104 protein-coding genes and 3 tRNA genes are annotated in these 115,343 nt (G+C 50.7%); 56 read left to right on the top strand and 51 right to left on the bottom strand.

What is annotated here, in order from left to right; all coding sequences use genetic code 11:
• Positions 1-161 precede the first annotated feature (161 nt).
• The 4 genes from EXY25_RS17280 to EXY25_RS18975 all read right to left on the bottom strand — a co-directional run bounded on the left by EXY25_RS17280 (position 162) and on the right by EXY25_RS18975 (position 5,668).
• Positions 162-1,409 carry a glutamate-5-semialdehyde dehydrogenase gene (locus EXY25_RS17280; protein WP_114339291.1) on the bottom strand — a complete coding sequence of 416 codons (1,248 nt, stop codon included), beginning with the start codon at positions 1,407-1,409 and terminating at the stop codon, positions 162-164.
• Complete coding sequence (gene proB, locus EXY25_RS17275; RefSeq protein WP_130567839.1) at positions 1,406-2,512, bottom strand: glutamate 5-kinase; 1,107 nt, start codon at positions 2,510-2,512, stop codon at positions 1,406-1,408. The genes EXY25_RS17280 and proB overlap by 4 nt, the downstream gene beginning before the upstream one ends.
• A 30-nt stretch (positions 2,513-2,542) precedes the next feature.
• Positions 2,543-4,039 (bottom strand): sodium/proline symporter PutP, encoded by a 1,497-nt coding sequence (gene putP, locus EXY25_RS17270; protein WP_130567838.1) that lies wholly within the window; start codon positions 4,037-4,039, stop codon positions 2,543-2,545.
• 543 nt (positions 4,040-4,582) lie between these two features.
• Complete coding sequence (locus EXY25_RS18975; RefSeq protein ID WP_130567837.1) at positions 4,583-5,668, bottom strand: bifunctional transcriptional activator/DNA repair enzyme AdaA; 1,086 nt, start codon at positions 5,666-5,668, stop codon at positions 4,583-4,585.
• A gap of 138 nt (positions 5,669-5,806) precedes the next feature.
• On the opposite strand from EXY25_RS18975, the gene EXY25_RS17260 reads away from it, so the two are divergent.
• From EXY25_RS17260 to EXY25_RS17250, 3 genes are all read left to right on the top strand, one after another.
• The gene (locus EXY25_RS17260; protein ID WP_130567836.1) at positions 5,807-6,574 is read left to right on the top strand and encodes a PepSY domain-containing protein; all 768 of its coding nucleotides are present in this window, start codon (positions 5,807-5,809) and stop codon (positions 6,572-6,574) included.
• Between the two features lie 128 nt (positions 6,575-6,702).
• Positions 6,703-7,857 carry a GGDEF domain-containing protein gene (locus EXY25_RS17255; RefSeq protein ID WP_165419406.1) on the top strand — a complete coding sequence of 385 codons (1,155 nt, stop codon included), beginning with the start codon at positions 6,703-6,705 and terminating at the stop codon, positions 7,855-7,857.
• A gap of 1 nt (position 7,858) precedes the next feature.
• Complete coding sequence (locus tag EXY25_RS17250; protein ID WP_114339296.1) at positions 7,859-8,128, top strand: YihD family protein; 270 nt, start codon at positions 7,859-7,861, stop codon at positions 8,126-8,128.
• On the opposite strand, the gene EXY25_RS17245 is transcribed toward EXY25_RS17250, so the two are convergent.
• The 3 genes from EXY25_RS17245 to ilvC all read right to left on the bottom strand — a co-directional run bounded on the left by EXY25_RS17245 (position 8,118) and on the right by ilvC (position 12,754).
• The gene (locus EXY25_RS17245) at positions 8,118-10,121 is read right to left on the bottom strand and encodes a sensor domain-containing diguanylate cyclase (RefSeq protein ID WP_130567834.1); all 2,004 of its coding nucleotides are present in this window, start codon (positions 10,119-10,121) and stop codon (positions 8,118-8,120) included. The genes EXY25_RS17250 and EXY25_RS17245 overlap by 11 nt on opposite strands.
• 110 nt (positions 10,122-10,231) lie before the next feature.
• Complete coding sequence (locus EXY25_RS17240; protein ID WP_130567833.1) at positions 10,232-11,128, bottom strand: LysR family transcriptional regulator; 897 nt, start codon at positions 11,126-11,128, stop codon at positions 10,232-10,234.
• 135 nt (positions 11,129-11,263) lie between these two features.
• On the bottom strand, positions 11,264-12,754 hold the full coding sequence (ilvC, locus tag EXY25_RS17235; protein WP_114339299.1) for a ketol-acid reductoisomerase: 1,491 nt from the start codon (positions 12,752-12,754) through the stop codon (positions 11,264-11,266).
• A gap of 127 nt (positions 12,755-12,881) precedes the next feature.
• Between ilvC and ilvY the strand changes: the two genes are divergently transcribed.
• From ilvY to EXY25_RS17210, 5 genes are all read left to right on the top strand, one after another.
• On the top strand, positions 12,882-13,760 hold the full coding sequence (ilvY, locus tag EXY25_RS17230) for an HTH-type transcriptional activator IlvY (protein WP_114339300.1): 879 nt from the start codon (positions 12,882-12,884) through the stop codon (positions 13,758-13,760).
• Between the two features lie 272 nt (positions 13,761-14,032).
• A complete protein-coding gene (locus EXY25_RS17225) occupies positions 14,033-15,235 on the top strand; it encodes a porin (RefSeq protein WP_130567832.1) in 1,203 nt (400 codons plus the stop codon).
• Positions 15,236-15,311: 76 nt separating this feature from the next.
• Positions 15,312-15,878 (top strand): FMN-binding protein, encoded by a 567-nt coding sequence (locus EXY25_RS17220; RefSeq protein WP_130567831.1) that lies wholly within the window; start codon positions 15,312-15,314, stop codon positions 15,876-15,878.
• A complete protein-coding gene (locus tag EXY25_RS17215; protein ID WP_130567830.1) occupies positions 15,871-16,605 on the top strand; it encodes a PepSY-associated TM helix domain-containing protein in 735 nt (244 codons plus the stop codon). The genes EXY25_RS17220 and EXY25_RS17215 overlap by 8 nt, the downstream gene beginning before the upstream one ends.
• A 161-nt stretch (positions 16,606-16,766) precedes the next feature.
• Positions 16,767-18,044 carry an NTP/NDP exchange transporter gene (locus EXY25_RS17210; RefSeq protein ID WP_130567829.1) on the top strand — a complete coding sequence of 426 codons (1,278 nt, stop codon included), beginning with the start codon at positions 16,767-16,769 and terminating at the stop codon, positions 18,042-18,044.
• Here EXY25_RS17210 and EXY25_RS17205 read toward each other — a convergent pair.
• Together EXY25_RS17205 and EXY25_RS17200 are read right to left on the bottom strand one after the other, a co-directional pair.
• A complete protein-coding gene (locus tag EXY25_RS17205; protein ID WP_130567828.1) occupies positions 17,998-19,848 on the bottom strand; it encodes a metallophosphoesterase in 1,851 nt (616 codons plus the stop codon). The genes EXY25_RS17210 and EXY25_RS17205 overlap by 47 nt on opposite strands.
• A 44-nt stretch (positions 19,849-19,892) precedes the next feature.
• Positions 19,893-20,243, bottom strand: a complete 351-nt coding sequence (locus EXY25_RS17200; protein WP_130567827.1) for a hypothetical protein — start codon at positions 20,241-20,243, stop codon at positions 19,893-19,895.
• A 135-nt stretch (positions 20,244-20,378) separates the two neighbouring features.
• Here EXY25_RS17200 and ccoG point away from each other — a divergent pair, with 135 nt between their 5' ends.
• The 4 genes from ccoG to EXY25_RS17180 all read left to right on the top strand — a co-directional run bounded on the left by ccoG (position 20,379) and on the right by EXY25_RS17180 (position 24,118).
• Positions 20,379-21,800 (top strand): cytochrome c oxidase accessory protein CcoG, encoded by a 1,422-nt coding sequence (gene ccoG / locus EXY25_RS17195; RefSeq protein WP_130567826.1) that lies wholly within the window; start codon positions 20,379-20,381, stop codon positions 21,798-21,800.
• Between the two features lie 39 nt (positions 21,801-21,839).
• Positions 21,840-22,832, top strand: a complete 993-nt coding sequence (locus EXY25_RS17190) for a serine/threonine protein kinase (protein WP_130567825.1) — start codon at positions 21,840-21,842, stop codon at positions 22,830-22,832.
• Positions 22,833-22,894: 62 nt separating this feature from the next.
• Positions 22,895-23,497, top strand: a complete 603-nt coding sequence (locus tag EXY25_RS17185) for a thiol:disulfide interchange protein DsbA/DsbL (protein WP_130567824.1) — start codon at positions 22,895-22,897, stop codon at positions 23,495-23,497.
• A gap of 138 nt (positions 23,498-23,635) precedes the next feature.
• Positions 23,636-24,118, top strand: coding sequence for a 2-thiouracil desulfurase family protein (locus tag EXY25_RS17180; protein ID WP_130567823.1), 483 nt, complete (start codon positions 23,636-23,638; stop codon positions 24,116-24,118).
• Positions 24,119-24,533: 415 nt separating this feature from the next.
• Here the strand turns inward: EXY25_RS17180 and EXY25_RS17170 are convergent, their stop codons facing one another.
• From EXY25_RS17170 to speA, 3 genes are all read right to left on the bottom strand, one after another.
• Entirely contained in the window at positions 24,534-25,463 is a 930-nt protein-coding gene (locus EXY25_RS17170) for an acyltransferase (RefSeq protein WP_130567821.1), read from the bottom strand.
• Positions 25,464-25,526: 63 nt separating this feature from the next.
• Positions 25,527-26,420 carry an acyltransferase gene (locus EXY25_RS17165; protein WP_130567820.1) on the bottom strand — a complete coding sequence of 298 codons (894 nt, stop codon included), beginning with the start codon at positions 26,418-26,420 and terminating at the stop codon, positions 25,527-25,529.
• A 2-nt stretch (positions 26,421-26,422) separates the two neighbouring features.
• Positions 26,423-28,303, bottom strand: a complete 1,881-nt coding sequence (speA, locus tag EXY25_RS17160; protein WP_114339315.1) for a biosynthetic arginine decarboxylase — start codon at positions 28,301-28,303, stop codon at positions 26,423-26,425.
• A 544-nt stretch (positions 28,304-28,847) separates the two neighbouring features.
• Here speA and EXY25_RS17155 point away from each other — a divergent pair.
• Entirely contained in the window at positions 28,848-29,168 is a 321-nt protein-coding gene (locus tag EXY25_RS17155) for a CBU_0592 family membrane protein (RefSeq protein ID WP_114339316.1), read from the top strand.
• Positions 29,169-29,661: 493 nt separating this feature from the next.
• On the opposite strand, the gene EXY25_RS17150 is transcribed toward EXY25_RS17155, so the two are convergent.
• The 3 genes from EXY25_RS17150 to EXY25_RS17140 form a co-directional block, all read right to left on the bottom strand.
• Positions 29,662-30,213, bottom strand: a complete 552-nt coding sequence (locus EXY25_RS17150) for a hypothetical protein (RefSeq protein ID WP_130567819.1) — start codon at positions 30,211-30,213, stop codon at positions 29,662-29,664.
• A gap of 128 nt (positions 30,214-30,341) precedes the next feature.
• Positions 30,342-31,865, bottom strand: coding sequence for a YifB family Mg chelatase-like AAA ATPase (locus EXY25_RS17145; RefSeq protein WP_130567818.1), 1,524 nt, complete (start codon positions 31,863-31,865; stop codon positions 30,342-30,344).
• 41 nt (positions 31,866-31,906) lie between these two features.
• Positions 31,907-32,827 (bottom strand): phosphate/phosphite/phosphonate ABC transporter substrate-binding protein, encoded by a 921-nt coding sequence (locus EXY25_RS17140; protein WP_130567817.1) that lies wholly within the window; start codon positions 32,825-32,827, stop codon positions 31,907-31,909.
• 285 nt (positions 32,828-33,112) lie between these two features.
• Between EXY25_RS17140 and ilvG the strand changes: the two genes are divergently transcribed.
• From ilvG to EXY25_RS17105, 7 genes are all read left to right on the top strand, one after another.
• The gene (gene ilvG / locus EXY25_RS17135) at positions 33,113-34,759 is read left to right on the top strand and encodes an acetolactate synthase 2 catalytic subunit (RefSeq protein WP_130567816.1); all 1,647 of its coding nucleotides are present in this window, start codon (positions 33,113-33,115) and stop codon (positions 34,757-34,759) included.
• The gene (gene ilvM, locus EXY25_RS17130) at positions 34,756-35,013 is read left to right on the top strand and encodes an acetolactate synthase 2 small subunit (RefSeq protein WP_233496514.1); all 258 of its coding nucleotides are present in this window, start codon (positions 34,756-34,758) and stop codon (positions 35,011-35,013) included. Before ilvG ends, ilvM begins: the two co-directional genes overlap by 4 nt.
• An 11-nt stretch (positions 35,014-35,024) precedes the next feature.
• A complete protein-coding gene (locus tag EXY25_RS17125) occupies positions 35,025-35,948 on the top strand; it encodes a branched-chain amino acid transaminase (protein WP_114339320.1) in 924 nt (307 codons plus the stop codon).
• Positions 35,949-36,034: 86 nt separating this feature from the next.
• On the top strand, positions 36,035-37,882 hold the full coding sequence (ilvD, locus tag EXY25_RS17120) for a dihydroxy-acid dehydratase (protein WP_130567815.1): 1,848 nt from the start codon (positions 36,035-36,037) through the stop codon (positions 37,880-37,882).
• A gap of 13 nt (positions 37,883-37,895) precedes the next feature.
• Positions 37,896-39,452 (top strand): threonine ammonia-lyase, biosynthetic, encoded by a 1,557-nt coding sequence (gene ilvA / locus EXY25_RS17115; protein WP_130567814.1) that lies wholly within the window; start codon positions 37,896-37,898, stop codon positions 39,450-39,452.
• Positions 39,453-39,517: 65 nt separating this feature from the next.
• Positions 39,518-40,297, top strand: coding sequence for a hypothetical protein (locus EXY25_RS17110; RefSeq protein WP_130567813.1), 780 nt, complete (start codon positions 39,518-39,520; stop codon positions 40,295-40,297).
• Between the two features lie 94 nt (positions 40,298-40,391).
• On the top strand, positions 40,392-40,967 hold the full coding sequence (locus EXY25_RS17105) for a TMEM165/GDT1 family protein (protein ID WP_130567812.1): 576 nt from the start codon (positions 40,392-40,394) through the stop codon (positions 40,965-40,967).
• Between the two features lie 60 nt (positions 40,968-41,027).
• Here the strand turns inward: EXY25_RS17105 and EXY25_RS17100 are convergent, their stop codons facing one another.
• From EXY25_RS17100 to EXY25_RS17075, 6 genes are all read right to left on the bottom strand, one after another.
• Positions 41,028-41,771 carry a MipA/OmpV family protein gene (locus EXY25_RS17100; RefSeq protein ID WP_165419404.1) on the bottom strand — a complete coding sequence of 248 codons (744 nt, stop codon included), beginning with the start codon at positions 41,769-41,771 and terminating at the stop codon, positions 41,028-41,030.
• Between the two features lie 231 nt (positions 41,772-42,002).
• On the bottom strand, positions 42,003-42,752 hold the full coding sequence (locus EXY25_RS17095; RefSeq protein ID WP_130567810.1) for a MipA/OmpV family protein: 750 nt from the start codon (positions 42,750-42,752) through the stop codon (positions 42,003-42,005).
• A 125-nt stretch (positions 42,753-42,877) separates the two neighbouring features.
• Positions 42,878-43,144 carry a ubiquinone biosynthesis accessory factor UbiK gene (gene ubiK / locus EXY25_RS17090; protein ID WP_114339327.1) on the bottom strand — a complete coding sequence of 89 codons (267 nt, stop codon included), beginning with the start codon at positions 43,142-43,144 and terminating at the stop codon, positions 42,878-42,880.
• A gap of 119 nt (positions 43,145-43,263) precedes the next feature.
• Positions 43,264-46,341 (bottom strand): multidrug efflux RND transporter permease subunit, encoded by a 3,078-nt coding sequence (locus EXY25_RS17085; RefSeq protein WP_130567809.1) that lies wholly within the window; start codon positions 46,339-46,341, stop codon positions 43,264-43,266.
• A 20-nt stretch (positions 46,342-46,361) separates the two neighbouring features.
• Positions 46,362-47,450, bottom strand: coding sequence for an efflux RND transporter periplasmic adaptor subunit (locus tag EXY25_RS17080; protein WP_114339398.1), 1,089 nt, complete (start codon positions 47,448-47,450; stop codon positions 46,362-46,364).
• 49 nt (positions 47,451-47,499) lie between these two features.
• Positions 47,500-48,069 (bottom strand): TetR/AcrR family transcriptional regulator, encoded by a 570-nt coding sequence (locus EXY25_RS17075; protein ID WP_130567808.1) that lies wholly within the window; start codon positions 48,067-48,069, stop codon positions 47,500-47,502.
• Between the two features lie 141 nt (positions 48,070-48,210).
• On the opposite strand from EXY25_RS17075, the gene rep reads away from it, so the two are divergent.
• On the top strand, positions 48,211-50,226 hold the full coding sequence (gene rep / locus EXY25_RS17070) for a DNA helicase Rep (protein WP_130567807.1): 2,016 nt from the start codon (positions 48,211-48,213) through the stop codon (positions 50,224-50,226).
• A 59-nt stretch (positions 50,227-50,285) separates the two neighbouring features.
• Here the strand turns inward: rep and EXY25_RS17065 are convergent, their stop codons facing one another.
• Positions 50,286-50,699, bottom strand: coding sequence for a c-type cytochrome (locus EXY25_RS17065; protein ID WP_114339331.1), 414 nt, complete (start codon positions 50,697-50,699; stop codon positions 50,286-50,288).
• A gap of 226 nt (positions 50,700-50,925) precedes the next feature.
• Here EXY25_RS17065 and EXY25_RS17060 point away from each other — a divergent pair.
• From EXY25_RS17060 to EXY25_RS17040, 5 genes are all read left to right on the top strand, one after another.
• A tRNA-Arg gene (locus EXY25_RS17060) sits at positions 50,926-51,002 on the top strand.
• A 40-nt stretch (positions 51,003-51,042) separates the two neighbouring features.
• Positions 51,043-51,118: transfer RNA gene (locus EXY25_RS17055), tRNA-His, on the top strand.
• A gap of 10 nt (positions 51,119-51,128) precedes the next feature.
• Positions 51,129-51,205, top strand: a tRNA-Pro gene (locus tag EXY25_RS17050).
• A 139-nt stretch (positions 51,206-51,344) separates the two neighbouring features.
• Positions 51,345-52,739: a DNA recombination protein RmuC gene (rmuC, locus tag EXY25_RS17045; RefSeq protein WP_165419403.1), complete on the top strand. Its 1,395-nt coding sequence runs from the start codon at positions 51,345-51,347 to the stop codon at positions 52,737-52,739.
• On the top strand, positions 52,732-53,433 hold the full coding sequence (locus tag EXY25_RS17040) for a TIGR01621 family pseudouridine synthase (RefSeq protein WP_130567806.1): 702 nt from the start codon (positions 52,732-52,734) through the stop codon (positions 53,431-53,433). The genes rmuC and EXY25_RS17040 overlap by 8 nt, the downstream gene beginning before the upstream one ends.
• Before the next feature lie 70 nt (positions 53,434-53,503).
• On the opposite strand, the gene EXY25_RS17035 is transcribed toward EXY25_RS17040, so the two are convergent.
• Entirely contained in the window at positions 53,504-53,812 is a 309-nt protein-coding gene (locus tag EXY25_RS17035; protein WP_130567805.1) for a hypothetical protein, read from the bottom strand.
• Between the two features lie 244 nt (positions 53,813-54,056).
• On the opposite strand from EXY25_RS17035, the gene EXY25_RS17030 reads away from it, so the two are divergent.
• On the top strand, positions 54,057-54,926 hold the full coding sequence (locus EXY25_RS17030) for a tetratricopeptide repeat protein (RefSeq protein ID WP_165419402.1): 870 nt from the start codon (positions 54,057-54,059) through the stop codon (positions 54,924-54,926).
• On the opposite strand, the gene EXY25_RS17025 is transcribed toward EXY25_RS17030, so the two are convergent.
• Positions 54,923-56,875: a bifunctional diguanylate cyclase/phosphodiesterase gene (locus EXY25_RS17025; protein ID WP_130567803.1), complete on the bottom strand. Its 1,953-nt coding sequence runs from the start codon at positions 56,873-56,875 to the stop codon at positions 54,923-54,925. The genes EXY25_RS17030 and EXY25_RS17025 overlap by 4 nt on opposite strands.
• A 10-nt stretch (positions 56,876-56,885) precedes the next feature.
• Positions 56,886-57,539 carry a transglutaminase-like cysteine peptidase gene (locus EXY25_RS17020; protein ID WP_130567802.1) on the bottom strand — a complete coding sequence of 218 codons (654 nt, stop codon included), beginning with the start codon at positions 57,537-57,539 and terminating at the stop codon, positions 56,886-56,888.
• 153 nt (positions 57,540-57,692) lie between these two features.
• Between EXY25_RS17020 and ubiE the strand changes: the two genes are divergently transcribed.
• The 11 genes from ubiE to hemB all read left to right on the top strand — a co-directional run bounded on the left by ubiE (position 57,693) and on the right by hemB (position 67,086).
• A complete protein-coding gene (ubiE, locus tag EXY25_RS17015; RefSeq protein WP_114339338.1) occupies positions 57,693-58,451 on the top strand; it encodes a bifunctional demethylmenaquinone methyltransferase/2-methoxy-6-polyprenyl-1,4-benzoquinol methylase UbiE in 759 nt (252 codons plus the stop codon).
• Between the two features lie 11 nt (positions 58,452-58,462).
• Entirely contained in the window at positions 58,463-59,083 is a 621-nt protein-coding gene (locus EXY25_RS17010) for a ubiquinone biosynthesis accessory factor UbiJ (protein WP_130567801.1), read from the top strand.
• Positions 59,080-60,726: a ubiquinone biosynthesis regulatory protein kinase UbiB gene (ubiB, locus tag EXY25_RS17005; RefSeq protein WP_130567800.1), complete on the top strand. Its 1,647-nt coding sequence runs from the start codon at positions 59,080-59,082 to the stop codon at positions 60,724-60,726. The genes EXY25_RS17010 and ubiB overlap by 4 nt, the downstream gene beginning before the upstream one ends.
• A gap of 70 nt (positions 60,727-60,796) precedes the next feature.
• Positions 60,797-61,045 carry a twin-arginine translocase TatA/TatE family subunit gene (gene tatA / locus EXY25_RS17000; protein ID WP_114339341.1) on the top strand — a complete coding sequence of 83 codons (249 nt, stop codon included), beginning with the start codon at positions 60,797-60,799 and terminating at the stop codon, positions 61,043-61,045.
• Between the two features lie 3 nt (positions 61,046-61,048).
• A complete protein-coding gene (gene tatB / locus EXY25_RS16995) occupies positions 61,049-61,498 on the top strand; it encodes a Sec-independent protein translocase protein TatB (protein WP_114339342.1) in 450 nt (149 codons plus the stop codon).
• A complete protein-coding gene (tatC, locus tag EXY25_RS16990) occupies positions 61,495-62,235 on the top strand; it encodes a twin-arginine translocase subunit TatC (protein ID WP_130567799.1) in 741 nt (246 codons plus the stop codon). The genes tatB and tatC overlap by 4 nt, the downstream gene beginning before the upstream one ends.
• Positions 62,235-62,789 carry a hypothetical protein gene (locus tag EXY25_RS16985; RefSeq protein ID WP_130567798.1) on the top strand — a complete coding sequence of 185 codons (555 nt, stop codon included), beginning with the start codon at positions 62,235-62,237 and terminating at the stop codon, positions 62,787-62,789. The genes tatC and EXY25_RS16985 overlap by 1 nt, the downstream gene beginning before the upstream one ends.
• A 1-nt stretch (position 62,790) precedes the next feature.
• Entirely contained in the window at positions 62,791-63,579 is a 789-nt protein-coding gene (locus tag EXY25_RS16980; RefSeq protein WP_130567797.1) for a TatD family hydrolase, read from the top strand.
• 106 nt (positions 63,580-63,685) lie between these two features.
• Positions 63,686-65,530 (top strand): sensor domain-containing diguanylate cyclase, encoded by a 1,845-nt coding sequence (locus EXY25_RS16975; protein ID WP_165419401.1) that lies wholly within the window; start codon positions 63,686-63,688, stop codon positions 65,528-65,530.
• Positions 65,523-66,056 (top strand): DUF3859 domain-containing protein, encoded by a 534-nt coding sequence (locus EXY25_RS16970; RefSeq protein ID WP_130567795.1) that lies wholly within the window; start codon positions 65,523-65,525, stop codon positions 66,054-66,056. The genes EXY25_RS16975 and EXY25_RS16970 overlap by 8 nt, the downstream gene beginning before the upstream one ends.
• 13 nt (positions 66,057-66,069) lie before the next feature.
• Positions 66,070-67,086 carry a porphobilinogen synthase gene (gene hemB, locus EXY25_RS16965; RefSeq protein ID WP_130567794.1) on the top strand — a complete coding sequence of 339 codons (1,017 nt, stop codon included), beginning with the start codon at positions 66,070-66,072 and terminating at the stop codon, positions 67,084-67,086.
• An 83-nt stretch (positions 67,087-67,169) separates the two neighbouring features.
• Here hemB and EXY25_RS16960 read toward each other — a convergent pair whose 3' ends face one another.
• From EXY25_RS16960 to rhlB, 3 genes are all read right to left on the bottom strand, one after another.
• The gene (locus tag EXY25_RS16960) at positions 67,170-68,438 is read right to left on the bottom strand and encodes a DEAD/DEAH box helicase (protein WP_130567793.1); all 1,269 of its coding nucleotides are present in this window, start codon (positions 68,436-68,438) and stop codon (positions 67,170-67,172) included.
• Positions 68,439-68,600: 162 nt separating this feature from the next.
• Positions 68,601-70,106 carry a guanosine-5'-triphosphate,3'-diphosphate diphosphatase gene (gene gppA / locus EXY25_RS16955; RefSeq protein WP_130567792.1) on the bottom strand — a complete coding sequence of 502 codons (1,506 nt, stop codon included), beginning with the start codon at positions 70,104-70,106 and terminating at the stop codon, positions 68,601-68,603.
• Positions 70,107-70,109: 3 nt separating this feature from the next.
• The gene (gene rhlB / locus EXY25_RS16950; protein WP_114339400.1) at positions 70,110-71,381 is read right to left on the bottom strand and encodes an ATP-dependent RNA helicase RhlB; all 1,272 of its coding nucleotides are present in this window, start codon (positions 71,379-71,381) and stop codon (positions 70,110-70,112) included.
• 109 nt (positions 71,382-71,490) lie between these two features.
• Between rhlB and trxA the strand changes: the two genes are divergently transcribed.
• The 3 genes from trxA (at position 71,491) to EXY25_RS16935 (ending at position 74,066) form a co-directional block, all read left to right on the top strand.
• Positions 71,491-71,817: a thioredoxin TrxA gene (gene trxA / locus EXY25_RS16945; RefSeq protein ID WP_114339351.1), complete on the top strand. Its 327-nt coding sequence runs from the start codon at positions 71,491-71,493 to the stop codon at positions 71,815-71,817.
• A gap of 200 nt (positions 71,818-72,017) precedes the next feature.
• The gene (rho, locus tag EXY25_RS16940; RefSeq protein WP_114339352.1) at positions 72,018-73,283 is read left to right on the top strand and encodes a transcription termination factor Rho; all 1,266 of its coding nucleotides are present in this window, start codon (positions 72,018-72,020) and stop codon (positions 73,281-73,283) included.
• A 159-nt stretch (positions 73,284-73,442) separates the two neighbouring features.
• Positions 73,443-74,066 (top strand): DUF642 domain-containing protein, encoded by a 624-nt coding sequence (locus tag EXY25_RS16935; protein ID WP_114339353.1) that lies wholly within the window; start codon positions 73,443-73,445, stop codon positions 74,064-74,066.
• 23 nt (positions 74,067-74,089) lie between these two features.
• Here the strand turns inward: EXY25_RS16935 and EXY25_RS16930 are convergent, their stop codons facing one another.
• Complete coding sequence (locus EXY25_RS16930) at positions 74,090-75,631, bottom strand: DUF3369 domain-containing protein (RefSeq protein ID WP_130567791.1); 1,542 nt, start codon at positions 75,629-75,631, stop codon at positions 74,090-74,092.
• 77 nt (positions 75,632-75,708) lie between these two features.
• Positions 75,709-78,135, bottom strand: a complete 2,427-nt coding sequence (locus EXY25_RS16925; protein ID WP_130567790.1) for a cation:proton antiporter domain-containing protein — start codon at positions 78,133-78,135, stop codon at positions 75,709-75,711.
• Positions 78,136-78,251: 116 nt separating this feature from the next.
• Between EXY25_RS16925 and ubiD the strand changes: the two genes are divergently transcribed.
• The 3 genes from ubiD to fre are packed head-to-tail and all read left to right on the top strand — an operon-like array spanning position 78,252 to position 80,752.
• A complete protein-coding gene (gene ubiD, locus EXY25_RS16920; protein WP_130567789.1) occupies positions 78,252-79,721 on the top strand; it encodes a 4-hydroxy-3-polyprenylbenzoate decarboxylase in 1,470 nt (489 codons plus the stop codon).
• Positions 79,718-79,993 (top strand): 2Fe-2S iron-sulfur cluster-binding protein, encoded by a 276-nt coding sequence (locus EXY25_RS16915; RefSeq protein WP_207232190.1) that lies wholly within the window; start codon positions 79,718-79,720, stop codon positions 79,991-79,993. Before ubiD ends, EXY25_RS16915 begins: the two co-directional genes overlap by 4 nt.
• Positions 79,994-80,053: 60 nt before the next feature.
• Entirely contained in the window at positions 80,054-80,752 is a 699-nt protein-coding gene (gene fre, locus EXY25_RS16910; protein ID WP_199405260.1) for an NAD(P)H-flavin reductase, read from the top strand.
• 58 nt (positions 80,753-80,810) lie between these two features.
• Here fre and EXY25_RS16905 read toward each other — a convergent pair whose 3' ends face one another.
• From EXY25_RS16905 to EXY25_RS16885, 5 genes are all read right to left on the bottom strand, one after another.
• A complete protein-coding gene (locus EXY25_RS16905) occupies positions 80,811-81,986 on the bottom strand; it encodes a heme biosynthesis HemY N-terminal domain-containing protein (protein ID WP_130567788.1) in 1,176 nt (391 codons plus the stop codon).
• A complete protein-coding gene (locus EXY25_RS16900; protein WP_130567787.1) occupies positions 81,983-83,308 on the bottom strand; it encodes a uroporphyrinogen-III C-methyltransferase in 1,326 nt (441 codons plus the stop codon). Before EXY25_RS16900 ends, EXY25_RS16905 begins: the two co-directional genes overlap by 4 nt.
• Positions 83,301-84,065, bottom strand: a complete 765-nt coding sequence (locus tag EXY25_RS16895; RefSeq protein ID WP_130567786.1) for a uroporphyrinogen-III synthase — start codon at positions 84,063-84,065, stop codon at positions 83,301-83,303. Before EXY25_RS16895 ends, EXY25_RS16900 begins: the two co-directional genes overlap by 8 nt.
• Positions 84,062-84,991, bottom strand: coding sequence for a hydroxymethylbilane synthase (gene hemC / locus EXY25_RS16890; protein ID WP_114339359.1), 930 nt, complete (start codon positions 84,989-84,991; stop codon positions 84,062-84,064). Before hemC ends, EXY25_RS16895 begins: the two co-directional genes overlap by 4 nt.
• Positions 84,992-85,115: 124 nt before the next feature.
• The gene (locus EXY25_RS16885) at positions 85,116-85,970 is read right to left on the bottom strand and encodes a DUF2914 domain-containing protein (protein ID WP_130567785.1); all 855 of its coding nucleotides are present in this window, start codon (positions 85,968-85,970) and stop codon (positions 85,116-85,118) included.
• A gap of 205 nt (positions 85,971-86,175) precedes the next feature.
• Here EXY25_RS16885 and EXY25_RS16880 point away from each other — a divergent pair, with 205 nt between their 5' ends.
• Positions 86,176-88,701: a class I adenylate cyclase gene (locus EXY25_RS16880; RefSeq protein WP_165419400.1), complete on the top strand. Its 2,526-nt coding sequence runs from the start codon at positions 86,176-86,178 to the stop codon at positions 88,699-88,701.
• A gap of 38 nt (positions 88,702-88,739) precedes the next feature.
• On the opposite strand, the gene EXY25_RS16875 is transcribed toward EXY25_RS16880, so the two are convergent.
• Together EXY25_RS16875 and cyaY are read right to left on the bottom strand one after the other, a co-directional pair.
• Complete coding sequence (locus tag EXY25_RS16875) at positions 88,740-89,432, bottom strand: alpha/beta hydrolase (RefSeq protein WP_130567783.1); 693 nt, start codon at positions 89,430-89,432, stop codon at positions 88,740-88,742.
• Positions 89,432-89,743: an iron donor protein CyaY gene (cyaY, locus tag EXY25_RS16870; protein ID WP_114339363.1), complete on the bottom strand. Its 312-nt coding sequence runs from the start codon at positions 89,741-89,743 to the stop codon at positions 89,432-89,434. Before cyaY ends, EXY25_RS16875 begins: the two co-directional genes overlap by 1 nt.
• A gap of 75 nt (positions 89,744-89,818) precedes the next feature.
• On the opposite strand from cyaY, the gene lptM reads away from it, so the two are divergent.
• From lptM to uvrD, 7 genes are all read left to right on the top strand, one after another.
• Positions 89,819-89,986, top strand: a complete 168-nt coding sequence (gene lptM, locus EXY25_RS18830; RefSeq protein WP_205695382.1) for an LPS translocon maturation chaperone LptM — start codon at positions 89,819-89,821, stop codon at positions 89,984-89,986.
• A 14-nt stretch (positions 89,987-90,000) separates the two neighbouring features.
• Positions 90,001-91,251, top strand: coding sequence for a diaminopimelate decarboxylase (gene lysA / locus EXY25_RS16860; protein ID WP_114339365.1), 1,251 nt, complete (start codon positions 90,001-90,003; stop codon positions 91,249-91,251).
• Between the two features lie 99 nt (positions 91,252-91,350).
• Positions 91,351-92,181, top strand: a complete 831-nt coding sequence (gene dapF / locus EXY25_RS16855; RefSeq protein ID WP_130567782.1) for a diaminopimelate epimerase — start codon at positions 91,351-91,353, stop codon at positions 92,179-92,181.
• Positions 92,178-92,867: a DUF484 family protein gene (locus EXY25_RS16850; protein WP_130567781.1), complete on the top strand. Its 690-nt coding sequence runs from the start codon at positions 92,178-92,180 to the stop codon at positions 92,865-92,867. Before dapF ends, EXY25_RS16850 begins: the two co-directional genes overlap by 4 nt.
• Positions 92,860-93,771 (top strand): tyrosine recombinase XerC, encoded by a 912-nt coding sequence (gene xerC, locus EXY25_RS16845; RefSeq protein ID WP_114339368.1) that lies wholly within the window; start codon positions 92,860-92,862, stop codon positions 93,769-93,771. The genes EXY25_RS16850 and xerC overlap by 8 nt, the downstream gene beginning before the upstream one ends.
• Positions 93,772-93,777: 6 nt before the next feature.
• Positions 93,778-94,506, top strand: a complete 729-nt coding sequence (locus EXY25_RS16840) for an HAD-IA family hydrolase (RefSeq protein ID WP_114339369.1) — start codon at positions 93,778-93,780, stop codon at positions 94,504-94,506.
• Between the two features lie 33 nt (positions 94,507-94,539).
• A complete protein-coding gene (uvrD, locus tag EXY25_RS16835) occupies positions 94,540-96,711 on the top strand; it encodes a DNA helicase II (RefSeq protein ID WP_114339371.1) in 2,172 nt (723 codons plus the stop codon).
• Positions 96,712-96,864: 153 nt separating this feature from the next.
• Here the strand turns inward: uvrD and EXY25_RS16830 are convergent, their stop codons facing one another.
• The 9 genes from EXY25_RS16830 to EXY25_RS16795 form a co-directional block, all read right to left on the bottom strand.
• Positions 96,865-97,146, bottom strand: coding sequence for a hypothetical protein (locus tag EXY25_RS16830; RefSeq protein WP_130567780.1), 282 nt, complete (start codon positions 97,144-97,146; stop codon positions 96,865-96,867).
• A 302-nt stretch (positions 97,147-97,448) separates the two neighbouring features.
• Positions 97,449-97,595 (bottom strand): hypothetical protein, encoded by a 147-nt coding sequence (locus EXY25_RS18795; RefSeq protein ID WP_158538086.1) that lies wholly within the window; start codon positions 97,593-97,595, stop codon positions 97,449-97,451.
• A 40-nt stretch (positions 97,596-97,635) separates the two neighbouring features.
• The gene (locus tag EXY25_RS16825) at positions 97,636-97,935 is read right to left on the bottom strand and encodes a hypothetical protein (RefSeq protein ID WP_114339374.1); all 300 of its coding nucleotides are present in this window, start codon (positions 97,933-97,935) and stop codon (positions 97,636-97,638) included.
• Positions 97,936-98,168: 233 nt separating this feature from the next.
• Positions 98,169-98,366: a DUF1289 domain-containing protein gene (locus EXY25_RS16820; protein WP_114339375.1), complete on the bottom strand. Its 198-nt coding sequence runs from the start codon at positions 98,364-98,366 to the stop codon at positions 98,169-98,171.
• Positions 98,367-98,580: 214 nt separating this feature from the next.
• Positions 98,581-99,468, bottom strand: coding sequence for an EamA family transporter RarD (gene rarD, locus EXY25_RS16815; RefSeq protein WP_114339376.1), 888 nt, complete (start codon positions 99,466-99,468; stop codon positions 98,581-98,583).
• A gap of 89 nt (positions 99,469-99,557) precedes the next feature.
• Positions 99,558-101,051 carry a methyl-accepting chemotaxis protein gene (locus tag EXY25_RS16810; protein ID WP_114339377.1) on the bottom strand — a complete coding sequence of 498 codons (1,494 nt, stop codon included), beginning with the start codon at positions 101,049-101,051 and terminating at the stop codon, positions 99,558-99,560.
• A 23-nt stretch (positions 101,052-101,074) separates the two neighbouring features.
• Entirely contained in the window at positions 101,075-101,920 is an 846-nt protein-coding gene (locus EXY25_RS16805) for a substrate-binding periplasmic protein (RefSeq protein ID WP_130567779.1), read from the bottom strand.
• A 139-nt stretch (positions 101,921-102,059) separates the two neighbouring features.
• A complete protein-coding gene (locus tag EXY25_RS16800; protein WP_165419399.1) occupies positions 102,060-104,765 on the bottom strand; it encodes a family 14 glycosylhydrolase in 2,706 nt (901 codons plus the stop codon).
• A 277-nt stretch (positions 104,766-105,042) separates the two neighbouring features.
• Positions 105,043-105,537, bottom strand: coding sequence for a thioesterase family protein (locus EXY25_RS16795; RefSeq protein ID WP_114339405.1), 495 nt, complete (start codon positions 105,535-105,537; stop codon positions 105,043-105,045).
• Between the two features lie 234 nt (positions 105,538-105,771).
• Here EXY25_RS16795 and recQ point away from each other — a divergent pair, with 234 nt between their 5' ends.
• Together recQ and EXY25_RS16785 are read left to right on the top strand one after the other, a co-directional pair.
• On the top strand, positions 105,772-107,634 hold the full coding sequence (gene recQ, locus EXY25_RS16790; RefSeq protein ID WP_130567777.1) for a DNA helicase RecQ: 1,863 nt from the start codon (positions 105,772-105,774) through the stop codon (positions 107,632-107,634).
• A gap of 194 nt (positions 107,635-107,828) precedes the next feature.
• Positions 107,829-108,758, top strand: a complete 930-nt coding sequence (locus EXY25_RS16785; protein ID WP_207232189.1) for a transporter — start codon at positions 107,829-107,831, stop codon at positions 108,756-108,758.
• Positions 108,759-108,792: 34 nt separating this feature from the next.
• Here EXY25_RS16785 and EXY25_RS16780 read toward each other — a convergent pair whose 3' ends face one another.
• Complete coding sequence (locus EXY25_RS16780) at positions 108,793-109,671, bottom strand: LysR family transcriptional regulator (RefSeq protein WP_114339384.1); 879 nt, start codon at positions 109,669-109,671, stop codon at positions 108,793-108,795.
• 96 nt (positions 109,672-109,767) lie between these two features.
• On the opposite strand from EXY25_RS16780, the gene EXY25_RS16775 reads away from it, so the two are divergent.
• Positions 109,768-110,286, top strand: coding sequence for a lactoylglutathione lyase family protein (locus EXY25_RS16775; RefSeq protein ID WP_130567775.1), 519 nt, complete (start codon positions 109,768-109,770; stop codon positions 110,284-110,286).
• Between the two features lie 62 nt (positions 110,287-110,348).
• Here the strand turns inward: EXY25_RS16775 and prfH are convergent, their stop codons facing one another.
• A complete protein-coding gene (gene prfH / locus EXY25_RS16770; RefSeq protein WP_114339386.1) occupies positions 110,349-110,966 on the bottom strand; it encodes a peptide chain release factor H in 618 nt (205 codons plus the stop codon).
• A gap of 568 nt (positions 110,967-111,534) precedes the next feature.
• Here prfH and EXY25_RS16765 point away from each other — a divergent pair.
• Positions 111,535-112,131, top strand: coding sequence for a PEP-CTERM sorting domain-containing protein (locus EXY25_RS16765; RefSeq protein WP_130567774.1), 597 nt, complete (start codon positions 111,535-111,537; stop codon positions 112,129-112,131).
• 118 nt (positions 112,132-112,249) lie between these two features.
• Here the strand turns inward: EXY25_RS16765 and EXY25_RS16760 are convergent, their stop codons facing one another.
• The 3 genes from EXY25_RS16760 to nhaD all read right to left on the bottom strand — a co-directional run bounded on the left by EXY25_RS16760 (position 112,250) and on the right by nhaD (position 114,876).
• On the bottom strand, positions 112,250-112,951 hold the full coding sequence (locus EXY25_RS16760; RefSeq protein ID WP_130567773.1) for a pirin family protein: 702 nt from the start codon (positions 112,949-112,951) through the stop codon (positions 112,250-112,252).
• Between the two features lie 122 nt (positions 112,952-113,073).
• Entirely contained in the window at positions 113,074-113,388 is a 315-nt protein-coding gene (locus EXY25_RS16755) for a c-type cytochrome (RefSeq protein ID WP_114339389.1), read from the bottom strand.
• Positions 113,389-113,493: 105 nt separating this feature from the next.
• On the bottom strand, positions 113,494-114,876 hold the full coding sequence (gene nhaD / locus EXY25_RS16750) for a sodium:proton antiporter NhaD (protein ID WP_114339390.1): 1,383 nt from the start codon (positions 114,874-114,876) through the stop codon (positions 113,494-113,496).
• Positions 114,877-115,343: the final 467 nt, after the last annotated feature.

The following is a 115,343-nucleotide window of genomic DNA, read 5'->3' as shown; positions in this document are numbered from 1 at the left end:
AATTGGCCGATTATATGCGCTGATCTTTTACTGCGATAGCTGCGATTAAGTGACATGACTAATTAAATCGATCTAATGCGTTTTCGTATGTATGAATGGCGCCAGCTATGTTGCTAACGCCATCTAACACAGGCTTCAAATAGAGTGAGCAGAGCGCCGACTTAGGTGCGGATCTGTCCGCTACCGTTGACCAGAAACTTCTCGGTGGTCAATGAATCAAGTCCCATCGGCCCATATGCATGAAGTTTGGTCGTGGCGATACCAATCTCTGCGCCTAATCCCAGTTCGCCGCCATCAGAGAATCGTGAACTGGCATTGACCATCACCACCGAAGCGTCAACTTGTTGTTGGAACGCTTTCGCAGCTTCTGGTGACTGGGTGCATATCACTTCAGTATGTTTACTGCCGAAACGGTCAATATGTTCGATAGCTTGATTAAGGTTATCGACGATCTTTATCGCGATTTCGAGACGGAGGTACTCTTCACCGAACTCATCATCTGCTAACACATTTGCTTGCTCGAAGTAGGCGGCGGCGCGCGCGCAGCTATTCACTGTGACACCCAATTCTTTCAGTGTGTTGGCAACCAAAGGGAGAAACTTCTCGGCAATAGACTCATCTACCAGCAAGCATTCCAGGGCGTTACAGACACCTGGACGTTGCACTTTACCGTTGAGGAGAAGTTCCAGTGCTTGTGCCGGCTCCGCTGATTCGTCAACGTAGAGGTGGCACACCCCTTTAAAGTGCTGGATCACGGGGACTTTACTGTGCTCTGTAACGAAATTAATTAGGCCTTCGCCGCCGCGCGGGATCACTACGTCGATAGTGTCACGCTGTTGGAGCAGTTCCAGCATGATCTGGCGATCGGTATCAGGAACCACAATAACTGCTTCTTTCGGCAAACCAAACTCCACAAGCACATCTCTCATGATGTTAGCGATGGCCAGGCTGGTTTGCAGTGCTTCTTTACCGCCACGCAGAATAATGGCGTTACCAGATTTCAAGCACAGCGCTGCCGCGTCAGCCGTGACGTTGGGTCGCGCTTCAAAAATCATACAGATCACGCCGAGTGGCACGCGTACTTTGTCGACACTGATGCCACTAGGTTGCTTGCCCAGATGGCGCTTTTGGCCAACGGGGTCGGGTAAGGCGGCTACTTGACGTAGTCCATCGACCATTGCGTCGACACGTTCTGCTGACAGTGTCAGGCGGTCGATAAAGGCATCATCGTAGTCACCGTTTTGGGCATTGCCGACTTCGATGCCATTGGTAGTAATGATGGCATTTTGATGCTGGTGGATCGCGTCAGCCATCGCCAGAAGAATGCTGTTTTTCTGTTCTGTTGTTAGTAGTGCAATAGCTTTGGCGGCTTTGGCAGCTTGGGCTGCGAGAAGAGTAGCGATGCTCATTGGGTCTCCAGAATGGCAAAGTGATGATTGGAAATAATGGGAGTCTTATCGACCGTTAGCGCAAGCAGCGCGTCTCCAGATGATTCACGGGTGATTAAACTAAGAACACAGCTACTGTGCTGGGTGGTGGCTTTGGCGAGCTTTGTGCCATTCTTCGCCCGGATCAGAATGGTATCACCACTGGAGAAGTCGCCTATCACATCCAATATATCGGTGTGCTTTAACTCTTTTCCGCCCGCTAGCAAACGTGACTCAGTACTATCACAGACAATGATTTCACCCTGCGCCTGTGACGTGTGGGTCATCCAGTGACGTCCATCCTGCAGTGGCGTCTCATGGGGCAAAAAGACGGTGCCAGGATTGCGCCCGTTCTGCAGATCATACATCGCTTGCTCAGAGGAGCCATTGACGATGTAAGTACGAACACCACTGGCGGTGGCTTTCTCTGCCGCTTCCAGCTTGGTGCGCATACCACCGGTGCCGACATCAGTATTTGAATCTCCCGCCATCGCCAGCACGGTATCATCGATTTTTTCGACCTGCTCTATCTTCTCTGCATCAGCATGCAACTGCGGGTTTTTGTTGTACAGACCGTCAATATCAGAGCAAATAATCAGTGCATCAGCAGACACGGCGGAAGCGATCATGGCCGCGAGATTATCATTGTCACCCACCTTGAAGGCGTCTGTGGTAACCGCGTCATTTTCGTTTACGACCGGCAAGATATCATTGTCCAGTAGCTCAAACGCTGTCTCTTTGATGCTGCGATAACGCTCTCTGTCTTGCAGATCGTTTTGGGTTAATAGCAGTTGGGCTGTTGGAAAATCAAACAGTCGTTGCCACGCAGCCATCATCGCCATCTGACCGGTCGCGGCCATGGCTTTTTTCAGTGCTGGAGCGGCATTTGCTGTGCTCTTGAATGATTCTGCACCCGCCGCGACAGAGCCGGAGGAGACCAGTACCACCTGACAGCCATTTAGCCGGCAATGGACGATAAACTTGGCAATCGATAGCAGATAACGTGAGCTGCAACCCTTGCGCGTTGGCGCGATAAGGGCACTTCCCACTTTAATGACGACTCGTTGCCATGGTAACTCTGACAAAATAGATCCTTATTCGTTTAAACGATATGGTTATCGAGCGAGAGCAAGTTCTTGTTGAACTTGATCGAAAGTTTTAAGTACTTGCTCATTCGGTTGCGCGCTCAGTCGGCTGACGATGATGATAGAGAGTGTGGCAACAATGAACCCAGGCACGATTTCGTAAACCAGGCTGCTTAATGTGGCACCGTCAGCAAGGAGCGGCACATGGCTCCATAACAGTACAGTGACGGCGCCGGAAATAATGCCGGCAATAGCACCGTGGTAGGTCATCTTTGGCCAAAACAGGCTTAACAGCACTAAGGGGCCAAAGGCTGCGCCAAATCCTGCCCAGGCATTACTGACCAGATTAAGGATGGAGTTTGTGCTGTCCATAGCAAGCAGTGTTGCCACTATTGCAACGATAGCGACACAAGCGCGCCCCATCAGTACAGCTTGCTTTTGGCTCATCTCCTTTTTTGTCAGCGCGACAAAAATATCTTCGGTCAATGAGCTTGACGAAACCAACAGCTGCGATGAGATCGTACTCATGATCGCGGCAAGAATGGCCGCCATCAAAAATCCACTGATGTAGGGGTGGAACAGGATCTCGGAGAAAACAATGAATATGGTTTCGGGATCATCTAGCTGCAAGTTGAACTTACTGACATAGGCGACACCGATAAGCCCTGTGGCCACGGCGCCCACGATGGTCACCAGCATCCAGCTCATCCCTATATTCCGCGCCGTTGATATCTCAGACACAGAGCGGATCGCCATAAAGCGGACGATAATGTGGGGTTGTCCAAAGTAGCCAAGGCCCCAAGCAAGACTTGATATCACACCCAATACGGTGACTTGCGTCAGCATGCTGCTGAAATCAGGGATGGTATTTGCTGTCTCGCTTAATACCTCTGCGCCGCTATTGAAATACTGGTAAGCAACGACAGGCACCAGCACCAGAGCGATAAACATGATACAGCCCTGAACAAAGTCAGTCAGGCTGACAGCAAGAAAGCCACCCAGCAGTGTGTAGGCCACAACAACGCCCACGGTGATGATAATGCCTAGAGAGTAATCCAAGCCTAAAGTCGCTTGAAACAGTTTGCCTCCTGCGACCAAGCCCGACGAAGTGTAGAGAGTAAAAAACAGAATAATGACGATACCGCTGGTGATCTGCAGGGCGCTGTGTTTGCGGCCAAAACGCTCACCAAAAAATTGCGGCAGCGTCAGCGCATCGTTAGCAGCTTGGGTGTATACCCGTAATCGTGGTGCTACTAGTTGGTAGTTAGCCCAAGCGCCGAGTACCAGGCCGAACGCGATCCATAGGGTTTCATAACCCATGACAAACATGGCTCCGGGTAAGCCCATTAACATCCAACCGCTCATATCGGAAGCGCCGGCAGAGAGCGCTGTGACCTGTGGGCTGACCTTACGTCCACCCAACATGTATTCAGACAGATCGCTGGTGGACTTACGATAGGCAAACAAACCTATCAACAGCATGGCGATGAAATACACGGCCAAAGCGATGGCTTTCTCGAAAGACATTAAGAAACCTTATTTATTAGAGTTCGAACCAATTTCTGTGTGGCGAGAGAGGGCGGCGGGAATAATGCAGACACCAATAATTAGCCAAAAACAAACATTTTCAAGCGTTTGTTGGCCTATCTTGTTTATGTAAGCCTTGATTGATAAGACTTTGCGACTGCTCATTTAATACCTTTTAGTGATTAGTTTAGTAAATGTATGTGTACTAATCATTGTCAAGGTTAAACAATGAGCGAAGTAGTTTCAACAGTTTAATTTCTTATGAAAAACAGGGGTTTTTGGTAAACTGTTGAAACGTAAGGCTTAAGTGGGTTTGTGTGGTTGCTTTTTAAAACGGGCTTTATTAAATGCTAGCTGCATTGTGGCCGTTTGACAGTTCAAAACAGCGTCATAATGAATAAGTTCAGTGCACTTTTCCCTCTTGATTAAGGAAAAAGTGCTTTGTATTCGATTGAATATCTGTGATCTGTTCGGCGCTATTTATATATCCTCGCTAAAATTACGCTGTGGTGCTTTTGTTGCGTAGCAACGAGGGGCAATGGCTTAGGCCATTTCCGCCAGTAACACACCTTCTAAATTCAATAAAAAACGCTTGCGTGGTAATCCGCCGCCATACCCTGTTAGTGCGCCATTGGCACCGATCACTCGGTGACAAGGTACCAAAATAGCCAGCATGTTATCGCCGTTGGCCTTCGCTACTGCGCGGGTGGCTGTCGGTTGACCTATTGCCTGTGCCTGTTCGCTGTAGCTTCGTGTCGTACCACTGGGAATGGTCATCAATTGCTGCCACACGCGTTGTTGAAAAGGTGTCCCGTTCATCACCAATGGCAGATCAAACTGTTTGCGCTGGCCACTGAAATACTCATCCAGTTGCTGCTTTAACGGGCCAAATAGTGGGTGGTCACCGGGGGCAAATACGCCGTTCATTCGTTTGGTTAAGCGTTTTAGTTGGGTGGCCAGCATCCAGCGGTCTACGAACTCCAACAGACAGATCCCCTGCTCTGTTGCGCCAGCTAGTAACGGCCCTATGACCGTAGGGATCCTAGTTAGCGTGATCAGGGTTTTGTCACCGGTTTTTGTCGGTGGTAGGTCAAACTGCTTTTTAAACGCCTGCTGAAACCCGCTGAGCGACTCATAACCCAAAGAGAATGCTGTATCGATTACTGATTGGGTATCAGTGTTATCGTAGCTGAGCTGGCCCAAGGCTTGCCCCATTTTTGTGGCACGTTGGTAGGCCTGAAAGCTCATCTTGTGGTGTTTTTGAAACCAGCGCCGCACTCGCTCTGGCGATATCCCCATCTGCTTTAGATCGAAATCTTTGAAGCGGATGTCGGGCTGTTGGTGAAGTCGTTCCAACAGTGGTTTTAACCATTCCGGTGGACTGTCTGCAGGGGCTAATGGTCGGCAAATTTTGCACGGGCGAAAACCACTGTTGGCAGCCAGAGCTGCATCGGCAAAGAAAGCGATATTCTCCCGCTTGGGTGTTTTGGCTCGACAACCAGGGCGACAAAATATCCCTGTGGTTTTAACACCAATAAGAAACTGACCCTCATAGCGTGTATCACGATCACAGATCGCCTGATACATCTCATCTTCAGACAGTGTGAGTTCATTTAACGGCTGGTTCATGGTGAGATGCTCGTTCGGGCTGCGGTTTGATACAGGCACTGTAGCCGATCCTATGTTTAGCCAACACCGAAAAATCGACAACTAATTTGGCACGTCACTTATCTGTAAAAATAGGCTTGGATTTAGCGGCTGGTTGGGATGCGTATTCGATCGATGGTGATGCTAAAAACGGAGGCACATAAGGTGCGGGCGAAAACCAAATCTTTGATTCGGAAAATCCATAAATGGCTTGGTTTAGTATTGGGTTTGCAGTTATTGCTGTGGATTTTAGGTGGCTTGTATATGAGCGCCATGCCTATCGATACTGTACGGGGACGAGATCTTGCCAGTTCACCGGCAGCAATCGCGGTGCCTGACACACTGTTCCATGTGGAACAATTGCTAGAAAATCATTCACTTCTATTAGGTGATCTTAAATTGCTGCAACTGCGCCCCTGGCTTGACCGGTGGGTATATGAGTGGGTAGATCAGAACGGCGTTAAACTATTTGATGCATCTACTGGTGGGCTATTGTCGCCGCTTAGTGATGGGTTGGTTCGAGATGTCGCTAATCAAGACTATACGGGCGCAGGCCGGATTGTCAGCGCCAACCTTCTTACTGCACTGCCTTGGGAGGTGGCAAGTAGAGGTCAGCCACTATGGCAGGTTAAGTTTGATGATAGTCGTGGGACGCACCTTTATGTCGATCCGGACAGTGGCAAGGTGGTTGCCCGTCGTAATACCCAGTGGCGCATTTTTGATATTTTGTGGCGGGCACACATCATGGACTATACGGAGGGAGAAGATTTTAATAATCCGCTGCTCATCGTGTTTGCTGCTACGGCATTGATTTTTACCTCCTCGGGTCTCTGTCTACTGTACCTCTCTATCAAGTGGCGCCGTCGTCGAATGCACTCCGCACTGTAATGCGAATTAATATCTAACTCGCTTCACGAATGTTCACCTAATAACAAAAACCCGTAGGTCGAGCAGCTACACTATGTTGGATATGAACATTTTGACTAAGCGCTAAGCTTGTCTCCACGGAGTTGATGATGGCAGACAACCAGCAGCGTGTTGCACTAGAAAAAGTGCGTCAGCTGTATCTGTACTATCGCTATTCTATGCCTGTGAACGTGGCTATCGCCCTGACTTGGGGAGCTGTACTGTATGGCTACGTGCCGGATCAGCAATTACTGGCTTGGAACTCATTGGTTATAGGTGTGGTTGCCGCGCGCATGCTGCATAGCCGGCGCCGTACCTTACAGGGGTTCACCTTGCCTGCTCGCCGACTCGAATGGGAGTTTTCAATCGGCTCAGCTTTGATGGGTTCTCTTTGGGGGGCTGCATCGTGGCAGTTTCTGCCTGCGTTACCCGGTTTTTACCAAGCCTTTTTAGTGATCACCGCTTATGGCTTGGTTAGTGGTGGCTTCGTTTCTATGATCACCTCGCGCCTCTCTTTCAACCTGTTTGCTTGGCCGACGATTCTGCCACCCTTAGCTGTGCTGGCTGGTGGCAATTTGGAGATGCAGCTACCCGCTTTTGGGCTAGTGTTGTTTGCTGGCTTCTTTATCTTTTCTACCTACCCGCGGATGGCGCGCCATGTTGAGATGGGCATTCGTAGCAATATCAAAAATGAATTGTTGGTGGAGGACCTCCGTTGTGCCAATGAGAAGATCACAGCGATGTCGTTACAGGATGCATTAACCGGCATCAGTAACCGCAGAGCCTTAGATCAGCATTTGGATGAGCACTGGCGTCTTGCGGCACGGCATAAAGATCATATTGGTTTGATCATGATAGATGTCGACAAATTCAAAGACTATAACGATGAGTTAGGACATCTTGCCGGAGATAAATGTTTGCAAATAGTGGCGCAAGCCATTGCTAGCTTTAGTCGTCGTCCGGCTGATATGGCTGCACGTTATGGTGGCGAGGAGTTTGTTTTGTTACTGCCCGACACTGAGCAAAGTGGTGCTGAGTTGTTGGCTGAAGAGGTTCGCGCGCATATCGAACAACTTGCCTTGTCTCACCCCACGGTCGCTGGTGGCGTAGTGACGGTCAGCTGTGGTGTTGCCGTGACCGAGGTGTCATCAGATCTTTCTTACGATGTTTTAATTAAAGCCGCTGATAATGCACTGTACAGCGCAAAGAATAAGGGCAGAAATAGGGTAGAATTAGCACCAGAATTGATAAAATCTGGAGAGTGAGATGAACGATCACCGCATTTCTGAGCTGCTAGAGTTGCTAGAACCTTATTGGAAAAAACAGGGGCAACTGAATCTGACCGAACTACTGGCGCAGATTGCCGCTGCCGCCGGGCACACATCGGGTCTGGAAACCCTGACTGATGACGTTGTCTTCTATCATCTGAAGATGGCTCTGTCTGATAAAGACGCGATGATCCCTGGCATTGCCAAGGACTGTGAAGATGACTTTAAAACCGCCATCCTCAAAGCCCGTGGTGTGATTAAAGAGTGACAGTACTAACCCCGCCAATGAGGTTAGTTGTGTTATCAACCCGCTGACAGTCATCAGACATCACCCTGTTTCGACCTAGTGCTTTAGCCTGATACAGGGCGATATCTGCCCGTCGATAAAGCTCTGTCTCTGGCATGTTGGCTTGATAAGCCACAACGCCGATACTCATGGTCACTTTCGGGACTATGTTGGCGTGCTCAATCTCGTTGCGTAACCGTTCGGCGACAGAAATTGCCGCCGAGATCTCGGTGTGTGGCATCAGCACGGCAAACTCCTCACCCCCCAGGCGGGCAAAGAAATCTGTTTCACGTAGCAATGGATGGATATGGGAAACAACTGTCTTGAGTACTTCATCGCCCACATCATGGCCGTGGGTATCGTTAACGGCTTTGAAATGGTCGAGATCGAGGATGGCCAAGCAAAACTGGTTGTTGGCGTAGCGATCCGCTATTCGACTTAATCGGTTTAACTCTTCATCAAATCGGCGACGGTTATAAGCACCTGTTAACGCATCGGTGTTAGATAGTTTGACCAGTTGGCTTTCTAATCTTTTTTGTTTGGTGATGTCGATAAAATTAGCCACATAGTAGTCGACGTTTTGTTGACCCTTTCCGCTATGGATCGCGCTGGCTTCAAGCCAGATATTCAGTGTTCTGCCATCTGCGCAGATACAACGCATCTCCCCTTGCCAGCGCCCATGGTTGGCAATAATGCTCTTTACGGACCCTTGGAATTCTTCAAATGATTGGTTTATAGCTTCAAACATCTCCGGCACCTTCTTAACGATGTCACCGCTTTGATAGCCGGTGAGTTGTTCAAATGCTCGGTTAACGCCTACCAAACGGTTATTCTGATCGGTGATGATGACGGAAGACATGCTACTGATGGCCGATAACATCAGCTTTTGGGTTTTGAATCGGGTCAGCCAGCGCTGTAACCACAGTGAAGCCACAATACTGATGGACAAGATCAGCGCGAGGCGAAGTAGCCATGAGCTATTGGCTGTGCTGATTGCTTCATGGGTAGCCAATTGAATGTCGTTGTCTCGGATATGCGTCAGAATAAGCAGGCGTTGGGTGGAGTGAGGCATTAAGCGTTGGCGCAAGTTGAAGTTCACCCAGCGATAGGTCAGGTAACCCTTGTCTAGGCGAAGCACACCTTCACTATCTGCTTGCATCTTCTGCCATGTGTTGTTGTCGCTCAGCGCTAAGCTAAATTTTTGTCGTGAAGGGAGGACGTGACCGTAAGCATGTGCCGGATCTTCACTGCGGATATAGTGGCCATCATTGGTCATAACTTCGATGGATAACTGATTAACCCTCTCCTGTTCATCAATTAAACTCATTACCTCTGACATATCCAGATTGAACAGCACATAGCCTAAACGTTGACCATCAATGGTTAATGGGGTGATCACCCTGCCCGCCTGTTTCAGGGGACGTACAATCTGACCAAATTCTGATTCTACATCGAAGGCGATCACCGCCACTTCACTAGGTTTGAGGTTTTTTGCTTCCAGCATATAAGGGCGGTTGCCTTTATATTGAAGCTTGTTGGCAACGGTGGCCTCGCCAGATTCTGCGTTGTAGTTGATCCGGATCTTTTCCATTCCCTGGGGGTCGACGAAACGTATCTGTGTATACAGGCCAGAGTTTTGTGACAACAAAATCCATTGCTGTTCTACGATTTGGCGCATCTCCGCTGAGTGAGTTTGGGCATAGTGCTTTAGTGGTGAATTCTCAGCGAGTAAGCGGATGCTGTCTTCAATATGTTGGAACTTCTGCTGCAGGATCTTTTCCAGCAACAATTGTCCTTTGAGCGCTGCTTGTTTGGCGACGGTTGTGCGTTCAGATATCAGGCTCTGCTTATGCCAGTGGTAATTATAGTAAGACGCCACCGACAGAATGGTTAGAAAGCCCAGCAGCAGAGGCCAAAGGTAGGGCGTGAGCTTTTTACACTGTGTGGTTAACAGCAGTTCGTGGTTATTTTTCATGGTAGCTCAAGTGCTTCATTGGCTTAGCAAGGAGCGGCGATCTTACGCGCAACCAGTTGCTTGAAAAATAGCCGTTTAGGTATGCTGCTATTCAGTAATTGAATACCTTGCTATCGGTATGAAGAAAAGAAGTTCATCAGGGCATCAATAAACACCCGCTCTTTTGGTGGTTGATACTGCCTGCCACGATAGATGACATAAATGGTTTGCACGGTGCTGAAGTCGTGCTGGAATACTTTCACCAATTTGCCCGAAGTGACTTCGGCTTTGACTTGGGGCTCAGCTAACCAAATCACACCACGGCCATTGAGCGCAGCAAGTACGGCCAGGTTGCCTGTATCAACGGTAATGGCGCCTGTGACGTCTAGTGGGAAGCTCTTATCATCTTCGATGTAAAACCATGACTCGGGCTTACCGGGGGCAAATAGAATGCGTATACAAGGGACACCAATAAGTTCTCTTGGATGGTTAAACGGCCCATATTTCTCGATAAACGCGGGTGTTGCATAATAGTCTCTGGCAACGTTACAAAACGGGCGCGCCACCAGTTGTTCGTCTTTGGGAAGTGAGAGGTGTAATCGCAGATCCACGTTAAGGGGGGCATCCCCCTCTCTTAGCGTAATGGTGTTTATACCCAATGATATGTCTGGATAGTCAGCGGCGAACTGATGCTCAAACTCGCCTAAAAACATCATTGCTATACCAGGGAGTGTTTCTATCTCAAGGTGACCACTGGGGCGACTGCGGCTGCCTTCTGCAAACTGTGCGGCATCTTTGTGTGCGGATTGGATCCGTTTTGCATGATCGAGAAAAGCGCGGCCAAACTCGGTGAGCTGAATATGACGCGCCTTACGGTCGAACAAACGTAGCCCTAACTCATCCTCTAGTTGTTTTATTTGCCGACTGACGGTGGGTTGTGGCACATGATGTTTATCTGATACTGCAGTGAAGCTGCCAAGTTCGGCAACGGCGAGAAAAAATTGGATCTGTTCAATTCTAAATGACATGACTAAGGGGGCAACGGGTTGTTATCCACAGCTTAGTCTAGGGGATATGATTATTCACTAATTGAATTTTAGATAAAAGAAAGCTCGGGGATCACCCGAGCTTTTAAAAAGGCTTTTGGCCCATCTCCAGGGTGGTTACTTAGATGAAGCATCCACAATTTGTTGCATGTCGGTCATATAACCGCGTAGCTCCTGACCGATCCACTCCACTGGGTGGTTTTGGATAGCGTCATTCACTTCATTTAAGCGAACGTTATCAACGCTGGTGGAGGTCAGAGAAAGTCCTTTACCGATCACGTCAGTGCCGATGTTAGGCATGAACTTCTCGCGCAGCAGTGGTACCGCCACATGAGAGAACAGGTAACAACCGTATTCAGCCGTGTCTGAGATCACTACATTCATTTCGTAAAGACGCTTACGAGCAATGGTATTAGCGATCAGTGGTGTTTCGTGCAGTGACTCGTAGTAAGCCGACTCTTCGATGATGCCAGCAGCGGTCATTGCTTCAAAGGCCAGTTCAACACCGGCTTTCACCATGGCAACCAACATGATGCCGTGGTCGAAGTACTCTTGTTCGTCGATAGCTACATCGCTAACCGGTGCGTTTTCAAAACCAGTTTCACCGGTTTCTGCACGCCATTTCAGCAAGTTGGCATCGTCGTTAGCCCAATCTTCCATCATGGTGCGAGAGAATTCGCCAGTGATGATGTCATCCATGTGCTTTTCAAACAGTGGGCGCATCAACTCTTTCAACTCTTCAGCCATGTCGAAAGCTTTCAGTTTGGCTGGGTTGCTCAGGCGATCCATCATCAGGGTGATGCCACCGATCTTCAGTGCTTCAGTCACGGTTTCCCAACCGTACTGGATCAACTTGGCGGCGTAGCCAGCGTCGATACCGTCAGCCAGCATCTTCTCATAACCGAGGATGGCACCGGTTTGCAGCATGCCGCAAAGAATAGTCTGTTCACCCATCAGGTCAGATTTAACTTCAGCGACGAAAGAAGACTCAAGTACACCTGCGCGGTCACCGCCAGTCGCTGATGCCCATGCCTTGGCAATGGCTTCGCCTTCACCGTTAGGGTCATTCTCTGGGTGAACGGCCATCAGGGTCGGTACACCGAAGCCACGCTTATACTCTTCACGTACTTCTGAACCCGGGCACTTAGGTGCAACCATCACAACTGTGAGGTCTTTACGTACTTCCATGCCCTCTTCAACGATGTTGAAGCCGTGGCTGTAACCCAGTGTCGCACCCGCTTTCATCAACGGCATCACAGTATTAACAACGTTGCTGTGCTGCTTGTCAGGAGTCAGGTTACATACCAGATCCGCTGTTGGGATAAGCTCTTCGTAGGTACCGACGGTGAAACCATTTTCTGACGCGTTTTTCCATGATTGACGTTTTTCTGCAATCGCAGCGCCACGCAGTGCGTAGCTAACGTCCAAACCGGAATCGCGCATGTTCAAACCCTGGTTTAGGCCCTGTGCACCACAGCCGACGATGACGATTTTTTTGCCTTTCAGGTATTCGCAACCATCGGCGAATTCTGAGCGGTCCATAAAGCGACATTTGCCCAATTGAGCAAGCTGCTGACGCAGGTTAAGGGTATTGAAGTAGTTAGCCATTGCTTGGATCCTGTTCTTTCTTTGGGTCACGGATACGTGACCAATTTTGACGCAGTCATAGTAGGCCAAGCTTTCTATTTCTTAAACTGATATATTTGCAATAGTGTATTTCACAAAGTGAAACGTTATGGATATTCGCTCGCTGCGCTTGTTTAGCCATTTGGCGCGGTCACTGCATTTTGGCCGCACCAGTGAAAGTTTGCATGTCAGTGCCCCTACCCTAAGCCGTGTCATACAAAGGTTGGAAGAGGAGGTGGGTGAGCCACTGTTGATGCGAGATAACCGCACAGTGGCGCTGACACCGGCCGGAGAAAGTTACCTGCGTTTTGCTGAACGCGTGTTGGATGATTGGCAGCAGTTGTCACAAGAGTTGAGTGTCGATAGCTCCGCGTTGACCGGACGTATCAGTTTGTATTGTACCGTCACGGCGGCATACAGCTATCTGCGGCAGTTATTGGTGCCGTTTCGTCAGCGTTATCCGCAGATTGATATCGATCTGCAGACGGGGGATGCTGCCTTCGCGGTGGAAAAGGTGCGCGAGGGGGAAGCGGATCTGGCGATCACCGGTATTCCCGATAAACTGCCCACCCACGTGATTGTGCATATGCTGGCCGATGCGCCACTGGTACTGATAGCGCCCACCCTGAGTTGTCCGGTGCGTACCGCCGTTCTGCAGGATCCAATTGACTGGGCGCAGTTGCCAATTATTTTGGCTGAGCGCGGCTTAAGCCGAGAGCGGCTATTAGGCTGGCTGAAGCGCAAACAGGTAAAACCCAATATTCATTCAGAAGTGTCTGGCCATGAAGCGATTGTGTCTATGGTGGCGCTGGGCTTTGGCGTGGGTGTGGTGCCAGCCCCTGTGTTAGCCCATAGCCCGTTGCGGGAAGAGGTGGTGGAGTTGCCTGTTACCCCAACTTTTGAACCATTCCGGGTCGGCCTTTGTGCTGATGACCGACGCCTGAAAGATCCTCGTTTAGCTGCTTTCTGGCGGCTAGCGGTGGGGTAACAGGGCCATGTAGAAGCTCTCTGCATGGCTCTGTTATATGACGCATACCCTTTAAAGTACTTTTTCAGTACGTTGCCTAATCAGCGAAACCTCTTTCATCTACCTGAATAAAAGCCACTTTTTTAACCCGTTTGCAGTCGCTATAACCCAAGTTGGTTTTGTAGATCTTGATCTGAATCATATTGCGAGTGATAACAATTCCTATTTACATTTGTTTCTAGATGGTGATAATGCCCCTATAAATATTGCAAATTTGTTATAGGGATCTTGTTATGAAGTTACGCGCACTCTCTTTAGCTGTCGCGCTGGCGGCTTCTGGCCAAACGTTTGCTACTGAAACTGACACCAAAGCGCAGTTAGATACGCTTAGTAAACAGCTGGAAGCACTGCAGGCTAAAATTAAACAGCTGGAAACTGCCAACGAAGAGCAGGAAGAAGCGATTGAAGCGACTGCCGAAGCGGTTGAAAAGACCAGCGGCCTGGCTGAGGTTGTGAATAAGGTTCATATCGGCGGCTATGGTGAGCTGCACTATAACAACTTGGACGGCAGTGGCGGCGCATCAGACAAAGATGAAATTGATTTCCATCGCTTTGTACTGATGTTTGGTTATGACTTTACTGACGACATCCGTTTCTTCTCTGAATTGGAGCTGGAACACGCGCTGTCTGGTGACGACAAGCCTGGGGAAGTGGAGCTGGAGCAGGCCTACATTGATTTTGATATCAACGACTCCGTAACCGCCCGTGGTGGTTTGTTCCTGCTGCCTATCGGTATTCTCAATGAAACTCACGAGCCAGCGACTTTCTATGGGGTTGAGCGTAACCCGGTAGAGAAAAACATTATTCCTACCACGTGGTGGGAATCAGGCGGTGGTATCTATGGTGAAGTCGCTGAGGGTGTTCGCTATGATCTGTATATGCACTCGGGTCTGAAAACATCTGCGGATAAGAGCTACAACATCCGTAGCGGCCGCCAAAAAAGCGCCAATGCAGATGCCGATGATTTCGCGTATACCGCAGCGATACGTTACACCGCTATTCCTGGTCTGGAGTTAGGTGGATCATTCCAATATCAGGGCGATATGACCCAGAGTGAAGACCCTGAAGCAGGCAGTGCCTTTATGTTACAAGGCCATGCGGCTTATCAGAAAGGTCAATTTGGCTTGCGTGCATTAGCTGCTTATTGGGATTTGGATGGTGATGGCCCGGCAGATATGGGTGCTGATGAACAGTTTGGTTTCTTTGTTGAGCCAAGCTGGCGTTTCAACGAAGAGTTCGGAATCTTCGCTCGCTACAACTTCTGGGATAACCAGGCTGGTGAGAGCAGCATTGAAAGTGAGAAGAAGCAGTACGATCTGGGTGTGAACTACTGGCCTCACGCACAAGTAGTGCTGAAAGCCGACTACCAGATCCAAGACAATGAAAATGGTAAAGAACAGGATGGTTTCAACCTGGGTATTGGCTACCATTTCTAATTTAACGCGATAAGCGTTTATAGTTAGGCGACCCGTTCATTGAACGTGTCGCCTTTTTTCGTTTTATCAGGTGGTTATGAGAAGACTTAAATTACTTATCATTGCTCTGTTTTTTTCGGCGATCGCCCTTCCTGCTCAGGCAAAGGAGGAGATCTATAAAACGGCAGATCAGTTTCTGGCGGAAGCCTTTGATGGTGACGTACCTAAGACCAAAGTACTTTGGTTAAAGCGCGATGTTAAAGCGCTAAGTAAAGAGATATTGGACCATGCCTATCCTGCTTTGAGGATCCGCTACTGGATGCGTGATGACCAGTCAGTATGGATATTGGAAGAGATAGGTAAAGAACGCCCTATCACTATGGGTATGGTGGTGAAAGGCGATGAGATCAGATACAGCGAAATTCTGGCTTATCGAGAAAGCCGAGGTTGGGAAGTTCGTTATCCGCAGTTTATGGCGCAATACGCTGGAGCGACGTTAACTGAAGAGAAAAAGCTCGACCGCCACATTGATGGCATTACCGGAGCGACACTCTCGGTCCAAGCGGTTACTCGTATTGCTCGGTTGGCCTTAGTTTTCCACCGTCATGTTATGCCGAATACAACATTAGCTGAATCCAAAGTCAGCGGGGATAGTAATGGCTAGGGTGTTAAGGGCGCTGCACTGGTGGCACCGCAAGCTTGGGTTGGCTGCGGCATTGTTTATCTTTTTGCTTAGTTTGACCGGTATCGCACTGAATCATACTGATGGCCTTAAACTGAGCCAGCAACACCTGGATTGGCCATGGCTACTTCGCTGGTATGGTATTGAGTCACCGCAGCCGCAAGCTTATCCCGTGGCGGGCGACTGGCTTATTGTCCAAGGGCAGCAGCTTTACCTTAATGATCAACCATTGATGGCCGTGGATGGTGACGTGGTTGGTGCGCTTGTCTGGCAGACGATGCTGCTAGTAGCTACCGACAAGCAGTTGTTGCTGCTTACCGAAGAGGGCGAGTTGGCGGAAAAGGTTAGCGCCGAGTTAGGTTGGCCTCAAGGTGTGACGGCAATGGGGCTGGATGAACAGCTGGTGCCGACTATTCGAATAGAACAGCAGCTTGCGCAAGCGGATGAAGCTTTGCTTGCGTGGCACCCGGTGACGCAGGCTGAGGTGAGCTGGAGCTCGCCTGCAGCGATCCCCGCGGATTTAGCGCAGGCGTTACCCGCGCACGGGGCCGTTGATTTAGAGCGTGTATTGCTAGATCTGCACAGCGGACGCATCGTCGGCGTCTCAGGTCCCTGGTTGATGGATATGGCAGCGGTAGCGATGATGTTGTTAGCTGCATCAGGTATTTGGATGTGGGCAAAGCGCAGGCGGGGTAATCGGCGGCGCTGAGTCGTTGCGATGCTGACGGCAAATAGAAGATATTGCTTAGCTTGATTATTTGCCGGTCTGTTTAATTACGCTTTGCTTAGTTAAAAGCGGACTACACTTGCTGATAGTACCTCGCCAATCGACTTAATCTATTGATGTTTAAAGCGACTTTAGCAATTTGGTTGACCCGTAGCGTTAATCTGATCACCCAGGTTGCTCCAGGTGAGTTGCGCCCAGCCCTGTGGTTGACACTGAAAGCTTTCCTTCTGCTGTTTGCTTACTATCAATTAAAACCGCTGCGCGAGGCGTTGATCCTGAGTGAGCATGACGCCACCATTCGTAGCTACGCAACGGCGATCCAAGCGTTAGTGCTGTTTCTATTGATGCCGCTTTATGCCTATCTGGTGCGCCACTTGGGGACCCAGCGAATGTTCTCCGGCGTGCTAGTTGTCGCGGTGATCTCTCTTGCTCTGTTTTGGTTAGGCCATGGACTGCAACTGCCTGTAGCAGCACCTTTCTATATCTGGTTGGGGATATTTAATGTATTCATCATTGCCCAATTCTGGGCTGAATGTGCGGCTTATTACCAACCAGAGGCAGGTAAACGGCTGTTTCCGCTGATTGCAGCGGGGGCCACTGTCGGTGGACTGCTTGGTGCTGTCTCTGCCCACTGGGTGTTTATTGTTAGTGGTGTTGGCGGCGCGTTTGCTGTTGCTATTTCGGGGTATGTTGCCGTTTGGCAAACGCCGCGCCCCATCTCTTCCAAAGTGGCGCAAGCAAGCGCTGACAGATCTGTTGATGCTAAACAGCATTGGTTTCGAGGCTTAAATCACCTGCTGCTAAATCCCTATCTCATGCTGATCGCGCTGTTTGTGTTGCTGCTAAATACCGGCAATAGCTTGGGAGAATATATTTTGGCGCGTTGGGTTGAGCTGCAATATAGCGGTGCGGATCAGATAGGCGCTTTTTATGGCGGGTTCTACAGTTGGGTGAATTTCGCTACCGTGCTCTGCCAGCTGTTTTTGGTGTCAAGAATGATTCGTTGGTTGGGCATTCCTTCCGCACTCTTGCTGGTGCCTTGCTTGATGCTTGGCGGCTATTTAACACTATTTTTCTTGCCGCTATTCTGGCTTACTTGTCTCTATAAAGTGGCTGAAAACAGCCTGGATTACTCGTTGCAAAATACCCTACGTCACACGCTTTTTCTGCCTCTTTCAGGGGTGCAGCTGTATGAGGGCAAGGCGGTGATAGATACGATTTTTTGGCGTTTGGGAGATCTCATCCAATTAGTCATCGTGTTGCTCGGTAGCCACTGGCTGCTGTTGGATCTATCAGGTTACCTGCTGATCAATGTTGGCCTGGCGTTAGTTTGGATCTGGATCTGTCTGCGGTTGCAGCGGCATATCGCTCTGCTTAGCGCTGATCTTTCCAGGCGCGGAGCAGCAGATCCCGGCGCTTAGCGATGGCTCTTAGCTGATCACTGTCCAACCATCGGCCCAACACTTGTTGTAGTTTTTGCCGTGACAACAGCTGCAGTTGCTGCCTAACCAGTGGCGAATAGATTAACTTAGCCTGCGCAAGATATTCTGGTGCGCGAGGTAACGTCCTGAATGCCCGCGAATGGTCTATCCACCATAGCTTCCAGTTGGATCTTTGATACAGCATGTTGGCTCGGGTACGGTCATCATTGTGGATTAGTATATCGAATAGGTTCATCAAGCTGTGTTGATAACTCAGTACGCAAGTTTCCGCAGGATAAAGGCCCTCTTTTAGCCGTTTGCTCTCATTAAATGTGTTATTGACCCAAAGTTGCAGCGCGCCACTTTTGCCTTTAATTGTGCGCGCCACCGTGGGAGGGATCTCGGTCAGTGCCATTGCGCGGGCAAGCTGATAGGCGGCGATATCAAAACGGAAGCTGTCACTGAGTTGATGATGTTGATTGCGCCGCCGTGGTCGCACATCTTCGGTTTTGAAAATGGCGTGAAAGCTTTCACCGTTGGCGCTCAGCGTCACTTTTTGGGGTTGGGTGACGCCTTCGCCAACGGCTTCAATCTCAGTGATCTCTGCGTTCGTCAGTAGCAGTTCCCAATCTTCATAACGGCGGCCTTTGTATCCGTCAGCGGCGCTCTCCGCTTGCCATGATTGCCATCTGCCATCAGTGAATACCTGCATCTGTGCGTCATCAGTGATTTTTAGCAGCGCTGGTTTGCCATGGTAGTAAGCGGTGTTCATGCCGGTATCGACATCGATCACTAAGCCGTCTAAATACGCGGTGATCTCTCGACTGGGGGTCGGGGTATGTCCGACAATCAGTTGCTCAATATTCAGGTTGGCCAAGCGTTCTTTAAGCATAGGTTGCTCAAACAGCGGGTGGCATATCACATTACCTCGATACCAGAGCGGACCTTCGTTATTCAGCAGGGGGTTGTTGCCAGCCTTGTATACCAGCTGGGCTTGTTTTTGGATCTGCGCATCGCTGCTTTCGGTGGCTAGTAATTTGGCCTGCTCCAGCCGTTCAAACCAACTATAGCCGGTCAGGTCGTGCCCCTGTTCGAGTAGGTTCTGTTGAGCGGTGACAAATTGGCGAATGTTTGTCTGGGTCATTTCGTTAATGGCGCCGCTGGAGAGCCCCGCGATGACACTGGATAATCCACCGTGAACAAAACCGAAGCGACCAATGACCAACAGTGTGGGGCGTCTGATCAACCATTTGCCGTAGTCGCCATCCAGTGCCATGGCTGCACGGTGCCCCAAGTAGCCAGGTTGATAGTGTTGTTCAAATTTTTCCATCAAGGTGGCGGTAGATTCGATGTCTGGATGCAGTTGCGTGAACTGTTCGAATCGTTGGTTGCGCAACTGACTGGTTTCCAGCTCGATATAGCTGGCAAATTCCCCTGGCGTGACATAGTTGAGCTCACCCATCAGGTTCATCTGCTCATGGTTGCCCATCAACACATAGACGCGGCCGCCAGCATCTCGGGCTTCCTTTTCTAGCCGTCGCAGCAGATCCATTACCCAGCGGGAATCGTCACCGCGATCAAGCAGATCGCCAACACTGACCAGATAGCTGGTACCACCGATCCAACGTTCATCTTCATCAATGAGTTTGGCGCCCTGGAGCAAGGTGGAGAGCTCTTGGTAGGCGCCATGGACATCACCCAGCACATAAAGCGTGCCGGGCATGGGGTAACGGTGTTTTTCGCTAAAAGCCCCCTGTGAAAAAAGCAGCAGGGCTAAGCAGAAAAGGTGTTGCCAGCGTTGCATAGGCGGTCATTTTTGTCGGCTATTACAACTCATTGTAGTCAAAACTAATTTATACCAAGTTTGTCGCGCGCATAGTCACACATTTTTGCTTGGCGATTTCCATCCAGTGTGGGATGTTCCTGAGGATTTTCGGGGTTACAGAACTGGTAGAGGTACTCCTCTTTGGCTTTGACTGAGGCGTCTAATTTGCGACGAAAGTTTGCCAACGTGGTATCCACTTTCATCCCATCCGCCATCTGCTGTTTGAGTTTATCGGGGTGGTAGTCGCCAAGTAATTCGTTGAGTTTTTCCAGCAGCGGTTGTGGTCCTTCGGTAATCGCTTCTCTGACATACTCTGAACGCGAGGCAACCATGGCGATCACCACCAGTAACATGGTCAGTAAAATTTTTTTCACGGTTTATCAGCTCCTTGTGATGCTGCTTCTGTTAGCTAACTGTTTCGGGTTGTAAACTGTTTACTGCTACAATGCAACGCCGCCTAATCAACGACGGCTGTCGAGAGCGCCTTTTTTAAAGCAGTGAGGACAGTGATGAGCGATAAAATCGAGGTGCGTGAAATCAAGCCTTCCCGGCCCCGCCCTGCCGCTAAAACCAAGATGGGTGACCAACCCGTTCATCCCAACAACACCATTTACGTACGGGCGATGAAAGGCGTTTTTCAACGCTTGCGTCGCTACGGTGGCTGGTTCTTGATGGCGCTGTTTATGCTCACCCCCTGGATCCCTTACCAAGGACGTCAGGCGATCTTGCTCGATATAGAAGCGCAGCAGTTCAATTTTTTCTCGGTCACTCTGTTTCCACAGGACCTCATTCTATTGGCGTTCGTGTTTATGATCGCCGCTTTTGCCCTGTTCTTCTTTACCACCTTCTTAGGTCGTGTTTGGTGCGGCTATACCTGCCCACAAACGGTCTGGACCTTTATATACATTTGGTTCGAAGAAAAAATTGAAGGCGCCCGCAATAAACGGGTAAAACTTGACCGAACAGCTTGGAACTTTGAAAAACTCTGGCGTAAAACCTTCAAGCATTTCTGTTGGTTAGCCGTGGCCTTGGTGACCGGTATCACCATGGTGGCTTATTTTGTGCCAGCCTCCGATGTGGTGTTTGGTTTGGTTACCGGTGAGTTGAGCTTTGCCGCCACTTTCTCAGTGATCTTCTTTATGTTGGCCACCTATGCCAACGCTGGCTGGATGCGAACTATTGTTTGTACCCACATGTGCCCCTATGCCCGCTTTCAGTCCGCCATGTTTGATAAAGATACCTTTATCGTTGGTTATGATGTCGATCGTGGTGAAGCCCGTGGCCCCCGTAAACGTAAAGAAGATTACAAAGCGGTTGGGCTGGGCGATTGTGTTGATTGTAACCTCTGTGTCGAGGTCTGCCCCTCCGGCATCGATATCCGGAATGGCCTGCAGTATGAGTGCATCAACTGTGGTGCTTGTATCGATGCTTGCGACCAGACCATGGACAAAATGGGTTATGAAAAAGGCCTGATCAGCTACACCACTGAGCACCGGTTAGCAGGAGGTACCACAGAGTTCGTGCGGCCCAAGCTGATCGGTTACGGTTTAGCGTTGGTGGTGATGATGATTGCGTTTGTCGTGACCGCCAACCTGCGGGTTAATTTCGAAGTGGATGTGTTGCGCGATCGCAACCAGATGTTCCGCGAAACCAACGAGGGCTGGATCGAAAACACCTATACCTTGGTACTGGTGAATAAAACTCAGCAAGCCACGCAGTTCCACCTGAGTGTTGAAGGGCTGCCGCCCTATGAGTGGAGCGGCCCACAGCAGATAGAGGTGGCCGCTGGAGATGTCGCCGATGTGCCGATCAGTCTGGCGGTTGACCCCTATGAATTAACGAGCCCCATGACGCGGATAGAGTTTGTTGTGACTACCGATAGCAGTGACGATGCCCGGCGCATCGACAGCCGCTTCTTTAGCCGACGATAGTCATGGCGATACCCCTTTAAATAAGGAAATGACCTCCCTGTGAGTCAATTTCACTTTGCTAAGCTCACGCCTGAGCTGATCCTTGATGCGCTGGAAAGTCAGGGCATTCGGGTCGACTCAGGTTTGCTGCCCTTGAACAGCTACGAAAATCGCGTTTATCAATTTCTTGATGAGGAGCGCCAGCGTTACGTTGTTAAGTTCTACCGCCCTGAACGCTGGAGCGATGATGCGATCCAGGAGGAGCATGCCTTTACCCAGCAGTTGCTTGATGCGGAAGTCCCCGTTGTTGCGCCGCTGACCTTTGCTGGCAAAACACTCCTCAAAGCGGAAGGCTATCGCTTCGTGGTGTTTCCCAGTGTCGGTGGTCGTCACCTGGAAGTGGATAACTTGGATCAGCTGGAGTGGGTGGGGCGTTTTGTTGGCCGCTTGCATATGGTGTCCAGTAAACAGGATTTTGTGCATCGCCCTACGTTGGATTTTGACAGTTTTGGTGCCCAGTCGGCTGAGTATCTGCAACAAGCTAATATGTTGCCCGATTCGCTGAAAACGCCGTTCTTTACCGTGCTTGAGCACCTGCTCACAGCCTTGCAGCGGCATCTGGCTGAAGCGGCAGCCTATACGCCGATCCGCCTGCATGGTGACTGCCATCCTGGCAACATATTGTGGCGTGATGAGATTGGCCCGCAGTTTGTCGATCTGGATGATGCCCGTATGGGGCCAGCGGTGCAGGATATATGGATGCTGCTGTCAGGCGAACGCGCCGAACGTATTTTGCAGTTAGAGTTGATTCTGGAAGGTTATGAGCAGTTCTGTGAGTTTGATAACAAGCAGTTGGCATTGATTGAGCCGCTACGGGCATTGCGTCAGATCCACTACATGGCATGGCTGGCGCGTCGCTGGCAAGATCCTGCTTTTCCTCAGGCATTCCCCTGGTTTAACAGCGATAAATATTGGGAAGGACAGATCCTGGCGTGTAAAGAACAGTTATCTAGCCTGCAAGAACCACCTTTAAGCTTGCAGCCTTGGCTGTAAATCCCTAGCATCGGATATTCTGAACTGAATTAGCTGAGCTTACTTTCTAGGAACCTATACGAATGAAAAAGATCCTCTTATCTCTGTTGGTATTGCTGCTGCCGATCACGGCGTGTGCAGAGCGTTTTCAAGAGGGCAAGCACTACACTGTTGTTCGCAGTGTTGCCAGTGCCGAGCCAGAGATCACCGAATTTTTCTCCGTGCTTTGCGGTCATTGTTATAGCTTTGAGCCTATCGTGCATGAGCTGAGCAAGCAGCTTCCGCCAGGGGTGAAATTTAAGCGTAATCACGTGGATTTTGTTGGTCGCGATATCGGCCCTTTGTACACCCGTGCTTATGCCACCATGTTGGTACTAAAAGTTGAAGACACCGTGTTACCCGCGATCTTCAATGAAGTGCATGGCAAGAAAAACTTCCTGCAGACCCCAGCGGCATTGCGTGATTTCTTTATTAAGAACGGCGTTGATGCCGGTCAGTATGATGGTGCGGTTAGCAGCTTTGCGGTTAACGGTCTGGTGAGCCAGATGCAGAAAGCCACCAAAGATTACAAGATCACCGGTGTGCCAAGCTTCTTCGTCAACGGTAAATACAAGATTAACACCAGCTCTATCAAGTCAGCGGATGAGTTCGTACAGTTAGTGCTGTTTTTGTTAGAGAAAAAGTAAACCTGATAGCGTTTAGATGACGATTTATCCGGTTTAAGCAAAAAGGCGCCTGTAGGCGCCTTTTTTGTTGTGTGTTACTCCTTGAGAGACTGATGTGCTCAGACAATAATGAACTCAGTTAAATCCATTAGGTTGAACATGGAAAAGATCCTCATCAGCGCCTGTTTACTAGGCGATCGTGTGCGTTATAACGGCGAGATCCAGCTATGCGAACATCCGTTACTTAAACGTTGGCAGGCAGAAGGGCGATTAGTCAAAGTGTGCCCGGAAGTGGTGGGTGGTTTACCTGTGCCCCGCCCGGCGGCTGAGCAACAGCCGGGTGGCCGGGTGATCACGCAACAGGGGGTGGACGTGACGGCTGAGTTTGAAGCTGGCGCCACGCTGGCGGTTAAGTTGGCACAGCAGCAAGGGATCCGTTTGGCTTTGATGAAGGCGCGCAGCCCCAGTTGTGGTAGCGGCCATGTGTATGATGGCGCGTTTCAAGGGCGTCTAATCGCGGGGGATGGTGTGACGGTGAGCCATTTGCGCCGTATCGGTGTACAACTGTTTGATGAAACCCAGTTAGACGCACTCGCGGCGGAGCTCCTGCTGTGTGAAAGTGGCAAAGATCCCTCACCCTAGCCCTCTCCCCTTGGAGAGGGGATCACAAGCGAAGCGGTTGCTCTTTGTTCTTTGTTGTTTTGCTCCTTCTCCCCTGGTGGGAGAAGGCTGGGATGAGGGGGCGCTTTAAACTGGCTACCCCAGTGGTACAGAATGTTAGGTAATCCAATATGACTCATTGTGGTTTTGCAGGCGGTGTGTTGTTGCTTAGCGCTGCGCTGATCTCTGGCTGTGCTCAGCCTTTGCCAGACAATCTGACACTTAAGCCTGATACCCAAGGCGAATGGGTATTTGAGCGGCCCTATAAAGCGCGTAATACGGGGCGGCGTTTGCAGTACAGTAAGCATATTATCTGCGTCACGCCCATTGGTTCATGCCCTATGCCGGGTAGCAGTCCAATAGATATTTTTTGTCAGTGTGCAGTGGAGCCCGAGGGTTACTTACAAGGCGTGACAGAATCTGTGATTGTCGCACCGGTGTTTCCGCCCGCCAGCAGTTCAGATAACTGATCATCCTTTGCCTGCCACCAGCCATTGAGTTGTTGCTGAAACTGATGACGAAATGCGGCGTCATCAAAGTAGTCGCCAATCAGCTCATCGGTCACCGCAATTGCTTCAATCTTTAATACCACCCGCTTTAGCTCTCCTTTTAGTGCCGCTGGCATGGCGGGCTCTCTGTTGTCGGGATAACAGAGTGTGGTATTGAGGATGGCATCAAACTTCATCGCGTTTAGGGCAAAGGCGATCCCACCCGCTTTAGGCGCCAATAGATGTTGATAAGGTGCTTGCTGATGTTGCTGCTTCTCAGGGGTAAAACGTGTGCCCTCAACAAAATTGATCACTGTGGTGGGGCTATGACGAAAGTGGGCACAGGCAGCGCGTGTGGCGTCAATATCTTTGCCTTTGAGGTGCGGATATTTGGCTAAAAACGCTTTGGAATAACGTTTCATAAAGGGCATATCTAATCCCCATGCCCCGATGCCGAGGAAAGGCACCCAGATCAGCTCCTGTTTTAAGAAAAATTTGCCGATTGGGATACGGCGATGGAGCTGGGAGGTGAGCACTACGATATCCAGCCAACTCAGGTGGTTACTGATCAGCAGGTACCAGTGCTTGGTATCAAGCTCGGCTGGCAGCTCGATCTGCCATTCAATGCGGTTGGTTAATGCCAGCGTACCGCGCATACACAGGGTCCAGGCTTGATAAAAGCGATGTAAGAATAGATTGATTAGCTTGCGCCAAGGGGAGATGGGTAACAGTTTCAGTAGGCCACCGAGAAAGATCAATCCGCCCCACAGCCCCAGCCATAGGCTGATAAAAAACAGATTGATAACGGCTAACAAAGGGCCCGGAAGAAAACTCAACATCGCGGATCAGCTACCTTGTGGTGTCGACGGAATGAACATCGAGGGAGGGGGTTGCTAAAAGCCTCATTGCGAGGCTTTCATCTCTGCCAGTTTGAGATCCTTCTCTTGCCACAGTTGGTTTACCCAGCCCTGAAAGCGTTGCTGGAACTGCTTGTCGTTCTGGTAGTCGCCGATCAGGTGCTCATCAATCGGTAATACGCGCACATCGACTTTGATCTCTGCTACTTTGCCACAGACAAAATCCCAGAAGCTGGGGCGCTGTTGCGGATAAAGAATGGTCACATCCACCAGCTTGTGCAGTTGATTACCCATGGCATTTAACACAAAGGCGATACCGCCTGCTCTGGGCAGCAGCAGATGCTGATAGGGGGATGCCTGTTTTTCATGTTTTTGCTCTGTGTAACGGGTGCCTTCAACAAAATTCATGATGCTGGTGGGTTTAAAGCGAAACTTGCGGCAAGCGTTGCGCGTTGCTTCGATATCTTTGCCTTTCAAGTGCGGGTGTTTCTTTAGGAAAGCGCTGCTGTAGCGGCGCATAAACGGGAACTCTAACGCCCACCAGGCGACGCCTAGAAATGGCACCCAAATGAGCTCTTTTTTGAGGAAGAATTTCAGAAACGGGATGCGATGATTGAAGATCCGTTGCAGTACCAGAATATCGACCCAGCTTTGGTGATTGGCCAGTACCAGATACCACTCTTTACGCACGACTCCCTCTAACCCCTGCACCGCAATGCGGGTGCCCGTGAGTAGCCGCTGGTTGACGTTGTTGATGCTGATCCAGGCAACGGCACAAGCATCTAACAGGTAGGTACAGAGTTTGCGCCACAGGGTGATTGGTACCAGCAGCTTGCAGAATGAAAGCAGCAAGATCGGCAACACCCAAAAAATGGTATTCACGATATATAACAACAGGCCTAGGGGCCCTTTAATAAAACTAGGCAGAAAACTCAGCATGCTTAGTCCTCGAAATAGGTGTATCCGCTGACCCCTGCTTCCAGCTCGATCAGTAGCTTATTTACTTCTTTCCGGTTGCCTACTTTCGCCAGTTGGCGACGGTAGCTTTCAACCAGGCGACGTGGCTCAAAGTGAACATAATCTAACACTTGTGCAGCGGTATCGCCTTTCATTAACCTGCTGAGACTGTAGCCGTCGTCAGTAAGTTCAACGTGCACAGAATCGGTATCGCCAAACAGGTTGTGTAGATCACCGAGGATCTCCTGATAGGCACCGACCATAAAGAAGCCCAGTAGCTGCTCTTCATCCTGTTTCGCCTTTGGCATTGGCAAGCTGGCTTCGATCCCTGCGCCATCGACATATTGCCGGATCTGACCATCGGAATCACAGGTAATGTCCTGAATAATGGCGCGATCTGTGAGCGGACGATCCATTCCTTGCAGTGGCATCACTGGAAACAGTTGCTGAATGCCCCAGATATCCGGTAGTGATTGAAACAGGGAAAAGTTACAGAACAGTTTGTCGGCCAGCTTTTCGTTGAGCTCGTCTAATACTTCACGGTGGGCACGGCTACTGTGTTTCAAGTGCTTGCGTACTTCGTGACAGATAGCGAAGTAGATCTGTTCTGCCTGTGCCCACTGGCTGATGTTGAGCATGCCGTGGGAGAATTGGCTTGCCGCTTCGCCGATGCAGTACATCGCCTCGTGGTAGGCTTCCAGAGCACTGTGGGCGTCGACACGCTGATGACACTGCCATAATTCATAGATCATTGACGGCGCTTCGTCACCGACCTCCGGCAGGTTTTCACCCTTAGGTTGGCGTTCGTTGTCGATCACATTGGCTACCAGGACGGCGTGGTGGGCGGTCATTGAACGGCCCGACTCGCTGATGATATTGGGATGTGGCAGGCCGTGTTCGTAGCAGATCTCATCCAGCTCGTGGACAACACGGTTGGCATAATCAAATGGCGTGTAGTTGACGCTGCAACCGTGACGGCTGCGGCTACCTTCATAATCCACCCCAAGACCACCACCAACATCAACCGTATCAATGGGTACGCCAAGGTGGCGAAGCTCGGCATAGTAGCGGGCGCATTCATGGATCGCCTTCTGAATATCGCGAATATTCGCTACCTGGCTACCAATATGGAAATGCACCAAGCAGAGATATTGCTCTTTACCCATCGCTTTCAGGCGCTCAACAGCTTCTAGTACCTGATGGGCGGCCAAGCCGAACTTGCCCTTTTCACCACCGGTGTTCTGCCATTTGCCTTTACCAGTAGAGTTTAAGCGGATGCGGATGCCGATACGCGGTTCCACTTCAAGATCCGCGGCTTCTTCCAGCACCTTATTCAGCTCACTGAGTTTTTCTACCACGATATTAACCGTGTGCCCCATCTTCTGGCCGATCAGCGCTAGGCGGATAAACTCGCGATCTTTGTAGCCGTTACAAACGATAGTGATCGGGGTATCTGAAACCCCTAAAATCGCCAGTAGCTCAGGTTTAGAGCCGGCTTCTAAGCCGACTTTGCCGCTGGTATGACTGAGTAGCTTTTCCACCACGCTGCGCTGTTGATTCACTTTGATTGGGTATACCGCGGTGTAGCCGCCAGGGTACTCACAATCTTGCTTGGCCTTTTCAAAGGCGCGGATCAGGGTATCAACACGGTGATAAAGAATATCGGTAAACCGGATCAGGATCGGTAGTGATAAACCATGGGCGCGGATATCTTCCACCAGATCTGGTAGCGGGATAGAGTGCCCCGCGCTATTGGCGGTCGGATTGGCAGTCAGGTTCCCTTGTTCATCGACATCAAAATAACCTTCGCTCCAATGAGCGACATTGTAGGTGCGACGTGCGCGTTCGGTGGCCGAATTACTCAATGGCGTGATCTCTGAATAGGTTAAATAAACAACAATTTTAAGGGCGCCATTCTAATGCTAGATCCGCCACTCGCCTAGTTTTTTAGGCTGTGCTCAACGGGGCTTTGCTTGCCACAGGCTACCAGTGGATGAAGTTTAGCTGAATTTGGGCTGCTCCAGCCGATAGGGAGAGGCCTGAAGAGGGGCAAAACGGCAGCTTTGGTGCGCTGAATGACGGGCGCAAACAGAAAATAGGCGTGGCATTGGTAGCGGGAAGGGCGGTAGAAGTAAAATAGTTTGCCCTAATAATTCTGACGCTGCTTATGTCTATTTTGCTTGCCCCGTTTTGGGGCGTCACTCAAGATGCTGTTTTTAGTGTTTATCTTTCTTTTTTTAGGTACTTAAAAGCTGATAACTCCCTGGTTTTTACCTTGCATTACTTTTACTAATCGTAACAACAAAAAAGAATCATTTTTCTTGCCTGAAAGCTTGCTTTATAAAGCGCTCCTAAACCGGCTAACGCCAATTTTTTCTACATTTAGTCAGCGAGTTAAAAGAAGTAGTCATGGATCTGTTCAACTTTATTGGCGCACTTGGTGGAGTGCTCTATCTTGCCTCATATCTACTGCTTAATGCCGGTAAGGTAAGCGGTAATAGTTATGAATATATCGGTTTGAACCTGGCCGCCTCTACTTGCATGGCTATTTCGTTGTTTGTACATTGGAATGGACCCTCTTTTACCGCACAACTTTGTTGGATTGTGATCTCTGGTGTTGGGCTAGTGAACTGTTATCTTGAATCTAAGCACAAGGCAAAAGAAAGTGTTGAGCAGCTCGCTGCAGCGCCGCAGATACAACAAGAGATGCCAACGCAGTTGAATGCTTAAAGTTGTTATTGCCGAGTTGGCTTAAGGGCTTAGCGCTAAACCTGTTCGGGTGAATGTGTGTTATTAGGGGGGATAATGAACCCTATATCTCTTTGCTTTTAGTGCTTTCTACAACGTTACCTAGAGGGTCGGTGGTTTTTAACTAGTTGCCCGCGAGTGAGGAATAGTGTTAACCCAACAGCTATGGCGTTTACTACCATTGATGTCGCGATTTCTGTTGGCGTAATATGCGAAATTCCTTTTGGTATCTGACTTAACACCAATAGATGAGTTCCTGCAGCCAAGCCGCCAGTTAAACAGACTGATAGGCACCTTGGGTTGGATCCGAACTGCACTCCCAATAATCTTGATATTATTAATGTTGTGATTACTGTTACAGCAATATTAAGGGCAAATGGATTCGATGCGTCTAACATTGTTGCCGTCAATATGCCTACAGAAGATAGCAGCGCATAGACGAAAAAATATCCCGCTGCAACGTTGAATATTTTCACTACTGACCTCCCGATAAATGTTTACGTCGCTCAAGCTCGGCAGAGTAACGTTGAGTTTCTTGATATGAAAACTCATGAATACCTATAAGCGCTAAGGAGGCGACGAGTACGATTATATTACCTTTACCTGCCCCCTGTTTTACTATGCTCCAAACCGAACCACCTACACCATATGCTCCCGGATTTGCTCCAAGAATGCTTGACCAACGGTTGAATGAATTATGAAGAAGCAGAACTTCTTCAAGTTCCTGATTAGTCATTGACCACTCACCCCACTGAGGTTGAAGCATGGGGTCCGTGCACTTAGCGACGAGTTGACCGACTAAAGGACGGTAACTCAGCGCTGCAATACTTTGCATTACTGTAATTTTTTCTAAACGAGGTAGCTGTCGGTACATAATTGCGCCAGCCAAGGCGATAGCAATTTTATTGTTATCCCCATGAATGTAGTGAGATGGAAGATCGAGAACTTTTGCAAGTTTGTTGATAGCTTCTGTGTCGTTTTGGGGGAGGTTATAACGATGAGATATGGTGTTTACAATGTTACTCATGTGACTTCCTTATCTAATTGTGAAGAGTTTTTCCTAAACTCAAATTTAAGGGACAAACACTAGGTTAGTATTTATACAAAAGCAACGGGATGTAATCCTTTCTTTGATTCTGATTACTACAAACCAACCTAAGCCGCCGCTAACCTCGCCAACAATCGATCAAATGCTCGAAAGCCTAATGCTTCGCTGAGATGGCCGCTGTGTATGCTCGGTGCCTGTTCCAGATCCGCAATGGTACGTGCCACGCGCAACACGCGATGGTAAGCGCGGGCGGAGAGCCCAAGTTTGTCGATAGCCATGCCCAAAAACCGGTTATCTTCACTGGTTAGGCGGCAGTGCTGATCCAGTTGTTTACCACCGAGTTGTGCATTGGCGCAGCCTTGGCGCGCTAATGCCTGCTGATGGGCGGTAGCCACTTTAGCGGCAATGGTGGCAGTGTCTATTTGTGGGGTGTCGATATCCGCCAGTTCTGCGGGTGATACCCGCGGTACGTCTACGGTGAGATCGAAACGGTCGATAAATGGGCCGGACAGCTTGCTCAGATAGCGCCTGACCTGATCGGGTGTCGAGCGACTTTGTACACCAGGTACACCCCAAGTGCCACATGGGCTGGGGTTCATGGCGCCGATCAATTGGAAACGTGCGGGAAATTCCGCTTGGCGAGCGGCTCGGGAGATAGTGATATGACCTGTTTCCAGAGGCTCCCGCAGCATCTCTAGTACTTTGCGGTCATATTCTGTCAGTTCATCAAGGAATAACACGCCGCGGTGTGCCAGTGAGATCTCCCCTGGCTTCGGTTGGCTACCGCCACCCACCAGGGCGATGGCTGAACAGGAGTGATGCGGTGCGCGGAATGGGCGTTGCCGCCACTGTGCTGGCTTAAAGCCCTGACTACTGACCGAGTAGACGGCACTGGATTCGAGCGCTTGCTGTTGATCCATGGGGGGTAAAATTCCGGGCAAGCGGCTGGCGAGCATACTTTTACCTGTACCAGGAGGACCAAATAGCAGCAGGTGGTGGTTCCCTGCGGCGGCGATCTCCAGTGCTCGCTTCGCCTGATGCTGACCTTTTACATCTGCCATGTCAGGATAGTTTGGTGTGGCTGTCTCTGCGGGAGCACTATCCATCAGCTGCAAGCTTTGTTGTCCATTTAGTCCGGCACAGACCTGCAGCAGATGATCGGCAGCCAGCACCCGACAGTTGTCTACCTTGGCCGCCTCTGCGGCATTGTGTATGGGTAAAATCAGTGCGCGCCCGGCTTGTTCGCTAGCAATAGCGAGCGGGATTGCGCCAGTGATTTTCCGCAGAGAACCATCGAGCGCCAGTTCACCGGCAAACTCATAGCGACTCAGCGCGTCGAGGGGGATCTGCCCTGACGCCGCAAGAATGCCGATGGCGATAGGAAGATCGAAGCGACCGCCCTCTTTTGGCAGATCGGCCGGTGCCAGATTGACGGTGATCCGTTTGGCGGGAAACTCAAATCGTGCATTGAGCAGGGCGCTGCGAACCCGTTCACGGGCTTCGCGTACTGATGCTTCCGGTAATCCAACAATGCTGAAAGCAGGCAAGCCTGCGGCTAAATGGACTTCGATATCTACTTGTGGGGCGATCACGCCAACAGAGGCGCGACTATGAACAATCGCTAAAGACATGGTGCGCAATTCCTTTTGCTGCAGTAAAACCTATATCAAATCTATTTCTCTAGTGCTGGTTGTATCTGGTTGAGTAACTCGGTTATCGCTTGATAATCCGCCGCAGCGACAAACCCTTTTATCCCTGCCGCAGTGGCAACCGGACTACTCGCCGATAAGCTTAGCAGAGCCATTTTAACTTGAGAGATCTGTTGTGCAGTTAAGCTATCGCTCACTACGACACCCCAGTGTGGATATTTAGGGGTGGTATGGGGGCTATCGGCAGGATTGGCTGGCGGTAAGACACGAAACAGAGTGGGATCATACTCCTTCGCATCGGCAATCAGTCCACTGCGGACAAACCCGGCATCGACCTGCTTATTGGCAACGCGTTGCAAAATGGCGTATTGATTATTCAGGGTGGCAAACTGCACATAATTGGATAGTGGCTGCCAACCTAGTTTTACCAGTTCATAGGCCTGGAACAGGAACCCTCCTGCAGATGTCGATTGATTAACCACGCCGATCACCCGGCCTTGCAGTTGCGCCACGCTGTGCAGCGGACTATCGCGATGAACGATAATATCCCCGGCGAATGCATTGCCATACGCTTGGCTGTTTAACGTGGCGACCACCTGATAGTTGGGTTGGTACTTTAAGAGTTGGCTGGTGACGACCGGGTTACTCAGCAGTAGGTCGGTTTGCCCCGCCAATGCTAATAGTTCGGTGTGCTGCAACGGTACTAACGTCACTTCTGTTTGTAATGTGGTGGCGATAAAGTCAGCCAAGGGTTGCCAGCGTGCGCGCGCGACATCTGCACCACGGAAGTCCAATACCGCAAGGGTAAGTGCTGTTTTCGCTGGCTTGGCGTCGGCGTTTGCTGCAAGTAGTGTAAATAACAGCAGCAACAGGGATAACACACCGAAAAAATTGATGTTTTGCTGGGGCTTTCGGTGAATAACAGGAACTGCTGCGCGATTCATTTGCTAAATCTAGCCCAAAAAAATTGTGATCTGTCAAAAGCTATGGTATTTATTTCGGTAATGTATCTGTAATCACAAATTTACGCAGAGCCAAGAATAATGAACATGTTGTCTGTAAGCCTACTTATTATCGTACGAGTCGTGGTGGTGATTAGCCAACCGCGCGGGGCGTTATTTGGGTAGACAACACTGAATATCGAAACCCCCGCGCCGTAAGGCTCGGGGGTTTTTTTTTACCGCATTGACGTTGATGCGGGTGACCGAGATAAAAGACAGGAATTCGAGATGAATGGAGCGCAGTTAGTCATTAAGGCGCTGGTACAGCAAGGGGTATCTACCTGTTTTGGTTATCCTGGTGGCGCAATCATGCCGATCTATGACGCTTTTTATCAGAGCGAAATTAAGCACATCTTGGTGCGCAACGAACAGGGCGCAGCTCTGGCCGCGCTGGGTTATGCCCGTGCCAGTGGTGAAGTTGGTGTTTGTTTAGCCACCTCAGGCCCTGGCGCGACTAATTTGATCACTGGTTTGGCTGACGCTTATCTTGACTCTATTCCTGTGGTTGCCATCACTGGCCAAGTTGCCAGCCCGCTGATTGGCACGGATGCGTTTCAGGAAGTGGATGTTTTAGGTCTGTCTTTACCTATCACCAAACACAGTTTCTTGGTTGAAGATATCGCCGAATTGGGTGATGTTCTGCAGCAAGCTTTTGCATTGGCTAAAAGTGGCCGCCCTGGCCCTGTGCTGGTCGATATACCGAAAGATATTCAATTGGCTGCTGCTGAGTTGCCTCCCCTGTTAGTCTCTGATGATGCTTTGCCTGCTGCGACCGCGGATCAACTGGCATTGGCGCGGCAGCTACTGAGTCAGGCAGAGCGACCGGTGCTATATGTTGGCGGCGGTGTGGGTATGGCGAAAGCCGTCCCTGAACTGCGTGCTTTCCTTGAACAGACGCAAATCCCCGCAGTGACCACGTTAAAAGGGATCGGTACCTTGCCGAAAGATCACCCTCGCTTTCTTGGCATGTTGGGCATGCACGGTAATCAGGCAGCGAATCTGGCGGTACAATCTAGTGATCTATTGATCGCCATTGGTGCACGTTTTGATGATCGGGTGACAGGCAAGCTGGATACCTTCGCTCCAGATGCCAAGGTGATCCACTTTGATATTGATGAAGTGGAGTTCGGCAAGCTGCGTCGCCCTCACGCACTATTACATGGCGATATGAAACCGGCATTGGCGGCTTTGGCAATGACATTATCTATTGATGAATGGCGTCGTCAGTGTGACCAACTGAAAACACAGTATGCATGGCGTTATGACGCGCCGGGCGAAGGGATCTACGCCCCGGCCTTATTGCGTCAGCTGTCCGACCAATTGCCTGATGATGCCGTGGTGAGCTGTGATGTTGGACAGCACCAGATGTGGGTCGCACAGCATATGCAGTTCGATTCGCCTCATGACCATCTGTCCAGTGGTGGTTTAGGCACCATGGGGTTTGGTATGCCGGCCGCGGTTGGTGCGCAGTTAGCTCGCCCTGATGCCACCGTGGTGAATGTGACCGGTGATGGCTCCATCATGATGAATATTCAGGAGTTAGGCACAATTAAGCGCTTTAACTTGCCAGTTAAAATTGTCCTCATCGACAACGAGCGGTTGGGCATGGTGCGTCAGTGGCAGGAGTTGTTTTTTGATAAGCGTTACAGCGAAACCAACCTGTCAGACAACCCTGACTTCTTAACGCTGGCCAGTGCTTTTGATATCCCTGGTCAGTTAATTACCCAGCGGGAGCAAATCCCCGCGGCGTTAGATGCCATGTTGTCTGCAACGGGTCCGTACCTGTTACATGTGGCTATTGATGCCGAAGAAAATGTATGGCCCCTGGTGCCACCAGGCGCGGCAAATCAACAGATGATGGAGAAACAGTCATGATGCATACCATGCATATCGAGGCTAAGGATCGCCCAGCGACATTAGAGCGGTTACTGAGGGTGACACGCCACCGCGGTTTTGCGGTGCGGGAAATGCAGATGAATGCCTCAGCTGAACGGGATAGTGTTACTATTAGCGTCACTGTGGCTAGCGACCGTCCCATCAGTCTGTTGCAAGGCCAACTTAGTAAATTAGTGGATGTTGCGTCGGTGAACATAGAAGCCCAGTCGCAACCCCTTTCGATCACCGCATAAGGAAGTTTTTGATGGCTGCTCAAGCTGAATTTATTTGGTTTAACGGCGAACTCATGCCCTGGGCTGACGCTAAAGTACACGTATTGAGTCACGCAATTCACTACGGCTCCTCTGTGTTTGAAGGTGTGCGCGCCTATAACACGCCGAAGGGCCCTGCAATTTTCCGTCATCAAGAGCACACCCAGCGCTTGTTTGACTCGGCCAAGATCTATCGCATGAAAGTCGACGTGACTGCACAACAGATCATGGATGCGACCAAAGAAGTGATCCGTGCCAATAAGCTGAATAATGCGTATATCCGTCCGGTGATCTTCTATGGTGATATCGGCTTGGGTTTACGGGTTAAAGATGATGCCAAAACTGATGTGTCGATTGCCGCGTTTGAGTGGGGCACTTATCTGGGCGACGATGCGCTGGAACAGGGCGTTGATGTCGGCATCTCCAGCTGGAACCGTTTAGCAGCTAATACCATGCCAACCGGCGCGAAAGCTGGCGGTAACTATCTTTCCAGCCAGTTAATTGGCCAGGAAGCTAAGCGTCACGGTTATCAGGAAGGTATCGCACTGGATATCAATGGTTATATCAGTGAAGGCGCTGGTGAAAACCTGTTTATCGTTAAAGATGGCAAGTTGCTGACCCCACCGACTACGGCCGCGATCTTGCCGGGTATCACCCGTGCGACAATCATGCATCTGGCACAGCAGCGCGGTATCGAAGTGGTTGAGCAATCACTGCCCCGTGAAGCGCTTTACCTTGCTGACGAGATCTTCCTCACGGGTACTGCGGCAGAAGTGACGCCAGTGCGCAGTGTCGATGGTATCCAGGTCGGTTGTGGCAGTCGTGGCGCAGTGACCACCACCTTGCAGAAAGATTACTTTGACCTGGTGAAAGGGGTCAGTGAAGACAAAAATGGTTGGTTGGATTACGTCGAGTAATCTACCGAATGAACTAGCTCTGAGCCGCATTTACTGCGGCTCAGTTGTCTAGTAGACAGACAATTTTCAGCACAGAGAGTTTAGTTATGCCACGTAAATTGCGTTCAGCGACCACGACTCAGGGTCGTAATATGGCCGGTGCCCGCGCCCTTTGGCGTGCCACGGGTATGAAAGATGGTGATTTCGATAAGCCGATTATCGCCGTTGTTAACTCCTTTACCCAGTTTGTTCCCGGTCATGTGCACCTGAAAGATATGGGGCAGTTGGTCGCAGGCGCAATTGAAGAAGCCGGTGGTGTGGCAAAAGAGTTTAATACCATCGCCGTCGATGACGGTATCGCCATGGGCCATGGTGGCATGTTGTATAGCCTACCTTCCCGTGAGCTGATTGCTGACTCGGTGGAGTATATGGTGAATGCACACTGCGCTGATGCCATGGTTTGTATCTCTAACTGCGACAAGATCACCCCTGGTATGTTGATGGCGTCACTGCGCCTGAATATCCCAGTGATCTTTGTTTCCGGCGGGCCGATGGAAGCGGGTAAAACCAAGCTATCTGACCAGATCATCAAACTAGATCTGGTTGATGCCATGGTGCAAGCGGCAGATCCGACTATCTCTGATGAACAAACCGAACAGGTTGAGCGCAGTGCCTGTCCAACGTGTGGCTCTTGCTCTGGTATGTTTACTGCCAACTCTATGAACTGTTTGACGGAAGCCTTGGGTCTATCTCAGCCCGGCAACGGTTCTTTGCTGGCGACTCACGCTGATCGCGAGCAGTTGTTCCTCAATGCGGGTAAGCGCATTGTTGACCTGTGTGAGCGCTATTATCAGCAGGATGATGATAGTGCCCTGCCACGTAATATTGCGACCTATGAAGCGTTTGAAAACGCCATGGCGCTAGATATCGCCATGGGCGGTTCGACCAATACTGTGTTGCACTTATTGGCTGCGGCACAGGAAGCGGAAGTTGATTTTACCATGGCGGATATGGATCGATTATCTCGTCGGGTGCCTAATTTATGTAAGGTTGCACCTGCGACCAGTAAATACCACATGGAAGATGTGCATCGTGCAGGCGGTGTGATCAGTATTTTGGGCGAACTGGCGCGTGCTGGCTTGCTGAATACCGATATCCCTACGGTATTGGGCCAAACCATGGGTGAAAATCTGGCCGAGTACGACATCACTGTGACCGACAGCGAAGCCGTGAAAACCATGTATCGCGCAGGTCCTGCAGGCATTCGTACCACCAAAGCGTTCAGTCAGGATTGTCGCTGGCCAACGCTGGATGATGACCGTGAAAACGGCTGTATCCGGAGTAAGGAACATGCTTACAGTCAAGACGGTGGTTTGGCCGTATTGTTCGGTAACTTGGCAGAAAAGGGCTGTATCGTAAAAACGGCTGGGGTTGAGGAAGAGAATCTCACTCACCGTGGCCCTGCCCGTATCTATGAAAGCCAGGACGACGCGGTGGCCGGTATTTTGGCCGGTGATGTTAAGGCTGGCGAAGTTGTGTTAATTCGCTACGAAGGTCCGAAAGGCGGCCCGGGTATGCAGGAGATGCTTTATCCCACCAGTTACCTGAAATCGATGGGCTTAGGCAAACAGTGCGCTTTGATCACCGATGGTCGTTTCTCCGGTGGTACGTCCGGCTTGTCGATCGGTCATGCTTCGCCAGAAGCCGCCGCTGGGGGCAACATTGCACTGGTAGCGCAAGGGGACATCATCGATATCGATATTCCTAATCGTAAGGTACACCTGGAAGTGTCTGATGAAGAGCTGGCCAAGCGCCGTGCCGCGATGGAAGCGAAAGGTGAGGCAGCTTGGCGTCCAGAAAATCGTGAGCGTGCAGTGAGCTTTGCGCTGAAAGCTTATGCGGCCTTGGCAACGAGTGCCGACATGGGTGCTGTTCGTGATAAAAGCAAACTGTAAACTGGGATAGTCGATGAATAACCTGTTACCTCACCTGAGTGCTCGTCAGCCGAGTGCTGCCGAGTATCTGCGCCGGATATTGCTTGCCCCTGTTTATGATGTGGCGGTGAAGTCAGATCTGACACCAATGCGTAAATTGTCGGAACGTTTGGGCTGTGAAGTGCTGCTGAAACGTGAAGATCAGCAACCGGTGCACTCATTCAAGATCCGCGGTGCTTACAACAAGATCGCCGGTTTGAACGCGGATCAGCAGGCAAAAGGTGTGGTGGCAGCATCGGCAGGAAACCATGCGCAAGGGGTGGCTTTATCTGGGCAAAAGCTCGGTATTAAAGCCACCATTGTGATGCCCAACAACACACCGGACATCAAAATTGATTCGGTGCGGCGCTTGGGTGGCAACGTGGTGATCCACGGCAATAGCTTTGACGAAGCCTCTGCAGAGTCCCGTCGTTTAGCCGAAACCGAAGGTTATACCTTGGCGGCACCCTTTGATGATCCTGATGTGATTGCGGGTCAGGGCACTATTGGTGTTGAGCTGTTGCAACAGGCGCGGGATATGGACTATGTGTTCCTCCCTGTTGGTGGTGGTGGCTTGGCGGCTGGCGTGGCTCTGTATCTGAAGAGCTTGAAGCCGTCTATTAAGGTGATCGGCGTTGAGGCCGAAGATTCCGCCTGCTTGCTGGCGGCGCTGGAAGCCGGAGAGCGAGTGAACTTGGATCAGGTTGGCTTGTTCGCCGATGGCGTTGCGGTGAAGCTTATCGGTGAAGAGACCTTCCGCGTATGTGCGGCGTTTATCGACGAAGTGATCACGGTTTCTACCGATGAGATCTGTGCGGCGATCAAAGATATTTTTGATGATACCCGTGCTGTTTCAGAGCCCGCGGGGGCGCTGGCGCTGGCGGGCTTGAAGAAGTTCCAGGCACGCTACAAGCTTCAGGGTAAAAAACTGACCACGGTGTTGTCAGGGGCCAATGTTAACTTTCATAGCTTGCGCTATGTGTCTGAGCGGACTGAGCTGGGTGAAGGACGGGAAGGCGTATTGGCTGTTACCATCCCTGAACAGAAAGGCAGCTTCCGCCGCTTCTGTGAACTGTTGGGTGGTCATGGTATTACTGAGTTTAACTACCGCTTTGCTGATCCTGCGAAAGCCCATATCTATGTTGGTGTGCGGTTGGCGGAAAAAGCTGACATGGCTAACCTGTTAGCCACTTTGGGTGACAGCGGTTATGAGGTGCATGACTTAACTGACAATGAACTGGCGAAGTTGCATGTGCGCTATATGGTTGGCGGCCGCCCATCGCAGCCATTGGTTGAGCGTTTATATGGCTTTGAATTCCCTGAGTCCCAAGGCGCGCTGATGCGTTTCTTGAATCGCCTTGGTGAACGCTGGAATATCACGCTTTTCCATTATCGTAATCACGGCGCCGCTTATGGTCGAGTGCTAGCTGGTTTTAATGTTAGCGATCAAGAAAAAGCTGAATTTGAAGCCTCTTTGAATGACGTTGGCTACGAATGGCGTGACGAAACGTCCAATCCTGTCTATGATTACTTCTTAGCACATCGCGATTAATACTGATTTAAATAGATACATGGCTCGCCGGATCGCGAGCCACAAAAATAACATGGAGGTACACTATGCGCCCTATTACATCTGTCGCCTTATCCCTTTCTCTTGTGGCATCCAATGCCGCTGCTGATAACGTCCCAAAATCCTTCGTTGAAAAAGTGTTCGCTAAAAGCATGCAGGAGCAGTGTGCTAGCTCGGCCTATCTGGCGTGTCTGGACATCTCTGCTGCTGAATGCCAAAACCTTGCGGACCTCTATATAAAAACCTGTATTGCCCCGCTGCCCGACCAGGTCTCACTGGGAAGTGCGGCGTTTGGGAGTGAGATGGAAGCCTGCGGTATGAAATTCTTTGAGAAGCAGGACATTGAGTTAGGTAAAGTTGAAGCCTGTGATGATGCGATGGAGATGGCTGAGCAAGAGTCTGTTTACCATGACGAGTTGACGCCGGAACAGCTTGAAGAGTTGATGCGTGCAGAGCAACTAAAGCAGCAGCAAGAGATGCAAGCGTTTGTTGATATGATGCGCGAGGCAACCGGCAGCGGCAATCGCCTTGAAGAGATCACTTTGCCGCTCTATGAACCCTATGAGTTGGGGATCCATATGGCAGATGGAGCCGCTTGGGAGGAGCTGAGGGGGTTACCCGCTGTAACATTCCGCGTGAACGCCAGCAAAGATGAAGTGTTGGCTTTCTATAAGCAGAAATTGCCAACTTTTAAAGTGGATCCTAATGATCCCTATCGTTTAGTGGAAAAGGTGCTACCTGGCGAAGAGACAATCGCTAAGTACATTAATGTTCCTCACGTGGCAATCTATGGCGATACTTTCGTTCAGCTCACCTACCGCCGCTAATATAGATGCGCCAGTCCCTTGTACTGGCGCAATCCCCTTCCCTGATGTTTTCCGTTAGAATGCTGCGCCTAAATATCTAGCCGGTAGCGTTTTGATGATCTCTATTCAAGCATTTAGCCTGAGCCTGACCTTGGTCTTTTTGGCGGAAATAGGCGATAAAAGCCAGCTAGTGTGTATGGCTCTGGCTGCACGCCATCGTGCCTGGCCTGTGCTGCTTGGCTCTGTGGCGGCGTTCTCCGTTTTGAACTTACTTGCGGTGCTCTTTGGTGCGGCGCTCGCTGAGTGGATCCCAGCATCATGGCTGGCGGTTGGTGTGGCGCTGCTGTTTCTTTGGTTCGGGATCCAGTCGCTACGTAATGGTAGCGAAGAGGATGAGGAGTGTATTCAGCGTCCTACGCACCACTTGATCCTGTCGACTTTTATGATGATTTTTGCCGCAGAGTTTGGCGATAAAACTCAACTGGCAGTGGCGGGATTGGCTGCGCAACAACCGCTGCTATCGGTCTGGCTAGGGGGCACCATGGCTTTGGTTTTTACCTCTGCCTTGGGAGTGTTCGCGGGACGTCGTTGGCTGTCGAAGTTGCCCGTAAACTATTTGCATAAGGGGAGTGGGGTGCTGTTTTTGCTGATGGCAGCGCTCAGCGCCAGTAGTTTAGTTTGGTCTTTTTAACGAGCTGATCTGGCTGTAATAAATAGCCCCGAGAGTCCGGGGCTTGGCTGTTTTCAGGGCTTACCAGAACTTATAGCTGACGCCCATGAATACGCTGCTTTCTGCATCGTCGTCAACCAGCGGGCTATCTTCAAGCTCGCTATCTAACCATGAGTAGTTAGCGCCAGCAGACACGCTCCACTCTTCGGTAATACGGTAGGCCGCCGCCAGACCAACGCCATACTTCAGTGCCGAGCCTGTGTCATAAGCAGAGACTCCGCTACGGGCAGATTCTTCTTCTGAAACGCCATAGTAGTAGTTGGCATAGTCTGAATCCATGTAGCTCAGGTGAATGTTAGGGATCAGCATTAATTCGGGTGTCACAGGATAAGGGTAGCCGTAGCCCAAGTCGGCTCGGATACCGTTGTGGTCATCACTGATATCTGTGCTGAGTTTGGCGCTGAATTGGCCATACATACGATCTTGAAAGCGGTAAGAGACGCCAGCATCAATACTGCGATGGCGGGTATCTAACGTACGGAAACGATTGGTGTTCTTTGGATCCCACTCCTCTTTGCCTACCCCGATGGCGATACCGACGCGGTGTTGGTGATTTTCAAACAGTTTGTAACCGGCCCCATCTTTATCGACAAAGAAGTGCTCGTTTTCAAATTTCACCAGAGGAATAACGCGATTATCATCATCATAGTCAGCGTAAGCGCTGTTTTGCAGTACGAATCCGGCACCAATACTTAGGCTTTCTTTTGTGTCTGCGCAAGTCATAAAAGGCAGTAGAGAGGCTGCGAAAAGAGCTGTGTACTTCATAGGGTTCTCATTCATGTGACGTTTGGGGGGATTTACGCGGCACTATACGATAAAGATCAAAAAGTTAAATCTGATTAGACGTAAGCAAATGTTATTTATCTGAAAAACGGCATTTAGAAAAGTTTGAGAAGTATATTTTGTATGCAAATGGGGTGGCGGAATGTCGTTGCTGTGGGCAAAAAATAGGGATGAGTGGACACTCATCCCTATTATTCATATCACTTGAATGCTTTAGAATTTATAAGCGACACCCAGCATACCACTGGTTTCGTTATCGTCGTCTAGCAGAGGGCTCTCTTCCAGATCATCATCTAACGAGGTATAGGTAACGCCAGCGTATAGGTTCCAATGTTCGGCAAGATGATAGCCAGCCATCAAACCAACAGAGATGTTGGTAGCGCTGCCAGTATCGTAGGCCGAAACAGCGGCGCTGGTGGCGGCATCTCTATTGCTGATACCGTAGTAGTAGTTGGCGTAATCTTCGTCCATATACTTGATCCGAACGGATGGAATAAGGACGATTTTGTCACTGACTTTCCAAGGGTAGGCGTAGCTAAGCGCTGCACCATTGCCGTCGTGTTCATCGCTGATATCGGTGAAGTACTGTGCTCTTACCACACCCCACTTGGCCTTAAAACGATAGCTGGCACCTAGGTGGAATGCTCTGTCTTTGTCTTCAAAGCCATCGAATTCCGCTTGATCATTATCGCTGCCATCCCACTCCTCTTCACCCATGGTGAGGTAGATACCAATGCGATGTGGGCCTTTATCTAACGCTTTAAAGCCGACTTCTCCGCCATCAGCATAAAACCATTCAGTATCGAATTTGATGATAGGAATTGCGCGTGCGCTGTCGTCATAATTACGGTAGGCCGAGCTGGGCACCTGTACGCCGACACCAATTTCTGTGTCACCAGCGGCCATCGCTGTTGCTGGTAGAGAGCTAGCTAATGCCAAGACTAACAGATGTTTCATGTTCATAAGTGCGTCCTTGTTATCTGCATTGGATAAACATTTTTCTACTAATAGCCTAGTTTAGTTGAAATTTTATCAACAAGAATGAATTATTTTGCTTTCTTGTTGTCACGTTGAACGTGGCGTCCGTGTCACTCGTTGTTGTTTTCTTCACTGGCTTGATTGCTTTCAAGCTGAGACAGACGCTGCTCGAGAGCGGTCAGTTTTTCCCGTGTGCGCAACAGCACCTGCGTTTGTACATCGAACTCTTCCCGCGTTACCAGATCCAGCTTAGCGAGTTGTGCCTGCAACACCTGTTTGGTTTTGGCTTCAAACTCATCAGCAATATTTTTGACGCCGGGCGGTAATGCATTGCTGATCTGTTTGGCTATCTCTTCGAGTTTGCTGGGGTTTATCATCTTGATACCTTTACTCTATTTTGCATTGCGGATTATCAATGCTGCTATTTTTCCATTGTAGCTAGCTGCTGAGCATGAAACTAGTCAGGGAGTAAAAAGTGCTCTCCCTGACATGCTGTTTATGTGTGTGCTCTTTGATCTTTTAACAGGGTCGCGACATCCGGTAGAGGTTTATGGCGTTCCGCCAGATAGCTATAGATCACCGGCAGCACAAAAAGCGTGAAAATAGTGCCGATCCCCAAACCTGCGCAGATCACCAGACCGATACTGAAGCGGCTGACGGCACCTGCACCTTCTGCCATCAATAGTGGGATTAAGCCGGCGATCATCGATACTGTGGTCATCAGGATAGCCCGCAGGCGGACATGGGCTGCTTCAATGACTGCTTCCACACGATCCAGTCCTTTTTCCAGTTGCACCTCTTTCGCCACTTCACAGATGAGAATACCGTGCTTACTGATTAAGCCGATGAGGGTGACTAGCCCTACCTGAGCGTAGATGTTCATGGTGGAGAGCCCCCATGCCATGCTGATCAATGCACCACTTATTGCGAGTGGTACCGAGACCAGGATCACCAGCGGATCTCGTACACTCTCAAATTGGCTAGCTAACACCAGAAAAATGACCGCCAGAGCCAATAGGAAGGTGGCGAACAGCGCTGACCCTTCGGTGACGTACTGACGAGCCTCTCCAAGGTAATCATATTGATAGCCTTGCGGTAATAGCCGAGTGGCAAGCTCTTCAAATACGGCGATAGCATTGCCCATACTTACCCCCGGTGCGGCAACAGCGCCAATCGTCGCCGAATTTAGTTGGTTGAAGTGAGGCAGTGCTCTGGGCTGTCCCTCAATGGATATACTCACTAGATTCGACAGCGGAACGGGATCACCGTTGACCGAGCGGACATAAAAATTATTTAGGGATTCAGGATTTAACCGCCATTTACGCTCAACTTGGGGGATCACTTCATAGCTGCGGCCATCGAGATCGATGCGATTGACGTAACCATCGCTGAACATAGCGCTGAGGGTGGTGCCGATATCTTGCATCGTGATGCCGTATGCCCCTGCTTTATCACGATCAATCTGCACTTTCATGGTGGCTGAGTCATAGTTCAGATCAAGATCCAGATAGACGAAGTTAGGGTTGCTACGCAGTTCTTCGAGAAAGCTGCTGGCCACGGCAAACAAGCTTTCAAAGTTGTTAGGCGTGGTGATCACAAATTGAATTGGTAAGCCGCTGGACGCACCAGGCAGCTCTGGGAATGGGAAAGCGGTCATCGCCACTGCAGGAACGTCGGCGATCAATGGATTGGTTGCCTGGATCACTTCGGCTTGTTTTCTCTCTCGTTCGCTCCAGGTTTTGAGGTTAACGATGCCGAGTCCTTGGTTGGCGCTAGGTATACCTGCAAAGACCAGCGTGGAACGGACTTCTGGTAGGGTGTCTACCTTTTGTAACCCTTCGACCATCGCGTTTTCTATGAAGTCCAGGTTGGCGTTCGCAGGTGCTTTGCCAAACAGCATATAGCCGCCCTTATCTTCACTGGGTGCTAATTCACTGGGAATAAAACTGGCAAGAATAGGCAAGCTTGCAAAGGCGAACAGTGCAAATACAACCACCACAGGACGATGGTTCATCACACTACGCAGGGCTTTGTCGTAGCCACGGGTTAGCGCGCCTAAATAGCCTTCGACAAAGCGCTCGAAGCGCCCGGGCTTATCGTGGGGTTTGAGCATTTTTGAGCACATCATTGGCGACAGGGTCAGTGCTACAATCCCCGATACAAAGACTGCGCCAGCTAGCGTCAGGGCGAACTCCTTGAACAGTGAGCCGGTGATCCCTCCCATTAATGCGATGGGGGCATACACGGCAGCCAGCGTCAGGGTCATTGATATCACAGGGCCGGCGATCTCTCGCGTACCAATAATCGCTGCCTGAAACGGTGTTTTCCCTAACTTGACGTGACGATCTACGTTCTCCACCACGACGATGGCGTCATCCACTACTAATCCGATGGCGAGTACCATGGCAAGCAGCGTCATCAAATTCAGTGAAAAGCCAAATAACGACATCATCATCGCAACGCCGATGAGCGACAGCGGAATAGTAACAACGGGGATCAAGACTGCGCGAAATGAGCCCATAAACAGGGTGATAGCGATTAGTACAATCACACCTGCTTCGATAATGGTGGCGACCACCTCGTTAATTGACTCCTCAATAGCGATGGTGGAGTCATACAGCACATTCATTTTGATGGTGCTGGGGATGTTATTGGCAAACTCCGGCAGCATATCGCGGATCGCGGCAGTGACCTCTAACGGGTTGGCCGTCGGAGTGGGATCGACTGCGACCACAACGGCGCTCTTGCCATCCGCTACAGCGCGATACGTATCATGGCTCTTCTCCAGTGTGACATTGGCAATATCATCAACGCGAATAAGTGAGCCGTCGCGGCTCGCTACTACCATGCGTTTTAGCTCATCAACGGTGCGGACCTGGGTATTGGCTTCGGAGTTATATAACACATAAACGCCGGTAGCTTGCCCGGGGGCGGACTGAATATTATTGGCCTGCAGTACCTGCATCACTTCAGTGGCTGTGAGATCGAAAGCCGCCATTCTTTGGGGATCCAACCAAACCCGCATGGCGTATTTCACGCCACCATAGAGATTCACTTTTGCGACACCATTGACGGTGAATAGCTGGGGTTGGATAACCCGCTCCAGATAATCGTTGATTTGACTGGAGTTGAGAGAATCACTGGTGAACGAGATATAGATCAGTGATGTGGTGGAGCCGGTGGACGAGGTGACCGTGGGATCTTCTGCTTCGCTGGGCAGCTGTGAACGCACCGAGTTCACCTTGGCAAGAATATCCGCCAAGGCTCCGTTGGGATCCGTGTTCAGTTTCATCTGCACGCTGATACTACTGGACCCCATAAAGCTTTGGGAGGTCATAAAATCAACGTTGTCGGCCTGGGCGATCGCTTGCTCTAATGGTTGGGTAATAAAGCCTTGGATCAGATCGGCATTGGCACCGTAGTAACTGGTATTGACCGAAATAACTGTATTGGTCATCTCCGGATATTCGCGGATCTGCATCCCTTTTAGTGCTTGCAGTCCCAGTAACACAATCAGCAGGCTAATAGAGATCGCCAATACCGGCCGACGGATAAATGTATCAGTGAATCGCATCTGATTATCCTCTTCCGGGCTTAAAGCGCCGGGATCTCCGCTGGGGTATTTAGGGCATCACTCTCAACGACTTTGATCTGGCTGCCGTTAGACAGGCGTACCTGGCCTGAAGTGACAATGGTTTCGCCGGGATTCAAGCCGCTCACTCGTGCCACATCGCCACGGCGTTCCTCTACCTTGATGGTGCGCTGTGTTGCTATCAGTTGGCTATCGCCTTCGCGGGTTTCAGCAATAAAAATGGTTTCACCATACAGGGTGAAGTTTACTGCGGTTTGCGGGATGACGAGCTGCTGTGGCAGCGTGGGTAGGATCACATTAACACGCGCAAACATGCCGGAACGCAGTACGCCATTTTCATTGGGAACGTCAGCCTGCACCTGTACCACACCACTTTGGAAATTCACCGCCGGTTCAATGGTGGTGATCTTGCCGTGGAAACTGGTTTCCGGATACGCATCCACTTGTACTTCAATGGTTTGGTCGACAAAAATCTTGCTTAGCTGATTTTGTGGAATAGTGAAGCGAATACGCATGGTTGAGGTGTCTTCGAGCCTGACAATCTCGGTACCTGCCTCCAGATACTGTCCAAGAAACACCTGGCGGATACCTATTTGCCCTGCAAAGGGCGCGCGAATTTCACGGCGAGCGATGGTGGCTTTTTGTGCTGCGACGTCCGCCACTTGCGCTTCATAGTTGGCAACCGCTTCATCTCTTTGTCCTTCCGAGGCGCTGTTTTGTCTCAATAGCACTTCCATACGATGGGCTTGCGCTTTTAGTGCGGGCAAACTGGCTTGTGAGCGTTTCAGATTAGCGCGCTCAACATCGGTGTCTAAAGACAGCAGTAAGGTATCAGCGGAGACCTTCTCGCCAGATTCGAAGTCGATCGTCTCAATCAAACCGGCGGCTTCACTTTTCAGGGTGACCCCCCGGTAGGGCTCAATAAAACCAATGGAGTCAATGCTTGGGATCCAATCGACCGGAGAGACGGTGGCAGTGGTCACCGGAAAGGTAGGGGCGGGCTGATTGGCCATATATTCGCCGATCATCTTTTGTTTAAACAGGTTAAATCCGATCACACTACCGAATACCAGTACAACCAAAACCAGCATAAGCAGGCTCCAGATAATACGTTTTCCGTTGACCATCACACATTCTCTCTCATTGGTTGGCGATGGCTTGCCAGCTCGCATTCGCGGCGGTGGCGATCATCGCATCATTCAAAATAAAACTGCCTTCAATATGCCGCCGCGCTAGGGCGGCACAGCTTTCAATACCTATCGCTCCGAGCACTTCAACAGGTAAAGGTTTCAGTTGTTGTGCCGCGAGCCCCGCCTCTAACATCGCGGCAAGTGGCAAAAATAGCTGTTGTCGTCGTTTGATTAAGTGCGCGAGCTGCGATTTATCGGTGACATGACGGGATAACTCCCAGCCATGTAATGTGTCTGGGTGGGCGATTAGATATTGGAACAGTGCTTGCCAGATCTGGGTAAATTGTTGCTCCAGGCTGACACCCAGCCGATGTTGTTTGAAGCAGGCATCAGCGATTAGCTCCAAATTGTTTTCCAGAGTCTCCAGCAGCAGGGTCTGTTTATCTTTAAAGTAGAGATACAGAGTGCCTGCTGCCATATCGGCTTGCTGCGCTATTTCGCCCATGGTGGTGCCGTGAAACCCTTTATTGGCAAGGGTGACACTGGCTGCTTGGAGAATTCGTCGTCGTTTGTCCGTCATCGCTATCGCATTATAATGAATGAGCGTTCATTCATTTTGTAAGATTTGTAACAGCTGATGAAAAATCAGCAGTTGATTTCGCTCACGTTCGTGGCTGGCTTGCAGTAAAATCGCCACCTCAAGTTTAGTCTGTGAGTCAGAATGAAGTTAAACCCTGGGCAAGCTAACGCCGTCAAACATATCTCTGGACCTTGTCTGGTGCTTGCTGGAGCCGGTTCCGGTAAGACGCGAGTGATCACTTTGAAGATTGCTCATCTGGTGCGTCAATGTGGCTATCAAGCTCGGCATATCGCGGCGGTGACCTTTACTAATAAGGCGGCGCGGGAGATGAAGGAGCGCGTGGGACAGACCTTAGGCCGCAAAGAGGCTCGGGGCTTGATTGTTTCCACCTTTCATACCTTAGGGCTAACTATTCTCAAGCGTGAAGTGACTACCTTGGGGATGAAAGCCGGTTTTACTCTGTTTGATGATCAGGACAGTCGTGCGCTCATTAGCGAGCTAACCGAGAAAGAGTACGACGGCGATAAAGATCAGATTAACTTGTTGTTGAATCAGATCTCCCGCTGGAAGAACGACCTGATCTTACCGCCACAGGCCATTAAGATGGCTGAAAGTGGTGGTGAACAGATCCTTGCTATGTTGTATGAGCGCTACCAGCGCCACCTGACGGCATACAATGCTCTCGACTTCGATGATCTTATCCTGCTGCCAACGCTGCTATTGAAGCAAAATGAACAGGTGCGCCAGCGTTGGCGTGATCGTATTCGCTATCTGCTGGTGGATGAGTATCAAGATACCAATACCAGCCAATATGAGCTGGTGAAGCTACTTGTGGGTGAGCGTGCGCGCTTTACCGTGGTGGGTGATGATGATCAGTCAATCTACTCATGGCGCGGCGCGCAGCCGAAAAACCTGGCCTTGCTGCAACAAGATTTTCCGTCATTAGAGGTGGTTAAGTTGGAGCAGAACTATCGCTCCACGGGCTGCATCTTGAACGCGGCTAATATCTTGATCGCCAACAATGACCATATTTTCGATAAACGCCTGTTCAGCGAGTTGGGCTACGGTGAGCGTTTGCGGGTGCTTTATGCCAAGGATGAGGAGCATGAAGCTGAGCGCACGGTGGCAGAGCTGCTGAGCCATAAGTTTATGAAACGCACCAGCTATAAAGATTACGCCATTCTCTATCGCGGCAATCATCAGTCACGACTGATTGAAAAATCGCTGATGACCAACCGTATTCCATACAAGATCTCCGGTGGTACCAGCTTTTTCTCCCGCGCCGAGATCAAAGACATGATGAGTTATTTGCGTCTGTTGGTGAATCATGATGATGACAATGCGTTTCTGCGTATCGTCAATGTGCCAAAGCGGGAGATCGGCCCGGCAACATTAGAGAAGCTAGGTAATTATGCCAACATGCGTGGCATTAGTTTATTTGCTGCCAGTTTTGAGCTGGGGCTAGAGCAGCACCTGACCGGACGCGGTTTGGCTTCGCTGCAGCGCTTTACCCGTTGGATGGTGGAACTCGCTGATTTTGCCGAGAAAGGTGAAACAATTGAGGCGGTGCGCCAGTTGGTACGGGATATCAATTACGAAGAGTATCTTTACGACAGCTCCCCTAGCCCGAAAGCCGCAGAGATGCGGATGAAAAATGTCTCCGAGCTGTATCGTTGGATCACCGGCATGTTGGAGGGGGACGATCTCGATGAAGCGATGACTTTGCCAGAGGTCGTGACCCGTTTGACCCTGCGCGACATGATGGAACGAAATGAAGGGGATGATGAGAGTGATCAGGTGCAGTTGATGACATTGCACTCATCGAAAGGTTTGGAGTTTCCGTACGTCTTTATGATCGGCATGGAAGAGGGGTTGTTACCGCACCAAAGCAGCATTGATGAAGAGAATGTAGATGAAGAGCGGCGTTTGGCCTATGTCGGGATCACCCGGGCACAAAAAGAGCTGAGCTTTATCGTCTGTCGTGAACGACGTCAATTTGGCGAAAGTTTTCGTCCAGAGCCCAGCCGTTTTCTCTACGAGTTACCGCAGGATGATCTTATCTGGGAAGGTAAAACTCAGAAATCGAAAGAGGAAAAGAAAAAAACCGGCATGGCGCATTTAGCCGCGATGAAGGCGATGTTGAATAAAGATAAGTAGTGGTGGACTAAAAACAAAAAAGCCGCGAAAGCGGCTTTTTTGTTTTACTCGACGGGCGATTAGATCCCTTCAATCATAAAATCGATAGCTGCCTGGATCTCTTCGTCAGAACAGTTACCACAGGTGCCACGCGGTGGCATGGCGTTGAAGCCGTTGATTGCGTGGTCCATCAGTTTATCCATGCCTTTTGCCAAGCGCGGCGACCAAGCTGCGGCATCGTCTTTCTTCGGCGCGTTCATTGCGCCAGTGCCGTGACAAGCAAAACAAGATGCTTGGTAGACATCGCCGCCAGAGCGAGGGCCTGCCGGTTCGGCTGCCAGAGCTTCGCCAGCAGGAGCATCGCCTTCAATATAATGGTCACCGACAGGTTTAATGCGTGATTCAACAGGGTCTACTTCTGCTGCAAAAGCAGTGGAGGCCATAACCAAGCTGGTGATTCCTGCGACGAGGAATTGTTGAAGACGAGTTGCCATTGGGATCTTCTCTCTCTATTTGTTGTTATGCAGATCAATCATGATCTATATCGGCTGCATCCTGATTTTTCGATTATAACGTTAAAACCCGGTAGCTAAAATGCTAACTGCGCTGATTTTTCAGTCAATAATGATTCGGATCGCAAGAGTTTTTCAGATTATTTAAAATAATCGTAGACAAGCGATTAGTGCTTTTGTAATATGCGCATCCGCTGAAGGCAGGTGAGCGCCCGTAGCTCAGCTGGATAGAGCGTTGGCCTCCGGAGCCAAAGGTCACAGGTTCGAATCCTGTCGGGCGCGCCAGAGCTACAACGTACTTCATCTTCAGCAAAGTAAGACACTGGTGGCTGTAGCTCAGTTGGTAGAGCCCTGGATTGTGATTCCGGTGGTCGTGGGTTCGAGCCCCATCAGCCACCCCAGTTTTAGTGTCGGCGATTAGCGCAGCTTGGTAGCGCACTTGGTTTGGGTCCAAGGGGTCGCAGGTTCAAATCCTGCATCGCCGACCATTTCTTCAGAGCCCTCGGCAATTATGCCGGGGGCTTTGTCGTTCTAACCCCCTATTCTCTCTATAGTTCCCTTGTTTGTTGCAGCAACGCGCACGGCAGAGTTATCCTGCCCTATTCTTGTTTGTCTGGAGCGACCCCTTTGGATCTTCAGTTAGCCGCTATCGCTGCTGGTAGCCTAAGCCTGCTTTTTCTCATCACTACCCTGATATACCGCCAGCGGGCGTCGCGTTTAGCGCAGCATTATCAAAGCTCAGAACAACTTCTGCAGAGTGAGTTGGCGTTTAAGTCGGCAGCGCTTGAAGCGCTACAGGTCGATGTTCAGCAGCTAACAGAAAAAGAGCGGGAGCAATCCCTCAGTGCGACCGCACTCCGAACCCAGTTGGCGGTTGAGCAGAGTGCCAATCAGGAAAAAATAGCGTTGCTGGCGCAGTCAGAAACACGCCTGAAAGAGCAGTTTGAGAATCTGGCTAACCGTATCTTTGATAGCAAAGCACAGCAATTTGATCAGCAAAGCCAGCAGCGTCTGGCAGCCACGTTTGCTCCTTTGAAAGATCAGTTAGGTGCATTTCGTCAGCAGGTGCAGTCAGTTTATGAAACTGAAGCGAAAGAGCGTCATACCCTAAAAGCCGAAATTTTGTCTCTCAAACAACTCAATGAGCGGATGAGTGAAGATGCATTGAATCTCACCAAGGCACTAAAAGGCGACAGTAAGCAGCAAGGAAACTGGGGCGAAGTGGTATTGGCGCGGGTATTGGAACAATCTGGGCTGCGTCAAGGCCATGAATACAGCACTGAGGTCAGTCAATCCACCGATGACGGCAAGCGTTATCGCCCCGATGTGATTGTGCATCTGCCGGAAGGCAAGCAGATCATCATTGATTCGAAAGTTTCGTTAACCGCTTACGAGCAGTATTTTAATAGTGATGATGACGTCGAGCGTCAGGCGGCGTTAACAGCCCATGTGCAGTCGCTACGTAATCATATTAAAGGGTTAGGAGCAAAAGATTACCAAGCATTACCAGGGATCCACAGCCTAGATTACGTATTGATGTTTATTCCCATCGAAGCTGCTTTTTTAACTGCGCTGGATCAGCAGCCGGACCTAGTGAAGTTGGCTTTAGATAACAACATTATGTTGGTTAGCCCAACCAATTTGTTAGTGGCCCTGCGTACGGTGAATAATATCTGGCGCTATGAGTATCAGAACCAGAACGCCAAGCTGATCGCTGACAAAGCCGCGGCGATGTATGACAAGCTGCGCTTGTTTGTTGATGAGCTGCAAAAGCTGGGTAAAGGGCTTGAGCAAGCACAGCTAAGTTATGAAACGAGCTTGAAACGTCTGGCCAGTGGCCGGGGGAACTTGCTGTCGCAAGCGGAGGGGTTGCGTGACCTTGGAGTGACAGCGAAGAAAGCGATTGATCCTGAGTGGCTCCAGCAAAAAGGTGTTGTCGTTGAGAAAAGCAGCGACAACGGCGCTGCCAATGGTGAAATGACCTCACCAGTAGCCTCAGAGCGGAGCGCCAACGATGAATAAGGCGCTAGCTGCCAATGCCGTTTCGCCGATTTTTGTTCATGACGACTTCTGGATCTTTAATAAGCCGGCGGGGATCAGCTGTCATGATGAGCCTACCACCGGTGAGCATGGCTATTTTCGCCTGCTGCGGCAGGCTCTATTGGAAGATGTTTATCCTGTTCACCGCTTAGATAAAGTCACCTCCGGGCTGCTGATTGTGGCTCGCAGTAGCGAGGCCGCCGCCCAATTTGGCTCGCTGTTCGCCAATCGAGAGATGCAGAAATTTTATCTTGCGATCAGTGATCGCAAGCCGAAAAAGAAGCAGGGCTGGGTGATCGGTGATATGCAGCGCTCACGTCGGAGTAGTTGGCGTTTAACGAGTGGCAAAAGTGACCCGGCTGTCAGTCAGTTTTTCAGCTATTCGATGAGACCGGGATTGAGGCTCTTTGTTGTTAAACCTTTATCGGGTAAGACCCATCAGATCCGTGTGGCATTGAAAAGCCTTAGTGCACCTATTGTTGGCGATCATTTGTATGCTGGGACGCCCGCAGACAGAACCTATCTGCATGCTTATGCGGTAGAGTTTAATTGGTTAGGAGAGTGTTTGCGCTACCACTGTTTACCCACTGACGGCGTTGAGTTCTCCCTCGTTGAGTCGCTGCTTATGGCAAAAGAGCTGTCTTGCCCTTGGTTGCTCCCTTGGCCACAACGTTAATGACAGTGTTGCGTACCAAGCTAATAAGCCACCCGACTGCGGTGGCTTATTGTTTTGTTTTTAAGCTAGTTTAATTACTGTAATTCAGATAGATAGGCTCGACATAGCCAGCCACGCTTTGGGCTTTTTTCACTGTCCCTGCCGCTGGCGGAGCTGTTCTGAGAAGTGTGTCTAGATCTGTTACTGTTGGATCAAATTGGTAGTTAAGGTAGCCGGGCGTAAATACCCCATTTTCTGAGGTTTTTCCCATCGGCAGCGCTGTCCCCTCGTGACTGATCTTAACACCATAATTCAAATAGATAGGCTCTTGGTAACCGTTGTTGGCATAGGCGGATGTGGCTAGCAAGGTGGCGCCGAGAAACATTATTAGGTTTTTCATCTCTGTATCCTCCGGGCGAGCCGTGCCAGTGTTCATTGGGTTATGCCAGCTCGCGTAGTGTCTTCCTGATAGTTGACCTACTCCCAGGCCATCTGCTTTTAGACGCTGCGGTTATGAGGTGGCAGTTTAGGGTCTGAAAGATATTTAGCTGTCTGGTTAACTTTGTCTGCATATTGACTGTGCTATGGTGTCGGGGTTAAACCAATATCACGCTTTGGTTGGTTATAAATGTATGGAGAGGCCTGTGGAACAAGTGATGTCTGCCCCAAATACCATTGAGATCTCAGTGGCTAATTTTCAACAAACTATTCAGCAGTTGACGCCTGATCAGCTATTGCTTGTGGAGTTCTGGGCGCCGGAGATGGAAGCTTGCCAAGCGATGAGCCCGATACTTGCGAAGGTGGCGGCAGAGCATAGCCATGCGTTGGTTTTAGGGCGGGTAAATTGCGCAGCAGACCAACAGTTGGCCATGCAGTGCGGAGTGAGAAGCTTACCCACGGTGATGCTGATTAAAGAGGGCAAAATGCTTGATGGCTTTGATGGTGGTGCGGATGAGATGCAGATCCGTGCTTTGCTGGATAAGCATTTACCCAAAGAGCAGGACCAACTGTTAGCTCAAGCGCGAGAGCACCTGCAACAGCAGCAAGCTGGCGACGCATATCCGCTGTTAAAGCGTGCCATCGAGCTGGATAGCTCTCGGGTCGATATTAAACTGGCGCTATCGGATGCACTGTTGGCGTTAGGCAAACTCGCTGATGCAGAGAGCTTATTGCGCAGTATCGGGATGGCTGATCAGGATGGCTACTATCAGTCGTTGATGGCGCAATTGGAGCTGAAGCAGCAGGCGGCGCAATCGCCCGAATTAAAACAGCTTGAGGAGCAGCATGCTGCCTCCCCTGACGACTCGCAAGTCAGTTTTCGGTTAGCTGTGCAGTATCAAGCGGCAAATCGAAGTGAAGAGGCACTGGCACTGCTGTTGTCTCTGCTGAAGAAAGATCTAAACGCCGCTGATGGTGATGCGAAAGCGGCGCTGTTGGATATTTTGGCTACCCTGCCCCAAGGCGACCCCCTGGCTGGTATCTACCGCCGCCAGTTCTATAGCCTGCTTTATTAAGAGAGCATCGTTGCCGACGCGAGTGGGGCAGGTTTACCCAACAAGTAACCCTGCCCATGCTCAACACCCAACTGCCGCAGCAGTGCCAGATCTTCTTTTTCTTCAATCTCTAATGCGACCAAGGTGCATTGCAAACCGCGGCATAGCTGTAACAGTGTCTGAATAAAAAATTGATTGTCTATATGTAGCGCCAGTTGGTGGCTATAGCGGCCATCAAGTTTCAGATAGTTGGGCTTCATTGATGTTAACAGGGCGAAACTGGCTGTCGCAGCGCCAAAATGGTCGATGGCGAAGCGGACGCCCAGTAATGCCAACTGTGAAATGATGTTGCTGATACTGTTATAGCTCGGCGTTAGCCGCCTTTCATCGAGCTCCAAGATTAACCGCTTGGCTAAAGTGGGATCTTTGCGGCAGCGATCAATTAACCAGAGGGAAAAATCCCGATCCTGCAGCGTCAACGGATCCAAATTGACGGAAAAATCACCACCGGGCTGCTGTTTTGCGAAGGCTAACGCTTCTGTGACTATGCCTCGCTCTAATGCCGGTAGCTGATCCGTTTGCCGGGCTAATGCCAGGATTGTCGCTGTCGGTAGTGCTTGTCCTTTAAGATCTGCAAAAGTTGGTAGCCACTCTTTGTACAGGTGATTGTCGCGGATCAGCTGCTTCACCCCCTGCCAGCGAAACTCAAAGCGTTGTTCCTTAATGATGGCGTCGATCAGCTGCTGTCGGCGCTGGGTATTGAGCAAAATGGTAGGTAGCTCTCGGTTACCTTGATTGAAGAAAAGATTATGTGCGCCTTGCTGCCGCGCCTGCTGTTGTGCCAGATCCAATTCACTTAACAGCTGATCTTGGCTATCTCCAGGACGGAAGTAGCATAGCCCGGCGTGGCCTAAGCCTTCATCGGCCAGTTCGTTCTCTTGTTCTGACAAAAATTCGAGCAGGCCTTGCATGGATCGTTCGGCACGTTGCCGGTCGCATTGTGGAAAGAGGATGGCAACTTCGTCATCGTGTAACCTAAATGACTGGTTTGCCGCTAATTTTTCTTGTTCGATGCGCTGAACTAATCCGCGCCACAGTTGGGTGACCGCACTGTAACCCTGTTTTTGATGCAAGGCTTCGATATTCAGTTTGAGTAGGCCGATACAGCCGATCGACGCTTGTTCACTTTGGGTTAAGTGCTGTAGTTCGGCGATAAATCCACGACGATTGCCAAGCCCTGTTTCATCATCCTGAAAAGCTTGAAGTTGTAAGTGTTCAGCTTTCTCTTCTAGGCCAGAAAATAGCTCCTTGAGTGCGTCAGACATCTGGTTGAAACTGTCAACCAAGCTGTCAATCTCCTGCGTACCAGACATGGCTTGCATCGGTTTAAAGCTGCGTTGACTGATCTGAGCGGCTTGCTTTTGTAGCTGTTGCAGTGGCTTGAGTATTCTTTTCACCAGCAGTCTGGCTGCAATGACGGCGACGAGCAGTATGATTAAAGTGGCGATCATAAACTGCCAACCGGCAAGCCATAACCGATTGTAGGCTTGGGTGACATCGGCAGTCACCTCCACTCTGCCCATGACGCGCCAGCCGTCACTTAGCTCCATCTTTTGGGTCGGTGCTTGTAATGGATACAGTTGTTTAAACCACTGCGGAGCACCGTTCTGTTGCTCTAGTGGGGTCTGTTTTCCCGCGATCAGGCGATTATCGTTATCAAACAGTGCTATCTGACTAAAGTAGCCCCGGTCATGCAGTGCAGTGATTGTCGCGGTGATCGCGGCGACGTCCAGGGGTGAGGTGTATGGGGTAAGCGTTAGACTTAGAGCGGTGGCAGTGTCTTGGGCGTGATTGCCTAACTGCTGTTGCATCTCGCTACGACTGTTTTGCAAGTAAATTAGCCAACAGGCGACCAGCATTAAGCCTAATAACAGTCCGATCATTCGCAACAACTGCCGCGATAGTGTCATAGAGTCCCTCCTAGATCTGTTTTTCAATGCGTTCCATCAACTCCTGCCAGAATGCGCCGCCCTCCTCTTTCACTTTTCCACCGCGCCCTTGCACCCGTGCCAGCCATTGGCCGTCATCATTGAAGCTGATGATGGGGAGTAGATCGGTGCGCTCACTGGCAGGGCGGATCTCCTGGTCGAGGTTGTCTAGAACCAATGGTATGTCACCGTGGCGAGGGTGGTAGGTTAATACCATGTGGGGCTGATTATCGGCGATATTCTTCACATACATCAGGCGTAGCTTTTCTGGCGATACGCCCATCATCTTTAGCGTCGCCAATTTCGCCACCGAGTAGTCTTCACAATCCCCGCCGCTGGTAGCGATAAATTCCAGTGGTGTTGCCCAATAGTCCTCTTGCTGCCAATGCTCCATGTCACTGATGAAAGCCATTTGGTTGAGAAACTGATTGGTGAGCAGCAGTTTTTCGTCATCGCTGCTGAGCTGGCGACCATCATCAATCAGTGTTTGCCAAGCGAGCACGTTGGCCCGCGCATCGACACCATAGGTCTGCTCTATGTTGGCTAGCGCTTGATCTGAAAAATAATTTGATGGGTGGCTATCCATTGCCCACAAGGGAAAAGTTGTCATCCAAAGCAGCGCAGCAAAGAAAGTTTTTTTTATCATCGGCGTAATAGGATTCTCTAATTTATAAACCAAGTGTAGTCGGCAAATTCAACAAATAAACCTTATTGCCGTAGTTTGGCATGTAATTAGCGTTTGGGGAGTCGTGCTATTTTTCAGTACACTGGGCAGCAATAAGTTATTGAGGGGAAAGCAGTGAGCGGATCATCAACGGGCGATACCACCCATTTTGGTTTCAAAACGGTCGCCAAGGCCGAGAAGGAATCATTAGTAGCCGATGTGTTTCACTCTGTTGCGGCCAAATACGATTTGATGAACGATTTGATGTCTGGCGGCATCCATCGGGTATGGAAGCGTTTTACTATCGATTGTAGTGGTATCCGTCGTGGTCAACGGGTGCTGGATCTCGCTGGTGGTACGGGTGATCTTACCGCGCGCTTCTCTCGCTGTGTCGGTGATACCGGTCAAGTGGTGTTGGCAGACATCAACAGTTCGATGTTAAAAGTCGGACGAGACAAACTGCGTAATATGGGGATCTTGGGCAATGTCAGTTATGTGCAGGCAAATGCCGAGGCGTTACCCTTTCCCGATAACCACTTTGATTTAATTACCATCGCTTTTGGCTTGCGCAATGTTACCGAAAAAGAGCGTGCACTCGCTTCCATGCTGCGTGTGCTAAAACCTGGCGGTCGCTTGTTGGTGCTTGAGTTCTCTAAGCCGCAAATAGAGTTATTAAGTAAGGCCTACGATGCCTACAGTTTCCATCTGCTACCAAAGATGGGAGAGGCGGTGTTGAAAGATGGCGCTAGCTATCAGTATTTGGCGGAATCGATCCGTATGCATCCGGATCAGGAAACCCTGAAACAGATGATGGAACAGCAAGGCTTCGAACAGGTGAGTTACTACAACCTGACCGGTGGCATTGTTGCCTTGCACCGGGGTTATAAGTTCTAGGAGTTTTGGTGATGCCGATCTCGCCGCTGTTAGTAGGCGCATTGGAAACAGTGCTCAATCAATACCTTAAGTTAGATCCTGACTATGCGAATGGCTTGCTCCCTATGGCTGGTAAGCGTTTGCGTATGGATCTGTCGGAATTGCCTTTTCCTCTGTTATTTGTTTTCAGCGCCAAGCAGATAGACCTGCTCTCCGGTGAGCAGGATGATTGGGATTGCCGTATGCAATTAGCTATCCGCGATCTGCCGAGACTACAGGATGGTGAAACGCTGGCGCAGCTGATCAAACAAGACCGGCTGCAGATGGAGGGGCAAGCGGAACTGGCACAACAGTTTGCTGCCATGCTCAAAGGGTTGGACATCGATTGGCAAGAGCCGTTGTCCCGCTGGCTTGGTGATCCTGCCACGCACATGGTGGCGCAAGCCCTGACTCGTGCCAAAGCGTTTGTCGTTAACCAAACGCAGGAAGGAAAACAGCAGTTCGGGCGTTTCATTACTGATGAAGTCGCACTGCTCGCTCATCCCTTGGCTCTCGCTGCATTTGCCGACGATGTGCAGCTACTTGCCGCAGATGTGGATGATGTCGAAGCCAGAGTAAGACGTTTGGAGCGTTCGCAGGCGGCTCTGTCATGAAGCCCTTTAGGCAGCTGTTTCGATTGTATCTGATTGGCGCAACCTTGTTGCGTCACGGCGTTGATCAGATCATTCCTCGTCAACGCTGGCCGTTGTCGCTGAAGTGCTTACGTATTGGGTTGTTTTGGCTACGCAATCAACATCCCGACGCCTCGGAAGCGAAGCGCTTACGCCTCGCCATGGAGGCGCTTGGTCCGGTGTTTATCAAGCTCGGGCAGATGCTTTCTACCCGTCGCGACCTACTGAATGATGACTATGCCGAAGAGCTGGCATTGTTGCAGGATCAGGTTGCCCCTTTTCCTGGCGAGCAAGCCTTAGCTTTAATAGAGGCGTCGCTTGGTTACCCCTTAACTGAGCGCTTCAGTGATTTTGATGAGACGCCGTTGGCTACGGCGTCGATTGCCCAGGTGCATACCGCCACATTGTTGGCTGACGAGCAGGGACAGTCGCAACAGATTGTCTTGAAGGTGATCCGGCCGGGGATCGACAAACAGATTTTAGCGGATCTGCATTGGATGGAAAGCTTGGCAGAGCTGGTGGCGCGCTTGCTGCCGGATGGCAAGCGGTTGCGGCCGAAGGAGGTGATCCGGGAGTATCGCAAAACTATCCTGGACGAGCTGGATATGGCGCGAGAAGCAGCCAACGCAATCCAGCTAAGGCGCAATTTTGAAGGCTCAGACGCCCTCTATGTGCCGCGTATTTACAGTGATTATTGCCGCCCTCGCCTGTTGGTTATGGAGCGTGTTTATGGCATTCCAGTGGGCAATATCGCTGAGCTGGAAGCTAATGGCACCAACATGAAGCGCTTGGCTGAGCGGGGTGTCGAGGTGTTCTTTACTCAGGTATTTCGTGACAGTTTCTTTCATGCCGATATGCATCCCGGGAATATCTTTGTTGCCAAAGAGCATCCGGAAGATCCACTGTGGATAGGTATTGATTGCGGCATTGTTGGTACCTTGAATCGCGAAGATAAGCGCTATCTGGCGGAGAACTTCCTAGCGTTCTTTAATCGAGATTATCGCAAGGTGGCTGAGTTACATGTGGATTCAGGTTGGGTGCCTGCTGATACCAGTATCGATGAATTTGAAGTGGCGATCCGTACTGTCTGTGAGCCTATTTTCAATAAGCCTTTATCTGAGATCTCGTTTGGCCATGTGCTGATCAATCTGTTTAATACTGCCCGCCGCTTCAATATGGAGGTGCAGCCGCAGCTGGTGCTGTTGCAGAAGACCCTGCTCTATATCGAAGGCCTGGGGCGTCAGCTATACCCGCAGCTGGATCTGTGGCAAACCGCCAAACCTTTTCTCGAAGATTGGATGCAGGATCAATTGGGGGCGAAAGCGCTGAAGCGTAACTTATTGGAAAATTTACCTTACTGGGGAGAGAAGCTGCCGCAACTGCCAGATCTGATTTTCAATAATCTGCAGCAAGCACAGCAACTACTTCCTCGGTTAGAAACGCTATCTGAGCAGTACCATCAGCAAGCTGACCGCCGTTCTCGTAGCCTGTTTTGGCTTGGTACTTCTGCCATCATCGCCTTGATTACGCTGTTTTTTGATTGGCCATCTGTGACTTGGTCGGTGCTGGGGTGGAGTGGCGTAATTGGGTGCTGGATCTCGGCTTGGCGGTTTAGCAGCCGTTAGAGGTTTTCATGAACAACCATCTGCCTATAATGGGGCAGCATAGCCACTTCTGGCGTTTGGGAGAGTAAAAATGGGTTTTAGTTGGCCTCAGCTATTAATCGTTGCCGTTATTGTCATCCTGCTGTTTGGTACGAAAAAGCTCCGGAGTCTAGGCGGAGATTTGGGCTCAGCGGTTAAGGGCTTTAAAAAAGCGATGAGTGACGAAGATGCTAAAGGCGAAAAAGCCGATGCAGATTTCGACAAGCAGCCTATAGAACACAAACAAGACGCCAGCGCAGATGTGAAAGAGCCGGTAGTCAAGGATAAGGACAAGGCCTAAGCCGTGTTTGATATCGGCTTTTGGGAGCTTGTTATTATCGCTGTGGTTGGGCTGCTGGTACTTGGGCCTGAGCGACTGCCGGGTGCGGTGCGCAGTGTTACGCGTACCATCAGCAGTGTGAAGCGTTATGGCAGTGCGATCCGTAGTCAGGTAGAGCAGGAGCTGGAGATCGAGCAACTGCATAATGACCTGAAGAAAGCAGAAGCCCTAGGCACCAAGGTAACGCCCGAGCTGCAAGCATCGTTGAACAAGCTACGTGCGCAAGCGGATGCTGTGAATCGACCTTATGCTGCAGAAGAGCCTGAGGCTCAGGTTGATGGTGATAGTGCTGAGAATAAACTCGACGTTGAAGAGGATCTGCTTTCTGCCAATGATTCCGGTCACCGAGAGTATCCAGGTCCTGATGATGAAGTGGAGCCACTCCCCACCCCCTCGGATAGTAAACGGCAATGAATAACCCCACCCAGCAGCCATTTTTAAGTCATCTGTATGAGTTGCGAGACCGCTTACTGAAAGCGTTAGGCTCTGTGCTGGTGATATTCCTCGGGCTGGTTTATTTTTCCCAGGAGATCTATCACTTTATTGCGGCACCGTTGATTGCAGAGATGCCAGACGGGGCCTCGATGATTGCAACTGATGTGGCCTCGCCGTTCTTTGTACCAATTAAGCTCACCATTGTGCTTTCCGCAGCGCTGGCAGTGCCATTTATTTTGCATCAGGTGTGGGCTTTTATCGCGCCAGGGCTTTATAAACATGAGCGCAAGTTAGCGCTGCCTTTGGTGGTGATGAGTTCACTGTTGTTTTATGCCGGTGCTGCGTTTGCTTTTTTTGTGGTGTTTCCATTGGCGTTTGGCTTTCTCACTGCGATTGCCCCAGAGGGCGTGACCATCGCCACTGATATCGGCAGCTACCTCGACTTTGTGCTGAAACTGTTTTTCGCTTTTGGGCTGGCTTTCGAAGTGCCTATTCTGATTATTGTGCTCTGTTGGGTTGGCATTACGACCCCGGAGAGTCTGAGTAAGAAACGGCCCTATATCATTGTGGCCGCATTTATTTTTGGAATGCTGCTGACGCCGCCTGATATTTTTTCGCAGACGTTATTAGCTATACCTATGTTGCTTCTGTTTGAAGTTGGCTTGTTGATTGCGCGATTGTATCGGCGTAAAGATGATGAGCAGGAGGAGGAATAATGATCCGAACCACGGTCCTTTTATCTGTGGCGTTAAGTTGTTTAAGCGTTCATGCTGCTCCCGCTTCATTGCAGCAATGCGCCGCGATCAGCGATGATGCCCAGCGCCTGAACTGCTACGACCAACTTGCTGCTCGCACGCAGCCTGACTCTCCTGCCGCCATTGCGCCAGCGCCAGATGCGCAGCCATTGCCAGCGGTGAAACCTGCTGAAGCGGTTCCTGCTGTGGGCGGTTTAGCTGGTGCACCTGACGTCCCTCCCGTGATGGTAGAAGAACCCACCGCGGAAGAGAAATTTGGTCTCGAGCATAAGCAAGTAATCGCTGAAGATGCGCCTGAGGCGTTAACGTTACGGATCAGTAAGAAGAAAAAAAATGCTTATGGAAAATGGGTATTAACCCTAGAGAACGGGCAAGTTTGGAAACAGACCGATAGCACACGCTTCAGCTTTAAAAATAAAGATGGCCTGGTGGTGATCACGCGCGGCGCTGTTGGTAGCTTCTTTATCGGTGAGCCTGATCGTAATAAGCGGGTCCGGGCGAAGCGAGTGAAGTAAGGTGAATTGGGTCGATATCGGGGTCAATCTCACCAATAAGCAGTTCAAAGATGATGCTGCTGATGTCGTGGAGCGTGCCCTATCGGTCGATGTTAATCAGCTGATTTTAACGGGCACCTCGTTGCTTGAAAGCCAGCAAGCGCTCTCTCTGGCAAAGAGGTGGCCTGGTACTTGTTTCAGTACCGCGGGCATTCACCCCCACGATGCGAAAGAGTTCCAGCCTGAACAGCTGACAGCGCTTGCACAGTTATTGACACAGCCGCAAGTAGTGGCTGTCGGCGAGTGTGGTTTGGATTTCAATCGTGATTTTTCACCGCGACCAGTGCAATGCGAGGTGCTAGAACAGCAACTCTCGTTGGCGGCTGAGCTAAATATGCCGGTATTTCTCCATGAACGCGATGCCAGTGACACACTATTGGCGATACTCAAACCTTGGCGAGATAAGTTGCCAGCGGCAGTGGTGCACTGTTTCACTGGTAGCGAAATAGCATTGCGTCAGTATTTGGAGCTAGATTTGCATATCGGTGTGACTGGGTGGGTGTGCGATGAGCGTCGAGGTACTGAGCTTTTAGCTATGATGCCGCTGATCCCCGCTGGGCGCTTGATGTTGGAAACTGATGCGCCGTTTCTTATTCCAAGAGATCTCCAGCCCAAACCGAAGCGCCGCCGCAATGAACCTTGTTATCTGCCCCATATTGCAGCGACTATTGCTGCCAAAAGAGGGGAAACGCTAGCGCAGTTAAGTGAGCATACATTGGCTGCGAGTCAGCGCTTTTTTGGCCTGATGTAATTGATTTGTTTTTCGTGCTTGAAAGTGCGGTTTAAAAGCTAAAAGAAGGCTTTCACTACTAATGCGGATTGAGCGGCTCATATTAGCGTGGCTATGGTTAATACTGATGACTTTCAGTGTTAATGCCTCTGCCGCGTGGGTGTTGAGCGATGATACACAACAAACAGATGTGACGGTTCCCTGTTGTGAACTGTATGTGGCAGATGATAGTTCACTGTCTGCGAGCCAAGTGATGACCTTGCCGCCAGCGGCCTGGCAATCGCTGCCAACTTCCCGAGTCAATTTTGGTTTCTCTGCGAAGACGTTTTGGGTGCGGTTGACAGTAGACAACCGTGCCGCGACCACTAAACAGTGGATATTGGCGTTGGATAATCCGCTGTTAGATGTCGTTAATGTCTACCTGCAATCCCCCTCTGTGCCGTTGCGTCAAGTGGCAGCGCTCGCTGAAGGCGATACCGGACGTTTGGTTTCTCACCCTGAATACCTTGTGCCGCTGAATATTTCTAATGATCCTGGCGTGTCTATTTTGCTAGTAAGCTTTCAGACCCAGGGGGCGGCAGAGTTATCTTTTTCTGTGTGGGATCGCGACAGCTTTATCGCCGCGGATCATCGCCGTAGCTTAGGTTGGGGACTGTTATTTGGCGCGTTATTGTTGATGGCGTTATATAACGTGTTATTGGCTGTATCGACCCGTGTTATGAGTTACTTGACCTATGCTGCTTATGTGAGCTGTGCGACCTTGTTGATGGCCGGTTTAATTGGCTTCAATAGCTATTACATGTGGCCAAACAGCCCTTGGCTACAGCACTTAACTACCCCCTTTCTAGGTGGGGCGACCTTACTATTTGCTAGTTTGTTCTTACAGCAATTGACGCAAGTCGATAGTAAACGAATCGTAATTAGTCGCTGGCTACGCGTGATCCAACTAGGCACAGTGAGTTATTTGTTACTGGTGTTTGTCCTTGACTACCGTACTGCAGTGCTTGTATTCGCGGGATTGGTCGTGGTGGTTGTGCTTAGCCTGCTCAGTATTAGTTGCTGGCTTTCCTTGCAACGTGTGGCGTTGGCAAAGTACTACGCTGTTGGCTGGTTTGCGTTATTAGTGGGGGCATTCATAAGCAGTTTGGCCTACCTAGGTTGGCTGGAATTACCTGTGTCGAATTTTACTCCTTTTCTATTGGGGGCTGTGACCGAGGTGGTCGTCGTGACACTGACCTTGGCGATGCGGGTGGGGCAATCTTATCGTGGCCGCCAGTTGGCCGAAAAATCGGCGATGGAACAGGCTCGTCGGGTGCGGCAGGTACAAGACAAATCGATGCAGATGCAGGCGAAGGCCAATGCTGATCTTGAACAGAAGGTACAGGAACGCACCTTTGAACTGGAGGTGGCACTTCGTGAACTGGCTGATACTAATCGAGAGTTGGAAGAGCAGAATACCCGTGATGCGCTAACTGGCGTACGCAACCGAAAATACTTTGATAAACGCTATATGGCGGAGCAGCGACGTAGCCGTCGTGAACAGACACCGCTTGCTCTGATCATGGCGGACATTGACCACTTTAAGCAGATCAATGACACCTATGGTCACCCCGTTGGTGATATCTGTATTCGGGAGGTCGCGTCGCGAGCTGCAGAAGTGGTTAAACGTCCAGGGGATGTGGTGGCTCGCTATGGTGGTGAAGAGTTTGCGCTAATTTTACCCAATACCTCGCCGGAAGGGGCGAGACAATTGGCCGAGCGGTTATGTAGTGCTATTCGTGACCAAGGTGTAGTGACGGGGGTGGGAGAATTACCTTTGACCATTAGTTGTGGTGTCGCTTGTTTGTTTATTGATCCCCAACTGCCCCCTGAAACCTTACTCGCGCAGGCAGATAAAGCACTCTATCAGGCCAAACAGCAAGGTCGTGATCGGGTATGCGTTTTTATTACTGAGGAGCAGCAGGTTGAATAGTTATTGGCAAATCGCCGTTGAGCGAAGCGGATTAAGATTAACGGTGATGATAGCCGTCGGCTTGTGCTGCTTTATGCTATTAACTGGGTGTCAGGATCAAGCTGTAGAGCAGGAATTAGATCCCATCCATTTCCGTTTGCAGGTGAGCGATTACGGCTTATATCAACGCCCGGACAACGTCAGTGAAGAGTGGTCAAATGAGGCCGAACTGTTGCGGCAGCGACGTAAATTAGAGCTGGGAGCGCAAATCAGTTTTGGCTTTCGTTTTATGCTGCATGCTGATCCTGCCGAACGCCCAGTGACCCTGACGTACACCGTCAAGCCGCCGGTAAGTGAAAACGGATTGAAGTCGTTACAAAAGAAAGTCGTGGTAATGCCAGAGCAGTTCCCTTACCAAGGTAGCTTTATTCACACCCTAGAAGATGCTGATAGCCTGGTACCTGGTACGTGGCTTATTTATCTCAAAGCTGACGGTGAGTTGTTAAGCCGTCAGCCGTTCCAACTATTACCTTCAGTGCAACCTTAACGGAAAATTATTCATGTCTGATGTGATTAACAGTTTTGGTCAGTTTCCTGCGCGCCGCCCCCGCCGTATGCGTGCTGATGATTTTTCCCGCCGTTTGATGGCAGAGTCGCAACTCTCCGTAGCTGATCTTATCTTTCCGATGTTTGTGCTTGAAGGTGAGGGCCAACGGGAATCGGTGACCTCGATGCCGGGTGTTGAGCGGGTATCTATAGACCTGTTGCTGCAGGAAGCTGAAGAGTTGGTTGCCCTTGGGGTTCCTGCCATTGCGCTTTTTCCGGTTACGCCTGATGGGGTGAAATCTTTGGATGCTGCTGAGGCCTATAACCCTGAAGGTTTGGCACAACGGGCAGTGCGTGCGGTAAAAGCTGCGTTTCCTGAGTTGGGGGTGATCACTGATGTGGCTTTGGATCCGTTCACTACCCATGGCCAGGACGGTATTATTGATGAGCAAGGTTACGTGGTAAATGATGTCACTACCGCTGTATTGGTGAAACAGGCGTTATCCCATGCGGATGCGGGTGCTGATGTGGTGGCGCCGTCTGACATGATGGATGGCCGCATCGGTGCTATCCGCGCCGCGTTGGAAGCCGCTGGTCATGTTAATACGCGCATTCTTGCCTACTCAGCTAAATATGCTTCTAGCTACTATGGTCCGTTCCGTGATGCTGTCGGTTCAGCCGGTAATCTTAAGGGCGGCAATAAGTACAGTTACCAGATGGATCCGGCCAATAGTGATGAAGCGCTGCAGGAGGTGGCTCTGGATCTCCAGGAGGGAGCCGATATGGTGATGGTGAAGCCAGGTATGCCGTATCTGGATGTGGTGCGCCGGGTAAAAGACAACTTTAAAGTGCCTACCTATGCTTACCAGGTTAGCGGCGAGTATGCGATGCATATGGCGGCGATTGAGAATGGCTGGCTAGCGGAAAAACCGGTAATAATGGAAAGCTTGTTGGCTTTTAAGCGTGCCGGGGCTGATGGCATTTTGACCTATTTTGCCAAGCGAGTGGCGCAGTGGCTTAATGAGAAATAGCCCCTGTGTTGGATGCTGAAAATGGCGAATAAAAAAGCGAGCTCAGCTCGCTTTTTTATTGTCTGCTACTTTGCTAGCTAAAGTTAGCTATTTGCTGGGCGATGGCCTTTTGCCAGTTCGCCGGAGCGTTGTCCATCCGCGTGTTCGATTTTAGGTTTCTTCGGCTTTTTAGGTCGCGGAGCACGCCTTGCTTGTGGCGTGCGTGAAGGCGGTAGCGGATGAGTCGGTTCAAAACCAGATAACTCTTTACGCGGAATAATATCGCCAATAAGTCGCTCAATAGCAGCAAGCAGTTTGAAATCATCGGCACAGACTAGTGATACCGCTTCGCCACTGGCACCAGCTCGGCCGGTACGACCGATGCGATGGACATAATCTTCAGCCACATGGGGCAGATCGTAATTGACCACATGGGGTAACTGATCGATATCCAAGCCGCGGGCAGCAATATCGGTGGCCACGAGAACGCGGATAGCACCACTCTTAAAATCGGCTAATGCTTTGGTTCGCGCCCCCTGACTCTTATTGCCGTGGATCGCTGCGGCGTTGATCTCTTTGGCGTTGAGTTGCTTGGTGATACGGTTGGCACCGTGTTTGGTTTTACTGAATACCAACACCTGTTGCCACTGATTATCTTGGATTAAGCGGGTCAATAGCCCGGATTTCCGCCCCTTATCCACTGGATAAACTAACTGCTCGATACGCTCGGCGGTAGTATTAGGGGGAGCAACGGAGACCTCAACAGGGTTGTTAACCATCCCTTTTGCCAGCGCCCGGATCTCGTTTGAAAAGGTTGCCGAAAACATCAGGTTTTGGCGTTGTTTAGGCAGCAGGGCGAGGATCTTCTTGATGTCGTGAATAAAGCCCATATCCAACATACGATCGGCTTCATCAAGTACCAGTATTTCCAGTTGCTTAAAACGCACCGCATTTTGATTGTATAGATCAAGCAGTCGACCCGGTGTAGCGACCAATACATCCACGCCCCGTCGTAGTGCCATCATCTGTGGATTGATCTTAACGCCACCAAACACCACCGCAGATCTTAAGGGTAGATGTTTTGAGTAAGTTTCAACACTTGCACCTACCTGCGCCGCCAGTTCGCGGGTTGGTGTCAGCACCAGAGTGCGCACCTGGTTGGCTTGTGCTTGCGGCCCTTTCGACAATATTTCCAAGATAGGTAAGGTAAAGCCAGCCGTTTTACCGGTACCTGTTTGTGCCGCTGCCATCACGTCCCGCCCTTCGAGTACCGCAGGAATGGCCTGCGCTTGAATAGGAGAGGGGGTTTCGTAGCCCTGCTCTTTGATCGCTGCAAGAATGGAATCAGAGAGGCCGAGTGAGGCAAATGACATATAAAGGTCTCGTTTTGTTACGGGGGTAAGTGCCTAATGGCGGGCGCGCAGCTTACCCTATAAAGAGCGCCAGCGCGAATAGGCCTATAAAATCGTTATGTGGCCTTGTTAAACAGTGTAGCGGGTTTTAGGGGGCTAAGGAGCTGAGATAAGAGTGCTCAATCAGGATCCTGTCGCCGCAGTGAGCTTTAATTCACCGCCAATCTTCAATGTGTAGCACGCTTCTTGCTGCAACTCACTGCTGACCAGCGGGTGGCTATTTAGCCATGGCTGGGAAAGTTGCAAGCTCAGGGTCTCGCCCTCTGCTGTCAAAATCAGCTCAGGTACCGAGCTGTCTTGGCGGCGGCCACAGAATATAATGGCCAAGCGCAGTAGCCGAGTCAGGCGCATGGCTGTTGTTGGCTCAATGCCGGTCAGCTGCTCATAGCAAGCACTGTCGAGAGGCCCTTGATACTGACCGAGCAGACTTGCCAACAATAATTTCTGACTGTTGCTAAAACCGGGGAGCGTGGCATTTTCGATGATATATTTGGCGTGTTGCTGGGCATTTTGATAGCCAATCAACAGGCCGATTTCGTTGAGTTGTGCCGCACTGGCAAGTAGCTCATTGAGTTCGATATCTTCTAGCTGCCATGGAGCCGCTACTTGCTGACATAAGGCCAATGCAAGTTCACTGACCCGAGTGGCGTGGGGCTGATCGATTCGAAACTGTTGTTTGAGGCCGGCGAGGGTGCGTTGGCGGACATTTTCTTGGCGCTGCTCGCCTAACATCTCGTAGACGATCCCTTCTCGCAGGGCGCCGCCAGAAGTGGTCATCTGCTCAATGCCAAACTTACGAAACAGGGCAATTAAGATCGCCAAACCACTGACAAACACCGGTTTGCGTTCTTCTGATAAGCCGACGATATTCAATGCCTGAAGTTGGCCACAAGCCACTGCTTGCGCCATCATTTGCTGCAACTTAGGCAGCGTGATCCGCTCGTCATATCCTTGCGCCAGCAACACTTCCTGTAATGCCTGTACCGTGCCGGATGCGCCAACACAACGCTGCCAGCCATAGGCGCAATAATCGACGACCAAGGGCGCGACCAAAGCTTCTGCCGCGCTAATGGCTGCATCAAAATTGCTTTGTTGCAGTTGACCGCCGGCGAAATAACGTTCACGGAACAGTACACAGCCCATATTCAAACTATGCAGAATGTGGGGTTCATACTGTTGCCCAACAATCAGCTCGGTGCTGGCACCGCCAATATCAATCACCAACTGATTACCACTGCCACTGGAGGTGTGCGCGACACCTTGGTAGATGGTTTCTGCTTCTTGCTCGCCGGTAATGATTTGGATTGGGTGGTCAAGGATCTGTTCTGCCGTCGCAATAAACTGCTCGACATTCGCGGCGACTCTGAGGGTAGCGGTGCCGACAATGCGAATATTTTTGGCGGGAATATCCTGCAGGCGTTCAGCAAACAAACGCAAACAATCCCAACCGCGGATCATCGCTTCTTCGCTAAGTTGGTTTTGCGTGTCTAGCCCTGAGGCCAGCCGCACTTTGCGTTTGATCTTCGCCAGTACCTGCACACTACCCGCGACAACCCTGACAACCAACATATGAAAACTGTTGGAGCCAAGGTCGATGGCGGCATAAAGCTGGTTAGGCGAACTATTCAAACATTAGCCTCGGCGATGGCCACCGCTGCGGCGTTGTGAAGAGCGGTTCTGTCCGCCGCCACTGCGTCTTGGGCGGTGCTGACGGATCGGCGCAGGCAGATCATCCAGCAGAGCCGTAGGATCATATTGGCTGACGGGAATGTCATGACCAACATAGCTTTCAATTGCTGGCAGATTCAGTGCGTAACGTTCACAAGCAAAACTGATGGCGTGGCCACTTTCGCCAGCACGGCCTGTCCGGCCTATACGGTGAACGTAATCTTCACAGTCATCTGGCAGATCGTAGTTAAAGACGTGAGTCACTTTTGGAATATGTAAACCACGGGCGGCAACATCTGTCGCTACCAGAATATCTAAACTACCATCGGTAAATTGCTCGAGAATTTTTACGCGCTTGCGCTGAGGTACGTCACCCGTGAGCAGTCCAACTCGGTGGCCGTCAGCGGCTAGATGGCCCCAAACTGCTTCCGATTGGTGCTTGGTATTAGCAAAGACAATTGCTTTATCCGGCCACTCTTCTTCCATCAAGGTCAGCAGTAGCGGCATTTTATGCTCGTTAGAGGGATAAAACAGTTCTGCTTTAACGCGATCTGCCGTCATCTTTTCCGGCTCGACGTGAACGTGAGTCGGATCATTCATATGCTCGTAGGCTAACTCACGAACGCGCATCGATAATGTGGCAGAAAACAAAAGGTTGAGTCGGTTATCAGGCTCAGGCATGCGGCGGAAAAGATAGCGAATATCTTTAATGAAACCGAGGTCAAACATACGGTCAGCTTCATCCAATACTACGGCTTGGATATGGTTGAGGCTGAAAATGCCCTGCTTGAAATAGTCAATCAGGCGGCCGCAAGTGCCAATAAGGATATCAACACCTTCATTGAGCGTTTGCCGTTGAGATTCGTATCCCTCGCCCCCATATACCAGACCTAGGCGCAAGTTTGAGCTTTTCGCCAGCGCTTCAGCATCATGGTAGATCTGAATGGCCAATTCTCGGGTCGGTGCAATAATAATTGCACGCGGATCCTGTGGCTTGCGCTCTTCAGCAGCAGGGTTGTTTAACAGGTAGTTGACGGTTGCAACAAGAAAGGCAATGGTTTTACCTGTGCCTGTTTGGGCTTGCCCTGCAACGTCTCCACCGGCTAATGCCACTGGCAGGCTCATCTTTTGGATGGGCGTACAATATTCAAAACCCTTGCTATGCAGGGCGGCGAGGACCTCCGGACGGAGATCAAACGCGTCAAAGCGCGTATCTGATAGGTGTGTTTTACTCATGGCGCCAAGCATATCAGGTTGCGCTTGCTTTACAACTTGAGATGATTTGAAATACTAACGCTAGTGCACATGCGCTTCGCGCTAGTCGATTAATAAAGCGGAGAAGAAAATGAACGAAAAGATTGTTCAGCTAAGCGATGATAGCTTTGAAGCTGACGTACTGGCTGCAGACCAAGCGGTATTGGTAGATTTTTGGGCCGAGTGGTGTGGTCCTTGTAAAATGATCGCCCCTATCTTGGATGAAGTGGCTGATGAGTACGATGGAAAGCTGACCATTGGCAAGCTGAATATCGACCAGAATGCTCAAACTCCCCCTAAATACGGCATTCGTGGTATCCCTACTCTGCTGTTATTCAAGGGCGGTAATGTGATTGCGACTAAAGTGGGTGCGCTGTCTAAAACTCAATTAAAAGAGTTTCTCGACGCCAACATTTGATCGTGCTCGACAATGCGGCGGGAATTCCGCCGCATTTAGTGGACGCCCCTAATTTAAGCTGCTAATCTGATCCTGCTTTGAGCATTTCCTGACCAATTTTCAATATAAATCCTTTTTAACATTAAATATTCTCGGGAATATCCAGGGTTCAGCCACGCATTCTGCGTGCTTAATACCCACCATTCAAGAAACCCACCGATATGAATCTAACTGAATTAAAGAACAAACCCATCTCAGAACTCGTTGCCATCGCAGAGTCGATGAAGCTAGATAATCTGGCTCGTGCTCGCAAACAGGACATCATCTTCGCAATTCTTAAAGCCCATGCGAAAAGTGGCGAGGATATCTTTGGTGGAGGGGCTCTTGAGATTTTGCAGGATGGTTTTGGCTTCCTTCGCAGCGCTGATAGCTCATACTTGGCCGGACCGGACGATATCTATGTATCGCCGAGTCAGATCCGCCGCTTTAATCTGCGTACTGGTGACACCATTGCCGGAAAAATTCGCCCGCCCAAAGATGGCGAACGCTATTTTGCACTGTTGAAAGTCAATGAAGTGAACTTCGACAGACCGGAAAACGCCCGCAGTAAAATCCTTTTTGAAAACCTCACGCCACTGCACGCTAACGAACGCCTGCGTTTGGAGCGAGGAAACGGTTCGACCGAAGATATCACCGCACGAGTGCTGGATCTGGCTTGCCCCATCGGTAAAGGCCAACGCGGTTTGGTGGTTGCACCACCTAAAGCCGGTAAAACTATGCTGTTGCAGAACTTGGCGCAGTCAATTGCCTACAATCACCCTGAGTGTGTATTGATGGTGTTGTTGATTGATGAACGCCCAGAAGAAGTCACAGAGATGCAGCGTTTGGTACAAGGAGAAGTGGTTGCTTCTACCTTCGATGAACCAGCAAGCCGTCACGTTCAAGTGGCCGAAATGGTGATCGAGAAAGCCAAACGTCTGGTTGAGCATAAGAAAGATGTGGTGATCTTACTTGATTCCATTACCCGTCTGGCACGGGCTTACAACACTGTGATCCCTAGCTCCGGTAAAGTACTTACCGGTGGTGTTGATGCCAACGCCTTGCATCGTCCGAAGCGTTTCTTTGGTGCGGCGCGTAATGTTGAAGAGGGTGGTAGCTTGACGATCATCGCTACTGCGCTAATCGATACCGGCTCGAAGATGGATGAAGTGATCTACGAAGAGTTCAAGGGAACTGGTAACTCTGAAGTTCACCTGGATCGTAAGATTGCTGAAAAACGTGTTTATCCAGCTATCAACATCAATCGTTCTGGTACCCGCCGTGAAGAGCTGCTGACGGCACCGGATGAACTGCAGAAGATGTGGATTTTGCGTAAAATCGTTCATCCTATGAATGAAAGTGATGGTATGGAATTCTTGATTGATAAGTTGGCCATGACCAAAACTAACAATGAGTTCTTTGATGCGATGAAGAAGCAAAAGTCATAGTCTGACACGGTTTTTTTAGCATAGAAAACCCGCCATATTGGCGGGTTTTTGTTTATCAAATGTACAGAGTTGCTAATTGTTTGAGTGTTAGCTGATATACTGCACCGGTATTCTCAGTTGTTATCGTCGTCATTCGGCGATCTGTAGTAGGGAACCCCGATGTTGAAAACCTCTTTTGTGGTCTCTTTCTTGGCATTGCTATGGGCGCCTTTGGCCTCGGCAAACTTGATTGTAAATGGCAGTTTTGATCAGTTTGAACAAACACCCACACGCAGTTGGTCTGTTTATCAGTCGTTGATTGGCTGGCAAACGACGGCAGGATCCGGCATTGAAGTGGGTAAATATCATCTCTACACCAACAGCAACCCTGAGGATGATAACCCTTGGGTCGTTGAACTCGATAGTTACAACAATTCTGCTATGCAGCAGACGGTACAGGTTGAGCAAGCAAGTTTGTTTGAGTTGAGCTTCAGTTATGCGGCACGGACCAATAGGCCAAATGACAACATCATCAATGTTGGCTTGCTGCCGTTGAGCCCTGATTTGGCCAGCTTCAACGAAACAAAGCGTTCCCAGCAAGGCTGGCAAACGGTGAGTTATAAGATTTGGTTGCAACAAGGTGCTTACGACCTTGAGTTAAGTGCGGGCGGTATCAGCAACTCTCTGGGTGGTTTGATCGACAATGTGCGTTTGATTGACGTGGATGCACCAGCAACCCCTCTGCTTGCCAGTTTGGCTCTGTTTGGTTTGTTGCTTCCGCAGTTGCGCCGTCGCGGGGCGTAATCTCTTCGCTGGTGTTTATAGGCTTAATCCGGGTAACGTGTCCGGATCGCCTTAATCTGTTCGAAGTTCGCTATCAATAGGTCAACAAGGCGTGGTTCAAACTGTTTACCACGCTCTCTTTGCATCAGATCGACAATTTTGTCGTATGACCATGCCTCTTTATAACAACGTTGGCTGGCCAAGGCGTCTAACACGTCGGCCACGGCAGTGATCCTGGCGGCTACGTCGATCTCTTCTCCCGCTAACCCTCTTGGGTAACCTGTGCCATCCCAACGTTCATGATGCTGCCCGGCGATCACTGAGGCGAGCTTAAGTATTCGCTTGCCGGAACGTGCCAGCAGGGTTTCACCAAAATTGGCGTGGGTCTGCATGGTTTGCCATTCCACATCGTCCAGTTTGCCTGGCTTATTGAGAATACTGTCGGCGATACCGATCTTGCCGATGTCATGCAGGGGCGATGCATACTTGATTAAGTCTGCCGATTCTTCGTCTAAGCCATAGCTGAGTGCGAGAAAATGGCTGATTTTGGCAACCCGTTTAACATGGGCGCCGGTCTCCTTTGAGCGCCCCTCAACAGCCTCACCTAGGATATAAACAAGCTCCCTCTGGGTATCCTCTACCTCTTCCCGGATCAACAGGTTTTCGTAGGTAAGGCCAACATTGGAGGCGTAGATCTCCAGCAGTTGTTGGTCGAGATCGGTGAGATCTCCCGGATACTCCAAATAGAGCAAGTTTTCTGCCCCCATATGAGAGCGCTTGTAGCAGACGTAGTAGTGTTCGGTAGCGAATGATCCCTGTGTTTCTGATGCTTTTTTAAAGGCATTGGCAACTTCTGCAGGCAGTTCGTCAATGGATTGCACATCCTTGTATTTGTCCATGTCACCACTGGTAGCCAGCACATGGTAGTGGCCTTCCTGTACGCTGGCAGCGTAAGCGCTGAGTTGGCGGCAGCAGATCGCATCTGACTGGAGACCCAGTAAGTTGATGATCTGATCGAGTATGGCCGAGGCGAGCGTGCGTAACGTGTGTGATTCATTGACTTCACTGATTGCGTCGATAACCCGGCGTAACCCTTTACGACTTTGATTGACGGTGCAGATGTCGCGGTAGCTGCGGATAGTGGAGTAGACGAGCGTTTTCATTTTGGTGGAGGTTAGTTCGGTCTTGTCTTTGTAATCGTTGATGTCATAGTCTCGAATGACTTGCTCTTCCGGAGCTTGCCCTGGCTGACCGGTTCTAAGAACGAGGCGCGTGTATTTGTTTTTCATCTCTTCACGGATCACGCGGGCGCAGTTGAGACCGGCATCGGGGGTTTCCATCACTACATCAAGTAACGCCAGTGCGATATCTTCTCGCTCTGCCATCACTTGCAATGCTTCTTCACCGGTATAAGCGCTGATCAGCTTCAGAGGTCGGCCTTGAACTTCCATGCCGCCGAGCACCATGGTGGTGATCTGATGCACTGCCGGTTCATCATCGGCGATTAACACATGCCAAAACTGTTGTGCGTCGTGATTACTGGGAACCGCGACTTCTTCTTCACTGAATAACAGTTTGTCGTCCATTCATACTCTCCTATCCACCTCATAAGAAAAGATAATTCAAGCCGCCGGTAATGCCAGTGACGCGACGATAATTACTTCTATTTTGGTAGATTGAGCAGCCTTTTTATTAATACCGGGTACTCTTTGGCCATGGCTTGCCATTGCTGTTGATCAAAGCTCAGTACCTCAACAGCACAGATCGCTTTGGCGCGATTGGTACAAGGGGTGGGTGTTGCTGGGTCTTGACCTAGTTGCACCCCCGCCCCCTTGGCACTGATATCGGTGATGTGGCCTTTGTCGGTATCAAAAACCTGCACTGTTCCGGCCAACAACAGTAGCCAACATGATCTGCTCTTTTCGTTGAACAGCAGCTCGCCTTCGTCGATCAATCGGTGCTGGCCATGTCTGAGTAGTGACTGCAGGTGTTCGATGGGCCATTTTTGTAGAGACTCTAATTGCTGTAGTTGTTGTAACTGGTTTTCATGCAGTGAGGGCAGTTTGAAGTGCTGTAACTGCGCCTTTTTCATTTGGTTGTCGGTAAGCAGCTTTTCTCTCTCCCCACTTTCCAGCAAGCCTTGGCTGGCCAATTTTTCAATCGTTTCAGCTCGATTGTTGAGCAGTACACGTTGACTGATATGGGTTTGTAATGCCCGACATAAAGCGGGGTAGTGCTGTTCTAATGCTGCGAGCCGGAACTCAAGCTGACGTTGGTTTTCATGGAGTAAGTGCATTGCTTCATTGGCTATCTCTGCGGGCGGCGAAAGTGTGGGTAGCAGGATCTGCAGATCCTGTTGTGCTTGGACAAACCCCCGTGCCATACCATATTGCAGGCGCAGCCTCTGCTGTCCCAGTGCCAAGGTATTGTTTTGCCATCCCGGTAACTGACTGATTAAGCGGTGCCAAAGCGGCGGTTTGGTGAGCTGATCCAAAATTTGATGATGGTTTAATTGCGGCTTGCCATCCAGTGCCAAGTCGAGCGCTTGGAGCAGTTTATGCAGGGCACTGCGGCTGAGATAGCCCTGGTGATACTGTTGCCAATAGAGCTGGCGCTCGGCCTCCAATAACTGACGGAATAGGGCTTCCCGATCGGTTGGAGTGCCGAGTTCGTGAGTCTGTTGAATTCCCAATTGCTGCTCAATTCTAGGCCAGTTACTGAGGCGTAGATGGGGGTTATTCTTTAGTTCGGCAGCGCTGGCTAGCGTTGCTTGATTGAGCAAACCGCAGGCATGGTCCATGGCGGCTTGTTTGGCGGGTGATAATCGGTCCAACTTTAACCATTGGCAAAGGTGGCGCATGGTGGCGGCATTGATAAGTAGGGTCAGTGATACCACCCCTGCGGTGAGGAAGAGGATCTGATGGCCACGTTCGTCGCTTAAGCTCGGCGCATGCATCAGGCTTAAGGCGAGTACGAGAGCGACAGCGCCCCGTAGACTACCCCATACCAGTACTATCGCTTTGTCGAGGCGAAATCCCCCTGGCATTTTCTTTAGAACGGGATAAAGCAGGGCAACGGTGATTGTGCGTACTAACATGACGATTAAGTACACCCAGGGGATCAGTCCCCAAGACAATTTGTCGTCTAACGGAATATTGACCGCGATGGTGATGCCAACCAGCAGGAATGCCAGCGTATTGGCGACATGTGCCAATAGGTGCCAGAACTGATCAAGAAACCGTATCACCTTGTTCGGTAGCCAAAGGGCGATGTGGGTGGCGAGGGTGAGCCCTAAGGCTACCACGGCGACGACGCCGGAAAGGTGGAGCACTACTTCCGCCAGCATGTAGCAAAAAAAAGCGGACACGACGGAGAGACTGATCTGAGCCAATGGATCCTGCTGTAAGCGTCGCATCCAGATGAGAAATAGGCGGCCAATCAACCAGCCGAGTACCCCTCCGCCGATGGCGACCACCACAAAATCGACCAGCGTCATACCGCTCATGGCGGCGCCCGGCTGCAACAGCCCAAGGAATAGCAGGAAGATGACAATGGCAGTGCCGTCGTTGAGGAGTGACTCCCCTTCCAGCAGTGTTTCCAAGCGCTTTGGTGCGCCAAGCTCCTTGAGGAGAGCAACGACCGCCACCGGATCGGTTGCACTGATCAGCGCGCCAAATAGTAGAGCTTCGGTCCAACTCCATTGCCAGGGCAAAAACATGCGGCAGGCCCAAGCGGTGAGTACGGTGGCAATAATCAGTCCAGGCACGGCGAGTAAACTGATCTGTGGAAATAGCCGTTTAAATAAGTGTGGCTCCATATTGAAGGCTGATTCGAAGATTAAGATGGGCAGAAACAGCGCGAGGATCAGGTGCGGTTCCATGGTGGCGATGTAGCTGACCATTTGATTGCTGACGGGATCGATCTCTCGCAACAAACCGCTGCGGTCCAGCCCGCCAAGTAGGAGGCCGACCAACATCAGTGCCACCGTGTAGGGTAGTTTTTTCCCATGCAGCATCTGCCGCACGGCAGAGCCGATCACCAGCGCGCTGATGGCGCATAGGAGCAAGAGCAGTTCGGCGGTGAGTTGCATAGGCGACTCCGGCAGATATCTTGTTGAAGTATAGGTGCTGAGGAAGAGAGCTTGGGCATGGCATGGTTCACTGTCATCGTTATAATGACGTCAATCAAAGATTGGGTAGCAAACAGATGAAATATAGGGATTTACGAGAATTTATCGCACATCTTGAAGAGATGGGGGAGCTAAAGCGGGTATCACAAACCATTGACCCTTATCTGGAAATGACCGAGATCTGCGATCGTACCCTGCGGGCAGAAGGGCCAGCGTTGCTGTTTGAACACCCGAAAGGGCATCAGGTGCCGGTGTTGGCCAACTTGTTTGGTACGCCGCGGCGGGTCGCTTTGGCGATGGGACATGATGATGTGGCATCGTTACGGGATGTGGGTAAGTTATTGGCTTACTTGAAGGAGCCTGAGCCACCGAAAGGCTTCCGTGAATTGATCGATAAGCTGCCTGCGTTCCGTCAGGTGTTAAATATGCCCACCAAAAAGATTAAACGCCCGCCGTGTCAGCAGGTGGTGATGAGCGGTGATGAAGTAGATTTGACGGCGTTGCCGATCCAGCATTGCTGGCCGGGAGATGTTGCCCCATTAGTGACCTGGGGTTTGACCATCACCCGTGGACCACTTAAAAAACGTCAGAATCTGGGAATTTACCGCCAGCAACTGCTTGGTCGCAACAAGCTGATTATGCGTTGGTTATCCCACCGTGGTGGTGCGTTAGACTTTCAAGAATGGCAGCAAGCGCATCCTGGTGAAAAATTCCCCGTGGCAGTGGCGTTGGGCGCCGATCCTGCGACAACGCTGGGGGCGGTTACGCCGGTACCGGACACGCTTTCAGAGTATGCTTTTGCCGGTTTACTCCGGGGCAGTAACACCGAAGTAGCGAGTTGTTTGAGCTGTGATTTAGAGGTGCCAGCGCACGCTGAAATTGTGCTTGAAGGTTATATTGAACCAGGTGAAGAAGCGGATGAAGGGCCTTATGGCGATCACACCGGCTACTACAACGAAGTTGAGCGCTTCCCTGTGTTTACTGTTACCCATGTCACCATGCGTGAGAATCCAATCTACCATAGTACCTATACTGGTCGTCCGCCTGATGAACCGGCAGTATTAGGGGTGGCACTGAATGAAGTGTTTGTACCGATCTTGCAGAAGCAGTACCCCGAAATCACCGATTTTTATCTGCCGCCGGAAGGTTGCTCGTATCGTATGGCCGTGGTGACGATCAAGAAACAGTACCCGGGACATGCCAAGCGAGTCATGATGGGGGTGTGGTCGTTCCTACGTCAGTTTATGTATACCAAGTTTGTGATTGTTTGCGATGACGATATCAATGCCCGTGATTGGCAAGATGTGATCTGGGCGATCACCACACGGATGGATCCTAAGCGTGACACCACCTTTGTGGAACATACGCCGATTGATTATCTCGACTTTGCCTCCCCTGTGGCAGGCTTAGGGTCAAAAATGGGGCTTGATGCCACCAATAAATGGGCAGGGGAAACCGACCGTGAATGGGGCGAACCGATCACCATGGATGAAGCGGTTAAGAGCCGAGTCGATGCGCTATGGGATGAGCTGGATATCCTGAAGTGAGTCAGGTTTTTCAGGTGCAGGTGAATGACGGTGAATATGAGTTTACCGTCGATGGGGACGAGACCTTGCTGCAAGCAGCATTAGCTGCGCCTGTGCCTTGGCCACATCGTTGCCGTCAAGGTGGTTGTGGCAGTTGCTTATGCAGGGTGACTTCCGGTACCGTGTGCTACCCTCGGATGGCGCCGATGCTAACAGTGGCAGAACAGCAAGAGGGTTGGTGTTATGCCTGCTTGGCGACACCGACTAGCGATTTAACGATAGAGATAGGCTGAATATAGAGACTGGTTGGGGTCAATGTGTCCCGACGGCTTTCAGGTGAGGAGTTTCAAAAAGTGTCGCAGATCCTGCAGTGTAAGGTAGAGACAGTTACGCCGTTGACCGAGTTTGTCTATCGGGTGAAGTTGCGTTGCCAAACGCCGGTTGAGTTTGCCGCAGGTCAGTATCTGCAGTTATGCATTACTGAGCGGGACAAGCGCCCGTTCTCTATTGCATCGGTTCCCGGTGACAATGTGATCGAGCTGCATATCGGCGCGTCTACCCGCGATGGCAAGGCGATGGAGGTGATCCACTTCCTGCAGGTTAATCGTGATATTCAGGTGGAGTTGCCGTTGGGGGATGCGCAACTGCGACAACCATTGGCACGTCCTATCATTTTGGTGATCGGCGGCACGGGTTTCTCATATGCCCGTTCTATTGTTGGCGAACTGCTGAAACAGCCTCTATCACAACCGGTTTATCTTTATTGGGGCGGTCGTGATCGGCGCTCCTTGTACTTGGCGCCGTTAGCACAGCAATGGGCGCAGCAAACTCCGCATTTCCACTTTATTCCGGTGTTAGAGAACCCGCCATCGGGTTGGCAGGGAAAGCAGGGCAAGGTGCATGAAGCTGTGTTGGAGGATTTTGTCAGCCTGGACAGTTACGATGTGTATGTGGCCGGTCCATTTGAGATGGCCGGTGTTGTGCGAGCCGCATTTGCTCGTCAAGGGCTGCACCCTGATCATCTATACGGTGACGCCTACGCGTTTATCTAGCACATACCTCAGGCCAACTTTCTGTTGGCCTGTATCTGTTATCTACTCACTCATTTGCCTAGGTTAGATCTAAACTGCTTTGGCGATAATGTTTCAGCGCTTGGTCGGGGTTATTACTGGCCGCATGCACCTCTGCCAGTGCCACATGGGCGGTTGTCGATGGTGCCAGTCTTAGCGATTTCTCAAGGTAGGTTTTTGCGTCTTCCAGGCGTTTCGCTTTTAGGCTGAGTTGACCCAGTGTTGCCAGCAAGTGGGGATTCTCCGTTTGACCCTTTAGCCAATGCTTTGCTTCCAGTAACAGAGCTTCGGGCTCCGCTTTCAGTTTGACCACCAGATCCAGTAGTGCGCCATCGACCTGCTTGCGCAGTGCCTTTATCAGTATGGGCTGCACTTCATCATCTTCGCCGCAGCGCAGCATTTGGCTGACATAACTGGCGGTAATGGTGGGATCGTGGCGCAGCTTGCGTGATAGGCTTTGCCAATGTTCCTGCAACCCTTGCCCACTCTGACGAGAACCGAGCTGAGCAAAGTAACCCTGCTGTGCCTGTCGTTCTAGGGCATCGAGCTCAGCACTAGGCATACGCTTTGATTGTCGTAACGGTGTTAATAGATCCAGCAAGTTCGCCCAATCTTCCAGCTGTAGATACAGATCCTTTAATAACATGACAGCGTGGGGGCTATCTGGGTACTCGCGCTGAATACTGCTTAACGTGGCTAAGGCCTGCTCTTTTTGACCCTGTTGGATCTGCAACCTCGCCTGCGTTAAAGCCACGGCTAACGGGTTGTCTCCCTGCTTTCTATGTGCCAATTTAAGGTATTCGTCGCGTCGCTCAACTAAATTTTGTGCCTGCGCGGCTTCTGCGGCACCGAGATAGTTAATGACAGGCAGCGCAGCCCCTTTGGCGCCTTTGGTCATCAGTTTTTCGGCGTTAGCCCATTCGCCGCTCATCAAGGCGAGCAGGCCACTGCGGGTAAACTGACGGGATTGACGTCGGCGGCGACCGGAGATCAATTCACGGGCTTGGCGGGTAGCGTTGATCGTGCGCTTCAGCAGCCATTCAATCAGCCAGATACTGAGTAGCGCGACGGTTAATAACAGGCTAAACGTCACAGCCGTCATTTCGATGGTGGTATGCCCTAGGGCGAACAGGACGTAGCCCTTATTTCCAGCCAGCCCTGGTCCCAGGATGAGCCCTGCTGCGGCAATGACAATAAGAATGATCAGCTTGCTCATATCTGCTCGCCCTTATCTGCGCTGTCAGCTGCCGGTACCTCGTTGGCTGGTATCTCCTGCTGAGGCTGTGCTTGCGCTTCAGGGGACTCTTCTGGCGCTGCTTCGTCGGTTGGCTTGACGGCTACGGGTGGTGGCTCCGTGACGACGGCTTTGCCTTGCTGTACTGGCGCGTCGCTCTGCAGTAGTGACTTCAGGCGTTTTTCCAAGATCCGCTCCAGAGGTTGGCGAACCATAAAGTCTTCTGGATAGCTGGGCTCGATATTGTGCTTTTGCAATGCCAGAAGCTCTGCCTGCATCGACTTACCTAAGTCGGAGTCATCGATGAAGTAGGTATTGATCCATTCATGGGCGGTAGCTAGGGCGTCTTGATAGACACCTTGCTGCTCGCGAAACAGGGCAAGCTGCGCCAGCATCAGCTTGGCACGCAGGTTTTCCTGCAGATACCAGCGTTGATCCGGTGCGAGTAGCGGTTCCACATCGTCCGTGCGTTTGCGTATGGTAATGAAATCATCTGCAAATGAATGCCAGGTTTTGATTAGGTTATCTTTCCAGTCTTCAGGTGAGTGACTGAGGCGGTTTTCTGCTATGGCCTCATCTAGATCAGGAAGAACAACCCCTTTCAGAGGCAGTTCAGTCACTTGACTGGTGAGTGCACTCAAGGTCAAGGCTATCTCACTGCGATCAAGATCCGGCAATGCTTTAAGTGCTGCCATATCTTTGGCTAAATCTGCGCGCAGCGGGATTAAGCTGGGATCTTGCAATTCAGCTAGGCGTTGATCCGCTTCCCGTAACAGCATCAGAGACGTGGTGACATCGTGCTCTAACCACAGTTTATGGCCAGCCAGGCGCACCAGATAGTTGGTTTCTGCCAGCAGCCAATCACTTGGTTGACGGCTTGCCAATGACAATAAGGTATTACTGAGGCGATCCATCTCTACCGATTGGCGTTCAAAACGGCCATCCCAATCCAGCTTTAATGCTCCGATCTTGGCGGACAGTTGGTTGAGGGGCTGCATCTTATCTAGCTGCAGTTGCTGTTGTAGTGCTTTTGATTTGAGTTCCGCGATATCAGTACCGGCGTCGTGTCCTCGTTGATACAGGTGATAGCTGATAAACAGTAGCAGGGCGATAGCGATCACTGACAGTAGCAATGCCAGCTGTGCGAGTCGGCTCTTGGCCGGCGAATTGGTAGCCGCTTTGCTGACCGCGGCAGCCTTAGGTTGCGGCTCTGTTTTGGCCGGTGAAGGCGTCGTTGATTCGGCCTTGGCGGATGAGGTGTCTGCATCGGGTTGAATGTTTTTATTATTCTCTTGTTCAGCCATTGGCGTTACCTGTGTTGGTCATTTCTGACAATACCCTGATGACGGCATCATCACTTGCGCCTTGAGTATTGATAATATTAGTAAAATTAAGCGATTGTGCGATCTCTTTCACGCGTTTACTCGGCACTAGTAGGGTAAGTGCTTGTTTCTGTGCTGAGTTATCTGGGATTACCTGGTCGATTAACTCGACCAGCTCAGCGCTGGTGGCTAATAGCGTGTTGATTCTTTTCTGTTTTAAGATATCGGCCAAGCGTGAGGTGTTGTCATGGGGCTGGCGTCGGTAGAGGTCAAAACTGTGCACAATGGCACCACGTTGTGCTAATTCGTCTTCTAGCAGTGTGCGCCCGCCTACGCCTTTGAGGATGACGACTTGCTTAGCCGCGATAGCGTTGGGCTGCAGCGACGGCAGCATCAGTATGCCTTCACTGTCTGCATGCTGGGGCACGGTGGGGTTCACTCCCAGTGCCTGCCAGTGAGTGGCTGTGGCGTTACCTATGGCAATCGTTTCGCTGGATGGCCAGTGGGTTACGGTGTCAGCCAAGGCGAACAGAGCATATTGACTGGTGGCTATCACCTTGTCGTCGGCACAGAGCTTGGCGAGTTGCTGCGCTGCATTTTTAATATCTGGGCCGGGCAAGATCTGTAGCAGCGGTAATAGTTCGCACTGACAACCAAGCGCTGCAGCTTTTGCTTGCAGCGCTTCTCCTCGCCCTTGCGGTCGGGTGATAAGCATTCGGATCCCAGCGGGAGCACTCATGCGTCGTTGTATACCTCAGCCAGTACTTTATCAGCCCCTTGCGCCAGCAGGTCATCGGCGACCTGATGACCTAAGCTGACGGCATCAGCAATCGGCGCTCTGGCTTCAGCGGTGTACATCACTGAGCCGTCTGGGTGGCCGACAAGACCGCGTAACCAAAGTTGCTGGTCGACGATCTCGGCATAGCTGCCGATCGGCACCTGGCAACCGCCTTGCAATCTCAGGTTCATCGCGCGCTCTGTCGTCACTCTTGCCGTGGTGGCTTCATGCTGCAATGCTGCCAGTAGGCTTTGTGTTTGCAGATCATCGGCACGACACTCAATACCGACGGCGCCCTGGCCGACGGCGGGCAAGATCTGCTCGGGGCTGAGTTTGGCTCGGATACGCTGCGGCATCTCTAAACGTAATAAGCCTGCGGTAGCCAGAATGATGGCGTCATATTCGCCGGCATCCAGCTTGGCTAAGCGGGTATTTACATTGCCCCGTAGATCTTTGATCACCAGATCCGGACGCTTGCTGCGCAATTGACACTGACGACGGAGGCTTGAGGTGCCAACCACGGATCCTGCTGGCAGCTCGTCGATACTGGCGAAGTGATTACTGACAAAGGCATCGCGGGGATCTTCCCGTTCGCAGATGGTGTGGAGCAGCAAACCTTCGGGAAAGTCGACGGGCACATCTTTCATTGAGTGCACGGCGATATCGGCACGGCCCTCAAGCATAGCGACTTCCAGCTCTTTAACGAACAGACCTTTGCCACCGACTTTCGCCAGTGGTGTATCAAGGATCTTATCGCCTTTGGTGCTCATAGGTACCAGTTCGATGGTGAGATCCGGATGAGCAGCCTGCAAGCTGGCTGCGACAAATTCGGCTTGCCACATGGCCAGTGGACTTTTTCGTGTTGCAATGCGGATGGTGTGAGTCATAACAGCGGATCAATATCGATAGATAAACTCATCCTACCATGCTGTTATGGTCAGGTCATCGTGGCTACTTGCTGTTTGTTTTTAAACAGAGTTATTCGATCCGCACTACGCGTTGCCAGGTCGTTTAAGGTTGGCGATAGAAGTCGTAATAGGCCAATAATTCTTGGCTTGGGCCACGTAGTTCTACCCGCCATTGTCCCGGCAAACTGGCAGAGATACGCTTACTTGAATAGGTACGCCAGCGATCACTGCCCACAGGCAGTGAGATATCAGCGATCACTCGTTCATTGTAGAGCCAGCGATGATGCACGGTTTTTCCTGCTAACCCAGAGAGCTCGGTAAAGTAGTACAGGGTTTGTAGCTCCCCCCCTGTGACGATGCTGCCTGCGGGCAGTTTGTCTTGTGGCTCTTTCTGAACAATGGCGGTGGTGAGCGTGTGGCGTTCCACCAGGTTTGGTTGTAGCAGCGCCATGCCGATAGTGTCAGTGGGTACGGCTGGCTCTGATGCTGCCTCCTGCTCAAGGGGCATCATCTGCTCAGCTGCCGGCGCCTCCTCCACTGTTGCTGGTGGTACTTGTAATGGCGCGCTGTTTGCCGCTGCCGGTTCACCTGGTAAGGCTACGGGTGGGTGTTCGACGTCGATCTCTGCTGTTTCGTCTGCTGCTGGCTTGGGTAACTTTGCTGCCTCAGCGGCAGGCGTCTGTGGCTGCACTTTTGCAGCTAGCCGTTCTGTTGTAATGGGCAGTGCGGCGGCGACAGGCTGCGTCTTATCTACGTCATTTACCACAACGACAGCGGCTTCGGCAGCTAGGGTGTTGTTCGCTTTTTCATCTGAAAAAACAAAGTAAAACAACAGGCTGGAGGCACAAGTCAAAGCCAAAATCAGGCCGCAGATACGCCGCCAATGCCACTGATGCTCGATCTGTGCGCTTGGTTCTGGTGGCGTGATATTAACTTTGATATTGAGTGTTGCGGGCATGGATTAATGTTGATCGCTTGTTAATAGATAAAGGAATATACCCAAAAACGCTTACAACAAATAGGGTTGTTGGTTTACTGAGCAATTGAGTACTGTTATGCTGCTCACAATACCAACAGAAAATACCGCCTTGATCACGCCGTTTGCCTGGTGCAATGTGGTTCACCAATAACAATTATTTAACAGGTTGCAGAGGTCGGTTGATTTGCAGATTGCACAGTTAACGAGAGTGAAGCAGCGGGTTGTCAATTACAACCAGCTTCGTCTCAGCCGTGCGGAAGCTGGTCTGACCACTGTGGGGCGTCGTGTTTTCCGCCTGTTACCTACCCTGTTCCACTTCAATCATCCTGAACTGCCCGGCTTTGTTTCCCTCGATACGCCGTCAGGTATTGCCAATTTTGAACCCAGTAATCAGCAGCTTTCGTTAACCGAAGAGCTGATCCGCAATCTGGGCGGTGCTGGAATTGAGCAACTACCAAGCCCTCAGCAGACCGATATTATTGGCCTCTACTGCATGGGCTCGACCGCTTCTATCGGTCAGTGCAGTGAAAGCGATCTGGATATCTGGGTGTGCCATCATTGCCATTTAGCACCGGCCGTACTTGAATCCCTGCGCCTGAAGTGTGAGCAACTCACCGCTTGGGCTGCAACCATGGGTGTTGAAGCAAATTTCTTCCTAGTGAACCCCGAGCAGTTCCGTAGTGGTCACAATCAGGTGCTCAGTGAAGATAACTGCGGTAGTGCACAGCACTGGTTGCTGTTAGATGAATTTTACCGCAGTGCAGTCCGTATTGCCGGGCGTCACCTTGTTTGGTCATTGATCCCTGCCGATCAGGAAGCGAACTACAACGAAGTTGTAGAAGGCTTTTATGAAAGTGGAGAAGTGGATAAGAGCGAATGGCTGGATATGGGCGGTTTCAGTGGTGTTCCGGCTGAAGAGTATTTTGGTGCGACGCTTTGGCAGCTTTATAAGGGGATCGACTCTCCCTACAAAGCCGTGATCAAAACTTTGCTGATGGAGGCGTATTCCCACGAATACCCGCACAGTAAGCTGCTTTGCGTGGAACTGAAGCGTATTCTCCATGAGGGCTGTGACGATCCGCTGCTGTTAGATCCTTATTATCGCATGTTGTTAAAGGTTACTGACTATCTTGAGAGTCAGGGCGATATGCAGCGCCTAGATCTGGCACGTCGCTGCTTCTATTTGAAAACCCATGAAAAACTGAGTTCTCCGGATCGCCATGAGGGTGAGTGGCGACGGCAAGCGATCCGTGAACTGGTAGATAGCTGGGGCTGGGATCAGGAAAAACTTCGTCATCTAGATAATCGCAGCCACTGGAAAGTGGAACAGGTGCGTGTGGCGTACACTGAGTTGCTGGATACGCAGCTACTTAGTTTCCGCAAACTAATTCAGTTTGCCCGTGACAACGATCTCTCTGATGCGATTAATCCCGAAGATATCTCTATCTTGTCACGCAAACTCTACTCCGCATTTGAAAGCTTGCCCTCGAAAATTAACCTGATCAATCCGCAGATATCTCCTGATCTCCATGAGCCGGAAATCACCCTTATTGAGGTACCGGAAGGGCGTAAAGTTGATGCCGGTTGGTATCTGTATAAGCGCCCGTTGGAAACCTCAAAATTGATCGGGGCCAAGCCACAAAAGCATGCCGATTCACTGCTGAAGGTCATGAGTTGGGCGCATTTTAATGGCGTGATGACGAACGACAGCGAGCTTTATCTCTATCGCCAGTGTAGCGCGCTGGATCTGCGGACGCTGCAACAATGCAGCAGTGATTTACGCAATTGTTTTCCGGTACGGCGTCCGGCGGTGGACAAGCAAGCGTTGTCGCGACCTAGTCAGATTGGTCAGTTAGCGGTATTCATCAACTTGGTTGCCGATCCAACGGTACGCTGGCGCGACCGCGTGATCGATTTCGATGTCAGTAGCCATGATGTGTTGAAATTTGGCCCCGAGCAGCAATGCTTGGTGACAAGTATTGATCTGCTTTATCTGAATAGCTGGAATGAGCTGCATGTAACCAGCTTTAGTGGTGAGCAAGCGCTATTGGATGGCATTAAAGCGATCACCAATAAGATGAGTAAACATGCCAGCCCGCCGACGCAGATCGACCTGTTCTGCTACAGCGAACAGTTTTCCAGTCAGATACGTCGTCGCGTGCAAGGTTTGCTGCAAGAGTCGATAGAGCATCGTCTGCATCGCGATTGTCACCGCCCTCACCTGATGGTGGTTCCTATTGGCCGCGACAAGTATGGATTGACCTTCTCGGCAAAAGAGGTCAGCAGTCAGCAGATCGATAATTCTGTGGACCTGTACCGTCATATCTCAAAATGTAAGCGCGAACATGCGGCAGTGCAGTTTGATGACAGTGGCGAGCTGATGGTGCCAAAAGTGGTGGAAGCCAATGCCAGTGAAGGCTTAGTCCAGTACTTCTTTGAACAGTTGGCTGATCAGCTGAATATCTACGTGGTTGATGAGAACAATCGTGTCGAGGCCTATGGTGACTACAACGGTAGTCGGGAAGATCTCGTGCAGAGTGTGAATCGTTTCTTCACCTCTTCGGAGCAGGCGTGCAGTGCGGAGCAGGTAAACTTTAATCTGCCACAGTTTTACGACATTGTTAGTACGGGGAGTGATGAAGTGCAGGTGCAGCCGTACCGTTCATGCCGTCAAAGTGTCGCTGCCGAGCCAGTACCGCAAGCAGTCTGACCCTTCAGTATTAAATCCCCTGTTGTCGCTATTTTCGCTCAGTCGTTGAGTGGTGGCAGCTGTTTCTGAATAAACTCACCGATCTCCTTAAGCTCATTAAGATCCACTGTGTGGGCGAGCGGATAGGTATTGAACGCCACGTTAAAACCATTTGCTGTTAAAGTCTCGACGGCGGCTTCACCTGCCGCATAAGGCACCACCTCATCTTGTGTGCCGTGACCAAAAAAGATCGCTAGTTGGCGATTTTCCGGGCTGGCCTGCCCCGCCATCAAGCTGGGCTGACACAGGTAGGTTGATAATGCTACCAACCCTGCCAATGGCTGGGCATATCTGACCGCGAGATGCAGTGCGATAACGCCTCCTTGAGAGAAGCCTGCTAATAAGATCCTAGATGACGGGATCCCTTTACCGATTTGTTGCTCTATCAGTGCGGTGACCTGCTGGCACGACACCAGCACCTCATCCAGCGGTGCTCTGCCCTCCAGATCCATGCTTTTGATGTCGTACCATGCGCGCATCGCCATACCGTTATTAATGGTCACTGGGCGCACAGGGGCGTGGGGAAAGATAAAGCGAATACGATGATTTTCCGCTAGATCCAGATAAGGGGGGACACCAGCAAAGCCATCACCGGAGTCACCCAAGCCATGCAGCCAGATCACGCAGGCATCTGCTTCCTGTTTTGGGTTCAGTTCTACATAATCGAGTGGCTCTAAGCTGCTATCGGCCATTAGAAAGAGACCTCTTCGCCACTTTGCTGTTTGATGGCGCTGCTTAATACAGTAGTAAATTCATCACCGCTGCGATCATCTATCCACTGACCATCAACATAGTTGTAGTGATAGCCACCAAACTTGGTTGCTAGCCATAACTGATGCAGTGGTGCTTGCTTGTTAATAATAATTTTACTGCGATTTTCGAACTCCAGTGTCAGGATCCCACCTTGGCTTTCATAATCGATATCGGCACCGGCGTCATCGATTGCTTGTTCAATGGCGCTCATCTGTTGATCGGCTAATTGGTGATATTGGCTATCGTTCATTCTTGGTCCGCTTTGCTTTTATCCGTATGGGTGCGATTATAGAGGTCATTTTGATTCAGATCACCGACTGCCATGATGGAAAAGAAAATAGGCTTACTACTGGCGTGTGCTTTGCTACTTGCCGCGGGTTGCGGCAATAAGGGAACGCTTTATCTGCCAGAGAAAGCGCCTGACCCTGAAAAAACCGAACAAGTAGCTGCGCCATCCGCAGTTGATGAAGTAGAAGCTGTGCCTGTTGATTGATAAGGAATACGCATTTGGACCATTTTAATTATCAGGACGGCCAACTGTTTGCCGAACAAAATCCTGTGACTGACTTGGCGTCACGCTTTGGTACGCCGCTGTATGTTTACTCTCGAGCAACGATTGAACGTCATTTTCAAGCGTTTGAAACCGCTGCTGGTGATCACCCTCATCTGGTCTGCTATGCGGTGAAAGCGAACTCAAATATTGCCGTCCTGAATGTATTGGCGCGGTTGGGAGCTGGGTTCGACATCGTATCGGCTGGAGAGCTAGCGCGAGTGGTACAAGCGGGTGGCGACCCTTCGAAAGTGGTTTTCTCCGGTGTGGCGAAAACCGAACAAGAGATGGCTTACGCCCTGGAGTTGGGGATCCACTGCTTTAATGTAGAAAGCAGTCAGGAACTTGATCGCCTAAACCATGTGGCTGAATCTATGGGCGTGCGTGCCCCGGTATCTATCCGGGTTAATCCAGATGTCGATGCGAAAACCCATCCCTATATTTCTACCGGGTTAAAACAGAACAAGTTTGGTATCGCCATTGAGCAGGCTCCGGAGATCTACCAGAAAGCCGCCAGTTTGAGCCATTTGAATGTGGTGGGAGTGGATTGCCATATTGGTTCGCAGTTGACAGAGTTGTCGCCGTTTATTGATGCACTCGATCGGGTGCTGACTTTGGTCGATAAGCTGGCTGAGCAAGGTATTGAGATCCGTCATCTGGATGTTGGTGGTGGCTTAGGGGTGACCTATGACGATGAGACACCGCCGCATCCGGAAGTGTATGCGAAAGCCTTACGTGAGCGGGTCGCTGACCGTCCTGAATTGACCCTGTTGTTTGAGCCGGGTCGGGCAATTATGGCCAATGCTGGCTTGTTACTCACCAAGGTCGAGTTCATTAAGCCCGGTGATGAGAAAAACTTCGCTATTGTTGATGCGGCGATGAATGATCTTATCCGCCCTGCGCTCTACAGTGCTTGGCAGGCGATTGTGCCAGTGGTGCCACGACTGGATGAGCCGGAAGCGGTTTACGATATTGTTGGTCCGATCTGTGAGACCGGTGATTTCCTTGGCAAAGATCGTGCGCTTGCGCTGCAGCCAGGAGATCTCTTGGCAGTGCGCTCAGCGGGTGCTTACGGCTTTACCATGAGCTCAAACTATAACTCTCGACCTCGTGCTGCCGAAGTGATGGTTGATGGTGAACAGGCGCATCTGATCCGTGCGCGGGAAACCCAAGCTTCGTTGTGGCAAGGGGAAGCGTTGTTGCCCTAGTCTGGCTGCGGCCCGGCTAATTTAGTCTTTTCAATTTGTCGGTGCTCGTTATATCTTCGAGCCTGCGAATAGCGTACAGAATATTGCGGATACGAGTGGATGCTGGTTAATTTTTCCAAAATGCATGGTTTAGGTAATGATTTCGTCGTCATCGACAGCGTTACTCAGAACGTGTTTCTTTCCAAAGAACAGATCCGGAAATTAGCGGATCGCAATTTTGGTATCGGTTTTGACCAGCTACTGGTGGTGGAGCCGCCGTACGATCCTGAGCTTGATTTTCACTACCGCATCTTTAATGCCGATGGTAGTGAGGTTGAGCAGTGCGGTAACGGTGCCCGCTGTTTCGCTCGCTTTGTACGCTCCAAAGGGCTGACCAACAAGCAGCGTATCGGGGTGACGACTAAATCAGGCAAGATCGTATTGCAGATCGAGCGTGAAGGCGGCGTCACCGTTAATATGGGGGTGCCAGAGTTCGAACCCTCGAAAGTGCCGTTGCGTGCCAATAAACAAGAAAAGACCTACCTTGAGCGTGTCGGCGATAAAACGGTGTTTTTTGGCGCTGTCTCCATGGGTAACCCCCACTGTGTGTTGGAAGTGGATGATGTGGCCAGCGCTGATGTTGAAGGCTTGGGCCCTTTGCTGGAGCAGCATGAACGCTTTCCTGAGGGCGCTAATGTCGGTTTTATGCAGATTGTCTCCCGTGAGCATATTAAATTGCGGGTATTTGAACGTGGCGTAGGCGAAACCCTGGCCTGTGGCACCGGGGCTTGTGGCGCGGTTGCTGTGGGCTATCTGCAGGGGAAACTGGCCGAAAGAGTGCAGGTCGATCTGCCTGGTGGCAGTCTGGTGATCCGCTGGCAAGGCCCGGGCAATCCGTTACGTATGACGGGACCGGCGGAGTTTGTATTTGATGGACAGATTAACTTATGAGTGAACAATCTAGCGAAGAAGTAGTATTGGCAGAGCTGGACGATATCCGGGTTTCCGAGTATTTGGCCCAGCATCCCGATTTTTTCGCTCAACATCCTGAACTTCTCAGTGAGTTGCGTTTACCCCACGCTGAGCGTGGCACCATCTCTTTGACGGAGCGTCAGCTCACTGTATTGCGGCAGCAGAACCAGCAGCTGAAAGAGGAGATTACTGAGCTGATGTCGATGGCATCGCGCAACGAAAAGATTTTCCGCGTTTATAGCCAGCTATATACCGATCTGTTGAGTTGTCATCAGATCAGTGAGGTGCAAAAGCTGTTGCAACAACATTTGGCAGAACAGCTGGGATTACCCGTGGTGGCCCTGCGCTTGTTTGACTATGCCGGCGACCGCCAGTTGACCTTGATCCGTGATGACGCTGAGCAGGTACTTACTCGTCGCCTTGGCGGTGGCAGCTGCTACTTTGGTCGTTTGGGACAGCAGGAGCAGTGGTTGCTGTTTGGTGAGAAAACGGTCGAATCGGCCGCATTGTTGCTGATCGGTGAGCCGGGAGAGGCGCACGGTATTTTAGCCATTGGCAGTCATGATGCTCACCATTTTGAGCCAGACATGGACTCGTTATTGGTGGATCAATTGCGGGCGCTGTTATCGACGCTGCTGCCTCGTCTGCTTCCGGCTGATGAGTAGCAAACCGGCTGCTGCGCTGGAGCATTGGATCCAGCGCTTTCTCGACTATCTGCGTTATGAGCGTGTGTCCTCGCCCCATACCTGCAAAAACTATCAGCGTACTTTGAATCACTTCAGTATTGAGATGGCTGAGCATCTGCCTGATTGGCAGGCGCTTAAACCGAGTTATATCCGCGAGTATATTAGTGAATTAAGTTTTCAAGGGCTGGCTGCCTCATCGCTTAACTTGCGGCTGTCGGCTCTACGTAGCTTCTGCCGTTTCTTGCTGCGAGAAGGGGTCCTTCAATCTAATCCGGCGGATGGCGTGCAAGCGCCGAAGCAAGCTAAACCGCTACCAAAAAATATGGATGTCGATGAGCTAAATCAGCTACTCGATATTCAGGATGACGATCCGCTCGCATTGCGGGATAAGGCGATTTTTGAGCTGTTTTATGCCAGTGGCTTGCGTCTAGCGGAACTAGTGTCACTGGATATGGTGATGGTGGATCTGCGAGAGCAGGAAGTGAGGGTCACAGGTAAAGGTAATAAAACCCGCATCGTGCCCTTTGGCAAGCAAGCCCGTGATGCGATCAAAGCTTGGATAAAAGTGCGGGGAGAGCTAGCCCCCGCTGATGAATCGGCGCTGTTTGTTAGTCAGCGACGCCAGCGCATGTCCCCCCGTAGCGTCGAGGCGCGGTTAAAACTTTGGGCCAAGATCCAGGGGCTGGGTGACAACGTCCATCCACACAAGTTACGGCACTCCTTTGCTACCCATATGTTGGAATCATCAGGTGATCTGCGGGCAGTGCAAGAGTTGCTAGGGCATGCCAACCTGAGCACCACACAGGTATATACCCATCTAGATTTTAATCATCTGGCAGAGGTCTATGATAAAGCCCATCCGCGAGCTAAGCGTAAGGAGTAAGCTGACATGATCCCGCAATGGCGCTGTTATCGAAGCTATCATGCAGCAGATGCGATCAGCTTCGATCTCGATGATACGCTCTATGATAATGTGCCGGTGATCCTCGCCGCAGAGCAAGGTACTTGGGAGTTTTTGCAACAGCAGGTACCGCAATGGCAGCAGTACCGCCGCGAGCAATGGTTGGCGAAGCGTCATCAACTGGTTAAGCATTATCCGTTCTTGCAACATGATGTCAGTCGCTTACGCCGTTGGGCGATCCGCGAGATGGCATTGGCGGTGGGCGTGAATCGCCGCGATGCCCGGCGCTTGAGCCATGATGCCTTTGAGCATTTTTTACTGTTGCGCAATCGTGTCGTTATCGCCGATGAAGTACATCAACTTCTGGCGCAACTGGCCGAACGCTATCCTTTGGTGGCGATCAGTAACGGCAATGTCAGCTTGGAAGCGATCGGCTTGGCTGAGTATTTTGATTTGGCGTTGTTTGCTGGTGAAGGTTGGCCAATGAAGCCCTCCCATTGTTTATTTCGCGAAGCTGAACGGCGGTTGAAGCTTAAGCCCCGTCAGCTACTGCATATAGGTGATAACCTGCATGCAGACGTTCATGGTGCCCATATGGCTGGATGGCAAAGTGGCTGGTTTAACCTGCAGCAAACGGAGCTACTGTATGAAACCACGACATGTTCGCTGCCGACCTTTGAATTCTCTGATTTAGCCGCTCTCTATCGGTTGCTATAATACTGCCTTCAAATTATCTCCAAGAGTGTATTGATGGATGTTTCTCACCTGCTCGATGGCCTGAATGAGCATCAGCGACAAGTGGTTAGTGCCGCCCCCTGCAGCAAATTGGTGTTGGCAGGAGCTGGCTCCGGTAAAACTCGGGTACTGGTGCATCGTATCGCCTGGCTAATGCAGGTGGAACAGCTCTCTCCCCACGCCATTCTGGCGGTGACCTTTACCAATAAAGCCGCTGCAGAGATGCGCGGGCGGGTGGAAAGATTGCTTGGTAGTAATGTCCGCAGTATGTGGATAGGGACCTTTCATGGCTTGGCGCATCGCTTGTTGCGTGCCCATTACCGCGATGCCAAGCTGCCGGAAGGGTTTCAGATCCTTGATGCTGAAGATCAGCTGCGGATGGTTAAACGGGTGATCCGGGCGATGAATCTGGATGAAAAGCAATGGCCACCGCGGCAAGCATGCTGGTATATCAATGGCCAGAAAGATGAAGGCTTAAGGCCAGAGCATATTGATCATTTCAATGATCCGCAGGCGCGGGTGCAGCTGGATATTTATCGAGCCTATCAGCAAGCCTGTGACTTGGCGGGGCTGGTCGACTTTGCTGAACTTCTATTGCGCGCCCATGAACTGTTGCGGGACAACGAACATCTGTTACGCCATTACCAGCAGCGCTTTGGCAATATTCTGGTGGATGAGTTCCAGGATACTAATGGCATTCAGTATGCGTGGTTGCGTCTATTGGCTGGCAGTCAAGGTAACCTGATGATTGTTGGTGATGATGATCAGTCGATCTACGGTTGGCGCGGTGCCAAAGTGGAAAATATTCAGCAATTTCTGCAGGACTTCCCTACCGCTGATACCGTGCGGTTGGAGCAAAATTACCGTTCCACAGCGACCATTCTCAATGCTGCCAACGCCCTTATTTCTAATAACGCTGGGCGCTTGGGTAAAGATCTATGGACCGATGGTAAAGAGGGGGCGCCCATCTCTGTGTATGCTGCCTTTAATGAACTGGATGAAGCGCGGTTTATCGCCGGGCAGATCAAGCAGTGGTTGGACGACGGTAATGCCTTGAATGACGCGGCTATCTTGTATCGTAGCAATGCCCAGTCTCGGGTACTGGAAGAGGCTCTGCTACAAGCGCAGTTGCCCTATCGTATATACGGTGGTCAGCGCTTCTTTGAACGGCAAGAGATCAAGGATGCGTTGGCCTACCTGCGCTTAATCAGTAATCGGGATGACGATGCCGCATTTGAACGGGTGGTGAATACGCCAACCCGTGGCATCGGTGATCGCACTCTAGGCATTTTGCGCAGTCATGCGCGCGACGAAGGCAGTACCCTTTGGCAGGCAGCCCAAAGCCTGTTGGCGAAAACGGGATTAGCCGGTCGTGCCGCGAAAGCGGTGGAAGGCTTTCTCGCTTTGGTGCAACAGCTGGATGACACCGTTGATGATTTGCCCCTGCACAGCCAAACTGAGCGGGTGATCCATGGCTCAGGTTTGATGGCGATGTATCAGGCGGAAAAAGGTGAGAAGGCGGAAACACGGGTGGAGAACCTGAAAGAGTTAGTTTCGGCCACCCGCGGCTTTGTGCCACCGGAAGATGCCGAGTCGATGCTGCCGCTGGACGCCTTCCTTTCCCATGCTGCGCTGGAAGCGGGTGATTCCCAAGCTGATGAATTTGACGATGCAGTGCAGCTGATGACGCTGCACAGTGCCAAAGGTCTCGAATTCCCACTGGTGTTTATGGGTGGGGTTGAAGAGGGGATGTTCCCCAGTCAGATGTCTTCCGAGGAGCCGGGGCGTCTGGAAGAGGAGCGCCGCCTCTGCTACGTCGGTATGACCCGTGCTATGCAGCAGCTTTATATCTGTCACGCTGAAAGTCGACGCATCTATGGCCGGGAAAATTATCAACGCCCTTCCCGCTTTTTGCGAGAGATCCCAGAGAAGTATCAACAGCAGATCCGTATTCGCTCGCAGGTGGTTAGTGCGCCTGTGCAGCAGCCTAACCGTTTTAGCCAAGCGCCGGCACAGTTTGCTGAAAGCGGATTGCACTTAGGCCAGCGGGTAGCACACCCGAAATTCGGTGATGGTACCGTGCTGAATTACGAAGGTGTGGGTGAACAAAGCCGGGTGCAGGTTAATTTTGACGATGCTGGCAGTAAATGGTTGGTGGTGGCCTACGCCAGACTACAGGGGTTGTAACGCCCCAGGGCTCGTCGGCTCTCTTCCTTGCGCCATAGTGGAATAGTTTTGCAGTGGCGACGACAATGGTTCGGCCGCGTCATGGGTAACAACCCATGACATAATGCGGCCACATTATGTCACCGAGGTAACAGAGCCCGTTGTCGCGGCAGGCTAGTTTGTATAGCTGTCGCTGTAGGGGTCATCACTCTCTTCATCGAGCGCCGTTGTCATCGGCTCATCGAAATTATCTTCTTCAAAGTAACCCCGCGCCTCCAGTTCCTGAGCCATGCAATCCATTAGGTACTCGGTTTGATCTGCCGTTGGGATCTGTTGTGAGTCAGCCCATTCCTGGCAGAGTTGACGCACTTCATCTTCGGCAAGCACCGAGGCGGGCTCTGCAAATGCTTTACCACCAAGGCAGCAGAAAATAACTAGTAGGTATGATGGTTTCATTCGTCTCACTATCCATGTTGTTGAGTTGAGTAGGGTGTCGCCAATCGATCAGGTTTGGCAGATAAAATAATGTCACTATTCTGGGAAGAAAAATCAATTGATTAAGTTTGATTGTTTGGCCTAGGTACCAATTTTTATATTTTTTGATTCTTTATTAATCAATGGTTTAGGTGCCTTTTTATTAGTGGATTCAGATGTAGTGTCTCACTATTGGTCGCTTGATTTTGGTGCTGGTATTGGGATCTGCTTAGGGGAGATAGCAGGGGTTTTGACACCCCTGCGCGGGTTAACGCGGGAGCTCGCTAGTTTTTATATCTCTTTTGATTTTTACCATGAGCTTGTGGTGATTGATCATCCCAGTCGTCTGTTTGCTGATCATGACTTTTTAGCTTTTTACGCTGCTGCCGCAGTTGTCTTTTCAACTTGCGGTCATGCTGCTCGTCACTCATAAACTCTTTCATAGCGGTCAACTATCGATTATTGGGGCCGTTAATACGCTTCTGGCGCAGGCTCGTCGAGTTCGACCTCTTTCGCGTAAGGGTCGTCGCCTTCACCTTCCATCTCTAACTGTTCATCAGTGGCTTGCTCGTCGTAATAACCCCTCGCCTCCAGCTCTTCTTGCATGCATTTCGCTAGGAACTGGTGGTGTTCTGAGGAGGGGACCTCCTCGGCTTCCGCCCACTCTTCGCAAAGCATTCTTACCTCTTCTTGCTCGTAAGGCGGAGCGGGTTCAGCAATGGCCGCACTGCTGATGGAAACAAAAAAACTTAACAGATAAATAGGCTTCATTGTGGTGTTAACAATCCAAGTTATTGACCCCCTCAGTTTGCGGCTGATTGGTGAAGTTTGGCGAGTGAAAAATATTCATCGTGATATAAAGAAAAACTAGCCAAACAGTATGGCGTTGCGGTCGGCGCTGCTGTGAGCCGTGGCTTATGATTTTTAAAGGGGGGCAACTATTCGGATGGCATGCATCAGCGAAGCAGCGGTATTTGATAGGGTAAGAGCTATGAAGCTGTTGGTTAGCGTTGTCGCTCACTGCGGCGCATGAGGCACTCCTCCAGCATCTGCGCTTTATGCTCTTTACTTGACTCCCTCCACGCCAATATCTCCTCGAGAGAGCGAAAGCAGCCCAGACAGATATCGTTATCGTCCAAACAGCAGTTACGGACGCAGGGCGAGCCTGTTGTGCGGTGTGCTTGCTGGATTTTATCAACCATGATCTACCACCATTACTTCCCTATTTAATAAATGGCCTAACTAATTAGAATATAGCCTAAGCCACCGGTGTCCGCGCAACTAATCAGTCATGGCTGTGCCGTCACAGTGGCTGTATCGAAAGGGATTGTGAATGAGGTGCTCGGCTTGCCCCTCTTTGAGAGTGCTTACCCGTTTTAGCTTATGTCAGATATCGGTTCTCTGTTGACCCTTATATCAGCCGAGCGTGTCAGGTTTTTTTCTCAGGCTGTCATAGGTGAATAGCGCCAGCCCCGCCCAGATAAAGCCAAAGGTAATTAATCGCTCGAGCTGCAGCACTTCGCCATACAGGCCAATGGCTAATAAAAACATGCAGCTGGGCCCTATATATTGGAAAAAGCCGAGGGTTGATAATGGCATGCGTTTAGCCGCGGCGGCAAAGCAGAGCAACGGCAAGGTGGTGACCACGCCGGCGGATATCAACAGCGTGTTGAGGTAGGTGGTATTTGCCGATAGGTCACTGCTGGCAGAGTCAAGGTTCGCCCAGTAGACGAGCGCTAGTGGCAGTAGCAGTGCGGTTTCTAGCAATAAGCCGGTGAGGGCATCTACGGGGATCTGTTTACGGATCAAGCCATAGAGGCAGAAGCTACTAGCAAGGGTTAATGCGACCCAGGGCAAGGTACCGAGTTGAAGTAGAGGGATGAGTACGCCAACCGCAGCCAATGCGACGGCTCCCCACTGTAAAGGGCGCAAGCGCTCACCGAGGAATAGCATGCCCACGACGACATTGAATAGTGGGTTGATGTAATAGCCTAGGCTGGCCTCCAGCATCATGTCGTGGGAGACCGCCCAGATGAAGAGACCCCAATTACCAGCGATTAGCACTGAGCTAAGGGTCAACAGAGCAAGGTATTTGGGCTGACGAAACAGCTGTTGTACCTTATTCCAGCGCCCCGCTAGCAGGATCACTACCAGCAGCAATAGGAACGACCAAACCACACGATGGATCAGCACTTCAGGGGCGCTTATGCCTGCTAACTGTTTGAAGTAAATAGGCGCAACGCCCCACATCAGATAGGCCGCTAAAGCGAAGAGGGTACCGTGACGAGCGATAGAGGTTGTCATTGCCGTTGTTCTGAAGGGTAACGCGGCGATAGTAGCAGAGAGAGATGGCGGGAGATAGCCTTGCGTAGCTATCTCCCTGACAGTTTGTCCTACAAGCTGAACTTACCTAGCTCCCCTTTCAAATCACTACTAAGCGCGAGTAATTTTTCACCGTGGCGATGGATCAGTTGGGCGTCGTCTTCGACCTGTTGTGACAGGCTGTGGATCGAGGTGACGTTGCGGTTGATATCTTCTGCCACTGAGCTTTGTTCTTCCGCAGCGGTGGCGATCTGGGTGTTCATATCGTTGATGCTGGTGATATTGAACTGGATCTGATCAAGCGACTGGCCGGCACTTTGTGACTGCTCTATGGTGTTATCGACAGCGGTGCGACTCAGTTGCATGGCGTCGTAAGCATTGTTGGCGGCGGATTGCAGCTGCTCGATGATCACTTCAATCTCTTGTGTGGATTGTTGCGTACGTTGTGCCAGGCTACGAACTTCATCGGCAACGACGGCAAAGCCTCGACCTTGTTCCCCTGCCCGCGCAGCTTCGATCGCTGCATTCAGTGCTAACAAGTTAGTTTGTTCGGCAATACTCTTAATCACTTCCAGCATTGAGCCGATGTTGTCGCTGTTATCCCGTAACTGCGAAATTCGCTCCGCAGTTTCGCTCATATCATTGCCGAGCCCTTCAATCTGCTGAATAGTCTGGCCAACAATACCGCCACCCTCCTCTGCCAACGCAGTGGTTTCACGGGTGCTGGCAGCGGTCTGATTAGCATGCTGGGCAACTTCATGGGTGCTGGCAGACATCTCGTTAAGTGCTGTTGCGACTTGCTCTGTCTCTTGCAATTGTTGGCCGGTAGCTTGGGTGGTGCCTTGCACTGTGCGGGTCATTTCGTTGGCGGCAGCGGATACCTCCTCTGCGGAGTGAACCACAGAGCTGAGCAGTTGATGCAGTTGTTCGATGAAACGGTCGAAGTTATTGGCCAACAAGCCGATCTCATCATCGCGATCGATGTGCAGTCGGCGGGTGAGGTCGCCGCCGCCCGCGGCTATTTCGCCCAAGGCATCTGTCACTTGCTGCACCGGCTGAACCACCAATGATCGCAGTGTCATTAAGTTGGTGATCTGTAATGCGATTAACAGCACGATGACGATGACTAAATAGGTGAGCAACACGCCGGTGAGCTGCTCGTTGGCGCTGTCCTTGCGGTAGCTGATCTCTAACGTGCCGATCTTATCTTTGCCTTCCCACAGCAGATTAACTGTTTGCATGACGATATCGGCAGCTGCTGGCTCGTCACCGGCTTGGGTGACATCACCTAAGGCTTTGCCTCGCTGATCCACCGCCTTAATTTGATAGACAAAAGGATACTTGCTGAAAGTTTCCAGAATGGTTTTTATTTGATCCTTGTCGTAACTGTAGACCGGCTCCTGCATCACCACGGATAAGGCTTCGCTGGTGTCTCGCATATTATTGTCGAGACGTTCCATGATGCCGCCACGGGCGACCATATAGCTGATCGTGAAGATTATCAGCATAACCACCAAGGATGCTGCCGAGAGCGCCACCATGGATTTTTTGGTAATAGAATTCATCGTCTTTTTGACTCCAGTGAGCGTTACAGGCTGTTGATATCCAACCAAAATTCTTTGCGATTAACCGGTGTTTTCGGATCCATTAGCGGGTTGGGCAGACGGATCACCGTACGTTGTTTGAGTTTACTCAGTTGCAGCGCCTCTTTAATCATCGGGTGGTTAAAGAACAGCTTGTCGTAACTGCCATCTGCGATCGCCGCTTCAAAGCCTTTGTAAATTAGATCGTGAAGTTTTTTATCGTCTTTATTGACGAAGAAGTACATGGCAAAGGGGTAGATCAATAGCACGTTGTCATCGACCTTAAGTCCCAAATCTTTGTTTCTCTGAACTTCGCCCCAAGGTTCGTTGACCGCTCTGGGGAAGTAATCAAAACGGCCACCTTCTAACATAGGAAAAAGGTTGTGGTATTTGATGGTGGTTGCTACCGGAATATCATTTGCCTGCAAGATAAATGTGTCGCCCCAAAATCGCCCTTGGCCAGCGGTTAACCTTTTTAGGTCGGCAAGATTCTTGATGGCGCTGAAACGCGCTTGATCGTTGCCGCGGATGATGAATATACGATGGCCGAGCAAGCCCTTAAGTACCGGGATACGCACCGGTGCCATTCTTTTTTCAAAATCGGGTGTGGTGCCTGCCCACATTACCGACATCTTACCGGCATCGATCATCTCCATCCCTCGGGCTTGGTTGACCGGCTCGCTCAAAGCCTGATATTTGGTGCCGGGTGCAGATTTGGAAAGCGCTAACTTTAAGATGTCGAGGAACAGTGCTTCGCTATCGCTGGCGACCGGATTGTGGATCAGCGGGGCCGCATGCATGCTAAAGCTGAAACAGCATAGCGTGAAGAACAGGGTCAGGGTACGTCGCACGTGGGCATGCTCCAGATCGCAGTTAAAGTAACTCTAAATCTAGAACAGAAAACATTATGTTGCCCATTCAGTTTGTTACTGAATGGGCAAACTGCGAACTTAACGGGCTAACTATAAGTTGAGGTCGCAAAAAATGCGATCATTGCGCTTTATTGATCAGTCGGGTCAGCTCTTTCATCGGTGTGGGATGGTCATCAAACAGGTTTTGCATCCGCAACAGGGTGATCCCACCAAAACCAGGTTGACGGTCGAGTGCGCGGGCGATCTGCTGCCATCCCTGTTTGCCATAAAGCTCGCCAGCCAGGGCGTTCTCACCCATTAGGCTAATGCCCAGCTCGGCCGCCGCATCTGCCACCCAGTTAACCAGGTCTTCTGCACGAGAATAGCCTTCATAATCTTTATTGATCATCTCCAGGCAGGTGAAATGCAGAATAACTTTCTCCCGCAGATGAGAGGGCACCAATTGACCGAGCAGTTTGACATATTCACCACGATTGTGGGGGCCAAGCTCTGGATGAGGCGCGACTAAACCTGCTGTGATCTCAGCGACTCGGGGCATCGCCGGATCACTGATCTCCCAATGAATGCCTGGTACTTTGACTCCCAGTGGCACGTTCGCCATCGCGCCCTCACTGAATACGTCGTTGGCACATTCAAGAATGCCGCGTCCATGCTGAATCAGCTCTCCTTGATACCAAGTGAGGAATTCGCGGGCCCAGCTGGAGTAGAGATAGTTCTTCTGTTCAAACAGCGGATGTGGATCAGGAATGGCAACGCTGTCAAAGCTCTTGTGTTGGCCGTTGAAGGCGTAGTTAAGGGCTTTTACGGTTTTGAATTTTTGCTTCAGGTGACTTTTCCAGCGTTGCTCGGCAAGACGGCTAAAGCATTGCAGTGTGCCGCGGTTGGGGTATTCACCCCAATCGTGGGCATTGTAGCTGGGATAGCGAAGTTCACCGGCAGGGCCCAAGCTGACATTGATCTCATCAATTAGGTCGGCACGATCTTGGTAGTGATCACGAAAGGCCTGCATAAACTGCCGGTAGTAGGGCACCACATATTCATCGGCCCAGAGCGATACATACTCCATCGATGTATCCCCCGTTTCACTGACATATTGCAGATCCCGCACCGACTCCAGTTCATCGTGGTTTTCGATTAATTTACCCCACAGCCACAGTGGAATGGTCTGCATGAAGTCATCATTAACGTTACCTCCCGCCTGATGGAATGACAGAATGGGTACCCAATGCATCTCATTCGCTGCCAACACCTCGACCATGCGGTCATAGTAGGTCCAGTCGAATAGGCCCGGTTGGCGTCCCTCGATGAGTCCCCACCAAAGGTCAGTTGATATGGCACTGACACCGATTTTCCGAAGTTGCCGGATCTCCCGTTCAAATTCGATCCAGTTCTCCTCTTGCAACATCATCAGCTGGTTACCCACTTTCAGATGCAGTGGCCCCATCACCCGGAAGCTCTTACGTCCTAACTGTTGGCCGACTTTACCCATGCCATGTTTCATTCGGCCGAGTTGACGCAGTCTGGCCGCACCGGCTTGTTCGGTGTCTAACACCGAATCCAAATCCCGCAGGGCCCAACCGGCAACCCCGGTTTGCTGCAGGCTGCGTTGCATTAGTTTGTCCCACGCCAAATGGTCATCTAGTGCATTGGCCTGGCGGTTTTCCACATACAGTTGGATGCCTAGCTCACCGGCGCGTCCTACCCAGTCACTCATTTGATAATGGGGCTGGGTGGATTCGACACCCGACAACAAGACGCAAAGTGAGTTTGCGTCGGAGTTCAGTTCTATCTTGCCTAAGGCATCAAACAAGCGGCTAAATAATGCGGTCTCATGATCCAGAGCGACCCCTGCTAAAGCCAATGCGTGTTGATCAGCATGGTCGTTACTGGCGTTGAGTGACACTGGAACGCGCAAACCAAAACCACAAGACCATTGCTCTGGCAGGGTTTGGCTGAGCGACGATAGGGTCTCTGCACTGAATGTAATTAGCTGTGATTGATACCAGCGGTAGAAATCGCTGATCGGCTTCGAGCTTCGTGTGTTGTCGGCGAGTAAGGTGTTGATCTGCTGCTGTATCTGCCCGAGTAAATCATTGGCAGTCAGAGCGTCATCTTCTACCTCCCAAGCACTATACCAGGCCGCTTTTTCACCATACTGAGAGAGCATGGCCTGTTCAAAGCTGTCTACTGCGATGCCACTAAAAACACCGAGCTGGTGTTGGTCGGCGGGCTCAATCAATGCATCCAAAATAGGGAAACGTACTTCGCCGTCAGGCCCAGCACCGAGCAAAATTTGCGGAATACATGATTGAAATTCGGCAGCATGATGAAAAAACGCTTTTAGCCACTGGCTGACATAAGGGGTGTAGAGCTCTCTCGCCCACAGGCTGGGAGCGGAAATTGTGTCATTACCCAGTTGGTCGACATACTTTAAGCTATCTTGTGGCCAGTCTGCGGGCTGTTCGTGCCCTAGCTTGCCCCAAAACCAGTCGGGTAACAGGTGGGGGGTCCCAGCTTCACTGACCCCAGAAGCACCGATATTAAATTCAGGGATCAGTTTCAGTTGTGCCTGACGGATCAATGAAAACAGGCTGAGATAGCCTTGCCAACGTTGCGCCTGCTCGACATTGTCAGGGTGAAATGGCGCCACAGTACGCCAGCTGATTGGCACGATAATGCCATCAACGCCATTTTTTTTCGCCGCCGCAAACTTCGTTGCCAGCGCCTGACGGTAGGCGGGTTGGTCCGGTAAGCTGTTGATTATGCGATGAAGAGAAGCAGGGGCATGGACCCATATCTGGGCAGGCTGATGCAATGGATTCATAGCGCGTTTCATCTCCTATAGGTGCTGCAAGTAGCCAACTTAACAGGGTGATAGTTGGCTGTTTTTATGTCCCGAATGGTTCATCCTTCTGGACATGGTGCAGTACTGAAATGCGGTTATTTGCTGAAGCAGACTATAGAGGTCGGATAACGGACGCAATTTGCGTTAGAACAAACTCGATGCCGATATGTGAACTGGCTCACAAGTTATAGGGTAGAAAGGGGAACGTGTTACAGGCGCGGTGGGAGCTTAGCCTGCTGACTGAACGATAAATATGCTACCCCATCATGTATGCGCCGGTGCCAAAAGCTATCTGGCTACCTTTTTCATTGTGTAGCTCCATTCGACAGACGCTGACTCGACTGCCAGAACGTATCACTTCGGCGCTGGCGACAAAGTGTTCACCGCGACCAGGACGCAGATAATCCACCCGCATATCTATGGTACCCATTTTGGCGAGCTTCTTATTCAGCAGCGCTTGATCCATCGTGTCTGATTTCTCGAGAAAGTTAGCGATGGCAATCAAACCTCCCGCTACATCCAATACTGAGGCAGTGACACCGCCGTGGAGAATGCGTTGTATTGGATTGCCGATCAGCCCCTCATGCATAGCGAAATGCACCTCCACTTTGTCGCAAGTGAAGTAAGGGATGGAAAGCCCCAAACTGCGATTAAACGGCATTTGATCAGTAAACAGGTGGGCAATGGCGGCCAGCTTGGGTGGCAAGTCAGGTGCTACGCGTGTCTGTTGCGGAGTGTGTTGGTCAGCCATGATAACAACCGGTGGTTTAGAGTAATTATTCAATTGTTGGTCTGATTTGTCTGTGGCGCAACTTTTCGATGTCATTTTTTAGTGATAACGCACTGTTCAAAAAGAGAGTTTATTAACGCCAGTCGGTGCCCGTGTGATAAACGCCCGATGCCTCAAGACAAAGTGCGCTGCGGCAAGTAAACTAGCCTGCCTGTTCGCCAAACCGGTGACCAATAGAAGAGCGCCCCTTAGTCAATGAATCCTGGTTCTGCCGTTCCATCTGCTGCGATAGCCGTCGACTCAAGTCGACTGGATCAGAGTGATCCCTTGTTGCAGAGGGCGTTAGCCACGCTGAACAGTGTGTTTGGCTACGACAGTTTTCGTCCCGGACAATCCGAGGTGGTCAGTGCTCTGGCTGCTGGTGCCGATGCCATGGTGATCATGCCGACAGGGGCGGGAAAGTCGCTCTGTTACCAGATCCCCGCGCTGGTGCGTGATGGCTTGACGGTGGTGGTTTCTCCGCTGATCGCCTTGATGAAAGACCAGGTGGATCAATTGGTCAGTAATGGCGTTAGTGCGGCTTACCTGAACTCGACCCTTAGCCGAGAACAACAGATAAAAACATTGTCGGCATTAGCCCACGGTGAATTGAAGTTGCTTTATGTCGCGCCGGAACGCCTGCTACAGGCCAATTTTCTGGAGCGCTTGCGGCAAGTGAACTTGTCGATGTTCGCCATTGATGAAGCCCACTGTGTGAGTCAGTGGGGGCATGATTTCCGTCCTGAGTACGCAGCCTTGGGGCAGCTGAAGCAGCTTTTTCCCCATGTGCCAGTTGCGGCGTTGACCGCTACCGCGGACCATGCGACCCGCGTTGATATTATCGGCCAGCTGGCACTGCAGCAGCCGTTTCTGTTTCTTGGTAGCTTTGACCGTCCAAATATTCGCTATAACCAGATTGAAAAATATAAGCCGTTCGATCAGCTCAGCGACTATTTACATGGCCGCAAAGGCCAGAGCGGCATTATCTATTGTACGAGCCGTAAGCGGGTGGAAGAGATCGCCGAGCGTTTAAAGGCCAAGGGAGTGGATGCCGATGCCTATCATGCCGGTATCGATATCAAGTTGCGCAATCGGGTACAGGAGCGTTTTGTTAAAGACGAGCTGGCGATTGTCGTAGCGACGGTAGCGTTTGGCATGGGTATCGACAAGCCGAACGTGCGTTTCGTTGTGCACTACGATATCCCGAAGAATATTGAATCCTATTATCAAGAGACCGGGCGTGCCGGGCGGGACGGTTTACCTGCCGAAGCTCTGTTGCTTTATGACCCTGCGGATATCAGTCGAGTGCGGCGCTTGCTGGAGAACATCGAAAATCCGCGCCAACAGCAGGTAGAGCAGCATAAACTCAATGCGATGGCCTCTTTCTCTGAGGCGCAAACCTGTCGTCGCCAGGTATTGCTGCATTACTTTGGTGAGCAGCGTAAGCAGAGTTGCGGTAACTGCGATATCTGTTTGGATCCCCCCAAACGCTATAGCGGTACAGTTGATGCACAGAAAGTACTCTCTTGTATCTATCGGATGGGGCAGCGCTTTGGCGCCGGTTACCTGGTGGAAGTGCTGCGCGGTGCTGACAACGCACGCGTCAAAGAGTACGGCCACAACAAACTATCCACCTGGGGCATAGGCAAAGATCAGCCGCCGGAACATTGGCTTAGCGTTGTTCGTCAGTTGGTGCACCTAGGCTTGCTGGTGCAGGACATCACGCAAAGCTCGATTTTGCGTTTGACCGAAGCCGCGCGTCCCGTACTCAAAGGGGAACAGGCGCTGGAGCTGGCGGTGCCACGGGTTAAACTGGCTAGTCAAAAGCGGCAAATTGAGTTGGAGGGAGATGACCGCCGACTGTTTGCCCGCCTCCGTGGCTTGCGTAAAAAGCTGGCTGAAGATGAAGGTGTGCCACCTTATGTCGTATTCAATGACGCCACTCTGCTACAGATGGCGCAGGAAAAGCCAACTCGTGAAGTGGAACTGCTGCAGATCAGCGGCGTCGGTGAGCGAAAATTGTCGCGCTTCGGCGATCCGTTTCTGGAAGTGATTTGTGACCACCTGCTGGGGCGCTGATGCCTGCGCATTGACCTCTCGCTAAAGCTGCTCGGTGGCAGAGAGAGCGTTTTTATCTTCCCTATGTGACAAAACATTGAGCAATCCCTTATTCACGGGCATCATGTTAATAATATGTAATGTCGCTATTTTGCTGTGCTGTTTTGGTTAAGCAGTGGCATGGATGTCAGTTGTTAGGGATGGAGAACAGAATCGTGTGCAGTAATAAATGTTGGCAAGGGCTCTTTTCATTGCTGATCCTCAGTGGCCTTTGTTCTCCGATGAGTGTGCAAGCTGAAGATCTTGAACCTCGCCGTTGGGCGCATCTCCCTATTAATACCAATTTCCTCGGTGCGGGCTATGCCAGCACCAAAGCTGATATAGACTTCGATCCGGTGCTTAAAATTGAAGAGGCAGAAGCGACGCTAGACACTTGGGTGGCCAAGTATATTCGCACCTTTGAACTGTTCGATAAAAGTGCCCGTATCGGCGTGGCACAGGGCTATCAGAAAGGGCATTGGACTGGCATCCTTGACGGTGAGGCGGCGTCAACTTCTCGTGATGGCGCTACCGACACCCTTGTTCGGTTCGCGGTGAATTTGTATGGCTCACCACCGCTAGAGGGTAAAGAGTTTGTTGCCTATCGTAAAGCCAACCCTAATGAAACAATTGTTGGAGCCGGTATCTCGGTACAACTGCCTACCGGTGACTACATGTCGGATAAGCTGATTAATCTGGGTACGAATCGCTATACATTGCGTCCACAGATTGGCGCGATCCACACCCGTGGTCAATGGTCGTTTGAAAGTACGGCGAGGGCGGTGATCTATTTCGACAATGATGACTTTTATGGTGGCAAGAAACTAGAGAATGATCCGCTCTATGTGTTGAGTGGTCATCTTATCTATACTCATCGCCCCGGTATTTGGGGCAGTATCAGTGCTGCATACGATTACGGTGCGAAGCCGACCGTTGACGGTGTTGAGAAAGACAGCCGCAAAGAGGAGTTGCTGTTTGCCGCCAGTGTCGGCATTCCGATTAACCGCCATTTGGGGGTCAAACTGGGTTACATCGGCTCGCGAACGCAACGCACCACAGGTGTTGATACTGATTCTTTCGTTATCGGTATGTCTGGATATTGGTAGGCAGCATCACAGCGTATAGCACTTATTCTGCTTGTTATTGCTGTTGCCACTGTTGATAGATAACCTCTTTTATATGCTCGTAGCGTTTGCCCAAGGGGCGATGCTTTTTGCTGATCAGGTAGACGGTTTCAGTGACCGGTTGCGACAGTGATGCACAGCAGATCTGCCCAGCGTAAGGAAAATCATGCAGTGCCGATGCGGGCAGTACAGTAAAACCTATTCCTCGGGCTATCGGCAGTAATATCTGGTTGAGTTGATTGATATAGCCGGCTTCATTAATTTCTGACATGCCAATAAACTGCGCTGGAAAATTCGCCGCCAGCGCTGCTGTGGCATAGTGATGACCATCGGGATGATTAATAAATCCTAGCGCTTGCAGTTGCTGCCAACTGAACTCAGAGCCTGCTGGCATCACTAAGCAAAGTTCATCTTGTCCCAGTGTTTCTTGTTGTAGTGCGGGATCGTTCACAGCACGGGTGATCAAACCTAATTCACAGTGGTTCTCTTTAACATCGGCAATGATGCTTTCGTTTGGCGCAGCTTCGAGCTTTATCTGCAAGGCAGGGCAGCGTTGTTGCAGTGACAGTAGCTCAGGGTAAAGCTGATTGGCAATGGCGCCGGAGCATGCCAAACGGCACTCACCTTGCTCTCCTTCATCGCTGGCCAACTGCTCAATTAGATTTTGCTCTGCCGCCATTTGTGCCTGAGCATACTGTTGCAATGTTCGTCCCGCTTCCGTGAGCTCAAATCGTTTGCCAAACCGATGCAGCAGTGGCGTACCCAAGTGGGCTTCCAGTTTCATGATGTGTTGGCTAACACCGGGCTGTGTCATATGCAGCTGTTCGGCGGTGTGGGTGAAATGTCCGGTTTCAGCCAGTACCAAAAAGGTTCTTAAATGGGTTGGATTTATCATTTCTAAATATTATCAAAATAATAATTTATGATAATTTAATATTATCACAACTGTTCCCTATACTTGCTCTCGTTCCCAACGAAGAGAGTATTAGTTATGACAAGCAATCAACCAACGCCTTATCCACGTACCTTTTCCCATATCGGTATCTCAGTGCCTGATTTGGATGCTGCGGTAAAATTCTATACCGAAGTCATGGGCTGGTACCTGATCATGGAACCCACGGATATCACTGAAGATGACAGTGCCATCGGTGAGATGTGTACTGACGTATTTGGCGCGGGGTGGGAGCATTTTCGTATTGCCCATCTCTCCACCGGTGATCGTATTGGCGTGGAGCTGTTCGAATTTAAAAATCAGCAGAACCCGGAAGACAACTTTGAATACTGGAAAACTGGTGTGTTCCATTTCTGTGTTCAAGATCCGAACCTGGAAGAGTTAGCTGATAAGATTGTGGCGGCGGGTGGTAAAAAGCGGATGAAAGCGCCGCGTTACTATTACCCAGGTGAAAAGCCTTACCGTATGATCTACATGGAAGACCCGTTCGGTAATATTGTTGAGATCTATAGCCATAGCTATGAGCTGCATTACTCCAGCGGTGCTTATAACGGCTAAGTAAAAAGATAGCGCAGGCATTGTTGGCCTGCGCTATCGATCTATCCACTTAAATGTTCATGCTATTTCACTAGCCTGAACTCACTGCCTTTAAACAGCTTCACCGGATTGCCCCGCTCTAGGGTCAAGTGGCTCTGCCACTGCTGTTGTTTCTTCGCTGCCACGGCTGAATCAGCCAGTTTTGCTAGCTTGTAAGCGATTAACTGTGTCGCTAAGCGCTTATTGGCGTGCTGACTGCGTTCAGAGGTGACTTTGACACTAATGCCGGTGGCAAGGTGCGTCGCTTGGATCGCCGAATCAGTCTTGTTGACATGCTGACCGCCCGGACCACTGGCACGACAAGCACGATAGCTGATTTTGTTGTCTCCAGCGGTATTGCTTGAGGCAAACAGTTCACAGCCAATAAACCAATTTTTCCGCTTATGTCGCGGCCGGTAAGGGCTGACACAGATCCACTGGATCACCCCCTGCCACTGGTTTGCAAACTGCCGTTCGTTCTCGCCATCGATACTCAACAGTATCGAAGCAAAGGTGCCTTTTTCAGCGCCTTCGACTGATTCTATGACAGATACCGATAGCCCATGCTTGTCTGCTTCTTTTAACAGGCAGGCATATGCTTTGGCGACGGCCAAACAACACTCAGCAGGCCCCTGGCCAGCGCTTAATTGCAATATCAACATCTGTCGCCTCCCCTGCCCATAGGCACGAAAACGGTGTTGGTTTGCCAGATATTTTTAGTTTGATTTTGTAGGTCGACCATCGATAACCGTTGGCACGACATTGATTGAACATAGTTGCCCATATCCCAATTCCATAGTGATGATACAAATAGATGAATTGGCAAGCCGGCTGGCTGGGCAAACAGAAAGGCGTGTTAACCCAGAACAGGCTTGCATAGGTTTGTTGCTAATCGCATGGTGACCTCCTGCAAGTTGGTAAGTGAAAGCGGCGACATATTAACCAGTGTTATCTATTGATTCAATCGCCATGACGGCTTTTGTTTCTCGTCTACGGGTTCCACCCATTCAACGGCCAGTTGCTAAGTTATTTTGTTGCTAAATAACTCGTTGGTGACAAAGCATCAGGTGGGGTTCTACGGTGTTTGCATTGTCAGCTAAATTGACATTTTGATAGCCCCGTTGTTGAGGGTCTTGTTAATCTTTTGATTATAAATAGAAAGATTATCTGGCCTCCGCTTTGCATTAGTAGTCCTTACTTTAATAAGAAAATGCACAAGGAAAGAAGCTAATGAATAAATTTGTTAATACACTAATTGCTGCCACGGCGATGTTGACCACGTCATTTGGAGCGTTTGCTGGTGTTATGTATACCAACACTGGGCTAGCTTCAGCTGATACGACCTTAACGTTTGATGAAGTGGTGCTTGCCGATGGTACCGCACTTACCAATCAGTACTCAGCCTTTGGGATCACGTTTGCTGGTGCCTTTTACAACCCTCAAGCTCAGGCATTTCCACCTGCCACCGATGGAAATCAGATAGGTAATTTTTTTCCTGCAGCCAGCCCTTGGTCAATTATGTTTGACAACGACATAGAAGAGGCCGCTTTCGGTATTGCGACGAATCCAAATTCAACATTGGTTGAAGTGTTGTTAGATAGCGTTGTTGTTGATTTTGCATCAGCTAATACTGATTTTGACGGCACAGATTTTTTCCAAATCACAGGGCTTGTTTTTGATGAAATCCGTTTGACCACTACGGGCGATATGTTGGCGTTGGTTGATAATTTGCAGTTTTCAGCAAAAAGCGATGTGCCGGAGCCTGTTAGTGTCGCGCTGCTCGGCTTGCTGCTTGCCGGTCTCGGTTATTCAAGAAGATCCGTATAGCCGTTTTTACTGATCGTATTTATTCTAGCCTCGGTATTCACCGAGGCTTTATTTTGTTTAGAGCGAGCAAACCCATAGAACGCCATACCGCGTATTATTGAGTAGGCTTATTATTCGGTCATGCCATCGGTAGATCAAACCATAGCCATTCACTGTCTGGGGCATTTTCAACTATCAGGTTTTGCATATCATGGCTGGCACTCACATTAAGGCCATCACCAGCAGCTAGCTGATGATGTTCCAGATCTATAGACCCCTTGATCAGTTGCAAGTAGCCTTGGCGCCCGGCTGGCAATTCCAGCTGCGCTGTTGTGGTTTTTGCGTACCTTGCCAGATACACGGTTGCGTCTTGATGGACAGTCAAACTGCCTTCAGTGCCGTCTGGAGAAGCTACTTTGATCATCCCCTCCCCACGGAATCTTTTCTGTTGGTAGTCAGGCGTCAGCCCCAGTTGATCAGGCTGGATCCAGATCTGTAGGAACTCAGCCGTTTCAGTGTTTGAGCCATTGTATTCCGAGTGGCTGATCCCGGTACCAGCACTCATTAATTGGAATTCACCGGCCGTTAGCCGTTGAATATGCCCCATGCTGTCTTGGTGCTCGAGAGTGCCTTTCAGTACGTAAGAGAGGATCTCCATATCCTGATGGGGGTGAGTGCCAAAGCCGCCACCTGGTTGCACGATATCCTGATTGATCACCCGCAGGGCTGACACCCCCATATGTTGAGGATCGTAGTAGTGGCCGAAAGAAAAGCTGTGGCGGCTGTCTAGCCAACCTAAGTTGACGTGGCCACGTTCATTGGCTGGGCGAATAGTGATCATCAGACTCTCCTCTTGTGGGTATGAGGAGAGATTAGATCCGATTATAAAGAACTAATAGCGCAACTTATCGCCTGTTTTGTTCGATTTTATGATGATGTTCGTCGTTTTGGTTTTGCTGTCTGCTACAACTTCAGGCTGGCGTAATAGAGCGCGAGTTGGCGGATATCCTCATCAGAGAGTGGCTTGGCCAGATTACCCATGATCGGGTTTGGTCGCGCACCACTGCGAAACGCTTTCATCTGATTTTCAAAGTACACGGCTTGCTGTCCCGCCAGATGGGGATACATGGGGATCACCGAAACGCCCTGTTCACCATGGCAGGCGGCACAGGTCGTCGCTTTCTGTTTTCCTATAGCGATATCATCAGCGTTAACTGCTGTGCTGCAGATGAGGCTGCTGATGACGGATAGCGCAAGCAAGGTGGAACGAGGGCTCATTTTGAGATCCTTAAAATCTATCGCGATGCGCGATGGCGGTTTCACCACAGTATATAAACCAAGCCGTATTCGGTTAGTGACCTTTATCAAGCTTGTTTTATGGCATTAGCCGTTGACCAAAAAATGCACGCCGATGCCGGCACCGTAGCCCAAAGCGATGGTCCAGCTCCATTTCAGGTGTGACATAAAGGTGTAATGCCCCTTGGCAGCTCCCATTAAGGCCACGCCTGCTGCGGACCCCACCGACAGTAAGCTGCCGCCAACACCAGCAGTGAAGGTGATCAGCAGCCATTGGAAATGATCCATCTCGGGCGCCATGGTCAGAATGGCAAACATCACCGGGATATTATCGATCACAGAAGAGATCACGCCGGCGGCAATATTGGCTGGCGTAGCGCCCCAGTCGCCATACATAACGCCAGAGGCGGCGGTAAGATAGCCAAGAAAGCCGAGGGCACCGACACAGTACATCACGCCAAAGAAGAACAGTAGGGTGTCCCATTCCGGAACTGCCAATTTACTGAACGTATTAAAATCTCTGTCTTCGTGGTCATCGGCGAGAAACTGCGAACCAAGGTAGATAGATAGAAACAGCAGTGATAGCCCAAACATCATGCCCAGATAAGGTGGCAGGCCGAGGGCGTTTTCAAAAGTCACTGCCAGACAGATGGTGGTAATAAACAGCAAGCAACTTAGGTAACCCCCCCGTTTAACCTTGACCCTGTCTTCGATCGCGGGTGGCTTACCTGCAGGAATAAATCGTGAGATGATCAGCGCCGGCACGATGTAGTTGGCGATCGCCGGCAAAAACAGTTGAAAAAATTCGGTAAACTCAATGCGCCCCGATTGCCAAACCATCAAGGTGGTAATATCGCCAAATGGTGAGAAAGCACCGCCCGCATTGGCGGCAATGACAATGGCGATACAGGTGAGACCAATAAACTGGCTGCTCTCCTTACCCACCGCCATCACGACTGCGCCCATGATCAGGGCGGTAGTCAGGTTATCGGCAATTGGCGACAGGAAAAAAGCGATGATGCTGGTGGCCCAGAATAGCTGCTGGTAACTGAGCCCTCTGCCAACCAAATAGCCCTTTAATGCTTCAAACACATTGCGCTCTTCCAGTGCATTTATGTAGATCATCGCGACCAACAGGAACAGAAACAGCTCGGCGAACTCCGACAGGTTATGGGTGACTGCGGCCTCCAGCGCTTCCCGGCTCATGCCCATCTCCGCGCCAACTAAGGCGGCCAGCACCCATAAGATCCCCGCCGCATTAATCATTGGCTTGGATTTAGGCAAGTTCAGTTGCTCTTCAAAGATCACCAGCGCGTAGGCGATAAAAAAGATGCACAGCGCGAAGATCGCCAAGGGGTGACTGAGTGCGGAGATCGATTCCTGGTGTGCCTCAAAGGCCGCACAAGGAAAACTGGTTAACAGGAAAACAGGCAATAGTCGCAGTGTACTGGCATTGGGTATAAAGCGCATAGGTGAAAAATCCGCAATGAAGTCAGTGAGTAACCATAGTTAAAAGTGTAGTGGCTAGAGGCCTGCCCAGTCAGAGATTTTTTTAGGGTGGGCATTATAGCGATGCGCTGACTTTTACTGGATAAAAGCACAACACGGTATGGATGTGCATGTGATGTCTGGCAAATCACAATCTGCCGCTAATTTCGGCGTATTTTGTGAAAAAGAGAGTAAAAATCGACTAATCAGTAAGTTATGATCAAATTACTAATTAATAAAAAGTAGGTTAGACGGGATCTTTTCGGTTTGGGGTGATAGGTAGACATGGCCCCTTTATCCAGATAGATGGTCCGTGTAGTTCTATCTAGCGTTGTACTCGCCGAGGCAGGCCTCGGGGAAGTCTTTTTTTGCTAGATTGCTGGATAAATAAACAGTGGTTTGCTATAGCTTAGTCCATGAAAAGGACACTGCAAACGCTGCTGGATCAG

The organism is Corallincola spongiicola (assembly GCF_004284785.1).
Taxonomy (GTDB): domain Bacteria; phylum Pseudomonadota; class Gammaproteobacteria; order Enterobacterales; family Neiellaceae; genus Corallincola; species Corallincola holothuriorum.
Note: the sequence above shows the minus strand (reverse complement) of the source record. Positions and strands in the feature narration are given on the sequence as shown.

Excerpts from the sequence above, each read along its gene's own strand:
- ilvA (WP_130567814.1), top strand. The coding sequence starts at position 37,896 with ATGAATAACCTGTTACCTCACCTGAGTGCTCGTCAGCCGAGTGCTGCC.
- tatA (WP_114339341.1), top strand. The coding sequence starts at position 60,797 with ATGGGTTTTAGTTGGCCTCAGCTATTAATCGTTGCCGTTATTGTCATC.
- EXY25_RS17165 (WP_130567820.1), bottom strand. The coding sequence starts at position 26,420 with ATGCTGAGTTTTCTGCCTAGTTTTATTAAAGGGCCCCTAGGCCTGTTG.
- EXY25_RS18975 (WP_130567837.1), bottom strand. The coding sequence starts at position 5,668 with ATGAACCAGCCGTTAAATGAACTCACACTGTCTGAAGATGAGATGTAT.
- EXY25_RS16760 (WP_130567773.1), bottom strand. The coding sequence starts at position 112,951 with ATGATCACTATTCGCCCAGCCAATGAACGTGGCCACGTCAACTTAGGT.
- EXY25_RS16900 (WP_130567787.1), bottom strand. The coding sequence starts at position 83,308 with ATGGCTGAACAAGAGAATAATAAAAACATTCAACCCGATGCAGACACC.
- EXY25_RS17170 (WP_130567821.1), bottom strand. The coding sequence starts at position 25,463 with ATGTTGAGTTTTCTTCCGGGCCCTTTGTTAGCCGTTATCAATCTGTTT.
- ubiB (WP_130567800.1), top strand. The coding sequence starts at position 59,080 with ATGAAGCCCTTTAGGCAGCTGTTTCGATTGTATCTGATTGGCGCAACC.
- rep (WP_130567807.1), top strand. The coding sequence starts at position 48,211 with ATGAAGTTAAACCCTGGGCAAGCTAACGCCGTCAAACATATCTCTGGA.
- EXY25_RS16825 (WP_114339374.1), bottom strand. The coding sequence starts at position 97,935 with ATGAAGCCTATTTATCTGTTAAGTTTTTTTGTTTCCATCAGCAGTGCG.
- hemC (WP_114339359.1), bottom strand. The coding sequence starts at position 84,991 with ATGACTCACACCATCCGCATTGCAACACGAAAAAGTCCACTGGCCATG.
- EXY25_RS16935 (WP_114339353.1), top strand. The coding sequence starts at position 73,443 with ATGTTGAAAACCTCTTTTGTGGTCTCTTTCTTGGCATTGCTATGGGCG.
- EXY25_RS17280 (WP_114339291.1), bottom strand. The coding sequence starts at position 1,409 with ATGAGCATCGCTACTCTTCTCGCAGCCCAAGCTGCCAAAGCCGCCAAA.
- EXY25_RS17220 (WP_130567831.1), top strand. The coding sequence starts at position 15,312 with ATGAGAAGACTTAAATTACTTATCATTGCTCTGTTTTTTTCGGCGATC.
- EXY25_RS17080 (WP_114339398.1), bottom strand. The coding sequence starts at position 47,450 with ATGCTGGTTTTGGTTGTACTGGTATTCGGTAGTGTGATCGGATTTAAC.
- EXY25_RS17140 (WP_130567817.1), bottom strand. The coding sequence starts at position 32,827 with ATGAATCGCGCAGCAGTTCCTGTTATTCACCGAAAGCCCCAGCAAAAC.
- EXY25_RS16885 (WP_130567785.1), bottom strand. The coding sequence starts at position 85,970 with ATGCCCGCAACACTCAATATCAAAGTTAATATCACGCCACCAGAACCA.
- recQ (WP_130567777.1), top strand. The coding sequence starts at position 105,772 with ATGAATCCTGGTTCTGCCGTTCCATCTGCTGCGATAGCCGTCGACTCA.
- EXY25_RS17075 (WP_130567808.1), bottom strand. The coding sequence starts at position 48,069 with ATGACGGACAAACGACGACGAATTCTCCAAGCAGCCAGTGTCACCCTT.
- EXY25_RS17040 (WP_130567806.1), top strand. The coding sequence starts at position 52,732 with ATGAATAAGGCGCTAGCTGCCAATGCCGTTTCGCCGATTTTTGTTCAT.
- EXY25_RS16985 (WP_130567798.1), top strand. The coding sequence starts at position 62,235 with ATGATCCGAACCACGGTCCTTTTATCTGTGGCGTTAAGTTGTTTAAGC.
- EXY25_RS16975 (WP_165419401.1), top strand. The coding sequence starts at position 63,686 with ATGACTTTCAGTGTTAATGCCTCTGCCGCGTGGGTGTTGAGCGATGAT.
- EXY25_RS17225 (WP_130567832.1), top strand. The coding sequence starts at position 14,033 with ATGAAGTTACGCGCACTCTCTTTAGCTGTCGCGCTGGCGGCTTCTGGC.
- EXY25_RS18795 (WP_158538086.1), bottom strand. The coding sequence starts at position 97,595 with ATGAGTGACGAGCAGCATGACCGCAAGTTGAAAAGACAACTGCGGCAG.
- EXY25_RS16930 (WP_130567791.1), bottom strand. The coding sequence starts at position 75,631 with ATGGACGACAAACTGTTATTCAGTGAAGAAGAAGTCGCGGTTCCCAGT.
- EXY25_RS17025 (WP_130567803.1), bottom strand. The coding sequence starts at position 56,875 with ATGACACTATCGCGGCAGTTGTTGCGAATGATCGGACTGTTATTAGGC.
- EXY25_RS16895 (WP_130567786.1), bottom strand. The coding sequence starts at position 84,065 with ATGAGTGCTCCCGCTGGGATCCGAATGCTTATCACCCGACCGCAAGGG.
- uvrD (WP_114339371.1), top strand. The coding sequence starts at position 94,540 with ATGGATGTTTCTCACCTGCTCGATGGCCTGAATGAGCATCAGCGACAA.
- EXY25_RS17095 (WP_130567810.1), bottom strand. The coding sequence starts at position 42,752 with ATGAACATGAAACATCTGTTAGTCTTGGCATTAGCTAGCTCTCTACCA.
- dapF (WP_130567782.1), top strand. The coding sequence starts at position 91,351 with ATGCTGGTTAATTTTTCCAAAATGCATGGTTTAGGTAATGATTTCGTC.
- ccoG (WP_130567826.1), top strand. The coding sequence starts at position 20,379 with ATGAGCGATAAAATCGAGGTGCGTGAAATCAAGCCTTCCCGGCCCCGC.
- EXY25_RS17180 (WP_130567823.1), top strand. The coding sequence starts at position 23,636 with ATGGAAAAGATCCTCATCAGCGCCTGTTTACTAGGCGATCGTGTGCGT.
- EXY25_RS17085 (WP_130567809.1), bottom strand. The coding sequence starts at position 46,341 with ATGCGATTCACTGATACATTTATCCGTCGGCCGGTATTGGCGATCTCT.
- ilvD (WP_130567815.1), top strand. The coding sequence starts at position 36,035 with ATGCCACGTAAATTGCGTTCAGCGACCACGACTCAGGGTCGTAATATG.
- EXY25_RS16775 (WP_130567775.1), top strand. The coding sequence starts at position 109,768 with ATGACAAGCAATCAACCAACGCCTTATCCACGTACCTTTTCCCATATC.
- EXY25_RS17065 (WP_114339331.1), bottom strand. The coding sequence starts at position 50,699 with ATGGCAACTCGTCTTCAACAATTCCTCGTCGCAGGAATCACCAGCTTG.
- EXY25_RS16850 (WP_130567781.1), top strand. The coding sequence starts at position 92,178 with ATGAGTGAACAATCTAGCGAAGAAGTAGTATTGGCAGAGCTGGACGAT.
- EXY25_RS16840 (WP_114339369.1), top strand. The coding sequence starts at position 93,778 with ATGATCCCGCAATGGCGCTGTTATCGAAGCTATCATGCAGCAGATGCG.
- EXY25_RS16925 (WP_130567790.1), bottom strand. The coding sequence starts at position 78,135 with ATGCAACTCACCGCCGAACTGCTCTTGCTCCTATGCGCCATCAGCGCG.
- cyaY (WP_114339363.1), bottom strand. The coding sequence starts at position 89,743 with ATGAACGATAGCCAATATCACCAATTAGCCGATCAACAGATGAGCGCC.
- hemB (WP_130567794.1), top strand. The coding sequence starts at position 66,070 with ATGTCTGATGTGATTAACAGTTTTGGTCAGTTTCCTGCGCGCCGCCCC.
- trxA (WP_114339351.1), top strand. The coding sequence starts at position 71,491 with ATGAACGAAAAGATTGTTCAGCTAAGCGATGATAGCTTTGAAGCTGAC.
- ilvY (WP_114339300.1), top strand. The coding sequence starts at position 12,882 with ATGGATATTCGCTCGCTGCGCTTGTTTAGCCATTTGGCGCGGTCACTG.
- ilvC (WP_114339299.1), bottom strand. The coding sequence starts at position 12,754 with ATGGCTAACTACTTCAATACCCTTAACCTGCGTCAGCAGCTTGCTCAA.
- EXY25_RS17250 (WP_114339296.1), top strand. The coding sequence starts at position 7,859 with ATGAACGATCACCGCATTTCTGAGCTGCTAGAGTTGCTAGAACCTTAT.
- EXY25_RS16830 (WP_130567780.1), bottom strand. The coding sequence starts at position 97,146 with ATGAAACCATCATACCTACTAGTTATTTTCTGCTGCCTTGGTGGTAAA.
- EXY25_RS16755 (WP_114339389.1), bottom strand. The coding sequence starts at position 113,388 with ATGAGCCCTCGTTCCACCTTGCTTGCGCTATCCGTCATCAGCAGCCTC.
- rhlB (WP_114339400.1), bottom strand. The coding sequence starts at position 71,381 with ATGAGTAAAACACACCTATCAGATACGCGCTTTGACGCGTTTGATCTC.
- ubiK (WP_114339327.1), bottom strand. The coding sequence starts at position 43,144 with ATGATAAACCCCAGCAAACTCGAAGAGATAGCCAAACAGATCAGCAAT.
- EXY25_RS17125 (WP_114339320.1), top strand. The coding sequence starts at position 35,025 with ATGGCTGCTCAAGCTGAATTTATTTGGTTTAACGGCGAACTCATGCCC.
- xerC (WP_114339368.1), top strand. The coding sequence starts at position 92,860 with ATGAGTAGCAAACCGGCTGCTGCGCTGGAGCATTGGATCCAGCGCTTT.
- ubiD (WP_130567789.1), top strand. The coding sequence starts at position 78,252 with ATGAAATATAGGGATTTACGAGAATTTATCGCACATCTTGAAGAGATG.
- EXY25_RS17240 (WP_130567833.1), bottom strand. The coding sequence starts at position 11,128 with ATGTCATTTAGAATTGAACAGATCCAATTTTTTCTCGCCGTTGCCGAA.
- EXY25_RS17185 (WP_130567824.1), top strand. The coding sequence starts at position 22,895 with ATGAAAAAGATCCTCTTATCTCTGTTGGTATTGCTGCTGCCGATCACG.
- ilvM (WP_233496514.1), top strand. The coding sequence starts at position 34,756 with ATGATGCATACCATGCATATCGAGGCTAAGGATCGCCCAGCGACATTA.
- EXY25_RS17035 (WP_130567805.1), bottom strand. The coding sequence starts at position 53,812 with ATGAAAAACCTAATAATGTTTCTCGGCGCCACCTTGCTAGCCACATCC.
- EXY25_RS16765 (WP_130567774.1), top strand. The coding sequence starts at position 111,535 with ATGAATAAATTTGTTAATACACTAATTGCTGCCACGGCGATGTTGACC.
- EXY25_RS17020 (WP_130567802.1), bottom strand. The coding sequence starts at position 57,539 with ATGATAAAAAAAACTTTCTTTGCTGCGCTGCTTTGGATGACAACTTTT.
- EXY25_RS17155 (WP_114339316.1), top strand. The coding sequence starts at position 28,848 with ATGGATCTGTTCAACTTTATTGGCGCACTTGGTGGAGTGCTCTATCTT.
- EXY25_RS17245 (WP_130567834.1), bottom strand. The coding sequence starts at position 10,121 with ATGAAAAATAACCACGAACTGCTGTTAACCACACAGTGTAAAAAGCTC.
- EXY25_RS16810 (WP_114339377.1), bottom strand. The coding sequence starts at position 101,051 with ATGAATTCTATTACCAAAAAATCCATGGTGGCGCTCTCGGCAGCATCC.
- EXY25_RS17260 (WP_130567836.1), top strand. The coding sequence starts at position 5,807 with ATGCGTATTCGATCGATGGTGATGCTAAAAACGGAGGCACATAAGGTG.
- EXY25_RS17110 (WP_130567813.1), top strand. The coding sequence starts at position 39,518 with ATGCGCCCTATTACATCTGTCGCCTTATCCCTTTCTCTTGTGGCATCC.
- EXY25_RS17215 (WP_130567830.1), top strand. The coding sequence starts at position 15,871 with ATGGCTAGGGTGTTAAGGGCGCTGCACTGGTGGCACCGCAAGCTTGGG.
- EXY25_RS16905 (WP_130567788.1), bottom strand. The coding sequence starts at position 81,986 with ATGAGCAAGCTGATCATTCTTATTGTCATTGCCGCAGCAGGGCTCATC.
- putP (WP_130567838.1), bottom strand. The coding sequence starts at position 4,039 with ATGTCTTTCGAGAAAGCCATCGCTTTGGCCGTGTATTTCATCGCCATG.
- ilvG (WP_130567816.1), top strand. The coding sequence starts at position 33,113 with ATGAATGGAGCGCAGTTAGTCATTAAGGCGCTGGTACAGCAAGGGGTA.
- EXY25_RS17145 (WP_130567818.1), bottom strand. The coding sequence starts at position 31,865 with ATGTCTTTAGCGATTGTTCATAGTCGCGCCTCTGTTGGCGTGATCGCC.
- EXY25_RS17100 (WP_165419404.1), bottom strand. The coding sequence starts at position 41,771 with ATGAAGTACACAGCTCTTTTCGCAGCCTCTCTACTGCCTTTTATGACT.
- prfH (WP_114339386.1), bottom strand. The coding sequence starts at position 110,966 with ATGTTGATATTGCAATTAAGCGCTGGCCAGGGGCCTGCTGAGTGTTGT.
- EXY25_RS16960 (WP_130567793.1), bottom strand. The coding sequence starts at position 68,438 with ATGTCATTTGCCTCACTCGGCCTCTCTGATTCCATTCTTGCAGCGATC.
- nhaD (WP_114339390.1), bottom strand. The coding sequence starts at position 114,876 with ATGCGCTTTATACCCAATGCCAGTACACTGCGACTATTGCCTGTTTTC.
- EXY25_RS16875 (WP_130567783.1), bottom strand. The coding sequence starts at position 89,432 with ATGGCCGATAGCAGCTTAGAGCCACTCGATTATGTAGAACTGAACCCA.
- EXY25_RS16820 (WP_114339375.1), bottom strand. The coding sequence starts at position 98,366 with ATGGTTGATAAAATCCAGCAAGCACACCGCACAACAGGCTCGCCCTGC.
- EXY25_RS17150 (WP_130567819.1), bottom strand. The coding sequence starts at position 30,213 with ATGAGTAACATTGTAAACACCATATCTCATCGTTATAACCTCCCCCAA.
- EXY25_RS16780 (WP_114339384.1), bottom strand. The coding sequence starts at position 109,671 with ATGATAAATCCAACCCATTTAAGAACCTTTTTGGTACTGGCTGAAACC.
- EXY25_RS17105 (WP_130567812.1), top strand. The coding sequence starts at position 40,392 with ATGATCTCTATTCAAGCATTTAGCCTGAGCCTGACCTTGGTCTTTTTG.
- EXY25_RS17255 (WP_165419406.1), top strand. The coding sequence starts at position 6,703 with ATGGCAGACAACCAGCAGCGTGTTGCACTAGAAAAAGTGCGTCAGCTG.
- rarD (WP_114339376.1), bottom strand. The coding sequence starts at position 99,468 with ATGACAACCTCTATCGCTCGTCACGGTACCCTCTTCGCTTTAGCGGCC.
- EXY25_RS16795 (WP_114339405.1), bottom strand. The coding sequence starts at position 105,537 with ATGGCTGACCAACACACTCCGCAACAGACACGCGTAGCACCTGACTTG.
- EXY25_RS16800 (WP_165419399.1), bottom strand. The coding sequence starts at position 104,765 with ATGAATCCATTGCATCAGCCTGCCCAGATATGGGTCCATGCCCCTGCT.
- tatC (WP_130567799.1), top strand. The coding sequence starts at position 61,495 with ATGAATAACCCCACCCAGCAGCCATTTTTAAGTCATCTGTATGAGTTG.
- rho (WP_114339352.1), top strand. The coding sequence starts at position 72,018 with ATGAATCTAACTGAATTAAAGAACAAACCCATCTCAGAACTCGTTGCC.
- EXY25_RS17010 (WP_130567801.1), top strand. The coding sequence starts at position 58,463 with ATGCCGATCTCGCCGCTGTTAGTAGGCGCATTGGAAACAGTGCTCAAT.
- EXY25_RS17205 (WP_130567828.1), bottom strand. The coding sequence starts at position 19,848 with ATGCAACGCTGGCAACACCTTTTCTGCTTAGCCCTGCTGCTTTTTTCA.
- lptM (WP_205695382.1), top strand. The coding sequence starts at position 89,819 with ATGGAAAAGAAAATAGGCTTACTACTGGCGTGTGCTTTGCTACTTGCC.